100 protein-coding genes and 1 pseudogene (1 of these 101 running past the window's edge) are annotated in these 112,289 nt (G+C 69.8%); 57 read left to right on the forward strand and 44 right to left on the reverse strand.

The annotated features are described in order from the left end of the window. Window positions 1–151: 151 nt before the first annotated feature. Window positions 152–1,117: an alpha/beta hydrolase gene (locus FHR66_RS00005; protein ID WP_160970398.1), complete on the reverse strand. Its 966-nt coding sequence runs from the start codon at window positions 1,115–1,117 to the stop codon at window positions 152–154. A gap of 114 nt (window positions 1,118–1,231) precedes the next feature. On the opposite strand from FHR66_RS00005, the gene FHR66_RS00010 reads away from it, so the two are divergent. Then, window positions 1,232–2,200, forward strand: a complete 969-nt coding sequence (locus tag FHR66_RS00010) for a polysaccharide deacetylase family protein (RefSeq protein WP_160970390.1) — start codon at window positions 1,232–1,234, stop codon at window positions 2,198–2,200. Window positions 2,201–2,312: 112 nt separating this feature from the next. Here FHR66_RS00010 and FHR66_RS00015 read toward each other — a convergent pair whose 3' ends face one another. Continuing rightward, on the reverse strand, window positions 2,313–2,858 hold the full coding sequence (locus FHR66_RS00015; RefSeq protein WP_160970388.1) for an RNA 2'-phosphotransferase: 546 nt from the start codon (window positions 2,856–2,858) through the stop codon (window positions 2,313–2,315). A 141-nt stretch (window positions 2,859–2,999) separates the two neighbouring features. On the opposite strand from FHR66_RS00015, the pseudogene FHR66_RS00020 reads away from it, so the two are divergent. The 5 genes and pseudogenes from FHR66_RS00020 to FHR66_RS00040 all read left to right on the forward strand — a co-directional run. Next, window positions 3,000–3,125 (forward strand): annotated as a pseudogene (locus FHR66_RS00020) (DUF1820 family protein); the annotation flags it as partial. A 167-nt stretch (window positions 3,126–3,292) separates the two neighbouring features. Then, on the forward strand, window positions 3,293–3,496 hold the full coding sequence (locus FHR66_RS00025) for a hypothetical protein (RefSeq protein WP_160970386.1): 204 nt from the start codon (window positions 3,293–3,295) through the stop codon (window positions 3,494–3,496). A gap of 212 nt (window positions 3,497–3,708) precedes the next feature. Continuing rightward, window positions 3,709–4,344, forward strand: coding sequence for a DUF2076 family protein (locus tag FHR66_RS00030; RefSeq protein ID WP_160970384.1), 636 nt, complete (start codon window positions 3,709–3,711; stop codon window positions 4,342–4,344). Between the two features lie 294 nt (window positions 4,345–4,638). Continuing rightward, on the forward strand, window positions 4,639–6,015 hold the full coding sequence (gene yjjJ, locus FHR66_RS00035; protein WP_160970382.1) for a type II toxin-antitoxin system HipA family toxin YjjJ: 1,377 nt from the start codon (window positions 4,639–4,641) through the stop codon (window positions 6,013–6,015). A 102-nt stretch (window positions 6,016–6,117) separates the two neighbouring features. Beyond that, entirely contained in the window at window positions 6,118–6,942 is an 825-nt protein-coding gene (locus FHR66_RS00040) for an alpha/beta fold hydrolase (protein ID WP_160970380.1), read from the forward strand. 149 nt (window positions 6,943–7,091) lie between these two features. On the opposite strand, the gene FHR66_RS00045 is transcribed toward FHR66_RS00040, so the two are convergent. Next, on the reverse strand, window positions 7,092–8,309 hold the full coding sequence (locus FHR66_RS00045; protein WP_202394971.1) for a glycoside hydrolase family 30 protein: 1,218 nt from the start codon (window positions 8,307–8,309) through the stop codon (window positions 7,092–7,094). 334 nt (window positions 8,310–8,643) lie between these two features. On the opposite strand from FHR66_RS00045, the gene FHR66_RS00050 reads away from it, so the two are divergent. The 3 genes from FHR66_RS00050 to FHR66_RS00060 all read left to right on the forward strand — a co-directional run bounded on the left by FHR66_RS00050 (window position 8,644) and on the right by FHR66_RS00060 (window position 11,710). Beyond that, entirely contained in the window at window positions 8,644–10,731 is a 2,088-nt protein-coding gene (locus FHR66_RS00050; RefSeq protein ID WP_160970378.1) for a beta-galactosidase, read from the forward strand. A gap of 193 nt (window positions 10,732–10,924) precedes the next feature. Beyond that, window positions 10,925–11,266, forward strand: a complete 342-nt coding sequence (locus tag FHR66_RS00055) for a DUF3817 domain-containing protein (protein WP_343160699.1) — start codon at window positions 10,925–10,927, stop codon at window positions 11,264–11,266. A 144-nt stretch (window positions 11,267–11,410) separates the two neighbouring features. Beyond that, window positions 11,411–11,710, forward strand: coding sequence for a hypothetical protein (locus FHR66_RS00060; protein WP_160970376.1), 300 nt, complete (start codon window positions 11,411–11,413; stop codon window positions 11,708–11,710). Between the two features lie 27 nt (window positions 11,711–11,737). On the opposite strand, the gene FHR66_RS00065 is transcribed toward FHR66_RS00060, so the two are convergent. Both FHR66_RS00065 and FHR66_RS00070 read right to left on the reverse strand, forming a co-directional pair. Beyond that, window positions 11,738–12,829 (reverse strand): DUF1615 domain-containing protein, encoded by a 1,092-nt coding sequence (locus FHR66_RS00065; RefSeq protein ID WP_160970374.1) that lies wholly within the window; start codon window positions 12,827–12,829, stop codon window positions 11,738–11,740. A gap of 82 nt (window positions 12,830–12,911) precedes the next feature. Beyond that, entirely contained in the window at window positions 12,912–13,727 is an 816-nt protein-coding gene (locus FHR66_RS00070; RefSeq protein WP_160970372.1) for an NAD(P)H-dependent oxidoreductase, read from the reverse strand. A gap of 83 nt (window positions 13,728–13,810) precedes the next feature. On the opposite strand from FHR66_RS00070, the gene FHR66_RS00075 reads away from it, so the two are divergent. Continuing rightward, a complete protein-coding gene (locus FHR66_RS00075) occupies window positions 13,811–14,704 on the forward strand; it encodes a LysR family transcriptional regulator (RefSeq protein WP_160970370.1) in 894 nt (297 codons plus the stop codon). A gap of 21 nt (window positions 14,705–14,725) precedes the next feature. On the opposite strand, the gene FHR66_RS00080 is transcribed toward FHR66_RS00075, so the two are convergent. Next, window positions 14,726–15,562, reverse strand: coding sequence for an SAM-dependent methyltransferase (locus FHR66_RS00080; RefSeq protein ID WP_160970368.1), 837 nt, complete (start codon window positions 15,560–15,562; stop codon window positions 14,726–14,728). A 235-nt stretch (window positions 15,563–15,797) separates the two neighbouring features. Here FHR66_RS00080 and FHR66_RS00085 point away from each other — a divergent pair, with 235 nt between their 5' ends. The 5 genes from FHR66_RS00085 to FHR66_RS00105 all read left to right on the forward strand — a co-directional run bounded on the left by FHR66_RS00085 (window position 15,798) and on the right by FHR66_RS00105 (window position 23,511). Next, window positions 15,798–19,241 carry a DEAD/DEAH box helicase gene (locus FHR66_RS00085; RefSeq protein WP_160970366.1) on the forward strand — a complete coding sequence of 1,148 codons (3,444 nt, stop codon included), beginning with the start codon at window positions 15,798–15,800 and terminating at the stop codon, window positions 19,239–19,241. Between the two features lie 167 nt (window positions 19,242–19,408). Further along, the gene (locus tag FHR66_RS00090) at window positions 19,409–20,284 is read left to right on the forward strand and encodes a DMT family transporter (RefSeq protein ID WP_160970364.1); all 876 of its coding nucleotides are present in this window, start codon (window positions 19,409–19,411) and stop codon (window positions 20,282–20,284) included. Window positions 20,285–20,467: 183 nt separating this feature from the next. Next, window positions 20,468–20,839 carry a hypothetical protein gene (locus FHR66_RS00095; protein ID WP_160970362.1) on the forward strand — a complete coding sequence of 124 codons (372 nt, stop codon included), beginning with the start codon at window positions 20,468–20,470 and terminating at the stop codon, window positions 20,837–20,839. Window positions 20,840–20,977: 138 nt separating this feature from the next. Then, on the forward strand, window positions 20,978–22,348 hold the full coding sequence (gene cycA, locus FHR66_RS00100; RefSeq protein WP_160970360.1) for a D-serine/D-alanine/glycine transporter: 1,371 nt from the start codon (window positions 20,978–20,980) through the stop codon (window positions 22,346–22,348). 242 nt (window positions 22,349–22,590) lie between these two features. After that, window positions 22,591–23,511 carry a CorA family divalent cation transporter gene (locus FHR66_RS00105; RefSeq protein WP_160970358.1) on the forward strand — a complete coding sequence of 307 codons (921 nt, stop codon included), beginning with the start codon at window positions 22,591–22,593 and terminating at the stop codon, window positions 23,509–23,511. Window positions 23,512–23,524: 13 nt separating this feature from the next. Here FHR66_RS00105 and FHR66_RS00110 read toward each other — a convergent pair whose 3' ends face one another. Continuing rightward, window positions 23,525–24,703, reverse strand: a complete 1,179-nt coding sequence (locus tag FHR66_RS00110; protein ID WP_160970356.1) for a nucleotidyltransferase domain-containing protein — start codon at window positions 24,701–24,703, stop codon at window positions 23,525–23,527. Between the two features lie 339 nt (window positions 24,704–25,042). Between FHR66_RS00110 and FHR66_RS00115 the strand changes: the two genes are divergently transcribed. Genes FHR66_RS00115 through FHR66_RS00130 form a run of 4 tightly spaced genes read left to right on the forward strand, consistent with a single transcriptional unit; the run spans window position 25,043 to window position 27,287 of the window. Then, window positions 25,043–25,573, forward strand: coding sequence for a phage tail protein (locus FHR66_RS00115; protein ID WP_160970354.1), 531 nt, complete (start codon window positions 25,043–25,045; stop codon window positions 25,571–25,573). Window positions 25,574–25,599: 26 nt separating this feature from the next. Next, window positions 25,600–26,151, forward strand: coding sequence for a phage tail protein (locus FHR66_RS00120; protein WP_160970352.1), 552 nt, complete (start codon window positions 25,600–25,602; stop codon window positions 26,149–26,151). A gap of 24 nt (window positions 26,152–26,175) precedes the next feature. Beyond that, window positions 26,176–26,760: a phage tail protein gene (locus tag FHR66_RS00125; protein ID WP_160970350.1), complete on the forward strand. Its 585-nt coding sequence runs from the start codon at window positions 26,176–26,178 to the stop codon at window positions 26,758–26,760. Beyond that, entirely contained in the window at window positions 26,757–27,287 is a 531-nt protein-coding gene (locus tag FHR66_RS00130; protein WP_237475454.1) for a GNAT family N-acetyltransferase, read from the forward strand. The genes FHR66_RS00125 and FHR66_RS00130 overlap by 4 nt, the downstream gene beginning before the upstream one ends. Here FHR66_RS00130 and FHR66_RS00135 read toward each other — a convergent pair. The 4 genes from FHR66_RS00135 to FHR66_RS00150 all read right to left on the reverse strand — a co-directional run bounded on the left by FHR66_RS00135 (window position 27,270) and on the right by FHR66_RS00150 (window position 30,170). Further along, window positions 27,270–28,127 carry a sulfotransferase domain-containing protein gene (locus FHR66_RS00135; protein ID WP_160970348.1) on the reverse strand — a complete coding sequence of 286 codons (858 nt, stop codon included), beginning with the start codon at window positions 28,125–28,127 and terminating at the stop codon, window positions 27,270–27,272. The genes FHR66_RS00130 and FHR66_RS00135 overlap by 18 nt on opposite strands. Then, entirely contained in the window at window positions 28,124–28,999 is an 876-nt protein-coding gene (locus FHR66_RS00140) for a hypothetical protein (protein ID WP_343160698.1), read from the reverse strand. The genes FHR66_RS00135 and FHR66_RS00140 overlap by 4 nt, the downstream gene beginning before the upstream one ends. A 71-nt stretch (window positions 29,000–29,070) precedes the next feature. Beyond that, complete coding sequence (locus FHR66_RS00145) at window positions 29,071–29,352, reverse strand: PqqD family protein (RefSeq protein WP_160970344.1); 282 nt, start codon at window positions 29,350–29,352, stop codon at window positions 29,071–29,073. A gap of 74 nt (window positions 29,353–29,426) precedes the next feature. Next, a complete protein-coding gene (locus FHR66_RS00150; RefSeq protein WP_160970342.1) occupies window positions 29,427–30,170 on the reverse strand; it encodes a class I SAM-dependent methyltransferase in 744 nt (247 codons plus the stop codon). Window positions 30,171–30,461: 291 nt separating this feature from the next. On the opposite strand from FHR66_RS00150, the gene FHR66_RS00155 reads away from it, so the two are divergent. Then, on the forward strand, window positions 30,462–30,617 hold the full coding sequence (locus tag FHR66_RS00155) for a hypothetical protein (RefSeq protein WP_167087260.1): 156 nt from the start codon (window positions 30,462–30,464) through the stop codon (window positions 30,615–30,617). A 24-nt stretch (window positions 30,618–30,641) separates the two neighbouring features. Then, entirely contained in the window at window positions 30,642–32,567 is a 1,926-nt protein-coding gene (locus FHR66_RS00160) for an asparagine synthase-related protein (RefSeq protein ID WP_160970340.1), read from the forward strand. A gap of 207 nt (window positions 32,568–32,774) precedes the next feature. Here FHR66_RS00160 and FHR66_RS00165 read toward each other — a convergent pair whose 3' ends face one another. Then, on the reverse strand, window positions 32,775–33,134 hold the full coding sequence (locus FHR66_RS00165; protein WP_160970338.1) for a hypothetical protein: 360 nt from the start codon (window positions 33,132–33,134) through the stop codon (window positions 32,775–32,777). Between the two features lie 302 nt (window positions 33,135–33,436). Here FHR66_RS00165 and FHR66_RS00170 point away from each other — a divergent pair, with 302 nt between their 5' ends. Beyond that, entirely contained in the window at window positions 33,437–34,336 is a 900-nt protein-coding gene (locus FHR66_RS00170) for an AraC family transcriptional regulator (RefSeq protein ID WP_160971043.1), read from the forward strand. Between the two features lie 233 nt (window positions 34,337–34,569). On the opposite strand, the gene FHR66_RS00175 is transcribed toward FHR66_RS00170, so the two are convergent. Next, window positions 34,570–35,043 (reverse strand): DUF4410 domain-containing protein, encoded by a 474-nt coding sequence (locus FHR66_RS00175; RefSeq protein ID WP_160971045.1) that lies wholly within the window; start codon window positions 35,041–35,043, stop codon window positions 34,570–34,572. A gap of 86 nt (window positions 35,044–35,129) precedes the next feature. Continuing rightward, window positions 35,130–35,915, reverse strand: coding sequence for a transporter substrate-binding domain-containing protein (locus FHR66_RS00180; RefSeq protein WP_160971047.1), 786 nt, complete (start codon window positions 35,913–35,915; stop codon window positions 35,130–35,132). Between the two features lie 329 nt (window positions 35,916–36,244). On the opposite strand from FHR66_RS00180, the gene FHR66_RS00185 reads away from it, so the two are divergent. Both FHR66_RS00185 and FHR66_RS00190 read left to right on the forward strand, forming a co-directional pair. Next, window positions 36,245–37,174 (forward strand): hypothetical protein, encoded by a 930-nt coding sequence (locus FHR66_RS00185; protein WP_456361736.1) that lies wholly within the window; start codon window positions 36,245–36,247, stop codon window positions 37,172–37,174. Between the two features lie 304 nt (window positions 37,175–37,478). Beyond that, complete coding sequence (locus FHR66_RS00190; protein ID WP_160971049.1) at window positions 37,479–38,252, forward strand: lytic transglycosylase domain-containing protein; 774 nt, start codon at window positions 37,479–37,481, stop codon at window positions 38,250–38,252. A gap of 79 nt (window positions 38,253–38,331) precedes the next feature. Here FHR66_RS00190 and treA read toward each other — a convergent pair whose 3' ends face one another. The 6 genes from treA to FHR66_RS00220 form a co-directional block, all read right to left on the reverse strand. Continuing rightward, on the reverse strand, window positions 38,332–40,026 hold the full coding sequence (gene treA / locus FHR66_RS00195) for an alpha,alpha-trehalase TreA (protein ID WP_160971051.1): 1,695 nt from the start codon (window positions 40,024–40,026) through the stop codon (window positions 38,332–38,334). A 305-nt stretch (window positions 40,027–40,331) separates the two neighbouring features. Continuing rightward, window positions 40,332–41,249: a GAF domain-containing protein gene (locus tag FHR66_RS00200; RefSeq protein WP_160968232.1), complete on the reverse strand. Its 918-nt coding sequence runs from the start codon at window positions 41,247–41,249 to the stop codon at window positions 40,332–40,334. A gap of 315 nt (window positions 41,250–41,564) precedes the next feature. Next, on the reverse strand, window positions 41,565–42,347 hold the full coding sequence (locus FHR66_RS00205; protein WP_160968230.1) for a DUF72 domain-containing protein: 783 nt from the start codon (window positions 42,345–42,347) through the stop codon (window positions 41,565–41,567). A 441-nt stretch (window positions 42,348–42,788) separates the two neighbouring features. Beyond that, window positions 42,789–45,686, reverse strand: coding sequence for a M16 family metallopeptidase (locus FHR66_RS00210; protein ID WP_160968228.1), 2,898 nt, complete (start codon window positions 45,684–45,686; stop codon window positions 42,789–42,791). Between the two features lie 157 nt (window positions 45,687–45,843). After that, window positions 45,844–47,301 (reverse strand): cellulase family glycosylhydrolase, encoded by a 1,458-nt coding sequence (locus tag FHR66_RS00215; protein WP_160968226.1) that lies wholly within the window; start codon window positions 47,299–47,301, stop codon window positions 45,844–45,846. 256 nt (window positions 47,302–47,557) lie between these two features. Further along, entirely contained in the window at window positions 47,558–49,009 is a 1,452-nt protein-coding gene (locus tag FHR66_RS00220; RefSeq protein ID WP_160968248.1) for a cellulase family glycosylhydrolase, read from the reverse strand. 311 nt (window positions 49,010–49,320) lie between these two features. Here FHR66_RS00220 and FHR66_RS00225 point away from each other — a divergent pair, with 311 nt between their 5' ends. Further along, window positions 49,321–50,994, forward strand: coding sequence for a M28 family peptidase (locus FHR66_RS00225; RefSeq protein WP_160968224.1), 1,674 nt, complete (start codon window positions 49,321–49,323; stop codon window positions 50,992–50,994). Then, window positions 50,991–51,533 (forward strand): hypothetical protein, encoded by a 543-nt coding sequence (locus FHR66_RS00230; RefSeq protein WP_456361715.1) that lies wholly within the window; start codon window positions 50,991–50,993, stop codon window positions 51,531–51,533. The genes FHR66_RS00225 and FHR66_RS00230 overlap by 4 nt, the downstream gene beginning before the upstream one ends. 12 nt (window positions 51,534–51,545) lie before the next feature. Here FHR66_RS00230 and FHR66_RS00235 read toward each other — a convergent pair whose 3' ends face one another. Next, window positions 51,546–53,138: an APC family permease gene (locus tag FHR66_RS00235; protein WP_160968222.1), complete on the reverse strand. Its 1,593-nt coding sequence runs from the start codon at window positions 53,136–53,138 to the stop codon at window positions 51,546–51,548. A gap of 269 nt (window positions 53,139–53,407) precedes the next feature. On the opposite strand from FHR66_RS00235, the gene FHR66_RS00240 reads away from it, so the two are divergent. The 17 genes from FHR66_RS00240 (at window position 53,408) to FHR66_RS00320 (ending at window position 71,564) form a co-directional block, all read left to right on the forward strand. After that, entirely contained in the window at window positions 53,408–53,830 is a 423-nt protein-coding gene (locus FHR66_RS00240) for a hypothetical protein (RefSeq protein ID WP_160968220.1), read from the forward strand. A 10-nt stretch (window positions 53,831–53,840) separates the two neighbouring features. Continuing rightward, window positions 53,841–54,290: a type II 3-dehydroquinate dehydratase gene (locus FHR66_RS00245; protein WP_160959607.1), complete on the forward strand. Its 450-nt coding sequence runs from the start codon at window positions 53,841–53,843 to the stop codon at window positions 54,288–54,290. Then, complete coding sequence (locus FHR66_RS00250) at window positions 54,271–54,489, forward strand: hypothetical protein (RefSeq protein WP_160968218.1); 219 nt, start codon at window positions 54,271–54,273, stop codon at window positions 54,487–54,489. Before FHR66_RS00245 ends, FHR66_RS00250 begins: the two co-directional genes overlap by 20 nt. A 276-nt stretch (window positions 54,490–54,765) precedes the next feature. Beyond that, the gene (locus tag FHR66_RS00255) at window positions 54,766–55,233 is read left to right on the forward strand and encodes a lasso peptide biosynthesis B2 protein (RefSeq protein WP_160968216.1); all 468 of its coding nucleotides are present in this window, start codon (window positions 54,766–54,768) and stop codon (window positions 55,231–55,233) included. Continuing rightward, window positions 55,230–56,981 carry an ABC transporter ATP-binding protein gene (locus FHR66_RS00260; protein WP_160968214.1) on the forward strand — a complete coding sequence of 584 codons (1,752 nt, stop codon included), beginning with the start codon at window positions 55,230–55,232 and terminating at the stop codon, window positions 56,979–56,981. Before FHR66_RS00255 ends, FHR66_RS00260 begins: the two co-directional genes overlap by 4 nt. A gap of 13 nt (window positions 56,982–56,994) precedes the next feature. After that, window positions 56,995–58,233: a lipopolysaccharide biosynthesis protein gene (locus FHR66_RS00265; protein WP_160968212.1), complete on the forward strand. Its 1,239-nt coding sequence runs from the start codon at window positions 56,995–56,997 to the stop codon at window positions 58,231–58,233. A gap of 138 nt (window positions 58,234–58,371) precedes the next feature. Continuing rightward, the gene (locus FHR66_RS00270; RefSeq protein ID WP_456361716.1) at window positions 58,372–59,649 is read left to right on the forward strand and encodes a hypothetical protein; all 1,278 of its coding nucleotides are present in this window, start codon (window positions 58,372–58,374) and stop codon (window positions 59,647–59,649) included. Next, window positions 59,646–60,602, forward strand: a complete 957-nt coding sequence (locus tag FHR66_RS00275; protein WP_160968208.1) for an NAD-dependent epimerase/dehydratase family protein — start codon at window positions 59,646–59,648, stop codon at window positions 60,600–60,602. The genes FHR66_RS00270 and FHR66_RS00275 overlap by 4 nt, the downstream gene beginning before the upstream one ends. A gap of 235 nt (window positions 60,603–60,837) precedes the next feature. After that, window positions 60,838–61,581, forward strand: coding sequence for a TylF/MycF/NovP-related O-methyltransferase (locus tag FHR66_RS00280; RefSeq protein WP_160968206.1), 744 nt, complete (start codon window positions 60,838–60,840; stop codon window positions 61,579–61,581). Continuing rightward, the gene (locus FHR66_RS00285) at window positions 61,578–62,930 is read left to right on the forward strand and encodes a hypothetical protein (RefSeq protein ID WP_160968204.1); all 1,353 of its coding nucleotides are present in this window, start codon (window positions 61,578–61,580) and stop codon (window positions 62,928–62,930) included. The genes FHR66_RS00280 and FHR66_RS00285 overlap by 4 nt, the downstream gene beginning before the upstream one ends. Before the next feature lie 58 nt (window positions 62,931–62,988). Beyond that, entirely contained in the window at window positions 62,989–64,830 is a 1,842-nt protein-coding gene (gene asnB, locus FHR66_RS00290) for an asparagine synthase (glutamine-hydrolyzing) (RefSeq protein WP_160968202.1), read from the forward strand. After that, the gene (locus FHR66_RS00295) at window positions 64,823–65,836 is read left to right on the forward strand and encodes a class I SAM-dependent methyltransferase (RefSeq protein WP_202394827.1); all 1,014 of its coding nucleotides are present in this window, start codon (window positions 64,823–64,825) and stop codon (window positions 65,834–65,836) included. The genes asnB and FHR66_RS00295 overlap by 8 nt, the downstream gene beginning before the upstream one ends. Continuing rightward, on the forward strand, window positions 65,823–67,088 hold the full coding sequence (locus FHR66_RS00300) for a hypothetical protein (protein ID WP_160968201.1): 1,266 nt from the start codon (window positions 65,823–65,825) through the stop codon (window positions 67,086–67,088). Before FHR66_RS00295 ends, FHR66_RS00300 begins: the two co-directional genes overlap by 14 nt. Next, window positions 67,085–68,410 (forward strand): O-antigen ligase family protein, encoded by a 1,326-nt coding sequence (locus FHR66_RS00305; RefSeq protein ID WP_317843914.1) that lies wholly within the window; start codon window positions 67,085–67,087, stop codon window positions 68,408–68,410. Before FHR66_RS00300 ends, FHR66_RS00305 begins: the two co-directional genes overlap by 4 nt. Before the next feature lie 3 nt (window positions 68,411–68,413). Further along, the gene (locus FHR66_RS00310; RefSeq protein ID WP_160968200.1) at window positions 68,414–69,490 is read left to right on the forward strand and encodes a glycosyltransferase; all 1,077 of its coding nucleotides are present in this window, start codon (window positions 68,414–68,416) and stop codon (window positions 69,488–69,490) included. Continuing rightward, window positions 69,487–70,269 (forward strand): WecB/TagA/CpsF family glycosyltransferase, encoded by a 783-nt coding sequence (locus FHR66_RS00315; protein ID WP_237475369.1) that lies wholly within the window; start codon window positions 69,487–69,489, stop codon window positions 70,267–70,269. Before FHR66_RS00310 ends, FHR66_RS00315 begins: the two co-directional genes overlap by 4 nt. Continuing rightward, on the forward strand, window positions 70,266–71,564 hold the full coding sequence (locus FHR66_RS00320; protein WP_160968199.1) for an O-antigen ligase family protein: 1,299 nt from the start codon (window positions 70,266–70,268) through the stop codon (window positions 71,562–71,564). Before FHR66_RS00315 ends, FHR66_RS00320 begins: the two co-directional genes overlap by 4 nt. Here FHR66_RS00320 and wecB read toward each other — a convergent pair. The 4 genes from wecB to FHR66_RS00340 all read right to left on the reverse strand — a co-directional run bounded on the left by wecB (window position 71,549) and on the right by FHR66_RS00340 (window position 76,482). After that, window positions 71,549–72,679 (reverse strand): non-hydrolyzing UDP-N-acetylglucosamine 2-epimerase, encoded by a 1,131-nt coding sequence (gene wecB / locus FHR66_RS00325; RefSeq protein ID WP_160968198.1) that lies wholly within the window; start codon window positions 72,677–72,679, stop codon window positions 71,549–71,551. The genes FHR66_RS00320 and wecB overlap by 16 nt on opposite strands. A gap of 27 nt (window positions 72,680–72,706) precedes the next feature. After that, a complete protein-coding gene (locus FHR66_RS00330) occupies window positions 72,707–74,113 on the reverse strand; it encodes an undecaprenyl-phosphate glucose phosphotransferase (protein ID WP_160968197.1) in 1,407 nt (468 codons plus the stop codon). Between the two features lie 64 nt (window positions 74,114–74,177). Beyond that, window positions 74,178–75,320 carry a glycosyltransferase gene (locus tag FHR66_RS00335; protein ID WP_167087264.1) on the reverse strand — a complete coding sequence of 381 codons (1,143 nt, stop codon included), beginning with the start codon at window positions 75,318–75,320 and terminating at the stop codon, window positions 74,178–74,180. A gap of 19 nt (window positions 75,321–75,339) precedes the next feature. Continuing rightward, entirely contained in the window at window positions 75,340–76,482 is a 1,143-nt protein-coding gene (locus FHR66_RS00340) for a glycosyltransferase family 4 protein (RefSeq protein ID WP_160968195.1), read from the reverse strand. Window positions 76,483–76,977: 495 nt separating this feature from the next. Here FHR66_RS00340 and FHR66_RS00345 point away from each other — a divergent pair, with 495 nt between their 5' ends. Genes FHR66_RS00345 through FHR66_RS00355 form a run of 3 tightly spaced genes read left to right on the forward strand, consistent with a single transcriptional unit; the run spans window position 76,978 to window position 79,471 of the window. Beyond that, the gene (locus FHR66_RS00345) at window positions 76,978–78,270 is read left to right on the forward strand and encodes a sensor histidine kinase (protein WP_160968194.1); all 1,293 of its coding nucleotides are present in this window, start codon (window positions 76,978–76,980) and stop codon (window positions 78,268–78,270) included. Beyond that, window positions 78,263–79,030, forward strand: coding sequence for a LytR/AlgR family response regulator transcription factor (locus FHR66_RS00350; RefSeq protein ID WP_160968192.1), 768 nt, complete (start codon window positions 78,263–78,265; stop codon window positions 79,028–79,030). Before FHR66_RS00345 ends, FHR66_RS00350 begins: the two co-directional genes overlap by 8 nt. A 45-nt stretch (window positions 79,031–79,075) precedes the next feature. Continuing rightward, window positions 79,076–79,471 carry a hypothetical protein gene (locus tag FHR66_RS00355; RefSeq protein WP_160968190.1) on the forward strand — a complete coding sequence of 132 codons (396 nt, stop codon included), beginning with the start codon at window positions 79,076–79,078 and terminating at the stop codon, window positions 79,469–79,471. A 439-nt stretch (window positions 79,472–79,910) separates the two neighbouring features. Here FHR66_RS00355 and FHR66_RS00360 read toward each other — a convergent pair whose 3' ends face one another. Continuing rightward, window positions 79,911–82,028, reverse strand: a complete 2,118-nt coding sequence (locus FHR66_RS00360; protein ID WP_160968188.1) for a TonB-dependent receptor — start codon at window positions 82,026–82,028, stop codon at window positions 79,911–79,913. Between the two features lie 349 nt (window positions 82,029–82,377). Beyond that, window positions 82,378–82,995, reverse strand: a complete 618-nt coding sequence (locus FHR66_RS00365; RefSeq protein ID WP_160968186.1) for a hypothetical protein — start codon at window positions 82,993–82,995, stop codon at window positions 82,378–82,380. Between the two features lie 174 nt (window positions 82,996–83,169). On the opposite strand from FHR66_RS00365, the gene FHR66_RS00370 reads away from it, so the two are divergent. Both FHR66_RS00370 and FHR66_RS00375 read left to right on the forward strand, forming a co-directional pair. Next, the gene (locus tag FHR66_RS00370) at window positions 83,170–84,096 is read left to right on the forward strand and encodes an oxygenase MpaB family protein (protein ID WP_160968184.1); all 927 of its coding nucleotides are present in this window, start codon (window positions 83,170–83,172) and stop codon (window positions 84,094–84,096) included. Between the two features lie 102 nt (window positions 84,097–84,198). Then, complete coding sequence (locus FHR66_RS00375) at window positions 84,199–87,174, forward strand: bifunctional diguanylate cyclase/phosphodiesterase (RefSeq protein ID WP_167087266.1); 2,976 nt, start codon at window positions 84,199–84,201, stop codon at window positions 87,172–87,174. Here the strand turns inward: FHR66_RS00375 and FHR66_RS00380 are convergent. From FHR66_RS00380 to FHR66_RS00435, 12 genes are all read right to left on the reverse strand, one after another. Further along, entirely contained in the window at window positions 87,164–88,177 is a 1,014-nt protein-coding gene (locus FHR66_RS00380) for a Rieske 2Fe-2S domain-containing protein (RefSeq protein WP_160968182.1), read from the reverse strand. The two genes, FHR66_RS00375 and FHR66_RS00380, sit on opposite strands and share 11 nt — an antisense overlap. 43 nt (window positions 88,178–88,220) lie before the next feature. Next, window positions 88,221–89,408 carry a diguanylate cyclase gene (locus FHR66_RS00385; protein ID WP_160968180.1) on the reverse strand — a complete coding sequence of 396 codons (1,188 nt, stop codon included), beginning with the start codon at window positions 89,406–89,408 and terminating at the stop codon, window positions 88,221–88,223. Between the two features lie 141 nt (window positions 89,409–89,549). Then, on the reverse strand, window positions 89,550–90,665 hold the full coding sequence (locus FHR66_RS00390; RefSeq protein ID WP_160968178.1) for a hypothetical protein: 1,116 nt from the start codon (window positions 90,663–90,665) through the stop codon (window positions 89,550–89,552). Then, complete coding sequence (locus FHR66_RS00395) at window positions 90,662–91,843, reverse strand: ATP-grasp domain-containing protein (RefSeq protein ID WP_160968176.1); 1,182 nt, start codon at window positions 91,841–91,843, stop codon at window positions 90,662–90,664. The genes FHR66_RS00390 and FHR66_RS00395 overlap by 4 nt, the downstream gene beginning before the upstream one ends. After that, window positions 91,836–92,690, reverse strand: coding sequence for an MBL fold metallo-hydrolase (locus FHR66_RS00400; RefSeq protein WP_160968174.1), 855 nt, complete (start codon window positions 92,688–92,690; stop codon window positions 91,836–91,838). The genes FHR66_RS00395 and FHR66_RS00400 overlap by 8 nt, the downstream gene beginning before the upstream one ends. After that, window positions 92,687–93,664 (reverse strand): NAD-dependent epimerase/dehydratase family protein, encoded by a 978-nt coding sequence (locus FHR66_RS00405; RefSeq protein ID WP_160968172.1) that lies wholly within the window; start codon window positions 93,662–93,664, stop codon window positions 92,687–92,689. The genes FHR66_RS00400 and FHR66_RS00405 overlap by 4 nt, the downstream gene beginning before the upstream one ends. Before the next feature lies 1 nt (window position 93,665). Beyond that, window positions 93,666–94,682 carry a 3-oxoacyl-[acyl-carrier-protein] synthase III C-terminal domain-containing protein gene (locus tag FHR66_RS00410; protein ID WP_160968170.1) on the reverse strand — a complete coding sequence of 339 codons (1,017 nt, stop codon included), beginning with the start codon at window positions 94,680–94,682 and terminating at the stop codon, window positions 93,666–93,668. A 109-nt stretch (window positions 94,683–94,791) separates the two neighbouring features. After that, the gene (locus tag FHR66_RS00415) at window positions 94,792–95,226 is read right to left on the reverse strand and encodes a GNAT family N-acetyltransferase (RefSeq protein WP_202394825.1); all 435 of its coding nucleotides are present in this window, start codon (window positions 95,224–95,226) and stop codon (window positions 94,792–94,794) included. Window positions 95,227–95,276: 50 nt separating this feature from the next. Further along, window positions 95,277–95,978 (reverse strand): glycosyltransferase, encoded by a 702-nt coding sequence (locus FHR66_RS00420; protein WP_160968168.1) that lies wholly within the window; start codon window positions 95,976–95,978, stop codon window positions 95,277–95,279. 64 nt (window positions 95,979–96,042) lie between these two features. Further along, window positions 96,043–97,038 carry an aldo/keto reductase gene (locus FHR66_RS00425; RefSeq protein ID WP_160968166.1) on the reverse strand — a complete coding sequence of 332 codons (996 nt, stop codon included), beginning with the start codon at window positions 97,036–97,038 and terminating at the stop codon, window positions 96,043–96,045. 53 nt (window positions 97,039–97,091) lie between these two features. Then, window positions 97,092–97,511 carry a carboxymuconolactone decarboxylase family protein gene (locus FHR66_RS00430; RefSeq protein ID WP_237475368.1) on the reverse strand — a complete coding sequence of 140 codons (420 nt, stop codon included), beginning with the start codon at window positions 97,509–97,511 and terminating at the stop codon, window positions 97,092–97,094. 32 nt (window positions 97,512–97,543) lie between these two features. After that, window positions 97,544–98,611, reverse strand: coding sequence for an aldo/keto reductase (locus tag FHR66_RS00435; protein WP_160968164.1), 1,068 nt, complete (start codon window positions 98,609–98,611; stop codon window positions 97,544–97,546). Window positions 98,612–98,754: 143 nt separating this feature from the next. Here FHR66_RS00435 and FHR66_RS00440 point away from each other — a divergent pair, with 143 nt between their 5' ends. Beyond that, window positions 98,755–99,666 carry a LysR family transcriptional regulator gene (locus FHR66_RS00440; RefSeq protein WP_160968162.1) on the forward strand — a complete coding sequence of 304 codons (912 nt, stop codon included), beginning with the start codon at window positions 98,755–98,757 and terminating at the stop codon, window positions 99,664–99,666. Between the two features lie 205 nt (window positions 99,667–99,871). On the opposite strand, the gene FHR66_RS00445 is transcribed toward FHR66_RS00440, so the two are convergent. Next, on the reverse strand, window positions 99,872–100,441 hold the full coding sequence (locus tag FHR66_RS00445) for a flavodoxin family protein (RefSeq protein WP_160968160.1): 570 nt from the start codon (window positions 100,439–100,441) through the stop codon (window positions 99,872–99,874). A 107-nt stretch (window positions 100,442–100,548) separates the two neighbouring features. Next, window positions 100,549–101,454, reverse strand: coding sequence for a LysR family transcriptional regulator (locus tag FHR66_RS00450; protein WP_160968158.1), 906 nt, complete (start codon window positions 101,452–101,454; stop codon window positions 100,549–100,551). Between the two features lie 107 nt (window positions 101,455–101,561). On the opposite strand from FHR66_RS00450, the gene FHR66_RS00455 reads away from it, so the two are divergent. The 4 genes from FHR66_RS00455 (at window position 101,562) to FHR66_RS00470 (ending at window position 105,638) form a co-directional block, all read left to right on the forward strand. After that, complete coding sequence (locus tag FHR66_RS00455; protein WP_160968156.1) at window positions 101,562–101,963, forward strand: DoxX family protein; 402 nt, start codon at window positions 101,562–101,564, stop codon at window positions 101,961–101,963. Between the two features lie 30 nt (window positions 101,964–101,993). Then, window positions 101,994–102,800: a DODA-type extradiol aromatic ring-opening family dioxygenase gene (locus tag FHR66_RS00460; protein WP_160968154.1), complete on the forward strand. Its 807-nt coding sequence runs from the start codon at window positions 101,994–101,996 to the stop codon at window positions 102,798–102,800. Window positions 102,801–102,894: 94 nt separating this feature from the next. Next, complete coding sequence (locus FHR66_RS00465) at window positions 102,895–104,139, forward strand: putative DNA modification/repair radical SAM protein (RefSeq protein WP_160968152.1); 1,245 nt, start codon at window positions 102,895–102,897, stop codon at window positions 104,137–104,139. A 56-nt stretch (window positions 104,140–104,195) separates the two neighbouring features. Next, window positions 104,196–105,638 carry a UdgX family uracil-DNA binding protein gene (locus FHR66_RS00470; RefSeq protein WP_160968150.1) on the forward strand — a complete coding sequence of 481 codons (1,443 nt, stop codon included), beginning with the start codon at window positions 104,196–104,198 and terminating at the stop codon, window positions 105,636–105,638. 121 nt (window positions 105,639–105,759) lie between these two features. Here FHR66_RS00470 and FHR66_RS00475 read toward each other — a convergent pair whose 3' ends face one another. Next, window positions 105,760–106,296 carry a fasciclin domain-containing protein gene (locus tag FHR66_RS00475; RefSeq protein ID WP_425612967.1) on the reverse strand — a complete coding sequence of 179 codons (537 nt, stop codon included), beginning with the start codon at window positions 106,294–106,296 and terminating at the stop codon, window positions 105,760–105,762. Between the two features lie 318 nt (window positions 106,297–106,614). Beyond that, the gene (locus FHR66_RS00480) at window positions 106,615–107,283 is read right to left on the reverse strand and encodes a class I SAM-dependent methyltransferase (protein WP_160968146.1); all 669 of its coding nucleotides are present in this window, start codon (window positions 107,281–107,283) and stop codon (window positions 106,615–106,617) included. Between the two features lie 164 nt (window positions 107,284–107,447). On the opposite strand from FHR66_RS00480, the gene FHR66_RS00485 reads away from it, so the two are divergent. Next, window positions 107,448–109,085, forward strand: coding sequence for a Na+/H+ antiporter (locus tag FHR66_RS00485; protein ID WP_160968144.1), 1,638 nt, complete (start codon window positions 107,448–107,450; stop codon window positions 109,083–109,085). A gap of 168 nt (window positions 109,086–109,253) precedes the next feature. Here the strand turns inward: FHR66_RS00485 and FHR66_RS00490 are convergent, their stop codons facing one another. After that, on the reverse strand, window positions 109,254–109,733 hold the full coding sequence (locus FHR66_RS00490) for an Lrp/AsnC family transcriptional regulator (protein ID WP_160968142.1): 480 nt from the start codon (window positions 109,731–109,733) through the stop codon (window positions 109,254–109,256). Between the two features lie 159 nt (window positions 109,734–109,892). Here FHR66_RS00490 and FHR66_RS00495 point away from each other — a divergent pair, with 159 nt between their 5' ends. From FHR66_RS00495 to FHR66_RS00505, 3 genes are all read left to right on the forward strand, one after another. Beyond that, window positions 109,893–110,774, forward strand: a complete 882-nt coding sequence (locus FHR66_RS00495; RefSeq protein WP_237475367.1) for a DMT family transporter — start codon at window positions 109,893–109,895, stop codon at window positions 110,772–110,774. 170 nt (window positions 110,775–110,944) lie between these two features. Then, on the forward strand, window positions 110,945–111,892 hold the full coding sequence (locus FHR66_RS00500) for an ATP-binding cassette domain-containing protein (protein WP_160968138.1): 948 nt from the start codon (window positions 110,945–110,947) through the stop codon (window positions 111,890–111,892). Next, window positions 111,889–112,289, forward strand: partial view of an ABC transporter permease gene (locus FHR66_RS00505; protein ID WP_160968136.1) — the 5' portion only. 361 nt of this gene lie beyond the right edge of the window; only the first 401 of its 762 coding nucleotides appear in the window; its start codon is at window positions 111,889–111,891; the stop codon falls past the right edge of the window. Before FHR66_RS00500 ends, FHR66_RS00505 begins: the two co-directional genes overlap by 4 nt.

Consider the following 112,289-nt stretch of genomic DNA (forward strand, 5'->3'; position numbering starts at 1 on the left):
CTGGACTTCCCACACCTCCTCCGATGATCAGTCGGAAGACATGACGCCTGTTTAGGGGCGCCAGGTCCAGATACAAGGAGCGGCTTCAGCCGCGAAAAAGCCATCCGTAGAGACGCGGCATCCGCCCGGCCAGCAGCGTGAGTGCCACACCTCACTGCGGTGGCACACCTAGCAGGAACTTCATTCCACGGGTGAGGCCGCGCGGCGCCACGCTCAAGTGATCCTCGTCGGCAAGCACGTCCAGTTGCAGGCGCAGCGACGGATAATGCCGCCCGCGCAAGGTCTGCACCATCTGCTGCGCGTCGGTCACCATGTCGTAGGTCTTGCCGTAGCGGCGCTGTTCGTACTCGCCGACATAGACGTAGACCTTCGCGGGCAGGTCGCGGTGGCTGGAGGCAAAGCGCGCTTCCTCGGTGCGCATGGCATGTTCGCCGAACCAGTACGACGGACTGCCCAGGATGTAGCCGGAGAACAGCTCCGGCGTGCTCAGCAGGATCTGCGTACCGAGCAGCCCGCCGTACGAATGGCCAAGGAACAGGCGTCGCGCTTCGTCGGTGCGATAGCGCTGCGCGACGAACGGCAGTACCTGATCACGCAGATAGGCGATGTAGCTGCTGGCACCCCCATGCGTCGCGCCAGCGGACGCAGCGCCGCCGTCCTCGGTGGTGGGCGTGTAGTCGCGGCGCCGGCTCGGCATCGGCGCGTCGCCGAGCGCATACGACAAGCCCACCAGGATGAAGTCCTCGATGGCCGGCCCTTCGCCGTTCAAGCGTCGCGCGATCTGGCGCGCCACCGGAAACGCATAGTCGGCATCGGTGACGTACAGCACCAGGTAGCGCCGCTCGGGATGGTCGGCATAGCCGGCAGGCAGCGCCACGAACACCTGATAGTTGCGGCCGGACACGGGATCGGGAACATCCCACACCTCCGTCCCGACCAGTTCGTAGGGTGCACCGCTGCCGCGCTGACCGCCGAGCTGCGTCGCCACTGTGCGTGCGGGAGGGGCCGCAGGTTGCGTGGTGGCATCCTTCGTTGCCGTTGCCGCCGCGGGTGCTTGCACCGCGTTCGTGCACCCGGCCAGCAGCAGGGATGTCCAGACCAGCCACAGTGCTTTCATCATTCCGTTGTTTCCAGTTGTTGTGTCGCCGCGTGGTGCGGATCTGGCACATGGTGCCATGTCGGCGGTGGCAACCATCCGGGTAGACTGGCGCTTCCATTCCGGGAGCACCCGATGAAACTGCTTCGCCGCCTGCTGCTGCCGGCCTTGCTGTGCGTCGCCGCACTCGCCCAGGCCCAAGACGACACCCGCCGCATCGCGGTGACCATCGACGACCTGCCGTGGCAGCGCATCGAGCAGACGCCGCCAGCGGAGTTGCCGGCACTGCATGCGCAGTTGATGGCGGCGCTGCGGCAGGCGCAGGTGCCCATCGTCGGCTTCGTCAACGAGGACAAGCTGGAACAGGACGGACAGGTGCAGCCGCAACGCGTGGCGATGTTGCGCGACTGGCTGGATGCCGGCTATGCGCTGGGCAACCACACCTCTGGCCACGTGAATCTGCATCAGGTCGGCGTGCCGGCGTATGAGGACGCGATCGTGCGCGGCGAGCGCACTTTGCGGCCATTGCTCGCGGAACATGGCCAGTCACTGCAGTGGTTCCGTCATCCGTACTTAGCGACCGGCCGCAGCGTCGCCGATCGCGAGGCGGTCAACGCTTTCCTGGCGGCGCATGGCTACCGCATCGCGCCGGTCACCGTGGACAGTGGCGAGTGGGTGTGGGCGTTCGCCTACGCGCATGTATTGGACGAGCCGCCAGGTCCGGCACGCGACGCCCTGCTGTTGCGCCTGCGCAAGGGCTACGTGCCGTACATGCTCAACAAGCTGGATTACTTCGAGCGCGAATCGCAAGCCCTGTTCGGCCGCCGTATCCCGCAGGTCTGGTTGATGCACGCCAATGCGCTCAACGCGGCCGCGTTCCCGGACCTGGTCGCGGCCACGCGCCGCCGCGGCTACAGCTTCATCTCCTTGGACGAGGTGCTGCGGGATCCCGCTTATGAACACGCCGAGGGCTACACCGGCCCCGGCGGGATCAGCTGGCTGCATCGCTGGGCGATGGCCGAGGACAAGCCGAAGGACTTCTATGCCGGCGAACCGGTGGTGCCACGCTGGGTGTTCGCGCTGTCTGGGGTGGATGCGGAGTAGGCAGGGATCGGCTCGCAATGTCTGCCAACCAGAGCAAAGGATTATGAGTCCTTGGGTATTCCTGCCCAGTCTTACGTGCGGTAGGTGCGTGCGAGTGGTGTGGTACTAAGGACTAAATCTTCGAGAAAAAGCTGCTGGGAACTGCTTGCGTGAGCCAAACACCATTGTCCGCCTGAAAGAAAGCGAAGCCCTGCTGGTGCATCCGCAAGGCTTCGACTTTCAAGACAACAGGAGTGCCATGGCGTTTCCCCACCGTGGTCGCGGTCGCGATGTCTTGCGACAGATGCACATGATGTCGTTGGCCCGCGCGCAAGCCCTCGGCCAGGATCGCGTCCAGAAATCGTGTGGCGGTGCCATGGTAGAGGAACTCCGGCGGCACTTTGGCGTCGTACTGGATGGCGACGCTATCGTTCGAATGGCCCTGTACGGCACGAATGCGCCTGCCATCCTCCGAGAGCGCAAAACGTTTTTTGTCGCTGCTGTCCACCACGGCGCGAATGAGGTCTGCGTCGAGCGTCCTGCCGCTTTGGGAAGCACCCGCGATCAACGCATCGACCTCCGCCCAGCCTTCACTGTCGAGGGTAATGCTAGCGGCCTGTGGCTCGTGGCGCAGCACAAAGCTGAGGAACTTGCTGATGTCTGTGTGTTGCTTGCTCATATGAAATTCTGTTTGCTAAACAATTCGATCATCGCTCGGCATTGCCGATGATGACTTCATCGGTCAGTTGACTGGCAATGCTGGAGTTGTGGCAGTGTAGGCCCGAATTGGCGTGATGCAATCGCCAGTGTCTTGGGTGCGGGGATTGCCGAGATCGGCACGCTGGTGTTCGACGTGCACGACGGGCTGGTGATCGATCCCACCGAGGAGCGCCTGCGCGAGGAGTTCGGCGACACCAAAACGCTGCACCTGCCGATGCAGAGCATCAATCAAGCTGGTATCTGGCGAGTTCAATGTAATGACGCAGGAGATACCTCACCTCCGCTGGCAAGATGTTGAACGGCTATGTGTCGGCAAGCCGACCGCTGGCGCCTTCACCTTCCACGCACGTATGCCGCAATCACGATGACGTGTCTCCGCTCGCGCTGACGCCCATGCCCTCGTCCAAGACGCCTCCGTGGAAGAAGCCGAATCCGCGCGGTCAGCGCAGCCAGCCGTTGTCGCCATCGCAGAAGGCGGCCGCGCGGCAGCGCGCCGAGGAGAACGGCCGCCCGTATCCGAACCTGATCGACAACATGTGGGCCGCGCGGCAGCCGCACGCGTCGTCCTCGTCCGTCTCGGACATCGGCGAGGAATGAGCCAGGCGCGTGCGCCTGGATGAGGGCGTGCCTGGCGCGCGTGTCGGAGAAATGTCGAAGTTCGCCATGGCGTTCGCGGGTCTGGCTCGCGGGCCATGCGCGATTGATGAATGCTGCTGCACCGAACAGAGGCCGCACCCTTGGCCTGCGCCGAGCGATGCCCATACCGTGCCGTGCCGGCACTGGGCCGGTCATCGCATCCAGGTACGGGTATGACTCCGCAAGAACAGCAGCTTCTCGAAGACTTCCTGGCGCGCCTGCGCAGCGCCGGCGGGGTGGCCAAAGATCCACAGGCCGACGCGCTGATCCACGCGCGGCTGGCCGATCAACCCGATGCCGTGTATCTGCTGGTGCAGCGCACCTTGCTGCTGGAGCACGCGCTGGAGGCCGCCAAGGCGCAGATCGCGCAGTTGCAGCAGGCAGCGCCACCGCCGCCGCCTGCCAGCTTCCTAGGCCAGGGTTTCAACGCGGCGCCGCCGCCGTTGCCGCCGGCGCCCGCTACCGCAGGCGTCGCGGGCGCTGGCGCACCCGGTTGGCGCGAGCGCTGGTTCGGTGGCGGTGCCGCGGCTGCCGAGCCGACGCCCCCTCCGGCCGCGGCGCGCGGACCGAGCTTCCTCAGCACCGCGGCCACCACGGCGGCCGGCGTGGCCGGCGGCATGTTCCTGTTCGAAGGCGTGGAAAGCCTGCTGGGCGGCCACCACGGTGGCGGCCTGTTCGGCGGCGGCGCGCCGCAGGAGACGGTGGTGGAGAACATCACCAACAACAACTACTACGACGACACGCCGCAGCAGAACATGGGCCAGGACTTCCAGGACGACGGCGACTTCGGCAACGACAACTGGGTCTAACACGCAGCCAGCCTGCAGGGCGCGTCGTCATCTGGCTGCACACGAACATCTGGCTGACAGACACTTTTACTTTTTGTTTCAGAGAGTTGACAGCACCGGCAGCTGGCGCCAGACTGCGATCTGCGAAGCAGATCGCAGTCTGGCGCCAGCTGCCGGTAGCGTGAAAATCAATTCTTTATCTATTCAAGAATCGCGCTTTCATTCAAGCCTGCAAGGCTAGTTTCGCCGGAAAAGCAGCGGCCTTCAGTAGTTTGCCGGCTTGACTATTTATTCTATAATCTATTCAATGCCGGTATGAATGATGACCGGCTACGCGATCTTATCGCCCTTTTGCGCAGCGAAAAGGCCGTGACGGCGGCCCGCATCGGCGAGGTGCTGGAGATCAGTCAACCGACGGTATCGCGCCTGTTGGCCAGCGCTGGCGAGCAGGTGCTACGGATCGGCAAAGCCCGAGCGACACGCTATGCGCTCACCCGATCACTTGGCCGTGCAGGCCATCGCTGGCCATTGTTCCGCATCGATCCGCGCGGTCGTGCAGAAACGCTCGGCCACCTGCATGCCATGCAGGGCGAAGGCTACCTGTTCGTTCCGCAGGTTACGTGCCCCGCCATGCTCCATGGCGACTTTGCCACTGGACTGTTTCCAGGGCTTCCTTGGTTTCTGGACGATCAGCGTCCGCAGGGCTTCCTTGGCCGGGCTTTCGCGAGGCGTGTGGCCGAGGATATTGGTGCACCGCAGGATTTGCAGCGTTGGCAGCCTGACGATGTAGTGGTGGCTCTGTTGCGGCATGGCGACGATCAACCCGGCGACCTGGTGCTGGGCGAATTCGCATTGCAGCGCGCACAGCAGACGGCGCTGCAGCCGGTTGATGTGATACCGCATGCGGAGCGGCGCCGTCTGTACCCGCAGCATGCCGAGCAGGCTTTGCTGGGCGAGGCGGTGGGCTCGTCGGCCGGTGGCGAGCAACCCAAGTTCACTGCAACGCTGCAAACGGAAGGCGGCTACACGCCGGCCATCGTCAAGTTCAGCGAGCGTGCCGGCACGCCGGCCGCGCAGCGTTGGAGCGAGCTGTTGCGTTGTGAGCACTTGGCCAGCGACATCCTGCGTGCGCATGGCATCGCCGCCGCAGAGAGCGAACTGCTTGAGAGCGATGGTCGTGTGTTCCTGCAGTCGACGCGGTTCGACCGCACGCCTGTGCTGGGACGGCGTGGCTTCGTCTCGCTGGCCGCGGTGGACGCGGCCTACTTCGGCCATGGGCGTATCGACTGGTGGCTGTTTGCCCCCCAACTGGAACGCGAGGGCTGGCTGAGCCACGCGGATGCGCAGCGCCTGCGCGTGTGTGGTTGGTTCGGTGCATTGATCGGCAACAACGACATGCATCTGGGCAACGCTGGCCTGATCCTGGGCGATGCCTTGCCGCTGGCCTTAGCGCCCATCTATGACATGCTACCGATGGCGTTTCGTCCCGCGGCCAGCGGCGAGGTGGTGGAGCGCGCCTACATGTTGCCGTTGCCGACGCCGGATCAGCGCGAGGATTGGCGGGTGGCGGCCGGGATGGCGGTGCAGTTCTGGGAGCGTGTCATCGAGGACGCGCACATGTCAGCACCATTCCACAGCATTGCGCGCGATGCACTGGCGCAGTTGACGCGCGCCTTGCCGCGGATCTGTTGAGCAGCCTCCTGTCGCGTTAAATCGCCCGACACACGCCCCTCACGCGGGCCGGACATGCCGCAGAGGAAGCTGCCGCGATTCCCCACCACCGAGGTCTTGCCCATGGCTGCAACCAACGCGCGTGTCCGTCTGCATGTAGAAGATACCGGCGGTGCCGGCCGTCCGGTGATCCTGATCCACGGCTGGCCGCTGTCGGCAGAGGCATGGAAGGACCAGGTCGGGCCGCTGCAGCAGGCCGGCTACCGGGTCATTGCCTACGATCGCCGCGGCTTCGGCCGTTCCGAGAAGCCAGCCGATGGCTACGACTACGACACCCTGGCCGACGACCTGGCTGGCATCATCGAGGACAAGCAGTTGCGCGAGGCGGTGCTGGTCGGGTTCTCGATGGGCGGTGGCGAGGTGGCGCGCTATGTGGCGCGGCATGGCACCGCACAGCTGGCCGGGGTGGTGTTCGCCTCCGCGGTGCCGCCGTACATGCTCAAGACCGACGACAACCCGGAAGGGCCGTTGAGCAAGGAGCAGGCGCAGGAGATGGAGCAGGGGCTGAAGGCCTCGCGCGAGACGTTCTTCGACGACTTCACCCGCGGTTTCTTCAGCGCCCACGGCACGTTGAAGGTCAGCGAGGCGCAGCGCCAGGAGGCGATCGCGCTGTGCCTGCAGAGCGACCAGACCGCGGCGCTGGGCTGCATGCAGGCGTTCGGCACCACCGATTTCCGCGAGGATCTCAAGAAGGTCGACGTGCCGACCCTGGTGCTGCATGGCGATGCCGACGCCACGGTGCCGTACGAGGGCTCCGGCCAGCGCACCCACCGCGCCATCGCCGGCAGCGACGTGGTGTTGCTGAAGGATGCACCGCATGGCTGCAACACCAGCCACGCCGAGGAGTTCAATCAGGCCTTGCTGACGTTCCTGGCCAAGCTGGGCTGAGCGCGAGCCCCCGCCTCGGCGGCGTGTCGCGGTGCCACCGCGCTAGGCGTGGCACCGTGTCGATGCAAGAAGCGAGAACGTAGAAAACCGACCCGCGGCAGCACTCGGCTGCCGCGGGTCGATCTGACTGGCTCACGCCATCGCGCAGTTCACTCGCCGACCAGCGTGGCCACGCTCTGCGGGTCGACATAGACCACGGTCTGGCCCGATGCCACGCTGTACTTCCCACCGTAGCCGACGTTGAGGCTGGACGAGGTGCTGTACTTGCTGAACGCGGTGACGCTGCCGGCGGGAACGCGCACGGTGATCTGCCGATGCTGGGTGCCGGTATTGACCACGACCAGGGCCAGCTTGCCGTTCGGCGTCTTGTAGGCGCTGACTGCGACATCGCTATACGGCGCGGCGGTGGCGCCGATGCGCACCGAGCCCGGGCGCACGAAGCGCGCGAACTGCGACATCACGTAACCGCGCTTGCTCACCGTGCCGTTCTCGGCGATCAGCCCGTAGCTGCGGCGGATATACCACCAGATGTAGCCGCTGTAGTTGGCGAGCATGCTGTTGTGCAGCTCGCTGGCCACGCCGAGTGCCGAGGGCCAGGCGTTGCCGTCGGTGTTGTCGGTGTAGTGCTCGGTCATCCACAGCTGCTTGCCTTTGCTGCGCGCCAGCGGGTAGTCCTTGGGCTGCACGCCATACAGGTGCCCGCCGATGATCGACAGGTATTGCGCGGCGCTGCTGTTGAGCACCGGGTCGGTCAGTGCGGTGTTGAAGCCCAGCGACTCGGCGGCGAGCAGCTTGAACTTGCCGAACTTCGCGCCCTGGGCGCTGATGAAGTTGAGGAAGTCGGTGCCGTTCCAGTCGCCCGACTCGTAGTCCGGATGCCAGTCCGGCTCGTTCTGCAGCGACAGGGCGTAGATCGGCGCGCCCTTGCTGTCCATGTAGGCGGTGAAGTCCAGCAGATGCTTGGCATAGGCGTCGTAGTACTGCGGCAGCAGCTTGCCGCCATTGTTGAGGCTGTTGTTCGACTTCATGTAGGCCGGCGCCGACCACGGCGTGGCCAGCAGCACCGCGCCGTGCGCGCGTGCCCGCACCGCCGACGGCACCTGCTGGCTCCAGCCGGAACTGGACGGATCGATGCGCATGCGCATGATCGACAGGCCGATCTGCCCCGTCTCGCTGCCGAACGCCAGATCGACCTGGGCCGGGGTGAGGTCGGCGACCCAGCCGGCGCCGTTCATGCCGCCGAAGCCTTGGATGGTCTGGTGGACTTCGGACGGATTGACGGTGACGGTCTGGGCCAGGGCGGCGCCGGCCGAGAACAGCGTGGCGGCCGCAGCGAGCAAGGTGCCGAGCAGGCGAGGGGTCTTCATGGTGCTTCCAGGGGTTGGGGGAGGCGTGACGCTAGCCAGCACAGATGACCATTTCAATGTCGCCATCGTCCAAACCTGGCAAGTGAGACCGACGGCGCAAGGCGAGCGCAACCCTGTCCTCAGTCCGCACCGCGCGCAGGCCACGTGGGATGACGCGATGCAGCGTGGGTGCTTGCGCCGCTACGCAGTGAGGAGCCACCTGTGGATTGTGCGCAGTTGCGCGCGCAAACGCCGCAAGATGCACAAGTGCACATACGGCAAAGCTGCGCACAATGCAGGTGCCGGCAGGACGAAGGGGGCGTGCCGGCGTTTCCTCTTGCGAAGGGTGTTGCGCATGCCACTGTTCCGTATTCCGCAACGCTGCGGCGTTGCGCTGTTCGCCGCGATGCTGCTGATCGCGCTCTGCCTGCCGCCGTCGGCGCAGGCGCAGGCCACCCGCTATCGCGATGCTGCGCCGCTGTTGCTGGGCGTGGCCTGGTATCCGGAGCAATGGCCGGAAGCGCAGTGGGAGCACGATCTGGCGCTGATGCAGGCGGCGCACGTGCGCGTGGTGCGCATCGGCGAGTTCGCCTGGAGCCGGATGGAGCCGCGCGAGGGGCAGTACGACTTCGCCTGGATGGACCGCGCCATCGCCGCCGCCGCGCGCCATGGCATGGTGGTGGTGCTGGGCACGCCGACCGCCGCACCGCCGGCGTGGCTGACCCAGGCCTATCCGGATACCTTGCGGGTCAGCCAGGACGGCGTGCGCGACGAGCACGGCAACCGCCAGCAGTTCTCCTTCGCCAGCACCCGCTACCGCCGCTTCGCGCATGCCATCGCCGAGCAGATGGCGCAGCGCTACGGGCACAACCCGCACGTGGTCGGCTGGCAACTGGACAACGAGTACGCGCAGTCCTCGTTCGACCCCGAGGCCAAGGCGCAGTTCCATGCCTGGCTGCAGCGCAAGTACGGCAGCATCGAGGCGCTCAACCAGCGCTGGGCCACGGCGTACTGGAGCCAGACGTATAACGATTTCGCGCAGATCCCGGTGCGCGAGGACGAAGAGAACCCGGCGTTGCTGCTGGAGTGGAAACGCTTCGTCAGTGACACCTGGACCGACTACTCGCGCAACCAGATCGATGCGATCCGCCCGCATGCCGATCCGCGTCAGTTCATCACCACCAACACCATGGGCTGGTTCGCCGGCTTCGACGCCTACACGGTGCACGGCGTGCTCGACATCGCCGCCTGGGACGACTACGTTGCCGGCGAGCGCTACGACTGGGTGGACAACGCCGCACGCCACGATCTCACCCGCGGCTACAAGCAGCGCAACTACTGGGTGATGGAGACCCAGCCCGGCTTCGTCAACTGGCGCGCGACCAACGTGGCGTTGCGCAAGGGCCAGGTGCGGGCGATGGCGTGGCAGGCGGTGGCGCATGGCGCCGATGCGGTGTCGTACTGGCAGTGGCGGGCCGCGCCCAACGGGCAGGAGGAATACCACGGCACCCTGGTCGGCGCCGATGGCGCGCCGGTGCCGGTGTATGCGGAGATCCAGCAGGTCGGCGCCGAGTTCGCCAAGGCCGGGCCGGCGCTGGCCGGCACCACGCCGCAGGCACAGGTGGCGCTGATCAATGACTTCGACAGCCGCTGGGCGATCGGCTTCCAGAAGCACGCGGCCGACTTCGATCCGGTCGTGCAGATGAAGAGCTTCTACCGTCCGCTGCGGCAGCAGGCGCAGGTGGTGGACGTGGTCTCGGCGATGGCGCCGCTGGAGCGCTACAAGCTGGTGGTGGCGCCGGCGCTGAACGTGCTGACCGAGGCGCAGGCGCAGCGGCTGAAGGCCTATGTCGAGCACGGCGGGCATCTGGTGCTGGGGCCGCGCAGCGGCATGAAGAACATCGACAACGGCCTGCATCCGCAGCGCCAGCCTGGCCCGCTGGCGGCCTTGCTTGGCGGTCGCGTGGAACAGTTCTATGCGCTGGACAAGCCGATCCCGCTGGTCGGTGCGGGCACCGATGGCAGCGCCAAAATCTGGGCCGAACAGTTGCAGGCCACCGCCGCCGATACCACCGCGCCACTGCAGTACGGCGCGGCCAATGGTTGGCTGGACGGTGCGCCGGCGCTACTGACCCGGCGCGTCGGCAAGGGCCGCATCAGCTACGTCGGTGGCTGGTTCGACGATGCCACCCTCGACCGCCTCACCGGCGCCTGGCTGCGCGATGCCGATGTGCACGCGCCGTTGGCCGACGTGCCGGACGACGTGGAAGTGGGCGTGCGCAGCGACGGCGCGCGCCGCATCGTGGTGCTGATAAACCACGGCACCGTCGCGCACGAAGTACGGCTGCCGGCAGCGATGCGCTCACTGCTGGGGCCGGCGCCGAGCAGCGACACGGTGCGGCTGGCGCCCGACGACGTGGCGGTGCTGGAACAGCGCCGCTGAGCGCAGTCGCAGTGCGCTGCGGCGCACTGCGGCCAGGAACGAAGGAGCAGTACGGCCGGCGCGGCTGGTCCGCGCCTGCCGTGGCCGCGTCTCGCCTGTGCGCCATGCGCGACGGCACGCTCTACAATGCCACTGCCAGCGGGCGTCGCCGCCGCCATCGCGTCGCGGCCTTGTTCCCTCACTGGAGTCGCGCGTGTCCTTGTCTTCTTCTCCGTTGTCGCCGGTGGGCCGGCTGTTCGCCGTTGCCGCCGTGTTCGAAGGCCTGACCTGGGCCGGCCTGTTGCTCGGCATGCTGCTCAAGTACGGCACCCAGACCACCGAACTGGGCGTATGGCTGTTCGGCCGCCTGCATGGCGTGGCGTTCCTGCTGTACGTGGCCGCCAGCCTGATCGCGGCGCTGCGCCTGCGGTGGCCCTGGTGGGCGTGGGCGTTGAGCCTGCTGGCGGCGCTGCCGCCGTTGGTCACGGTGCCGCTGGAACTGTGGTTCCGCCGGATCGGCCTGCTCGGCGCGCCACGCGAGCGCGCAGTGGGGTAGTGCACGCGCCGCGGCGCAGGCGGGGCGCGTCGGGGCCTGCGATGCGGAGCGTTGTGCCAGCGTTCTCCGGCATCGCCCTAGAATGCATCGCCTAGCGCAGGCGAGGACACCATGGGCAAACGCCAACGACGACCGCCCCCGCCAATGCCCGCACCCACGCGCCTGCAACGGCTGGTCGCGCGTGTGCAACGGCCGGTATTGGTGCTGGTGGCCATGGCCATCGGCGCGAGTGCCATGTTGAAGCTGTACCTGCTGGCGAAAGCGCTGCAGAGCGGCGTGTACATCGGCGTATCGAGAGTCGGTCCGACACGGATCTATCCGCTGCAGACCGACCCAGGCCACTATTGGTTCTCGATCGCGTGGGACAGCGTGCTCAGCCTGGTGTTGTTGGCGCTTGCCGTTGCCCTTGGCTGGTCGGTGATGGCGCTGCGCAAGCCGAAGTAGTGCGCGTCGGCCGGAGCGTCGCGGTCGTCACTTGTCCAGGCAGCGCTGCCAACGCTCGGCCACGCGCTGCGCGAACCAGGCGGTCGTCAGCTTGCGGGTGATCTTCGGACTTTCCAGGGCGATGCCAGGCAGCACCGCGCGTGGCAGCGGCTTGCCGGCATCGCGGTCGGCCAGCGCGAACACCTGCCGATACAGCGCGCTGTCGCCGAAATCCGCATCGCTGCCGCGCTGCAGTTCGCGGCGGATCCTGCGCGCGTCCATGCCCAACTGCGTGCCCAGGCTGCGCGCGGCGCGCTCGGTGGCGCCGGGAGCGTCGAGATCGGCACCCGGCGTCAGCAGGTCGCCGTCCAGCGCCAGGGCGATACCGCTGGCCCGCGCCAATGCGGCCTGGAATGCGGCATTGCGGCTGGCGTACCAACCGGCGTTGAAGTCGGCGAAGCGGTACAGCATCGCCGCCGCGTTCGGGTAGCCGAGCAGGTGACGGGTGCCGAACCAGATGCCGCCGCGGCGGCTGAATACCGCGTGGCGCACGCCGTCGGTCAGCGGGTATGGGTAGCCGTCGGTATGCGCTTCGGCAAAGGCGATGCTCACCTGCATCGGCCCGGCGGTGTGCACCGGGTTGAGATCGCCGAACAGGCGCTCGCCCAGCGGCACGCTGCCGGCGATGTCCTCGAAGAGCGCACTGAGGTCCTGCTCGGTGCGCGCGGCGGCGAGGCGCTCGGCATAGCTGCGTCCATCGGGTCCGCGCAGCTGCAGCGCCGCATCCAGCGCGAACGCCGGCACATGCAGCGTGGCCGCGCGCCGCTGCAGTTCCGCCCGCGCGATCTTGCCCAGTCCCGGCACCGGCGGGTTGGTCTGGTAGGTCGATTCCTGCTCGATCACCGCCAGCACGGCGCAGATGGTGTCGGCGCTGGTCGGCAGGTTCTGCGAGGACAGCGCCACGTAGACGTCGTCGGCCCAGCCGCGGCGATCGGGCACCGTCGCCGGGATGCGCCGGGCGATGTCCGCCTTGACCTCGCTGGGCGTGCGCTCGGGCACGCGCGGCGCCTGCGTGGCGCAGGCGCCGAGCAGGGCGAGAGTGCACACGGCGAGCAGGCGGGCGAAGACGGCGGCGGGCATCGGCGAGGCGGTTCCTGCGAGATGGCGATCGTCCGCATCCTACAGGCGAGGTGTTGGCGCCGCGCGACGTCGCCGGTGACCACTAGGTGTGATCGGAGGTCGCTGCCGCCTGTGCGTCCGCCTCGGCCACGTGGATGCCGAAGCCGCTACGGCCGGGGGCAAGATCCTCCCGCAGCGTCAGTGCGGGGATCGCGTAGTCGCCCGCATTCTGCTTGCGGAAGGCGATCGGCGCGGCACTGAACAACGTGTCCAGGCGCTCGCCCAGCGCGGCGCTGGTCTGCGCGAAACGTGCCGCGTCCATGCGTCCGCTGCGGTAGACCACGAACGGCGGCAGTACGTCGAAGCCCGGGTAGTGCAGGATGCCGTGCTGGATCGGGAACAGCAGATCGTCGATGGGGCCATTGATGCCGCGCGGCGCGTAGTGCGAATCCCAGCCGCCAGCGGTGACGATCAGCATCGCGCGCTTGCCGGCCAGCGTGCCTTCGCCGTAGCGATCGCCCCAATGCGTGTCGGAGTGTTCGCCGACGCCGTAGGCGAAGCCGCAGGCATAGACTCGATCCACCCAGCCCTTGAGAATGGCCGGCATCGAGAACCACCACAGCGGGAATTGCAGCAGCACCGCATCGGCCCAGCGCAGCTTGTCCTGCTCGGCGGCGATGTCCGCGCGCTGGCGGCCGCTGGCGAAGGCGCGCTGCGAGTCGCGCGAGGGATCGAAGCGCGCGTCCGCCGCGCCGTCCAGGCTGTCCTGTGCGTCGACCGTGCACTTCCAGTCCATCGCATACAGGTCCGACACCTGCACGCGATGGCCCGCCTCCTGCAGGCGCTGCACCGCCACCTGCCTGAGGGCGCCATTGAGCGAGGTGGATTCGGGGTGGGCGTAGACCAGCAACACGTTCATTCGGCTTCTCCACGAGGAATGCCGCCACGCTAGGCCGCCATTGGTTATAGTGGAAATGAATTGCCTTAATGGCCGCTATTGTCATGGTTGATTTGCGCCGGCTGGATCTCAATCTGCTGCTGACCCTGGACACGTTGCTCGATACGCACAACGTGACCCGCGCGGCGGCGCGCCTGCATCTGTCGCAGCCATCGGTCAGCGTGCATCTGGCCAAGCTGCGCGAGGCACTGGGCGATCCGCTGCTGCTGCCGGGGCCGCGCGGCATGCGTCCCACTGCCCGCGCCGAAGGGCTGCGCGCGCCCTTGCGCGAGGCCTTGCAGGCACTGCAGCAGGCGGTGGCGCCGGAAGCGCCGTTCGATCCGGCGCGGGCGCAGACGCTGTGGCGGGTAGCGGCCAGCGACTACGGCGCCTCGACCGTGCTGTCGCCGGCGATCGCCGCCTTGCGCCGGGTGGCGCCGGGGACCCAATTGGCGGTGTTGCCGTTGGCGCCGTCGTCGATCGCGCAACAGGTCGAACAGGGCCAGATCGATCTTGCCCTGCACACCGTCGCCGATGCGCCGCCCGGCCTGCGCCGTCGCACGCTGTTCGCCGAGCGCTATGTGCTGGTCGGCCGCGCCGGCCACCCGCGATTGCGTCGACGGCCGAGCCTGGCGCAGTTCTGCACGCTCGAACACGTCATCGTCTCGCCCGATGGCGGCGGTTTCAGCGGCGTCACCGATGCGGCATTGCGCGCGCACGGCCTGCAGCGCCGCGTGGTGCTGTCGGTGCCGAACTTCCTGTTCGTCGTCACCGCGCTGCAGCGCAGCGACCTTGTCGCGATGCTGCCTGAGCGCTTGGTGCGCAACCAATCCGGCTTGCAGGCGTGCGCGCCGCCCCTCGAACTGCCCGGCTACGAAATGGCCATGCTCTGGCACGAGCGCGTGCATCGCGATCCGGCGCATCGCTGGTTGCGCGAGCACCTCCTCGCGTCGATCTGACACGGTGGACGCGCTGCCGCCTCAGCGGCGCGTGGCCAGTACCCCGTCCAGCGCCAGTTGCGTGGCGAAGCCGGCCTTCTCCAGGCGCTTGGCGACTTCGCGCGGCACATCGCGGCCGCTGGTGAGTTTGTTCGGCGTGCCGGTGTAGTGGAACAGCCGGCCGCCGCGGCGCAGCACCCGCGCGAACTGGTCGTAAAAGGTTTGCGCGTAGAGTTCGCCGGCGATGCCGAAGCGCGGCGGGTCGTGCAGGATCGCGTCCATCGACGCGTCGGCGATGCCGCCGATGGCGGCGCCGACATCGCCATGGGTCAGCTGCAGGCGGCCCTCGCTGGCGGCCGGATCTGGCGACCATGGATTGAGCGTGCGCAGCCACAGCACATCGGCGTTCTTCTCGAACGACTGCAGCCACGCCACCCCGGCCTCCAGCGCGCAGGCGGCGAAATAGCCGAGACCGCCGCAGGTGTCGAGCACCTGCTTGCCGCGCGGTTCCACCAGCGCCACCTTGCGCCGCGCGTCCTCGAACGGCGACAGCTGCGCGCTGGGCAACATCTTGATGCCGTCGATCTCGAAGGTCGGCGCGCCCCACTCGGTCGGCACCAGCTTGATCAGCGCGCCGCCGAAGCGCGAGACCGCTGCGAACTCGTCGCCGTCCCAGTAGTAGAGGGTGCGATCCTTGAGCTTGCCCGGATAGGGATAGTCGCGTTCCTGCCACTGCCAGCGTTCGGCGCCAAGCAGTGCTTGACCCTGGCTGCGCTCCAGGTCGAGCGAGCCGGACCAGGTGGCGGCGCCGGCATCGCGCGCGGCGAGCAGCGCGGCGGCGAGCGGACGGGTGAGCAGGGGGCCGGAGTAGCGGGTCACGGAATCACAGGTTCGCCACCGACGCGAGGAGCGGCGCGGGCGGCACAGACGGAAGGGCTGCATCGTACCCGACGCGCGCTCAAGAAGGGATGCGCCCGTTCACCGTGCCCAGTCGCGGGGGGCGCTCTGCGGCTGTTCGCGCGGCATGCCGATGTAGACATCCGCGAGCGGAGCCGTGTGCGCCGATGCGGCGTCGCTAGAATTCGACCTGCACCGGTATGGAAGGAGCAGGGCGTTGAATCAGGAAGAACAGCGACGGATTCTCCAGGTGTTGCAGCATTGGCACACCCTCGAGTTCTTCATCCCGTTTGCGTTGGACCAGCGGCTGAGCGACCTCGAGGACTGGCAATGGCGCTACCTGAGGCGCGATGGCCTGGCGGCCGCGAACGGACCGGACTGGCTGCACATCGATCCGCCGGCGGACAAGGAGGTGCGGGGGTTCGACCTCTATCTGGGCGTGTTCGATGCGTCCGCGATCCTGGACATGATGCGCGACTGCCTGCCGCCGGCAGCCGGCGATGGCATGACCGACGAGGAAGAGCAGCAGCGCGCGCAACTGGAAGGCGCCACCTGTTTTGCCAAGCTGAGGTTGTCGCCGCAAGGCGAGTTGCAACTGGATCGGATCTCGATCTCCACCGTGCCATGGGCGATCGGCCAGGTCCGCGCGGGCGGTCTGGGATCACTCGGCCACGCGGCGTTCGAGGCAGCCAAGCAACGCTTGCTCGGTCTGTTCGGCGACTTCATGGCGCATCGCGGCGATCGTGCGGGAGCGCCGCTCGGTGTCGAGGATGTGCTGCGCCTGCACCGCATGCTGTGTGAGTGGGCCGGGTTCACGCCGGATCCAGAGGCGCCGATGGCGGTGCTGGAAGCCCGGGTGCGCGACAGGGCACCGGCATCGGAGGCGGCGGCCGAGGCGGCCGCCGCGGCGACGACGCCAGGCGCCACCGTGCCTGCGACCGCGACCGCGACCGAGGCGGCCACCGGCGAGACGGATTCGGAGGCCGATGCCGACGATGCGGACGACGACCCGAGTGCGGAGATCGAGGTCGACATCCTCAACAGTTTCTTTCTCGTCGACCTCGAACGTGCGATCGCCTCGGTTCAGGCCGGGACGATTCCCGAACCACTGCGGCGCTACCTCATTGCGTTGCCGAAACAAGACCAGACCGATCTGTATACCGAGGCCGGTCGCGAGGAGCTGCTGCGGGCGCTGCATCCGCGACATCTCAATGCGGGCCACTGGCTGTCCGATCCCGCGCACGCGATGAGCCTGATGCAGCAGTTCGCCATCAACACCGCACTATTGGAGCTGGAGACTGGCGGCCTGTTCTCGGTCAATGGACCGCCTGGTACCGGCAAGACGACGCTGCTGCGCGACTTGTTCGCCGAGATTCTGGTGCGTCGCGCGCGCGTGCTGGCGGGGCTGCCTGGCGCCGGGGCTGCCTTCGCCAGTACCAAGCGCAAGGTGACATTCGATGGCGACGCAAAGCCCAGCTACTTGCAGGAGTTGATCGAACCACTTCTTGGGCACGAGATGGTCGTGGCGTCCTACAACAACGCCGCCATCGAGAACATTTCCGTCGCCTTGCCCAAGCGCGACGAGGTGGCGTCACCGTGGCGCGGTAGCGTCCGTTATCTGCAACCGGTCGCGCACAATCTGGCGATCAAGGCCGGCAAGGGCAAGCGCGGCAATGTTTCCCCGGAAGGCGACGAGATGCCTTGGGGGCTCATCAGTTGCGCGCTGGGCAACTCGCGCAACCGCAAGGCGTTCTGCGAGCGCTTCGCCTTCGCGTCGCTGAAGACCTCGAGCGAAGAAACGCCCATGACGTTCTGGGAGTGGCGCAAACAGGCACCCGCGTTGAGCTTCTCGGAGGCGGCCGCGCGTTTCCGGGAAGCCGACCAGGCGGTTGGGCATGCGCTGTCGTCGCGCAGCGCTTACGCCGATTGCCAGGCACGCGTGCAGCAATGGAGGCTGCAACTGGCGTCTCTGCACCACGCCAGCGAACAGGCACGCCTGGATGGCGAGCAAGCCGAACGGGTGCATGCGCAGGCACAGGCCGAGCTGGCCCGCCTGGAACTGGAGTCGGTGCATCTGCGGGAACGAGAGCAACTGATCCGCAAGACCCGGCCCTCCTGGTCGCAATGGCTGTTCGAGTTCCACACCGCGCTTCGACGCTGGCGCGCGACCGACGCGGAACGCAGGGCCAATGCCGATCTGCAGCTGCAGCACTTTGAGGCCTGCGCAGCGCAGCGCCTTCAGGTGGCCGGCGCGCTGCAGGCGATGACGTCTGCACGCGCGCACTGGGAGGCGTGCCGTGCGGCAGAAGCCGAGGCGCAGCATGCGCAGGAGGCCGATCTGCAGCACCTGCGCGAACTGGCGCAGGCCGTGCCGCCGCCGTCGCTGCCGGAAACCCCGCAGCAGCTCGAAACCGATCGCTTCCAGATCGATGGCGTCTGGCACGACCCGGAACTGGCGCAGTTGCGTTCGCAGGTGTTCGCCGCCGCGATGGCGCTGCACGAAGCGTGGCTGCACGAGGCCACACAGCACCATGGATTCGGCAGTAACGTCGTCGCGGTGACCAAGTGGTTGAACAACAAGCGGCCGCAGTGCGCGGACGACTATCTGCCGATCATGCGCAGCCTGTTCATGATCGTTCCGATCGTGTCCACCACCTTCGCGTCGTTCGCCAGCCAGTTCCGCGGCCTGGGTCCGGATGCGATCGGCTGGCTGTTCATCGACGAAGCCGGGCAGGCGGTGCCGCAGGCGGCGGTGGGGGCACTGTGGCGCGCGCGCCGTGCCGTCGTGGTCGGCGACCCGTTGCAGATCGAACCTGTATTCACCTTGCCGGTCCGCTTGATCGCCGCGCTCGGCGCGCGCTCCGATGCGACCCGCGACGGGACCTATGCACCGCACCTCACGTCCGCGCAGCGCCTCGCCGATCAGGCCAATCGATACGGAACCCTGACGACGACAGGCGATGAGCGGCTGTGGATCGGCAGCCCGTTGCGGGTGCACCGGCGCTGCATCGAACCGATGTTCGGTATCGCCAATCGCATCGCCTACGGCGGCAAGATGGTCTATGGCATGTGCGAACGACATGCGCCGGATGCGCCGCCGTTGCCGGTCGCCAGTTGCTGGTTGGATATCCCAGGCGGCACAGCGCGCAAGCAGGTGGTGCCCGAACAGATCGCGTTCGTGGCCGAGTTGATCGTCTGGCTGTATCGGCGCGACGGAACCCTGCCGCGGCTGTACGTGATCTCGCCGTTCAAGGCGATCCGGCAGGCCTTGCACGACGCGCTGAGCGGTGATGCCTGGGAGGACATGGGCGCTGGGCACGCGCCGCCGTCGCCACGTGCGCTGCGCGACTGGTTGCGCGGCAGCGTGGGAACCGTGCATACCTTCCAGGGCAAGGAGCAGGATACGGTCTTGATGGTACTGGGCGCCGACCGTCAGCATCCGGGCTCGGCCCTGTGGGCCTCGTCCAAGCCCAACTTGCTCAATGTCGCGCTGACCCGGGCCAAGCGCCGCTGCTATCTGATCGGCGATTTCGAGTTGTGGAGCCCGCTGCAGCATTTCGATGCGACCGTGTCGGGCGAGTTCCCCCTACTGCGCCGGTCGCCTTCGGAGTTCCTGAAGGAGCTCGGCCTGCCGGATGTGTCCCCCACCGCTTCGGGCTAGCGGCGGCCACGGCGACCGGCGGCATGGTCCGAAGGTGACGCGGTGAGCGTCAGGGTGCGGATGCGCCACGCCGGCGCAAGCCGCGGCGGCATCCCCGCGGCAAAAGAGGGATACTGGCCGTCCCCCCCATGTACGCCGTCGCGGTGCCGCGCCGGCCAGGATCGCCGATGCTCAAGGGTGTGCTGCTCGGTTTCGCCTGTTATGCCGCCTATTCGATCAGCGATGCCTTCGTGAAGGGGTTGGAGGGCTCGCTGCCGGCCTACGAGGTGGTGTTCTTCGGTGCGCTGCTGATGCTGTCCGCGCTGCCGTTCCTGAAGAAGCCGGGCGATCGCTGGCGCGAGGTGGTGGTGGCGCAGCGGCCCAGCATCTGGCTGCTGCGCGCGTTCACCGGCGCGGCCGGCAATCTGTCCGCGGTCACCGCCTTCACCCTGCTGCCGATGGCCGAGGCCTTCGCGCTGATCTTCCTGATGCCGATCTTCGTCACCGTGCTGTCGGTGCTGCTGCTCAAGGAGGAGGTGCGCTGGCGGCGCTGGCTGGCGGTGATCGTCGGCTTCATCGGCGTGTTGGTGGTGCTGCGGCCGGGGTTCCGGCACCTGGGGCAGGGCCATGTCGCCGCGATCATTTGCGGCCTGGTGGGGGCGGTGTCGGTGATCAGCCTGCGCATGGCCGGGCCCGGCGAGAAGCGCCTGACCCTGTACGGCGCCGGCGTGCTCGGCCCGCTGCTGATGGGCGGGCTGCTGATGTTGCCGACTTTCGTCTGGCCGACCTGGCAGCAGTGGATCCTGCTGGCCGGCTACGGCCTGCTCGCGGGGCTGGCCGCGATCTTCATGATGTACGCCTCGCGCGCGGCACCGATCAGCGCGGTGGCGCCGACCCAGTACAGCCAGATGCTGTGGGCCATCGGCTTCGGCTACTGGCTGTTCCACGACCACCTGGACTGGCCGATGGCGGTGGGTATCGCGCTGATCCTGGGCGCCGGCCTGTTCACCCTGGTGCGCGAGGAAAAGGTCACGCAGTGGTGGCGGCGCACCAAGTTGGTGTGAGCGTCGCCACCTGAGCCGATCTCGGTCGCCGCCCCGGCGCCGATCAGGAAATCGCCGATACGGCCGCGCGCGCAGCGCGGCGATCCTGCCCGTTCACGGACGAGGCAATGCAGGCACGCGGCCGCGAGGGACCGCTGCGGTCGCCGCGCCATCGGACTTTCCTTATCAAGATCGGAGAACGGCATGACGAACAATGCGATGGGGCAGTTGCTCGACGCCGCGGCCCATGCGGGTGCGGCGAGTGCGGGCGCGACGGGCGTGCGGGTGGTGGCGGGCGTGGTCGGCGCGGATGGCGGGGTCCGCAACGGCGCGGGGTACACGGTGGCGCATGTCAGCACCGGGCATTACCTGGTGAGCTTCCAGCCGCCGTTCCAGGCGCTGGACGGGGTCTCCGTCACCCAGATCTACCCGGGCGACGGCAACACCTGCGACAACGCGGTGATCATCCGCCTGGACGCGGGCCAGGTGCTGCTGAAGACCGGCGACGGCGGCGGCAACCAGTCCGACCGCGATTTCAGCTTCGTCGCGATCGGGCAGGGCGGCGCGCTGGCCTGAGTCCGGCGGCGTTCGGCGTCCCGGCGGCATGCGGCGTGGTCCGCGCCGCCGCGGGCGCCATCCGGCGCACGCGCGGCTGGCGCGCGCTGCCGCCATCTTCTATGTTTGCAGGCTAATCCCTCGCGATGGCCTGCGCCCATGACCGATCCGTCCGCCCAGCCCGACCACCTGCAGCGCAGCCTCTCCAACCGCCACCTGCAGCTGATCGCGATCGGCGGGGCGATCGGCACCGGCCTGTTCATGGGCTCGGGCAAGACCATCAGCCTGGCCGGGCCGTCGATCCTGTTCGTGTACCTGATCATCGGCGTGATGCTGTTCTTCGTGATGCGCGCGATGGGCGAGCTGCTGCTGTCGAACCTGGAGTACAAGTCGTTCATCGACTTCTCCACTGACCTGCTGGGGCCGTGGGCCGGCTTCTTCTGCGGCTGGACCTACTGGTTCTGCTGGATCATCACCGCCATCGCCGACGTGATCGCGATCGCTGCCTACGCGCAATTCTGGTTCCCGACGCTGGCGCCATGGATCCCGGCGATGCTGTGCGTGCTGTTGCTGCTGGGGCTGAACCTGGTGACGGTGAAGCTGTTCGGCGAAATGGAGTTCTGGTTCGCGCTGATCAAGATCGTGGCGATCTGCGCGCTGATCCTTACCGGCGCCGGGCTGGTCGCCTGGGGCTTCCAATCGCCGTCCGGGCATGTGGCCTCGCTGGCCAACCTGTGGAACGACGGCGGCATGTTCCCGATGGGGCTGGGCGGCTTCTTCGCCGGCTTCCAGATCGCGGTGTTCGCCTTCGTCGGCATCGAGCTGGTCGGCACCACCGCCGCCGAGACCGCCGACCCGCGCCGCAACCTGCCCAAGGCGATCAACTCGATCCCGGTGCGCATCCTGGTGTTCTACGTGCTGGCGCTGGTGGCGATCATGGCGGTGACGCCGTGGCGCGAGGTGGTGCCGGGCAAGAGCCCGTTCGTGGAGCTGTTCGTGCTGGCCGGCGTGCCGGCCGCGGCCAGCCTGATCAACTTCGTGGTGCTGACCTCGGCGACCTCCTCGGCCAACAGCGGCATCTTCTCCACCAGCCGCATGCTCTACGGCCTGGCCGAGGAGCGCCACGCGCCGCGCGGCTTCGCCCGGCTCTCGCGCGCGGCGGTGCCGGCGCGCGGGCTGCTGTTCTCCTGCGCCTGCCTGCTCGGCGGCACCGTGCTGATGTACCTGATCCCGAACCTGGTCACCGCCTTCACCCTGGTCACCACGCTGGCCGCGGTGCTGTTCATGTTCGTCTGGTCGCTGATCCTGTGCGCCTACATCGCCTACCGGCGCAAGCGCCCGCAGCTGCACGCGGCCTCGGCGTTCAAGATGCCCGGCGGCGTGCTCATGTGCTACGTGTGCCTGGCGTTCTTCGCCTTCGTGCTGGTGCTGCTGACCCTGCAGGCCGATACCCGCCAGGCGCTGTTCGCCAGCCCGGTGTGGTTCCTGCTGCTGGGCGTGGGCTACGCGTTGAAGCGCCGCAGCGCCTAGGGCGTGTCACCCATTCCCGAGTATGCCGCGCCGCGGCTGCGCGTGCCCGTGGCCGCGTCATCGCTCGGGCGTGGACGCACGTCCACTTCCTCGCTCTTCCTTGCCACAGGCGCGCGCAATCGCGGCGCGGCATGCTCGGGGATTGATGACACGCCCTAGCCTGAACCGGTGCGCGTGGCGGGCGTTGACGCTCCGCGCGCGCTGACGGATGCTCGCGGCCTTTCCTGCGCGAGCCCATCCCGATGATCACCATCCATCGCCTCGGCGGCACCTCGGACACGCCGGTATGCTGGGTGGACCTGTGCCGGCCGAGCGAGGCGGACCTGGCCGAGGTCGACCAGAAGGTGGGCTTCGCCGTGCCGACGCGTGCGGCCATCGGCGAGATCGAGTTCAGCAGCCGGGTGCGGGTGGAGGGCGAGGTGCTGTTCCTCAACGTGCCGCGCTTCCAGGACGACGATGGCCCGACCGCGCCGCTGGGCTTTGCGGTGTCGCCGCGGGTGCTGGTGACCCAACGCGAGCAGCCGATGGCCTCGCTGGATGCGGTGGCCGCGCAGTTGCAGCACAACCCCTGCCGCAGCAGCGACGACCTGCTGCTGCGCCTGCTCGACGAACTGGTCGGGCGCCTGGCCGACCGCCTGGAAGCGTTGGAAGCGCAGATCACCGAGACCACGCGCGCAGCGTTCGCCAAGCCGCACGCGCGGCACAAGTCGCGGCATCTGGAGCGGATGCTGCACGACGTCGGCGACATGGGCCGGCGCCTGGGCGGCATGCACAACGCCGGTCACGGCCTGCTGCGCCTGGCCACCTACCTGGACGACGCCGCGCCGGACTGGTTCGGCGAGGACGCGGCCAAGCGCATCGGCCTGTTGCACAAGGATCTGGCCACCCTCATCGAATTCGAGCAGCACCTGGACGACCGCATCGAGTTCCTGCTCGACAGCGTGCTGGGCATGATCAACGTCGACCAGAACAACGTGATGAAGGTGATGGCGGTGGCCTCGGTGGTGGGCATCCCGCCGACGGTGCTGGTCGGCATCTGGGGCATGAATTTCGCGCACATGCCCGAGCTGAAATGGCACGACGCCTACTACTGGGCGCTGGGCGTGATCGCGCTGAGCATGCTGGTGCCGCTGGCGTGGTTCCGCCGGCGCGGCTGGGTCTGAGCGGCAGCGGCGGTCAGTCCGGGCTGCGCCGGATGCCACGGCGTTTGCGCAGGTGCTGCCTGGCCAGGCGGAGCGCGCGCAGCCCCGGATAGGCCCATTGCAGCGGCCGCGGCAGGCGCGTGGCCGCGCGGTCGTCCTCGGTGGGCGCCAGCAGGAACGGGATCAGCTGCAGGCGGCCGCGCCAGTTCGATTGCAGCGAGAGCAGGCGCAGGGTATAGCGCGCCATGCCGAGTCGGGCTGCCAAGTCGGCGCCGCGATCGGAGCCGAGCGCATCCAGGTGCGGCAGCAGCGTGTCGGCGGCGAAGCGCGCGCTGCGCAGCAACGACGTCTGTTCGCGCAAGACCGCAGGCACGCTGACGCCGAGCGTGGCCTCGGCCAACAAGACGCCCAGGGCCAGTTGCCGTTCCATGCCGAGGCTGCGTGCCAATGCCAGCGTGGCATGCCAGTCCAGCGCCGGGCTGCGTAGCGCCTGCGCGAGATCCACCAGCCAGAACGCGCGGTGCCAGTTGTGCTTGCTGCCGTGGAAGGCGGCATAGACCACCGCCAGCGGCGGTGCCAGTGTGGTCACCTGCATCCCGGCCACGCGGACGAGGGTGGTGTGGTGGTCCCACAGCGCTGCGGGTTGCAGCGGAAACTCGCGGGCCTGGTTGGCCAGACGCAGATGCAATTCCAGCACGAGTCCGCTGCCGGCATGCCGCAACGATAAGGCGTGATTGTCGCGCACGTAGCGGTCCAGCGCGCGCGCCGCATCGGCGTCCAGCACATAGCCCAGGCGCTGCAACAGCGGCAGCGCGCGATCGCGGTCGGCGGCATCGATCAACAGGTCGATGTCGCAGGCTTCGCGATGCTGTGGCATGCCGAACAGGGCGGCATAGCCCTGTCCCTTGAGCAGGCAGTGACGCAGGCCGGCGTCGTCCAGGCAACGGACGATCTGCTGCAGCGCCGCCGTCTGTCGCAATGTGTGCACGAGCATGCGGCGTTGCCGTTGGCGCAGCGCATCGCACAGCGGTGCCGGCATGGTTGCCGCCAGCGTGTCGGCAGGCGGTAGTGCCAACGCCAGACGATGTTGCGCGAGCACGCGCGCGAAGGCATGCGGATCGACGTCGCCTGCAAGCGATGGATCGGCTCGCGCCCGCCACAGTCCCAGCGCATAGGCGAAGGCGGGCGACCATCCGGGTGTTGTCGCTATCAAGGATGGAACCCGGATTCATTGCGCGCTTCAGTGGCAGGTGTCTCCCAAACTGAGGCCGATTTTGTCGATTCGGATGACTTGTATTCGAGTGTAGACAAAATTTCTTGACCAGCGCGCACTGCATTCCCTCGAAAAAGTGCTAAGTGATTCAGTGCGCACATGATTCTTGTCCGTCTCTGTCATTCCCGTGCGATGCGGATCGGCATCGGACTGATGTATCGCCCACTCGTACGCTGTGTAGCATAGCCCTCGACGCATGACGCGGCGCCCAGGGCGGTGCAATTTCGTGCGCGATCGCAGCCATGGCCTCTCGCTGATCCGCTCTCAAGGAGACGACGTATGACCGATGCGTTCATAGGCGAAATTCGCCTGTTTACGATGGACTGGGTTCCCAGGGGATGGCTGCCATGCGATGGGCGCTCGCTGCCTATTCAAGGCAATCAGGCACTCGCGGCGCTGCTCGGCAATCAGTTCGGCGGCGACGGCAAGACCACGTTCAATCTGCCCGATCTGCGCGGTCGGGTGCCGGTGGGGCAGGGCGCCAACCCCCTCACCTCGCCGCCAGTGATGTACTCCGTGGGCAACTATGGCGGTCTCGAAGGCGTGGCGCTCTCCGCCGCGCAGATTCCGCCACATATTCATACCGTCAATGCGGTTGCCGCGGTGGGAACGACTGCAGGGGCAAGTAACGCCTATATCGCCGAACCCGCCGATCCGCAGTACCTGTATGCGCCAACGGGGACGCTGGTCGCGTTGGCTCCCGATGCGGTCAGCGAGGAGGGCGCGGGCGCTGCGCACAACAACGTGCAACCGTCGCTGGTACTGAACTTCTGCATCTGCACGGTCGGTCTGTTTCCGTCCCGCCCCTGACGCCCGCCACGAAGGAAACGACATCTATGGACGCCTACATTGGTCAAATCATCTTGTTCGCCAGCTATTTCGAGCCGAAAAACTGGGCGTTCTGCGATGGCCGCCAGTTGTTGATCAAGGATTACGTTGCGTTGTACTCGCTTATCGGCACCGTCTACGGTGGCGACGGCAGGACCACGTTCAATCTGCCGGACCTGCGCAGCCGGGTGCCGATCGGGCAAGGGCAGGGCGTGCCCCGTGCGCCGGCACCGCAACTGACCGCACGCGTGCTCGGGCAGCAACTGGGCGTGGAAACCATGACCTTGCAATTGACGGAAATGCCGGTGCATCGGCATACGCTGCAGGCGACTACCGCGGCTGCCACGACCGTGGTGCCGACCGGCAATCTGTTCGCGGTGCCGCCGACCCCGAACGTGGAATATTTCACGCCACCCAGCGGCTCTACACCGGTGGTGCCCACCTTGGCTGCCAGCACGGTCGGATCTGCCGGCGCGAACCAGGCGCACGACAACCGTATGGCCACGCAGGCGTTGAACTACCTTATCTGCCTGAATGGTTTGTTTCCGGATCGGCCTTGATCGGCCATCGCATAGGAGCCTGACATGTCCAACAGCTTCATCGGCGAGGTGCGTGCGTTTCCCTATACCTTCGCACCGGAGGGTTGGCTCGATTGCATGGGCCAGTTGGTGAGCGTGCAGCAGTATCAGATGCTGTATTCGTTGCTCTCCAATTTCTATGGGGGCGATGGCCGTACGACGTTCGGCTTGCCGGACCTGCGTGGCCGTGCCGTGGTCGGTCGCGGTCAGGGGACGGGCCTGAGCAACTATGCGCTGGCGCAACTGGATGGCGCCGACTCCGTCGCGCTGGTGTCGGCGGCGCAGTTGCCGGCCCATACCCACACCATCACCAGCAAGTTCACGCCATTCGCATCGGCACAGACCGCATTCAGTGCGACGCCTGGCGCCACCGCCTACATATCGCGTCTGATCAATCCGACCGGCAGCACTACTACGTACAGGCAGTACACGGCGGCGGCCAGTGTCACTCCCGCAGCCATGTCTCCGAACAGTCTGACGCCGTTTCCCGCGAACCCCGTGCCAGCTCAGGCGCACGAGAATCGGCAGCCCTTCACCGCCATGCGCTACTGCATCTGCGCCACCGACGGCATCTATCCGGAACGGGATTGAGCACGCTGCGCTTCGACTGTCCCGCGCCGTTGCTGGTGCGGGGCATGCAGACACGACCGGAATGCGTGGCGGACCTGCCGGCGCTGCGCGCGTTGTATCGGGAGCAACGCTGGGCCGAGTTCGCGATGTTGGAGTGGGACGATGTGGCGCGCGCCGCGTTCATCGACCAGCAGTTCGCGGCGCAGCAGCGTCACTACACCGTCAGCCAGGAGCAGGTGCTGTTCCTGGTGCTGCTCGAAGATGAGCGCGTCATCGGGCGGATGTATCTGGGGGGCGATGCGGCAGGCGCTGTGCGCTTGATGGATATCCTGCTGCGGCCGGATCGCCGTGGGCAGGGCTTGGGAACGGCGTTGATCGCTGCGCTGCTGGAGCAAGCGGCGGCCGATGGCCGCGACGTGTTGCTGCAGGTGGAAAAAGACAATCCTGCGGCTGGCCTGTATCGCCGGCTTGGCTTTCACGCATATGCCGACACCGACATCGCCTGGCAGATGGTCTGGTCCCGCAGCGGGTCATGCTTTCCCGGATGAGCGTTCCGGAAGCGGTGCATCGTCCCGGTAGCCCAGCCAGGCCATGACCGGGCCATGGTCGGTGAGCACGCGCGCCGCCTGTGCCGGGCTGAGCACCGTGCGCCACGCCCCCGTGCGGCCCTGGCGGAAGAAGTGCGTCTGTCCGTCCTGGCGTTCTGCGAATCCACGGCGTTGCTCTGTCTCGCGCAGCGCCTCGAAACGGCACGACGCCACCGCACGCTCCACCAGTGCGGGATCCGTGGGCAGGCCGAGAAAGTCGGCCAAGCGCGTGGTTTCCCGCAGTGGATCGGTTAACAGGTCTTCATAGCGCAGCAGCAGACGTGGGCCGGGCACCTGCTGCCAGGACGCCACGTGCTCGGACCATGAGCCGAAACGTTGCCGAGCCTGTGAACGGTATGCGGACAGCGTGCCGCAGACGGTGGCTCCGCTTTCGCCAAGTTGGCCGATGGCGGTGTCCAGATCCAGGCGGGCGTGGTCCGCCCAGGACGGGGCGACGTCGCGCGGATCACGCACGATGTAAACAGTCCCGACTGTCGCCGTGGCGGGAAACAGCGTGGCGTCGTAGCGGTCGTGAACCTTGAGCACGCTCAGGGTCTGCGCTGCGCATCGCCGGTAGGCGGCGGCGCGTAGCAGATGCAGCTCGGCCGGCGTCAGGTCGCCGATATCCACGTCGAGGTAGCGTGCCAGCCATGCGCGCCATGCGGCGTTCGGCAGCGCCGTGGTGAGTTCGTCCAGGTCTACTGCGGCAGCGCCTCTCTGCAGACTGGCGATCAGGTAGCGAACCCAGGTATTGCCGGACTTGGGATACGAGGCGAGCCAGAAGATGCCGCGCCGGCTCATGTGCCGAAGTGCGCCTCGAGCAGGTCGGCTGTGGCGGCGAGTGCGTCGAAGCGGCGCGGGCGCTGCAGTCGCCAGACCGGTACCTGGCGGGCAATGGCGGCGGCCTGCGCAAACATGGAGGCGCGCAGGCCCAGGCGTTCGGCCGCCTGCGGGCGTGCCAGGTAGCCGTGCAGCGTCGCCAATCCGGCATGCGGCGACAGACGCTGCAGATGCGGCTCCGAAGGTGCATCGTGCAGGACTACGACCGCATCCAACGTCGCCGGTGCGGCATCGAAGCCGATGCTTGGACGCAGATCGAATTTGTCCATGCCTGGCCGCACCCGTGGCGTGCCGGTCATCGGCAACTGCAGCGATTCCAGCGTGTCGCGCCACAGTTTCAGCCGCGGAAATGCCGGCAGCATCGTGATGCCGTGGGCACCATCGCTGCGGATGACGGTGAGGTCGTCGCTGAGCAGGCCATGGCCGCGTTGCAGCAGGGCCGCCGCCAGCGTGGATTTCCCTGCGCCGCTATGGCCGGCGAAGGCCACGGTCCGTGAGCCGATGCGCAGACAGGCGGCATGCAGTGGGAACAGGCCGCGCTGCAGGCACAGATAGCCCAGCGCCGAGCCGAGCAGAAACAGCCGCCAACTCTCGTCCTGCGAGTCCAGCCTTTGCACGCGCATCGAGCGGCCGCTCTGGACGAGGATGCGGACCACCTGCGGCACCTGCAGCAGCATCGCGCCATCGCGGCCGACACTCAACCAGGAGTCGGCAGGTTCGGCCGTGTCCAACCGGTCCGGAACCGGGGCTTCTTCGATCGTCACGTCCGCAGCGATGCACTCGGCGTTGCCCGTCCAGGGGGCAAGTTCCGGCAATGCCAGCGTACTGCTCACCTGCAAATCGCATAACACGTACCGATAGTGCAGGGACATAGCGGGCGATGACCGATTGGCAGAGACGTGTGTCAGACGCGGATCTCCACCGCCCCGGCGTCGCGCAGCGTTTCCAGCAGCGTCGTCACGTCGGTCTCGATGGTGGTCCGGGGCGCTGCGTATTCGGCACTCAGGCGATCGCACAGCGTGGCGAAGGCGCAGGGCGGATCCAGATGCGACCACACGTCCTTGCCGACGCGGTCCAGCGACAGGTAGAGCCCGCGTTCGGTGCTCATGAGAACCAGTTCATCGCCCATCTCGGCGGCAAGGCAACCGGGCGTCCGCGCGATGATCGTGCTTGGTGCGATGTGCATCCTGGTGCCAGGTCGGTGTGGAATGCAGGAGCTTACCGAGGACGCCGTGCGCTGCAAAGCGCCGGTTCTGCCTGCTAATCGCAGGGGGCGATGCGGCGCCGGAACACGGCCTGTTCGTCGGCCTGCTCGGCCAGGCGCCGATTGTCCGGACCGAACAGCGGCGTATCCGCACGTGCTGGCGTCGGCACGCACAGCGCTGTGTCGAACCAGCGTGCCGCCTGCGTGTCGCGCAGGCGGAAATTGGCGTGGCGCAGCACCAGCAGTCCGCCAGGGCGCAGGCAACGTGCGAAGTCGAGCAACTGCGCCTCCACGTCCTCGAACCTGATGAGATGATCGCAGCGCTCGCCGCGATACGTCCCCAGATCGCCGCGACGCAGCACCGCCAGGCAGAAGATGGCGTCGTAAGCGCCGTCGGCCTCGCCGGTCGTATCGCCGGCCAGGCGGAACTGCAACCCGGGATCGGGCCGATCGCGCAGTTGGCGCAGGCAGGCGCGAACCGAATCGGGATGGATATCCACGCCTGTGATCGTGGCATTGGGGAAGTACGCGCGCAGGCTGAATACCTCCGCGCCGCTGGCGCAGCCGAAGGACAGCAGCCGCACGTGGCGATCGGCACCGAGCGTCTGTCGGACGAAACTGAACAGGGTGGGGTAACGATCCATCGAGGTGGTCGCGTAATCCTGGAACAGCGGCACCGGCGAGGTGAGTTGCAGCCAGGCATAGGTGCGGCCCTCGCGGCTGCGCATGGCGCGATACAACAGGCGCACGCCGCGACGGATCGGCAAGAGCCTGCGCCAGTGGAATCGGTGCAGGCTCATGCCGGCTGCCGCGACCGGCAGGAAAAGCGCACGCGGTTGAAGCGCGAGCCGGAAACCGGCAGCGCAGATGACGATGCGCGTCGCCTCTGGCGTAGACATGTGAGCGCCGCGGGCGGCATGTGGTGGTAACCTGAAAACACCCTGCACAAGCTTAATCGGCGGGCGCGTCCGGGGGAATCGGAGCGGACGATGGATGGCAGGGGCGCGCGTCGTGCCCGCTGCGCCTGTACTGATGCGCTGGGGAAGCAGGCGTCAGGTCCCATAGCAAAAAGCAGATAAGGAGATTCCGCGATGTATGAGCACCAACCAACTGTTTCGTCTGTTGCTTCCGTCGAGGGCGGACGCAAAGCGTGGTCGGCACCCGTGGTGTCCTTCCTGTCGATCGACGAAACGGCGAACGGCACTGTAGCGGGCGATGATGGCGGCGGGACGAGTACCGGTTCTTGAGCCTGAACGCCTGCACGGGGCGGCATGAGTGATTTTGCCGGCGTCTGGCGGCTGGATGGCACGCCGGTTGCGCCTGGCGATATCCAGCGCATCGGCCAGGCGCTGGATGCACGCGGGATCGGCCCGGTCCGGGTCTGGCAGGACGGTGCCTTCGCGCTAGTGCATCGCCAGCATGTCTTCACCCCGCAGGATGCCGATGAGGCGATGCCATGCGTGGGGGCATCGGGCGCCGTGCTCGCGGCCGACGTGACATTGGCTGCGCGGCAGGAACTGGCAGCGGCGCTGGGGGATTTCGCCGATGCCGCCATGCCCGATGGCGCGCTGCTGCTGCAGGCCTTGCAGCGCTGGGATGTCGCGGCGCTGCCGCGCCTCCACGGGTCTTTTGCCTTGGCCTTGTATCGGCCGGACCTGCAGCGCCTGTTGCTAGCCCGCGACCCGGTGGGGATGCGCTCGTTGTTCGTGCATCGCGGGCCACGCCTGATCGCCTTCGCCACGCGCCTGCGAGCGCTGCTGGTGCTGCCGGAGGTACCGAAGGATCTGGACGATCGCGCCCTGGCCGACAGGCTCATCATGGCCCGTGCGCGTCCCGAGCGCACCATCTATCGCGCTGTCGACCGGGTACCGATGGCGCATGCGGCGGTGCTGACCGCCGAGGCGATGTACTGCCAGCGCTGGTGGTCGCCACCCGAGGCAGGTTCGCTGCGTTTGCGCGACGACGCCGAAGTTGAGGCTGCCGCGGCCGAGGTGCTGGATCGTGCGGTGAGCGACGCGCTGCGCGCGCACGGTCCGGTGGCGACCTGCCTGACCGGCGGACTGGACAGCGGCTCGGTGATGCTGTCGGCAGCGCGGCAACGGGCGCCGGCGCCGCTGCTTGCGCTCACGCGTGCCCCGCTGGCGGCGACCGCAGCCGCCAATGCCACCCACTATTACGACGAGGTACCGCGTGCGCGTTGCCTTGCCGCCAGCCACCCAGGGATCGACTGGCATCTGGTCGGCGATGATGGCGACGACTGGGGTGAACACGATCCCGCGTGTTGGTGGCGGGAAGGCGCGCAGCCGGTCCGCACGCCCTCCAACATGGCCTGGTTCTTTCCGCTGTACCGGTTTCTGCATGCGCGTGGCGGACGGGTGATGCTGGGCGGCGAACTTGGCAACGCGTTCTTCAGCTACGACGGCCGGTTGCGCCTGCCGCAACTGTTGCGTCAGAGGCAGTGGCGGGTGCTGGCGGCACAGCTGCGCGCACTTGCTGTCAGCGAAGGCCTGAGTCGGCGCAAGACCGTGCAGCGCTACCTGTTGCGTCCCTTTGCGCCGGTTGCGCTACTGCGTCTCTGGCATGGCCTGCCGGCTGCGTTCTGGGAAGCGGAGGCGGCGCTGCAGCCAGCGCTGGCGCATACGGTAGGAATGCGCCAGTCGCTGGATCGGGACCGATACCGGTTGCGTCTGGGAGGCGGGCATCATTCCCTGCGGACCCTGCGCGAGTGGATGCTGGGCGATGCAGGCCCAATGGACGTCATGAACACGCTGCGTGCGGTCTCCGGGGTCGACATGCGCTTTCCACTCGGCGACCGGCGCGTGATCGAATTCTTCGGGAGCCTGCCGCTGGACCAGTTCTTGCGCGACGGGGTCACTCGCGCGTTGCCGCGCCGCCTGCTGGCCGCACGCGGCGCACCGCCGGAGATCCATGCCAACCGCATGGTCGGTGTACAACAGGGCGACTGGTTCGCGCGCTTGAGTGCGCAGCGCGGCGCGCTGCAGGCACAACTGGCCGATGCTCGTCGCTCCCCGCTGGCCAATCGCGTCGTGGATCTGCCGCGGCTACAGGCATTGCTTGAGCGCTGGCCGCAGGATGCCGCGGCCGCCGAGTCGCGGCGTGGCGAGTATCTGCAGGTGTTGGCGTCGGGTCTGCAGATGGCCGGCTTTCTGGCCTGGCACGAGCGCGGCGGCGCCTGACGCGCAGACACTGCAGGCCCCTTCAACAGCGCTCCAGCCGTGAGCGCGACATGGCATGACGCGGGGCATGCCATGCGCGTTGCATCCGCCACTGAGCGAACGCATGCGCCATACCGAATTTCGGTGCACATGCGAGCGCAGGCGATCACCGGTCTGGTTCCGCCGCCGCGGCTGGATCTGAGGATCGGCTAGGCGCCGCGACACCGATCACGCCGCAAGGCTGTCGGCCTCCGCTGCGGCATCCGTCGCCTCGTGCTCCTCGCCGCTGACGTGCTGCACCGCGGCGATGTCCCATGACACCGTGTCCGGATCGATCAGGGCGTGGATCGCGGCGCCCTGCAGTTCGCGCATCAGCCGCCGCGCCGACGCGGTGCCGTGCGCCACGCTGTCCCACAGCACCATGTCGACCACGCTGCCGTCGCGGCGGCGGGCGATGCGCCGCGAGCGGAAGCCGGGCTGGCGCTGCAGCCAGGCATCGACTTCGGCATTGGCGCGCAGGAAGGTGCGCCAGGTGCAGTCGTGCAGGCGGAAGGTGGCGATTTCCAGGGCTTCGGTATGGGGATGCATCGGTCTCTCCTGCGGTCTGCGTCGCCCGCATGGCGCGCTGGCGGCGACGCGGCAGCGCGACGAGGGGCATGGGGGAAGGGACAGGGCCGAACGGCCGGAACAGGCGGGCGGGGGCGGGCGTTCCGGGACGGCGCCGGGACGGGAACCGGCCGACACAGGATGCTGGCCCGCGCCGAGGACGCGTTAGCGCGATCCAACGGAATTCTTGTACGATCCTGCAAGCCGCGTCGCGCCGTGGTCCGTGCCGGCGCAGCATCGTGCAAGCTTCCCTTCCTTCTCCGCACGCTACGGCGCCCTTGCCGATGACCGCGCTCGCCCACCGCTACCAGGAAATGGCCGCCCTGGTTGCCCGATTGGCCACGCCCGATGGCGACCACGATACCGCCATCGAGGGCTTCTTTTGTTCCTACCGCTCCGCGCCATCGCCGAAGACGCATACCGCGCAATGGCCCGTCTTCGCGCTGGTGCTGCAGGGCGAGAAGTGCCTGACCCTGGGCAGCGAGGAGTACCGCTACGGGGTCGGCACCTTTCTGCTGGTGACGCTGGATCTGCCGGTGGTCTCGCGCATCACCCAGGCCAGCCCGGAACACCCGTTGCTGGGCGTGGGCATGTCGATCCGGCCGGACCGGCTGCGCGAACTGCTCGAGCGCATTCCCTTACCGCCGCAGGTCGGTGCCGAGCGCCCGCGCGGGGTGTCGGTCAACACCGCCTGCCCGGACCTGCTGGACGCGACGCTGCGCATGCTGCGGCTGCTCGAGCGGCCGGCCGACATCGCCGCGATGGCGCCGCTGATCGAACAGGAGATCCTGTACCGACTGCTGGTCGGTCCGTGCGGGCCGAACCTGCTGCGCATCGCCCAGGAGGACAGCCCCAGCAACCGCATCGCCAAGGCCATCGCCTGGCTGCGCCAGCACTACGCCGAACCGCTGCGGATCGAAGACCTGGCGCGCCAGGTCAACATGAGCGTGTCCTCGCTGCATCACCATTTCAGTGCGGTCGCGGCAATGACGCCGCTGCAGTACCAGAAGCAATTGCGCCTGCGCGAGGCGCGGCGGCTGATGGTGGTCGAGCGCATGGACGTGGGCGCGGCCGGCTACCGGGTCGGCTACCAGAGCCCGTCGCAATTCAGCCGCGAATACAGCCGGCTGTACGGGCGTTCGCCGCGCAGCGACCTGGCCGAACAACTGGGTTTGGCCGGCTGAGCGGGGCTGGCATGCGCTGGCCGCCTTGCATATCTGAAGTGATGCTTGATCGACGACAGGGCATCTCTCTCACTCCGAGGCGCGTCCCGTAGGAGCGGCTTCAGCCGCGACGGGCTTCACCGGGAACGCTCCGTCGCGGCTGAAGCCGCTCCTACGGGGCTAGTTGCATCCGGCTGATCGTCGTGGAAGCAGATGATCGGAGTGCCTTGCGAGCAGCGCGGTGGCGGCACGTGCTACTGCAGTTGCTTGAGCCGCTCGACGATCTCTTGGGCGTGGCGCTCGATCAGGCCTTCGGAGGTGCCCCAGGCGGTGCTGTTGGTCGATTCCACGTCGAACTGCGCGGCGGTCTTGCCGTTGGTATCGGCGATGTCCACCCGGCTCTTGATCTTGTCGCGCCCGGCCATGATGCCGGCCCAGAAGCGCGCGCCGTTGCTGCGCATGTAGTAGTGGTCAATGACGATGGTCATCTTGCGCGCATTGGCCTGGCCCTGCGCGCCGTGCAGGTGTGCCGCGTCCAGTTGCGCGTCGAGCTGGCGACGGAACATGGCCAGGCTCTCGGCGTCGGTATCGTCGTTGCCGGTGAGCTGGTACCAGTAGGTTTCGGCGGTGGTCGCCTTGTAGCTCTGGTGCACCACGCTGTTGGTCGCGCAGCCGGCTGCCAGCAACATCACGCCCACCAGCGCGAGCGTTCTCCATTGCAGTTTCATGCTCTCTCCTTGTTGAGGTCCCCGATGCCGGGGCGAACGCCACCGGCTGCGGCAGCATAGCGGCTGCGCGCGTGCAGGCGGGAAGCCTACGGCGTCGCCTCAGGCTCGCCCAGCCACGCCGCCACGATCCGCGCATAGGCGCCGCTGGCCTTGCTCAGGTGCAGCCACTGGTCGACGTAGGCCTTCCAGGCCATGTCGTCGCGCGGCAGCAGGAATGCCTTCTCGCTGTACTGCAGCGGCTGCTGCGGCGCCACCGCGCATAGGCCCGGTACCTGGCGCTGCTGGAAGCGCGCCTCGGAGGCGTCGGTGATCATGACGTCGGCGCGGCCCTCGTGCAGGTCGCGGAAGATGGCCGGGTTGTCGTCGGAGAGGAGCAATTGCGCATGCGGCAACTCGCGGCGGGCGAAGGCCTCATTGGTGCCGCCGCGCGGTTCGATCACCCGCACCTCGGGGCGGTCGATCTGGGCGATGGCGCGGTAGCGCGCGCGATCGGCGCAGCGCACCAGCGGGATCTTGCCGTCGACCTCCAGCACCGCGCTGAACCAGGCTTGGCGCTGCCGCAGCAGCGACACCGAGATGCCGCCGACGGCGATGTCGCAGCGGTCGGCGAGCAGGTCCGGCAGCAGGGTCGGCCAGCGCGTCGGCACCCACTGGATCTTGACCTCCAGGCTCTCGGCCAGCGCTTGCGCCAGGGCGATGTCGATGCCTTCGTAGCTGCCGTCGGCACGCAGGCGGCTATAGGGCGCGTAGTCGCCGGTGGTGCACACGCGCAGCGCGCCGCGCTGCAGGACGCTGTCCAGGTGCGAGGGCGCGGCGTGCGCCGGCAGCGCCAATGCGGCGCCGAGCAGGGTGGCGGCCAGGCGTCGGATCATGCGGGTCTCCTGCGGCAGGGCGGGCGCCGGTGCCCGCTGGCTGTACGCCGGCTGTCGCAGCGCCGGCGCGCGCCACCTTAGCCGGTTTCCGCGCGTGCCGGCACAATCCCTGGCAGGACAAGGCCTTGCGTGCGCAGAGCGGCTGCAGGTGGCGCCGTATCGCCGCCCGCCGCGCTCGGCGGCACGCGCCGGCAACGGAACTCGCGGCACGCTGTACCGGTCCGTCCTCCACATTCGCTATCGCGCCTGCCCATGGATCCCCGATCGTCGTGACCGCCCTCCCTGCGCAAGACCGTTGGCAGCAGCTGTGGGCGGCACTGGCGACCGCAATGATCCTGGTGTTGCTGGGGCGCCTGCTGTGGGGCGCACCATCGGCGCCGCCACGCGTGGCGGCCGACGATGCGCTGCGGCTGGTGTTCCTGCCGCCGCAATCCGTGCAGCGCGCCGCGGTCCCGCCATCGGCCCCCGCGCCCGCGCCGTCGACGGCCGCACGCACGCACGCCCCCGCACGGCAGCCGCCCGCCGCCGCGCCGCCGTCTCAGCCCACGCCCACGCAGGCTGCGCCCGCCGCGGCCGACACGCGGATGGCGGCGACGCTCTATACCGGCGATGGCCATCCGCGCCTGCCGGGCGGGGTGGCGGTGGATCCGTTCGCGCAGGCGCAAGGCACGCCGCCGGGGACGCTCAATCCGCGCGACGTCGCCAAGTCCAAGCGCCTGCTCGAACGGCCCAACCCGATCGACTACCGGTCGACCCGCTTCGACAAGGACTGGGCCAGCGACGGCACCCTCGGCGACGTCGCCGTGCAGGGCATCGACCGGGCGATCAGGCAACTGCTGCCCAAGAACACCCATCAGACGGCGGTGGCGCGGCCGCCGCCGGACGTGCGCTTCAATCCGGCGCTACACGAACGCCCCAGCGACCTTGGCAGCGAGGCCACCGGCGATGCCTACAAGGCCGCGCCGATCGCCTTCGAAAAGGCGCCGGGACTGGATGGCGAAGCCAGCCGGCGGATTCGCCAGGCCCTGGCCGATCTGCAGCAACGCCGCGGCGCTTGCCCGGCGGCAGAGCGCGCGCGCCTGCTGGCGCCTGTGCAGCAGCACCTGGATGCGCTGCTGCAGGTGGAGACCGCGATGACCAAGGGCGCCGACCCGATCCGCGCGCAGCAACTGCTGCCGCGCGAGGCCGACAGCGCCTACGACCTGGCGCGGCGCGCGCTGTGGTATGCCGACCAGAAACTGGCGGCGTGCGCGCCGTAGGTAGCGTGCGATGGGCGCGGCTTCAGCTGCGAAGAGCGGAGGCGGCGGGGCGCTTCGACCATGGCAGCAGTCGGGACTGAAGTCCCTCCCACAGTGCACCCAGACAACGCGTCGCAAGTTCCTGTAGGAGCGGCTTCAGCCGCGACGCGTGGTGTCTGGCACCGTCGTGGTGTGTCGGCGCCTGGTCGCGGCTGAAGCCGCTCCTACAAGGGGCTGTCGGAAAGCGGACCGAGGGACCGGCCGTCACTCGCGTCGACATGCGCTGGGCGATGATGCGCGCCCGTCCTGTTCGATCATGTCGCCGATGCCGCTTGCCCGTGCCGCGCTGTGCCTGCTGCTGTGCTGTGGCGTGGTCGCCGGCGCGTCTGCGCGCACCGTGTACCGCTGCGTGCGCGACGGCACGGTCAGCCTGGCCACGGCGCCGGAGCCGGGCTCGCGCTGCACGCCGAAGGAGCTGGATGACGCGGCGATCGCCACGCCCAATCTGTGGGGCAACCTGGGCGTGTTCAGCGGCACGTTGTACGAGCGCGAGCAGGACGGCCAGTTGGTCTACTCCACGCGCAACCTGCCGGGCTCGCGGCCCTATCTGCGCTTCACCGCGGTGACCCCGCCGGGCGAAAGCGCGCATCCCGGCCTCGGCAAGGTCGGCGCGCCCCAGTTGCAACCGCATGCCAAGCAGTTCCGCGCCGCGGCGCGCGCCACCGGCGTGGACGAGCCGTGGCTGCGCGCGATCGCGCATGCCGAGAGCGGCTTCGATGCCGCCGCGGTCTCACCCAAGGGCGCACAGGGGGTGATGCAGTTGTTGCCGGAAGTCGCCAAGGAATACGGCGTGCACGACCCGTTTGCGGCCGACCAGTCGATCGCCGGCGGCGCGCGCTACATGCGCGCGCTGCTGCGTCGCTACGCCGGCGACCGGGTGCTCGCCGCCGCGGCCTACAACGCCGGCATCGGCACGGTGGCGCGCTACGGCGGCGTGCCGCCGTACGCGGAGACCCGCGAGTACATCGACAAGGTGATGGCGCTGTACCAGCGCTATCGCGTCGCGATGGGCATCCCCGTGGAGACGCCGGCGCAGTAGCTGCGGCGCCGACCGCTGGCGATGACGCATGCGCATGCGCAGGCGGACGCGGCGTGGCCGCGCTGCCGCCCGTGGCGCTTCAGAGCGCGACTGCTTCCGCCTCGGCGTCGGCCTGCGCTTGCGCGTGCGCCGCTGTCGGCGCGGCGGCCGGTGCCGCGTACAGATCCATCAGCAACAGGGTCACGCCATTGGTCCAGCCGAAGCCGTCCTGCAGGGCGTACTCGCCGCCGCCGCCGCCCTTGGCCTGCGCGTCCACCGCATACTTCTCCACCAGCTTGTGCTGTTGCGCGAACAGCGCCTGCACCCGCGCCAGGAAGCGGCTGCCGATGCGCTGCGCCAGGGCGTCCTGGCCGTAGCGGCGCAGGCCGTCCACGGCGATCCACTGCAGCGGCGCCCAGCCGTTGGGTTCGTCCCACTGCTGGCCGGTGTGCAGGCGCGTGGTCGCCAGGCCGCCGGGACGCAGCAACTGCGCCTGCACGGTGTCGGCGCTGCGCTTGGCCCGGGCCGGTGAGGCGACGCCGACGAACAGCGGGTACAGCGCCGCGGCGGTGACCTGCTCGCGCAGCCGGCGCTGCTGCCAGTCGTAGTCGGCGTAGTAGCCGGCATCGCTCCACAGGTGCTTGTCGATCGCGGTCTTGCGTGCGCTGGCCAGGGCCGCGTAGTCGGTGTCGCAGCCGGCCGCGCCCGGGTTCTTGGCGCAGGCCACGGCCAGAGTGCTCTCCAGGTGGTAGAGCAGGCTGTTCAGGTCGACCGGGACGATGGCGGTGGTGCGGATGCTGGCCAGGGTCTTGCGGTCGCCGAGCCAGCGGCTGGAGTAGTCCCAGCCGCTCTCGGCGCCGGCGCGCAGGTCGCGGTAGACCTCGGCGGCCGGGCGGTCCTTGGCCTCGGCGGCTGTGCGCACGTCGTGCAGCCAGGCTTCCGGGCGCGGCGTGTCGCGGGCGTCCCAGTAGCGGTTGAGCAGGCTGCCGTCGGCCAGCCGCACCACGTGCGCATGCGCGTGGCCCGGAGCCAGGTTCTGCGCGCCCTCCATCCAGTACGCGTATTCCTTCTGCAACTGTGGCAGGTAACGCGCGTAGGCCGCATCGCCTTCCACCTTGGCCTGCAACTGCACCATGTGCGAGAAGAACGGCGGCTGCGAGCGGCTCAGGTAGTAGGTGCGGTTGCCGTTGGGGATGTGCCCGTAGGTGTCGATCAGGTAGGCGAAGTTGTCCAGCATCTGCCGGCTGCGTTCGTGTTCGCCGCTCTCCACCAGGCCGAGCATGGTGAAGTAGGAGTCCCAGTAGTAGACCTCGCGGAAGCGCCCGCCCGGCACCACGTAGGGGTGCGGCAGCGACAGCAGGCTGCTGTAGGCCGGCACCTCGACCTGGCGGCGCACCAGCAGCGGCCACAGCGCGTCGATGTGTTCGCGCAGGCCGGTGTCCTGGCGGATCGCCTCGGTCTGCACCGGGCCGGATTCCTCGAAGTTGGCGGCGACGAAGCGGCGCAGGTCGAAGCCGGGTTGCTGGCGCTGCGCCAGATAGTCGGCGTTGATCAGCGCCGGGTCGCGCAACGGCAGCGCATCGACGAAGTGCTTCTGGTCGTCGAACAGCTCCTGCCGCTGCACCGCCTGGAACAGTTCCGGGTAGGCCAGGTCGGGCGTCTGCGGCGGCGGTGCCGGCGCGGTCAGCGTCGTCGCCGGCGCGGCCTCGGCCATGGCGGTGTCGGCGGTACCGAGCAACAGGCCGAGCGACAGGCTCAGCAGCGGGGTGCAGCAGGGAGGAGCGGCATGGCTCATGTCAGGTCCAGAGCAGGATGCGTGCGGCATGGTAAACGACCGAGGCGGAGACGGGGCGGCCGCGGCCGGATCCGATGCGGGGCCTGCCGATCGTGCCCTGGCGGCCGCGCGCCGGCCGGCTCGCACCGGTGAGGACCGCAACGCCTGGGGGGCATGCAAGAACGGGGCCGCTGCAGGGCTCGGCGCTCGATCGCCGTGCCAGCTTGGGGGCTGCCCGCCTGCGGGGGGGGGGGGCTCAGCGCCACCCGTGTCAGGGCGGGGGCCGTCTAGCGCGCTACGACGCGCGGCGGCACGCGCCGCGCAGGTCAGGGCGTCTGCGGCCGCTGGCGGTCCTTCTCGGCGCTGAGCGCGGCTTCGGCGCGCAGGAACACCAGCCCGATCGGCTCGTCCGCGCGCGTGGCCTGGGCGTCGCCGACCAGGACGGTCAGCCCCAGCGCCTGCTGCCGCGCGGCGATCTCGCGCAGGCCGCGCAGCTTCTGTTCGGCATCGGCGCCATGCAGCATGACGATGAACTCGGCGTGCTCGGTGGCGCGGTCCACCGTGTCGGCGCCGCCGTCGTGCACGTAGCTGGCCAGGGTGCGGTCGAGCTGCTGCAGGCTGCTACCCAGCAGGCGTTCGCTCTGCCGCTCGGCCAGCGCGGCCAGTTCCTGCACTTCCAGGATCACCACCCGGTAGCGGCCATCGGTGGCGGCGCCGTGGGTATCGGTCGAATGCGGTTGCAGGATCGCCTCGCGTTCGCGTTGCAGGGTGCGGCGGCGTTCGTCGAGCAGGCGCATGGTGGTGCGCGCCAGTGCGCGCAGGCCGTCGCGCTGGGCATCGGTGAGCTGGCGTGGCGCGGTGTCGAGCACGCAGACCGTGCCCAGGGCGATGCCCTCATCGGTCACCAGCGGCATGCCGGCGTAGAAGCGCGCGCCGGTGTCGCCGCGGACCACCGAGATGTCGGTAAACCGCGGGTCCTCGGCGAGGTCGGGCACTTCCAGCAATTGCTTGGGCTCACGGATCGCGTGGTCGCATACCGCCTGGCTGCGCTCGGTCTGCGGCACCTCCAGGCCCATCCGTGCCTTGAACCATTGCCGGTCGCGGTCCAGCAGCGACAGCAGCGCGATCGGCGTATCGCACAGCGCGGCGGCGATCTGCACGATGTCCTGGTAGGCGTCCTCGGGCAGGCTGCCGACGATGCGGTAGCTGTCGAGGACACGCTGGCGCTGGGCTTCATCGGTCATTTGGCGGCATCGGGTCTGGCGCGGATCGCGAGGCGCAGCACCATACCGCAGGGCGCGCGGATGCCGTGTGGAAAAGCGTGCAAGCGTGACGCGGTGCACGCCAAGGCCCTTGTCGCGCGCGCCGTGCCGCTCGGCACTCGAGCAACTGGCCTTCGCTGTCCAGCACCTGCACCTTGCCCAGCTTCAGCGCACGCACCGGCGCTTCCCTCTGCTTGGGTCGCGGCTGACGCCGCTCCTGCGGGGCGGCGAACGCGGGGCTGGCTCCAGTCGTCGGAGCGGGGCGTGCCCCGCAACGAGAGTCGGCGGGCATGGCGGTCAGCCCGCTGTGCCGGCGCCGAGCGCGCGCAGTTGCGCCTGCAGCGTGGCGGCATTGTCGAGGGCGTGGCCGAGCGCGGTGTTGTCGAAGATCACCCAGGCGTCGTCCGAGTGCGGCGTGGCGGCGACGACGCGTTCGGCCAGGCTGCGCAGTGTGTCGTCGGCGTAGTCGCTGTAGTAGATGCGCGGCGCGCCGTGCCAGCGCCAGTAAGCCGGCGCCGCCGTGCCTGCCGGCTGCGCGGCGGTGGCGTCCAGGGCCGGGTCGGCGGCCACGCGGGCGATGCGGTGGCGCTGCCACAGTGCCTGGGCGCGCGCGCCGAACCAGCTGGCGTGGCGCGGTTCGCAGGCGATGCCGCCATGCCAGCGGCGCCGCAGCATCGCGAAGAAGGTGGCGGCGGTGCGCGCATCGAAGACCAGACTCGGTGGCAGTTGCACCAGCAGGCAGCCGAGCTTGTCGCCGAGATGGCCGACTTCGCCGAGGAAGGTCTGCAGCAGCGGCGCGACGCGGTACAGGCGCGCGTCGTGGGTGATCGTGCGCGGCAGCTTGGCCGAAAAACGGAAATCCGCCGGCACGCTATCGGCCCAGCGCTGGTAAGTGACGGGGCGGTGCGGGCGGTAGAACGAGGAATTGATCTCGACCGCATCGAAGCGCGTGGCATAGCGCGCCAACTGGCTGGCGCCGTCGCCGACCAGCGCGCGCTGCGAGCTGGCGATCGACCAGCCGGCGCAGCCGACGCGGATGCGGGGCGCGGCGTCGCCGCGGTGGGGAGAAGCGGTCGGCATCGGCGGTGCCAGGCGAGGACAGGCCTTGGGGATAGCAAGCGCTGCGGCCAAGGGCCGTGAAGGACATGGCCGGCTCCAAATCCGCCCTGTCGGGCGATGCTTGCGCATCGCGATCGCCGATCGGCAACAGCGTCCAGAAGGCGAGTCTATGTCTTGGAGGATGCCTGGTCGGACAGGTCTACGGACATCGCAGGGCGCGGCGCGCCGCCTTGGTCACCCGTGCGTGCAGGACTTGCATGCCGTGCGGCCGATGCGTGCAGCGCGCCGCGATGGCTGCGCGCTGTGCGCTTGCGTGCATGCACGTTGCGCCGGAGCGAAGCGTGCAAGTGACTGCTCGCATGACGCATCGCGCGATGGCGATGCGTTGCGATAGCGCCGGCCACCCATGCGGGGGCCGGCGCGTCGCGCCTGGCGGGACCGTCCCGCCAGGCGTGTGCGGCGTTACTGCTTGGCGGCCGCCTTGGCCTTCGCCTTGACCGGCTGGCCGTCGCTGTCCAGCACCTGCACCTCGCCCAGCTTCAGCGCGCGCACCGGCGCTTCGATCTGCTTGAGGTCGCCGACGATGACCCAGGTCATCGCCTGCGGCGCCACGATCTCCTTGATCGCCGCTTCCGCCGCCGGCTGGTCGACCGCTTCCAGGCGCGTCTTCAGCGTCTGCACGTAGTCGTCCGGGCGGCCGTACTGGACGATGCCTTCCATCGCGCTGAGCACCGCACCGGTGGTCTCGAAGCTGCCCGGCAGGGCGCGCACGCGCTGTTCCTTGATCTTGGCGATCTCGGCGGCGGTCAGCGGCTTGTCGCCGACCACGGCCTTGGCTTCCTTGAGGATCTCGGCGGCCGATTCGGCGGTCTTGTCGGTCTGCACCGGGGCGAAGAACAGGAACGGGCGCTGGCCGATCGCGTCGATCATGAAGCTGTTGGCGCCGTAGGCCCAGCGCTTGTCCTCGCGCAGGTTCATGTTCAGCCGCGAGGTGAAGGTGCCGCCGAAGGCGCCGTTGGCCACGCCGATCGCCAGGTTGTTCGGCGCCTTGGTCGAGGGCGCCAGCAGGCCGGCCAGGATCAGCGACTGCGGGGCGTCGTCGCGGTTGATCAGGAACACGCGCGGCTTGGGCTGCGCGGCCACCTGCGGCAGGCTCTTGGTCGGGCGCTTGCCGGACGGAGCCTGCCAGTCGCCGAACGCGGCATCCAGCTGCGGGATGATCTTGGTCAGGGTGGTGTCGCCGGCGACCAGGATGCGCACGTTGTCCGGACGCAGCCAGTTGTTCTGGAACGCGCTCAGGTCGCCCGCGGTGAGGCTCTTGATCGCCGCCTCGGTGCCGGTGCCGGTGAGCGGCACGCCGTACGGATGGCTGGGGCCGTACAGCAGCGGCGGCAGGGTGCGCAGCGCCAGGCCCTGCGGCTGGGTCTTCTCCTGCGCGATCGAGGCCAGCCACTGGCCGCGGATGCGCTCGATGTCGTCAGCCTTGAACGCCGGGTTGCGCACGATGTCGGCGAACAGGTCCAGCGACGGCGCCAGCTGGTCGTTGAGTGCGTTGAGCGAGGCGTCGCAGCTGTCCAGTTCGCAGGACACGCTGGTCATCGCGCCCAGGCGCTGGCGGCGCTGCGCCACGTCCACCGAATCCAGGTTGCGGGTGCTCTCGTTCATCAGCGCCGCGGTGAAGTTGGCGGTGCCGAGCTTGCTGCCGCGGTCGGTCGCGTAACCGGCATCGAACAGCAGCTGGATCTGCGTGACCGGGATGGTGTGACGCTCGGCCAGCACCACCTCGATGCCGTTCTTGAGCTTGCCGCGCTGCAGCTGCGGGAAGCTCAGACTCGGGAACTGGCTGGTCTCCGGCACGCCGGCGGCGCGGTCCACCTGCGACTTGCCGACGCTGTAGTTGCCCTTGGCCGGCACCTTCGGCGCGGGCTTGCCCGGTGCCGCGGCCAGCGGCTTGACCGCCTTGTCCTCGGCGGCCGGATCGAAGCCTTCCGGCGCCGGCAGCACGGTCAGCAGGTAGTCGCCCTTGCCGAACCAGGTGTCGGCGGCCTTGCGCACGCTGGCGACGGTGGCCGCCTGCGCGCGTTCCAGGTCCTTCTTGTAGGCGCCCGGATCGTTGCGGTAGACCTGGCCCTCGGCCAGCACCGTGGCCTTGCCGCCGAAGCCGCCGACCTTCTCCAGGCCGCGTACGAAGCCGGCGCGGTAGCCGACCTGGGCGCGCTGCAGTTCGTCGGCGGTGGGGCCTTCGGCCAGGAACTTCTGCAGTTCGTCGGCGATGGCGGCCTCGACCTTGGCCGGGTCCACGCCTTCCTTCACGTCGGCGGTGATCTGCAGCTGACTGGCCAGCGCGAACGACTGCAGGCCGGCGGAGACGTCGTCGGCCAACTTGTCGCGGTAGACCAGGCGCTGATACAGGCGGCTGGTCTTGCCGCCGCCGAGCACGGTGGTGGCCAGGTCCAGCAGCACCGCATCGTCGGTGCCCAACTGCGGCGCGACCCAGGTGCGGTAGATGCGCGGCTGCGCGACGTGGTCGTGCTGCACGCCGCGGGTCTGCTTGGCCAGCGGGGTGATCCACGGCTGCTGGCGCGGCACCGGGCGGCCGGCGGGGATGTCGCCGAAGTACTGCTCGGCCTTGGCCTTGGCCTGCGCCACGGTGATGTCGCCGGCCAGCACCAGGGTGGTGTTGGCGGCGCCGTAGTTGTCGTGGAACCACTGCTTGACGTCGTCCAGCGAGGCCGCGTCGAGGTCGGCCATCGAGCCGATGGTGTCGTGCTGGTAGGGGTGGTTGGCCGGGAAGATGTTGGCCAGGATGTTCTCGTCGACGCGGCCGTAGGGACGGTTCTGGCCCTGGCGCTTCTCGTTCTGGACCACGCCGCGCTGGGTGTCCAGTTCCTTCTGGCCGATCGCGCCGAGCAGGTGGCCCATGCGGTCCGACTCCATCCACAACGCGGTGTCCAGCGCGGTGGTCGGCACGGTCTCGAAGTAGTTGGTGCGGTCGAACCAGGTGGTGCCGTTCATGTCGGTGGCGCCGACCTTCTCGAACGGCTGGAAGTAGGTGCCCTTGTGGTTCTCCGAGCCGGAGAACATCAGGTGCTCGAACAGGTGCGCGAAGCCGGTCTTGCCCGCCGGCTCGTCGCCCGAGCCGATGTGATACCAGATGCTCACCGCCACCACCGGCGCCTTGTGGTCCTCGTGCACCACCACGGTCAGGCCGTTGGGCAGGGTGAAGCGGGTGTAGGCGATCTCCGGCGCGGTCGCCTGGGCCGGCGTGGCCGCGGCCAGGGCCGACGGCGCGGCGACCAGGGCGGCGCCGGTGCCGAGGGTGAGGATGCTGGAGATCAACAGCGACAAGGGTCGGAGCATGGGCCGGGCCTGAGTGTGGACAGTGCGCCAGCATAGAGGCGCAGCGGCGGCCGCGGGAACGTGACTGATGGCACACCGAGGGGGCGGCGACCGGCTCCGCGCACGGCCACGCCCGGGGAGCGTGGCCGTGCGGGATCTCAGGAACGCAGCGCAGCGTTCAGCGCGCGGCGCAGAAGCCGAACTCGGCGGTCGCGCCCGGAGCCAGGGTCTTGTTCCAGCCCACGCCGCTGGCGCTGAGAGTGGTGCCGGACTGGGTCCAGCTGGCGTTCCACAGGTTGCTGACGGTGCCGCTGATGGACAGGGTGGCGGTCCAGTCGCCACTGCTGCCGCCGGTGTTGCTGACCTGCACGCGGTTGCAGTAGCCGGCGTTCCAGTCGCTGTCGACCAGCACCTTGGTGCTGAAGCTGCTGCCGGACGGTGGCGGCGCGGGCGTTCCGCCGCCGCCGTTGCCACCGCCGTTACCGCCCTCACCACCACCACTGCCGCTGCCGGCGCCGGCGCCGTCCCACAGCTTCTTCAGCAGGGTCACCTTGTCGTTGCGCACCGTGCTCCAGTCGTCGTTGAGGATGCCGCCGGTGTCGCCGCTGTTCGGGTTCCACGACCAGTAGAAGCCGCTGTGGATGCCCTTGCCGATCAGGTAGTCGACCAGCGCGTTCTGCCACTGCACGTCCAGCGGGTTGCCCTGGCCGTACTTGCCGCCGAACTCGCCCAGCAGCAGCGCGTGGCCGGCCTGGACGAACCGGCCGAAGTGCTGCTCCCAGATCGCCGGCATGTTGGCCGGGAAGTTGGAGGCGCTGAAGTAGGACTGCATGGACACGTCCGGCCCGTACACGTGCGGGGCGAGCAGCAGGCGGTTGGCCGGAATCGCCAGCGGGGTGCAGGCCAGCGGTTCCAGGTTCTCGCCCCAGAAGTGCGCGGTGCCGCTCGAACAGGTCGGCGTGTCGGCGATGCCTTCGACCACGATCAGCCAGTTCGGCGCCGCTTTCAGCACCGCCGCCGACGCGCGTTCGGCCGCCTTGTTCCAGTCGGTGGCGGCATTGCCGCTGCCCCAGGTGGCGGCGCCATGCGGCTCGTTCTTCAGGTCCAGGCCGAGCACCCCCGGCACCGACGCGTAGCGCTTGGCGACGAAGCTCAGGTCGTCCAGCCATTGCTGCTCGCTGTAGCTGCCGGTGTACCAGAGCTCGGAGATGGCGTTGCAATCCGGCGTGTGGTGGTCGAGCAGCACGTACATGCCGCGGCTGCTGAGTTCGTTGATCACCTTGTCCAGGATCTGCAGCGAGTTCAGGCCCTGCAGGTCCGGATTGCGGCTGTAGTCGATGCTGCCGGGCGACACCGCCTGCAGCGTCTGCGGGCAGAACGGCAGGCGCACGGCGTTGAAGCCCAGCCCCTGCATCTGCGTGATCATGTCCTTCCAGTTGCGCGCCCACAGGCCGTGCACGGTGTGCTGCGAGGTCTCGAAACCGAACCAGTTGACGCCGCGCAGTTGCACGGTGTTGCCGGCGTCGTCCACCACCTTGCCTTGCTGGATGGCGTAGCTCCAGGCCGAGCCGCTGGCGACCACGAGCGCCGCGGCCAGCAGGCAGCGGGTGAGGCGGGAATGCAGGGACCGTTTCATCGCGGTGCTCCGATGGCGGCCGGTGCGGGGCGCGCCGGCCAAGGGGGGGCGGATGCTTGGCGGCGATGATCGGCAGTGTCCCGCCGCGGCGGCCGTGATTGCCGTTGCAGAAGACGTGCTTGTCCACCGATTGCGCGCAGGCGCTGTGGTGGCGTCCACGGGCGCGCAGTCGCCCGGCGCAAATGCCAACGGCAGCGTCGTGGGACGCTGCCGTTGGCATGGGCCCCGCGCGCTGCGCGAGGCGATGGCGCCGCCTTCAGCGGGCGGCGCAGAACCCGAACTCGGCGGTGGCGCCGACGGCCAGGGTCTTGTTCCAGTCCACGCCGCTGGCGCTGAGCGTGGTGCCCGACTGCGTCCATGTGGCGTTCCACAGATTGTTGACGGTGCCGCTGATGGACAGGGTGACCGCCCAGTTGCCAGTGGCGCTGCCGCTGTTGGTCACCTGCACGCGTTCGCAGTAGCCGGCGTTCCAGTCGCTGTCGACGATGACCTTGGTGCTGAAGCTGGCGCTGCCCGGGGCCGGGGCCGGGGTCGGCTCCGGGTTAGGCGTAGGCGTCGGAGTGGGCGTAGGTGTAGGCGTCGGCGTGGTGCCGCCGGTGTCGCCCCACAGCCGCTTCAGCCCGGCCATCTTCTCGGTGCGCACGGTGGTCCAGTCGTCGTCGAGTACGCCGCCGGTGTCGCGGCTGTTGGGGTTCCACGCCCAGTAGAAGCCGCTGCGGATGTTCTTCTTGATCAGGTAGTCGATCAGCGCCTTCTGCAGGATCGGATCCTGCGCCTGGTTGCGGCCTTCGTTGCCGCCGAACTCGCCGATCATCATGGCGTAGCCGCGCTGGGTCAGCTGGCCGAACTGGCGCTCCCAGATCGCCGGCATGTTGGCCGGGAAGCTGCCGTCGCCGAAGTAGGGCTGCCAGTTCACGTCCGGGCCGTACACATGCGGCGACAACAGCAGGCGGTTGGCCGGCACGTTGAGCTTGGTGCAGGTCAGCGGTTCCAGATTGCCGCCCCACCAGTAGCCATTGCTGCTGGAGCAGGTCGGGTTGTCGGTGATGCCCTCGACCACGATCAGCCACTTCGGCGCCACCTTCAGCACCGCCGCCGAGGCGCGCTCGACCGCCTTGTTCCAGTCGGTCTTGAGGTTGCCGGTGCCCCAGGTATTGCGGCCATTCGGCTCGTTCTTCAGGTCGATGCCGATCACGCCCGGCACCGACGCGTAGCGCTTGGCCACGAAGCTCAGGTCGCTGAGCCACTGCTGCTCGCTGTAGGAGTCGGTGTACCAGAGTTCGGAGATACCCTGGCAATCGGGCGAGTGGTGGTCCAGCAGCACGTACATGCCGCGGCTGCTGAGTTCGTTGATCACCTTGTCCAGCACCTGCAGCGAGTTCAGACCCTGCAGGTCCGGATTGCGGCCGTAGTCGATGCTGGTCGGCGCGACGCCGCGCAGGGTCTGCGGGCAGAACGGCAGGCGCACGGCATTGAAGCCCAGGCCCTGCATCTGCGTGATCATGTCCTTCCAGTTGCGCGCCCACAGGCCGTGCACGGTGTGCGCGCTGCCTTCGAAGCCGAACCAGTTGACGCCGCGCAGCTGCACCGCGTTGCCGCGGTCGTCCACCACCGTGCCTTTGCTGATCGCGTAACTCCAGGCCGAACCGCTGGCGGCCAGCAGCGCGGCGGCCAGCACGCAACGGGTGATGCGGGTGAGGGGGGACATCGACATCTCTGCAGGTCTCCGGAAGCGAGCGGGCCCGCAGTCGGAGCGGCCCGGGTGAGGTGGGGAGTGACGGTTCTCACGCCGGGCTCGGGTGGAAGCCAGGGCGGGCGCGCGGATCGGCATGGGCCACCGGATCGGCGCGGACCCCGCGGTGCGCGAGCGCGGCATTAGAGCATGTTCAGCTTCGTATTTGAGTGGTTTATCACAATAAATTTTTGCGACAGCGCACGTATGACGGTCGTTCGACCCACCACGACCCGGTCGGGGCGCCGCTACACTCGTCCTTCTTTGTGTCTGCCGAGGGGAACCAAGTGAAACGACCGATCCTGAGCCTGCTGGCCCTGGCGCTGTCCGGCGCCTGCCTGGCGGCACCGCCGCCCGCACCGACCTTCGACACCAAGCGCCTGTCCACCGACGTCAAGACCCTGGCCTCCGACGCCTACGAGGGCCGCGCCCCGGGCTCGGCGGGCGAGGAGAAGACCGTGGCCTATCTGAGTGCGCAGTTCCAGGCGGCCGGCCTGCAGCCCGGCGGCGACCTGCGCGACGGCAAGCGCCTGTGGACCCAGGCGGTGCCGCTGCGCCGCGCCGACATCGTCGGCACCCCGACGCTGGCGATCGCCAGCGGCGACCAGCGCCAGGCCCTGACCCAGGGCCAGCAGATCGCCGTGCGCGCCGCGCTCGACGGCAGCAGCCAGGTGACCCTGGACGGGGCGCCGCTGGTGTTCGTCGGCTACGGCGTCAAGGCGCCCGAGCGCGGCTGGGACGACTTCAAGGGGGTGGACCTGAAGGGCAAGATCGCGGTGGTGCTGATCAACGACCCCGACTTCGAGACCGGCAAGGGCGCGTTCGACGGCAAGGGCATGACCTACTACGGCCGCTGGACCTACAAGTTCGAGGAAGGCGCGCGGCAGGGCGCGGCCGGCGTGCTGATCGTGCACGAGACCGCACCGGCCTCCTACGGCTGGGCCACCGTCGCCAACTCCAACACCAACAGCATGTTCGACGTGGTCCGCGACGATCCCAAGACGGTGCATCCGGAGCTGGAGGGCTGGATCCAGCGCGATCTGGCGGTGGACCTGTTCAAGCGCGCCGGGCTGGATTTCGATGCGCTGAAGAAGCAGGCGCAATCGCGCGACTTCAAGCCGGTGGAACTGAAGGGCGAGCGCCTGTACGCCGACTACGCGGTGAAGTCGGAGGTGATCACCTCGCGCAACGTGGTCGCGCGGCTGCCCGGCAAGACCCAGCCGGACGACACCCTCATCTACACCGCGCACTGGGATCACCTGGGCGTGGGCGCGCCCGACGCCAAGGGCGACCGCATCTTCAACGGCGCGCTGGACAACGCCAGCGGCGTCGCCGCGCTGCTGGAACTGGCCCGCGCCTTCGCCAAGGGCCCGGCGCCGCAGCGCTCGGTGGTGTTCATGGCGGTCACCGCCGAGGAGAAGGGCCTGCTCGGCTCGGAGTACTACGCGGCCAAGCCGCTGTATCCGCTGGCGCGCACGGTGGCGGTGATCAACATGGACGGCATGAGCCCGTTCGGGCCGTCGCGCGATTTCGGCATCTACGGCACCGCCAAGCTGGAACTGCTCGACGACCTCAAGCGCGTGGCGAAGGGCTGGGATCTGCGCTACACGCCCGATCCGAAGCCGGAAGCCGGCTACTTCTTCCGCTCCGACCACTTCTCCTTCGCCAAGCGCGGCGTGCCGGCGCTGTCCTTCGCCGCCGGCCAGGACTGGGTGGACGGCGGCGTGGCGGCCGGCAAGGCCGCCGCGGACGACTACACCGCCAAGCGCTACCACCAGCCCGGCGACGAATGGCAGCCGAACTGGACCTTCGCCGGCGCCGCGCGCGACATGCAGGTGCTGTACACGCTGGGCGAGGAACTGGCCAACTCGACGCAGTGGCCGAACTGGAGCCGCGACTCCGAGTTCCGCGCCACGCGCGACGCCAGCGCCGCGCAGCGCCAAGCCGCGCCCGCCAAGTGAGCCACGCCCCGTTGCCGCCTGCCCCGCAGGCGGCCCCGGACCTGCTGCCGGGCGTGCGTGCGGACGTTGCCGATCAGGTCGACATGGACGCGGGCAACGACCCGCTGCCGCGCTGGCTGGTCGGCGTTGGCGTCGTCATGACCTTCCTGTTCGTCGGCCCGCCGCTCGGGACCGTGGTGGTCGGGCTGCCGGTGGCGATCGCGATGACCTGGGGGGAGAGCAACGGCGTCAGCGCCCCGCTGCTGCTGCTTCTGCTGATGGCGATGTTTTCCTATGTCTTCGGCGCCTTGCCGGCGCTGCTGACCGGTCTGTTCGCCGCCCGTGCCTGGCCACGCCTGCGCGGCTGGCGCGCGCATCTGCGGATCGGCCTGATCGGGGCCGGCACCTCGGCGGTGTGCGTCGCCGCGGCGCTGGCCCTGTTCGATAGACGCGACGACCCGTCCCACCAGGGCCTCGTCGCGGTGGGCCTGTGCGCCCTGGCCGGTTTCGTCGGCGCCGTGCTGCTGTCGCGCGCGTTGCAATTCCTGCGCGGCGGCTGACGCCGCCGCGGCTCAGCCGGCGCTGGCCTGCTGCAGCGACGGGGTGCGCCAGCCGGCGCGCACGCCCCAGAAGTAGAAGCCCAGCGCGACCACGCCGACCACCACCAGGTCCGGCCCGTAGGACAGATAGCCGTGACCGCCGAAGGTGGTGCTGCCGGCCCACGACAGCAGGGCGATGGTCGGCAGGTAGGCGATCAGCCAGCTGGCGCCGCGCAGGTGCCGGCGGAAATCCTTCCAGCCGTCGCGCTGCTGGTAGTAGGCATACACCGGCAGGGCCACCAGCATCAGCAGGATGATCTCGCCGGTCAGCGGCCAGCGCGCCCAGTACAGCAGTTCGGTGGCCAGCACGAAGGCCGCCGCGGCCAGCACCGGCAGGCCGGCGATGCGCAGCGGGCGGTGCATCTCCGGCGCGTGCTTGCGCAGCGCCATGGCGCTGATCGGGCCGGTGAGGTAGGAAATGATGGTGGCCACCGAGATCACCGCCGCCAGCGTGCCCCAGCCGCGGAAGAAGAACAGGAACAGGTAGGACACCAGCAGGTTGAAGAACATCGCCGGCCGCGGCACGCCCCAGGTCGGATGGATCCGGCCCAGCACCTTGGGCATGGTGCCGTTGCGCTCCATGCCGTAGATCATCCGTGCGGTGGTGGCGGTGTAGGTGATGCCGGTACCGCTGGGGCTGATGAAGGCGTCCACGTACAGCAGCATCGCCAGCCAGTGCAGGTTGACGATGATCGCCAGCTGCGCGAACGGCGAGCGGAAGTCGATGCCGTGCCAGCCGGCCTTGGCCAGCAGGTCCGGCGGCACCGCGCCCAGGTACGCGACCTGCAGCAGCACGTAGACCACCGTGGCCAGCGCGATCGAGCCGAGCACCGCGAACGGGATGCTGCGCCCGGGATTGCGTGCCTCGCCGGCCAGATTCACCGGGCTCTGGAAGCCGTTGAAGCTGAATACGATGCCGGCGGTGGCCACCGCGGTCAGCACCGCAGCGAAGTCGATGGTGTGGCTGCCGCCGTGCAGGCCGACGCTGAAGTTCTCGCTGTGGAAGCCGCTGGCGATCAGCGCAATGCCGGTCAGCGCCGGCACCACCAGCTTGAACACGGTGATCAGACTGTTGGAGCGCGCGAACAGCTTCACGCTCCAGAAGTTCAGCAGGAAGTACACCAGCACCAGCACCGCGGCGATGCACAGACCGGGCACCGACAGCTCGCCGGCGCCGCCGGGCTGCTGCACGTACAGGTCCTGCGCCCACTGCCACGGCCACGAGGCCATGTACTGCACCGAGGCCTCGGCCTCCACCGGGATCACCGACACGATCGCGATCCAGTTGGCCCAGCCGGCGATGAAGCCGACCAGCGAGCCGTGCGAGTAGTGGCTGTAGCGGACCATGCCGCCGGACTCGGGGAACATCGCGCCCAGCTCGGCATAGGCCAGGGCAATGGTGGTGACGATCGCCGCGCCCAGCACCCAGGCCCAGATCGCACCGGGGCCGGCCAGCCCGGCGGCGCGCCAGGCGCCGAACAGCCAACCGGAACCGATGATCGAGCCGAGGCCGGTCAGCATCAGGGCGAACGGGCCGACATCGCGGCGCAGAGCGGAGTGGGTCATGGCAAGTCCGGGCGGCGGCGGGAAGCGGGGGATGATCGCATGGAAAGCCGGGAGTCGGGATTGGGGATTGGGGATTGGCTTAGAAGCAGGGATTGGGGATTCGGGATTGGTGGAAGCGCAGTGCCGCCATCCGCTTTTGCGACTCCCCAATCCCGAATCCCCAATCCCCGCCCTTACGCAAGCTTTACGCCCACAGCGCCCCAACGCCATGGAACGCTTACGCGGCGCGCGCGCAGACTGCGCCCCGTCCTTCCCGTTGGATGTGTTCCATGTCGATTCTGCTGATCCAGGGCCCGCATCGCGATGCGTCGGCCATTGCCGCGGCGCAGTGTCTGGCCGCTTCCCATGCCGCGCACGTGGTGCCGGTGGCCTGCGCCGATGCCGCGCAGATCGTGGCGCGGCTGCAGCAAGGTGCGTGCGACGACACCGAACTGGTGCTGCTGGATTCCGGCGAGTTGCCGGCGTCGCAGTTGGCCGACCACGGCGCGCAGCTGTGCGCGGCATTGGACGCGCTGGGCCACCCATACATCGAGATGCACGACGCCAGCGCGCAGGCGCTGGAACCGCTGCTGCACCCGCGGCACGCGCCGTTGCTGACGGTGATCGCCAATGGTGCGCTCGCCGACAGCTACGCCATCGCCCTGGGCGTGGCGCAGCGCCGGCTCGGCGCGCGCGCGGCGCTGGCCAACTGAGGGCGCCGCCATGTCGATCCTGTTGCTCCGTGGCCCGGACTGCGTGGCCGGCCATCGCGGCCGCCCGGCGCGCATCGCCCCGCCGGTGATGCGGCAATTGCTGGCCAATGCCGGGCGCGCCGGCAAGACCCTGGCCGTGCGCGGCTGCGCCAGCGAGCGCGAACTGCTGCAGGCACTGGCCCAGGCCGACCAGGCCGGCGTGGAGATGCTGTTGCTGGATCCGGGCGCGTGCTCGGACAGCGCCGTCACCGCCGATGCGGTGGCGCACCTGCGCCGGCCCTACGTGGAAGTGCACGACGACGCCAGCGATCGCCGCGAAGCCTGCCTGTGCGCGGCCTCGGGGCAGCGCCTGGGCCAGGTCGGCGGCTACTGCGCGCAGGGCTACGCGCTGGCGCTGTCGATCGCGCTCGAACACCTGGGCTGCAACGGCTACGAAGGCGATGTCCACGTCGGCACCTGAGCGCGCGCGCCATTACCTGGCCGACTACGAGGCCTACAGCTTCGGCCAGCGCGTGGCCTGGGGCACCCTGGCGCACACCTGGGCCGAGCCGGCGCCGCTGGACCCGGAGCGGCTGCTGAGCCGCCTGCGCACGCAGGCGGCGCAACGCCACGGCGTGGACAGCAGCGAGATCCGCATCCGCAGCGTGAGCCGGCTGTAGGGCACGCCCTCGCGCACCGCGGACGCGGCGCGCGGCGTGCCCGGCACGGCACGGGGCACATTTGCTAGGCTGGCGCATCCGCGCTTGCGCCATGGCCGCTCGGCAACCCGCCGCGGCGTCGAGTGCGCCGGCTTTCGCGGTCGTCCTCCCTGCGCAGGTGTCGCCGATGTCCCTTGTGTCGCCGCTTCCGCGTTCGCGCCTGCCGACAGCACGAGGCGTCCGTGCGACGGCGCTCTGCGTTCAGCGCGCTGCGCCTCTGCGGCGGCGGGAGCGTTCATGCCCGGCGGCCTGAGCGGCTTCCTGCGCCTGCCTCGATTCGAACGCTGCCTGCTGTTGCCGGCCTGGGTGCTGCTGGGTGCGGCGCGTGCCGCGGTGCTGGCGCTGGGCTTCCGTCGCCTTGCGCCATGGCTGGGACGCGGGGTGGCGGAGCCGCCGCCCGCGCCGGTGCTGGATGCACGGGCGCAGCGCCGCGCCATCCAGATCGGGCGCACCTTGCGCCTGGCGGCGCGGCATACGCCCTGGGAATCCAACTGTCTGGCCCAGGCGCTGAGTGCGCGCTGCCTGCTCGGCCTGTTCCGGGTGCCGCACATGCTGTGCTTCGGCGCGGCGCGGGCGCCGGAGACGTCGGCGCTGCAGGCCCACGCCTGGGTGGTCGCCGGTCCGGTCCGGGTCACCGGTGGCGGTGGCGTGGAGCGTTTCGCCCGGATCGGTTGTTTCGTGGTGCCAGCGGAACCGCGGCGATGAGCGCTTGGCGCGCCTTGCGCCGGTTGCTGGGCTGGGCGCCGCGTGGTCGCCTGCTTGGCGTATTCGTTCTGATGTCGCTGGCCGGCGGCAGCGAGGGCATCGGCGTGCTGCTGCTGGTGCCCTTGCTCGGCGCACTGCAAGGCGGTGGCGCGACCAGCGGCGGTGCGATGGCGGATGCCGTCGGCGAGATCGTCGGCATGCTCGGCTTGCCGTCCGACGCCCCGCTGCCATTGCTGGCGCTGTTCTGCGCGCTGGTGCTGTTGCGCAATGGCATCCATTACGCACGCGAGCACGCTGCCGCGCGCTTGCAGCAGGACGTGGCCGAGCGCCTGCGCGAGGCCAGCTTCGCCGCACTGCTGGAGGCGCAATGGCGATGGTTGGTGGCCCAGCGCAGTAGCGACCATGCCAGCCTGATGCTGACCGAAGTGGAGCGGGTCGGGGTCGGGCTCGGCCATGCATTGCTCATGCTCGCGTCCCTGGCCACCGCCATCATCTACCTGTTCGCGGCCATTGCACTTGCCGGGACGCTGGCGTTGGCCACGGTCGTGGCGGGTGCGCTGCTGCTGTTGCTGCTGCTCGGCCGCCGCCGTCGCGTGCTGTGGCTGGGCAGCGCGCTGACCCAGACCAGGCAGCGCCTGCATGCCGGCATGCACGACAGCCTGGCCGGGTTGCGCCTGGCCAAGATCCTGGGGGCCGAGGCGCGCTATCGTGCTGTCGTGAACCGCGATGCGACGGCCGTGCGCGACCTGCAGGCGCGCTTCGCGTCGGGCCTGGCGCTGTCCAAGGCGCTGCTGCACAGCGCGGCAGCGCTCCTGCTGGCCGCTTATGTGCTGCTGGGTCTGCAGGTCTGGCACCTGCCGCTGGCCGAGCTGCTGATCCTGGTGGTGATGTTCGCGCGCTTGCTGCCATTGCTCACAATGGCGCAGCAGCAGCACCAGTACTGGGTGCATACCGTGCCCGCGTTCCTGGAAGTGGAGCGGCAACTGGAGCAAGCGCGCGAGTGGTCCGAGCCGGCGCTGCCGCCGCGTGCCATCGACTGGCAGGTCCAGACGCAGATCGCCCTGTGCGATGTGCAGGTGCGTTATGCCGGTCGCGAGGCGTCGGCCCTGCAGGAGATCTCGCTGGTCTTGCCGGCGCGCACCACCACCGCCATCGTCGGCGCCTCCGGCGCGGGCAAGAGCACGCTGGCCGATGTGCTGTGCGGTCTGTTGGGCCCGGACCGGGGCGCGCTGGAGATCGACGGTGTGACCCTGGATGCGCACGCGCGCCGCAGCTGGCGGCACGCGGTGGCGTACGTGTCGCAGGACACCTTCCTGTTCAACGACAGCATCCGCAACAACCTGCTGCTGGCCGCACCGCACGCCGATGCGGCAACGCTGCAGCTGGCCCTGGAGCAGGCCTCGGCGCAGTTCGTGCATGGGCTGCCGCAGGGCTGGGAGACCGTGATCGGCGATCGCGGCATGCGCCTGTCCGGGGGCGAGCGGCAACGCCTGGCGCTGGCGCGTGCGCTGTTGCAACGGCCGGCGTTGCTGATCCTGGACGAAGCCACCAGCGCGCTGGATCACGACAACGAGGCGCGCATCCGCGCCGCGATCGAGCGCCTGCACGGCGATCTGACCGTGGTGGTGATCGGCCATCGGCTGGCCATGCTGGAACGCGCGGACCAGGTAGTGGTGCTGGAGGAGGGCCGGGTGCGCGCGCAGGGCCGCTGGCACGAAGTGGCCGCGGCATGGACCGGCGCGGCATGACAGGCCTGTGCGGATGAGCGCGCCACGCACGTCTGCCTGGCGCGCCGGCGCCGGTGCCTTGTCCGCGCAATGGGGGGCGATCCTGTGCGTGGCGGCGGTCTCGCTGGGGTTGTCGGTGTGGTTGGCGCGCAGCATGCAGCCGGAGGGATTCGGCCGTTACGCCTACCTGCTCAACCTGGCGACGCTGCTGGCGCTGACCCAGGATGCCGGGATGCGCACGCTGGTGCTGCGCGAGCGCGTGGCGCCCAGCCCGGGGCTGGCCGAATACGCGACGGCGTTGCCGGGCCTGGCGCGCGGGCATCTGCTGCTGGCGACGCTGTTGCTTATGATCGCGGCGCTGTTATTGCCGCGCAGTGCCGGCGACCCGGCGCTCGGGTGGGCCGTGCTGTGCTTCGCCGCGGTGACCCTGTCGCAACTGGTCTCCGCGCAGCTGAAAGGCGCCGGGCACTGGCGCCGCGAGGCGCGTTGGCAGGTCGGCGCGCGTGCGCTGAGCGGACTGTCGATCGTGCTCGCGGTGCTGCTCCTGGGCGCCCGTCCCGAGGTGGTGTTCGCGGCCTGGGCCGTGGGGCTGCTGCTGGCGTACGCGCTGCTGGGTCGGGATCTGCACGATCGGCCGCGCTGGCGGCCGCAGGCCGCGGTGTATCGCGCCGCGGCCGGCTTCCTGTGGATCGACCTGGCGACCTGCCTGTACCGGCGCAGCGACATCGTCATCCTGCATCGCGCGGTGTCGCCGGCCGAGGTCGGCCAGTACGCCGCGGCCTATCGTCTGTTCGATGGCGTGCTGTTGCTGGCGGCGCCGGTGGCCCTGCTGTTCTTCCGGCGCCTGCGCCTGCGCCTGAGCCGCGTCGATCCCATTGCCGCGCAACGTCTGCAGCACCGTACCCTGGCCGCCGCGGCACTGGCCGGCATCGTGCTGGCGCTCGCCGGTGCCGCGCTCGGCAGCTGGGTGGTCGCGCTGCTGTATGGGCAGGCATACCGATCCACGGCGGGACCGCTGGTGGGCTGGCTGTTCGCCGCGTTCGTGTTCGTGCTGCCGAACTACGTGCTGACGCAAACGGCGATCGCGCTCGAGCGCCAGCGCTGCTACATGCTTGGCGCCGGCCTGGCGGCCGCGACCAACCTGGCGCTCAACCTGGTGCTGACGCCGCACTACGGCGCGCGTGGCGCAGCGCTGGCCACGATCGCCACCGAGGCGGTGCTGGCGGCGACGTTGTGGCTGGGGTTGCGCCGCGCCGCCGCACCGGCGGGGTGAGCCGCTTCGCATTGCCGCCATCGCGACCGGTATGGCACAGTGCCGGCTCCTCCAGCCGCCGATCGACATGAGGGGACATGCGATGCCGCGTAAGGCGCTGCGCCGGGCTGGTGACTTCCTTGTGACGCGAACACGGCGATGGATCCGATGCCTGGCAGAGACGATGTGCGTGACCGTGGCGACGATGCGTCGTTGGGCGACCTGCTGTTGGAGTTGCTGCGTTTCTATCGGCAGTTCGGCCGCCTGCTGATTCCCGTGGCCGCACTGCTGGCGCTGGCCGCCGGCGTGCTGGTCGCGCTGCGCCCGGTCTACAGCGTCAGCGCGCTGCTGGATGTGCCGCAACTGACCCTGGAGCAGTGGCGGCGACTGCAGCCGATGCTGTCGGATCGGCAACTGGTGGCCGATTCGGTGGCCGCCATCGCATTGCCGGCGGACCTGCGCGAACGCGTGCAGCGGCAGTTCCAGCAGCCGCGCTACTGGGAGACGCGCGTGCAGTACCGCAGTGCGGTCGAGCGCGACGACATCCGCCAGCAGGTCAATATCGATCCGAAGACGGTCGGCGCGCTGGGCCTGGAGGTGGCGATCAACGCACGCGACGATGCGGCCGCCACGCAGCAGTTGCAGGCGATCGCCCAGCACGTGCGGCAGGTGATGCTGTGGGGCGGCCTGCGCGATGCGCTGGATGGCATGCGCCAGCAGACCGTGGAGAAGCGGCCGGAACTGCAGATCGCGCAGATCCAGCAGCAATTCGCCATCCAGCAGAGCACCCAGCAGGCGGCGGACATGCAGGCGTTGCTGGAGCGCTATCCGGAACTGCGGCGCAGCGAGGTCAACACGGTGGTCTCGGTCGGCGACGGCGGCGGCAAGTACTTGTCGCCGCTGGCGCAGATCGTGGCGTTGCAGGCCACCATCACCGAGACCCGGGCCAATCTGCGCCAGGGCCAGCGCGAACTCGAACAGCTCGACTGGAAGCAGCGTTTCCTCGCCTGTGCCGACAAGCGCGCCTCGACACTGCATTCGGGCAAGGCCCTGCAGGACTGGCTGCAGGCGTGCCACGCGGCGGTCTTCGCCGCCGGTGCGCAGGCCGATTCGGTGCGGGAGCAGATCGCACGCGAGATCGAACTGACGCTGGCCCAGCAACGCGGGCGCGCCCAGCAGGTGCGTTACCGGGCGCTGCCGGCGCTCTCGGCGACGCCGGTGCCGGCGCGGCGACCCCTGCTGGTGGCAGTCGCGGTGTTCGTGGCGGCGCTGCTGATGATGTCGCTCGGGCTGGGCCTCTATGTCGCGGCCCGGCGTCTGCGCGATCCGTCCGCGTGGTCGCCGCAGCGCGATCCACTGTTCGCCTGGCTGCCTGCCGGACTGCAGCGCCGGTTGTTGCCCGACGACGCGTCGCCGCCTGTACCGAGGCGATCGTGAAACGGGTGCTGGTGACCGGCGCCGCCGGCATGATCGGACGCCGGCTGGTCATGGCGCTGTTGCAGCGCGGCGACGCGGTCGCTGGCCTGGACGACCTGTCCAGCGGCATGGCCCTGCCGGAGGGCCTGCACGTCGCGGCCGTCGCCGACATCCGCGACACGGCCGCGGTGGCTGCCTGTTTGCGTACGTTCCGCGCCGACGCGGTGGTGCACCTGGCCGCGATCCACCATATCCCGACCTGCGAACGGCAGCGCATGCATTGCCTGCAGGTGAACGTGGTCGGGACCGAGAGCGTGCTGCAGGCCGCCGACGACACCGACGTGCGACAGGTGCTGATCGCCTCCAGCGGGGCGGTGTACGCCTGGGGCGAGCAGGCGCTGGACGAAGCCGGCAGCCCCACCGAGGCGCGCGACAACTACGCGCTGTCCAAGCTCTGCAACGAAGGCCAGTTGCGCCTGTGGTGCGCGCGCGGCGGCGGCCGCCGCGGCCGGGTGGCGCGCCTGTTCAACAGCATCGCCCACGACGATCCGAACGCGCATCTGATTCCCGAGGTGCTGGCGCAACTGGCGGCCGATCCGGCGCCGGCGCCGCTGGTGCGGCTGGGCAACCTGCAGCCGCGCCGCGATTACCTGCATGCCGACGATGCGGCCGCCGGGCTGCTGGCCCTGCTCGACGATGCGCGGGCGGAGCCGGCCTACGATGTGTTCAATCTGTGCTCGGGCGTGGAACACTCGGTCGGCGAACTGGTGGAGGAAATCGGTGCCTTGCTCGGCCGGGCACCGCGGGTGCAGGTGGATCCGCAGCGGCAGCGTGCGCATGATCGGGCGCATCAGCTCGGCAACCCGGCCAAGGCCGCCGCGGTGCTGGGCTGGCGCACGCGCTGGACCCTGCGCGAGGCGTTGCGGCGCACACTCGCGCCGGAGCAGGCTGCGGACACACGCGTTCCCGGATGAGCGCACTCGACCGGATCGCTCAGCGCGCGGCCGATCCGCGCGTGCAGCCGGTGGCGAAGGTCGTCGAGGACGGTGTTCTCGACACCGTGCCGTGTGCGTCGCGCGCATCTGCCGCTGACCAGGCGTGCGCCGCCGTCTCCACGGTCACGCGCACCCGCGTGCGCCATTGCGCTGGTCGGGATCGAGCCTGGATACTCGGACGTTTCCGCCCCTGGCCCGACGCACGGTGTCCGACGTGTCCATAACGCTCATCGAACGCCTCAAGCTCGCCTATCGCGGCCTCCGGGTCGGCGCGAACCTGCATCGCAACGATGCACTGGGCGCGCTGTATCGCGCCTGGGCCTACGTGCATGCCACCCAGCTTGCCGGCGATTACTACGAGTTCGGCGTGTACCGCGGCAACAGCCTGGCCCATGCGTGGCTGTGCTATCGGCACCAGCGGCGGCGCATCGAGCGCAGCGCCGGTTTGCCCTTCCAGCACCGGGGCACGGTGCTGGGCTTCCTGGCGCAGCGGCCGCGGTTCTACGGCTTCGACACCTTTGCCGGCATGCCGCGCAATGCCGAAGGCGAGGACAGCCTGGCCACCGGCAGTTTCCTCGCCGCCCAATCCGAGGCGCAGGCGCGCTGCGCCGCGGTGGGGCTGCGCGCGCCGGACCTGCACTTGGTGCCCGGCCTGTTCGCCGACAATGCGCATGCCATCGGCCACGCCCAGGCAGCGATCGTGAACCTGGATTGCGATCTGTATGCCTCGGCATGCGATGCGCTGACGTTGATCGCGCCACGCCTGGTCCAGGGCAGCGTGCTGCTGTGCGACGACTACGATCTGTTCCAGGCCGATCCCCGGCGCGGCGAACGGCGCGCCCTTCGGGAATGCGCCGAGCGGTTCGGCATCGAATTCGAGCCGTGGTTCGCCTACGGTGCGGCCTCGCGCGCCTTTCTGTGCCATGTGCCGGCGGCCGGATCTCTCGCCCGGCCATGAGCACGGCCGGGCGCCTGCGCGCGGGATTCGTGTCCGGCGCGCTGCTGTATGCGCTCGGGCAGGGCTGCGCATTGCTGTTCCAATGGCTGCTGTTGCGTCAGTTCGGCCTGCAAGGCTATGGCGAGGTGGGGCTGGCGCATCTGGGACTGACCACGGTGCTGTTTCTGGCCGACCTGGGCTACGCCTCGCTGTTCCTGCGCGAAGATCCGGCCGCGCCGGGATGGGAGATGCGCTGGCGGCAGGCGCTGCGCCATCGGCTGCTGGCCACCCTGGTGCTGGATCTGGCATGGGTCGTCGCAGCAGGATGGTCATGGCAGTGGCGGGGCGCGGGCTTCGGCTACGTGCTGGCGGTACTGCCGGCCACCTTGTTCGGCCTGGTCAATTATTCGGCGCCGTTGCTGGCGCAGGCACGGCGGTTGTCGGGATTCGCCGTGCAGCAGGTCGCGATGCCGGTGGCGATCTTGGCCTGGTTGCTGCTGCGGCCGTTGCCCGGGTGTGGCGGCGCGGTCGGCGCCGGCATCGCCGTGAGCATCGGCTATCTGCTGCAGGCGCTGGTCAACATGGCGGTGTTCGCCGCGCCGCCGCGCCTGCTGTGGCCGCAGCGCGGCCACGGCCGCCATCTGCTGGCAACGGCCGTGCAGCTGTCGCTGCTTGGCATCGCCGGCATCCTGCACGACCGCCTGACGCCGCTGCTGCTGGCGGCGGTGGCGCCGGGCTTCCTGCCGGTGTATCTGTTCCTGGGCTATCTGCTCAACGGCGCCAGCGGCGTGTTCAACCAGTTCAACCGGCTGCTGCTGGCCGAGGCCGCCAGCGAGGCCGGCCAACGCTGGGCGCAGTGGCTGATCTCGCTGGTGCTGGGCGGCGCGGCGCTGGCCGCGCTGCTGCTGCCGCTTGCGGTGGCGGCCTGGGGCAGTGCCGAACAGCGGGCCTGGTGGCCATGGACGACGCCGGTGTTGGCCGGTGGTGCGACGGTGCTGCTCAGCGGGGTGCTGGCGGCGCTGCTGATCGGGCGCCATCGCGAACGCGCGCTGTTGCGCCTGCTGCTGATCGGCTTGCTGTGCAGCGCGGGGCTGCAACTGGCCGCTGCGGCATGGGCAGCGCCGCAGTGGCTGCTGTGGGGGCGGCTGCTGTGCCTGTTGGGGATCGCCGCGGTGAGTCTGCGGCTGTGCGGCCTGCGCCTCAACGGCGGCGGCGCCGCGGCCCTGCTCGCGGCGCTGCTGGCGGCCTCGCTCTGGGGCGGGCGGATCGGCTGGACGCTGGCGGCGGTGCTGCTGCTGCCGGCGCTGTGGACGGCCTGGCGCCAGCGCAGCCTGTTCGCGCCCGCGCCCGCGCCGGAGCGCGCGGCGTGACGCGGTCGTCGAGGTTCGCTGTCGTGTCGCGTCGCAGCGTAGAGGCAAGGAGGCGCGCATGTGCGGCATAGTCGCGTTGCGCAATTTCGGCGACGGCGCAGCGCTGCAGGCGCAGGCCGAACGTGCGTTGGCCGCCTTGGCCCGGCGCGGTCCGGATGCGCAGGGGCTGCTGTGTGAGCAGCAGCCGGTGCCGACCGCGCTGGGCCACCGCCGCCTGGCCATCCTCGACCTGAGCGAGGCGGCGACGCAGCCGATGCGCTGCGCCGAGACCGGCAACGCGGTGGTGTTCAACGGCGAGATCTACAACTTCCTGGAACTGCGCCGCGAGCTGGAAGCGCTCGGCCATCGCTTCCGTACCGACAGCGATACCGAGGTCCTGCTGCATGGCTGGCGCGCCTGGGGCGAAGACCTGTTCGCGCGCTGCAACGGCATGTGGGCGATCGTGTTGCTGGAGCAGGCCAGCGGCGATCTGATCTATTGTCGCGACCGGCTCGGGGTGAAGCCGCTGTACCTGCATCACGACGGCCGGCAACTGCTGCTGGCCAGCGAGATCCGCGCCATCGCCGCGGCGCTGGGCGGCTATCCGCCGCCCAATCCCGGTGCGATCTTCGATTTCCTCGTCGCCGGCCTGTCCGACCATCGCGGCGAGACGTTCTATGCCGGCATCCGTGCGGTGCCGCCCGGCTGGGTGTACCGCGTCTCGGCGGACGGCCACAGCCGCCGCCACCGCTACCATCGCTGGCCGCTCCCGGGCGAGGTGGCGCCGCTCGACGACGAGGCGACGCGCGCGCTGCTGGAAGACGCCACGCGGCTGCGCCTGCGCTCGGACGTGCCGACGGTGACGCTGCTGTCGGGTGGGCTGGACAGCGCGATTCTGACCCGGCTCAGCCTGAGCGCGACGCATGCGCCGCGCACCTGCTTCGCCGGCGCCTACACCTACGGCTACCGCGACGCCGAGCAGGCGCGCTTCGACGAGGTCGCGGCCGCGTCGGGGTTGATGGCCGAATGGGGCGAGGCGGCGCGCCACCGCGTGCACCGCGCGCATGCGATTCCGGCCGAAGACGAGTTGCTGGAGCTGGTGCGCGCGCAGGAAGAGCCGTTCTGCACGCCGTCGATCCTGGCCAGTTTCCGTATGTACCGGGCGGTCCGCGACGCCGGCTACACGGTCGTGCTCAACGGCGAGGGCGCCGACGAGCTGTTCGGCGGCTACGTCCGCCTGTACCTGGCGTTGAGCGCGCGCAGCGCGCTGCACGCTCTGCGCCTGCCGACGTTGGTGCGCCTGCTCGGCAGCGGCGCGGTGGATCCGAGGTTGTTGCTCAACCGCCTGGCCTGGGATCTGCCGGCCGGTCCGCTCGGGGCGTTGCTGCGGCGGCAGCGGCCGAGCGTGGCCAGCATGTCGGCGGCGCTGTGGCACGACCAGGCGTCACGTCTGGCCGTGTTGCAGGCCGATCGCCGCGGCGACGTGCAGGCGCGCCTGCGCGCCGACGTGCTGACGACCAACCTGCCGATGATCCTGCGCATGACCGATCGCAACAGCATGCACTCCGGGGTGGAGGTGCGCGCGCCATTCCTGGATTACCGGGTGGTGGAACGCGCGCTGGCCACGCCGGCGCAGCGGCGGATGGGCGACTACCATGGCAAGGCGCTGCTGCGGCAGGCGTTCGCCGGCATCTTGCCGCAGCGCCTGGTCGGCCAGCGCAAGAGCACCGGCTTCGGCCATGCCGAGCAGTTCCTGGTCGATCGCATGCCGCTGCAGCCGATCCTGGCGACATTGCCGCCGGAGCTGGGCGAATTTCTCGACCTGGCGGCGTTGCGCAGCCAGTGGCAGCATGGCGAGGCGCACAGCACGCTGTGGTTCGCCGTCTCCGTGGCGCTGTGGTACCGGAGCATCTATGGCTAGGCGAGGGCGTGCGCCGATGGAACTGGCGGCCGACGCGGGCGTGTGCCGCTGTTGCGGCGCCACCACGCTGCAACGCGCGGTGTGGCCCGAGGTCTATGCCGACACCGGCCAGGAATTGCGCCGGTGCGGGCAGTGCGCGCTGGCCTATCTGGCGCCGGACTTCACCGAGGACACCCTGGCGCGTTTCTATGCGCACGACTACCGGCGGCTGTTCCCGGCCGAATCGCCCTGGCGCAGCGAAGCGCGCTTCTTCGCCTGGCGTGGCGACCGGCCGATCGCGCAGCGACGGCTGCAGTGGATCGCGCCGCAACTGGCGAACGGTGCCCGGCTGCTGGAAATGGGCTCGGGTTTCGGTGCCTTCCTCGGCGTCGCTGCGGCAGCGCGTCCGGACCTGGCGCTGTGGGCGATCGAACCCGATCTGGAACATCGTGCGCGGCTGCTCGGCGACGCGCGCGTGGCGTTCGTGCCGGATCTGCAGGCGGTGGCGGACGCCAGCGTCGACGCAGTGGTGGCGTTCCACGTGCTGGAGCATCTGCCCGATCCGCGCGGTTTCCTGCACACGCTGACGCGGATCCTGGCGCCAGGCGGACATGCCTGGATCGAAGTGCCGGACGTGATGGGCGATTGGCGCTCGCGCAATTACGTGCATCCGGCGCATCTGAGCTATTTCTCTGGCCCCGTGCTGCAGCGCTTGGCGCTGAGCGCCGGGCTGGAGGTGGTGCAGTGCGGGGCGCATCCGGCCGGCGGCGTGCTGGCCGACAATCTGTGGGTGCAACTACGGCGGCCGCCGCATCCCTGCGCCACGCCACTGGCCGGCGCCAGCGCCGAGGAAGTGCGCCTGCTCGATGCACGGCTGGACAGCGTGGGCTGGGGCCTGCGCGATCGTCTGCGGCGCGCACTCAAGCGCGTGATCGTGCGTGCGTTCGGCCCCGGCCTGCCCGGCGAAGTGCAACGCTGGCGCGGATGCCGGCACGTGCGGGAGGCGACGCGCGATGCGCTTCGCTGACTTCCAGCAGGCGCTGCATGCGCACTATGGCGAGGAGGCCGCGGCGGCGCGCCACGAACTCTATTTTCTCGCCAGGCGTGGGCGCGGCGCGGTGGTGCGGGCATTGCTGGCGACGGTGCGCGATGCCTGGCTGTGCTGGCGCCTGCCACGCGCGCCGGCACCGTTGGCCGCCTGGGTGGCGCTGGTCACGCTGCCCGGCGCCAACGGCTGGGCTGCGCTGGCGCCGTGCGTGGCCGACCTGGCGCAGCGCGGCATCGCCTGCAGCGTGCTGATCCATCCGCGCCTGCGCAGGCGCGTCGCCGGCGACCCGCCCGCTCGCCCGGCAGCGGCCGCCTGGCGCCACGCCGCCGGTGCCTGGCGATTGCGGCAGACCGCCGCAGGCGCGCCACCGTTGTCGCCCTGGCTGGTGCGCTGCTGCGTGTTCCGGCAGCGCCTGTGGCGTGGCGCCTGGGCGCGGACTCTAGTCGCGCGTGGCGAGGCGACACTGCTGCTGCACAACGACTTCGACCTGTATGCGGTCGCCGCGCAACAGGCCGCAGGCACCGGCTGGCGCAGCGTGTGCGTGCAGCATGGTCTGCCCACCGACGAGTTCTTCCCCGTGCGCGCGCAGCGGCACCTGCTGTGGGGGCCGAGCAGCGCACAGGTGTTCGCGCAGCATGGGGTGGCGCCGCAGGCACTCGGCTATGGCCCAGCGCTGCTGCCGACCGCTGCAGCGGCCGAGCGTGCCGACGACGCGCCGTTGCCCGCGGCGCTGTGCCTGGTATCGCAGACGCACACGCCGATCTATGGCCGCCCGCTCGCGGCGGACTTCCTGGCCCTGGCGCAGGCCCTGGCACAGTACGACGGCCCCGCGTTGCAGATCCTGCTGCATCCGGAGGAGGTGCGCGGCGGCCATCCATATGCCGCCGCCGCGCTGGCGACCCGTTGCCGGCGCCCACCGCATGCGCTGCTGGACGCTGCCGCGGCGCCGGCGATCGTGGTCGGTTTCTGCTCCACTGCCTTGCTGCAGGCCGCCTGCCGTGGCCATTACGTGATCGGCCTGGCCTGGCCGGCGACGCAGTCGCTGGATGCGCTGGCGGTCGGGCGTCCGCCGACGCAGGTGGATGATGCTTCCGCGCTTTGCGCGTTGATCGGCCAACTGTGTGCGGACCCGTCGGCACGCCGGTGCCTGCTCGCGCGGCAGGCGCAGTGGCTGCGCCAGACCTTCGCCAGCGACCCGCACTGGCCGCAGCGCCTGGGAGCGATGGCGTGAGCCGGCTGAGGCGGCTGGGGCTGGTGCTGCTGATCCTGTGGATCCATCTCGGCGATCTGCTGGTGGCCTGGCTGTACGCCGGCGGCGCGTTGCCGCAGGCGACCTGGCTGCGGCCACTGCGCGATGCCACGGTCCTGGGGCTGGCCGCGCTGTGCCTGCTGACCGCGCGCATGCCGCGGCCGATGCTGCTGTCGGTGCTGGTGTTCGGCGCGTTGGCGGCCGCGTACGCGCCGCTCGGCTATGCGCATGGGCTGCCGGCCGGCATCGTCGTGGGATCGTTCGGCGTGGTGATGGTCCCGCTGCTGTTCGTGCTGGCCGGTTACGGCGGCATGCCGCAGCCGCGCGATCTGCGCGCCGCCACGCGCACCCTGGTCTGGCTGGGCCTGGCCAGCGCGCTGTTCGGCGTGTGGGATCTGACCCATACCGACTTCTGGGTGAGGCAGGTGCGCTTGCCGGACTACCTGCAACAGGTCAAGGGTGTGATGCCGCAGGACACCGACCCGGAGACCGGGTTGCCGTGGAATTTCGTCGGCGGCGAAGACTACGCGCGCCGCGCCGGGGGACTGCTCGCCGCACCGTTGGCGCAGGGCCAGTTCCTGGTGACCGCGGCGCTGGCGGCGTTGGCGCTGTGGCAGCGGCGCTGGCCGTGGCGGGCACTGCTGGCCTGTGCCGGGCTGTTCGCGGGGATCTGGATGTCCGGTACCCGTGGCGCGATGCTGGCCGGCATCGTCGCCGTGCTCGGCTATCTGCTGACCGGGCGCGGCCTGGTGCGCTCGGCGTCGGCGCGGATCGTGCTGGCCGGCGCGGTTGGGTTGGCGATCGTGGTGGCCTCCTACGGCATCGTGGTGATGTCGGTGAACTTTCGCGACGGGTCCACCATCGGCCACTGGTGGGCGCTGCAGCGCAATCTGGCCGACCTGCATCAGGTCGCGTTGTTCGGCGGCGGAATCGGACGCCAGGGCGCCCTCGCCGCGCGGCAGGGGCTGACCGATCTCGGCGGCGGTGAAGGCGCGATCTTCAGCATCGCCTATCAGATGGGCGTGCCGGCGGCACTGCTGTTCCTCGGCTTCCTCGGCTGGTGCCTGCGGACCCTGTGGCGCACCTACCGCCAGGACGACGATCGCCTGGCCCTGGCCAGCTTCTGGCTGCTGTGCGGCATGATGACCACGCTGGTGTCCTCGGACAACGCCTTGACCGTGTCCGGTGCGGGCGGCTTCTGGCTATTGCTCGGCGGCGTGTTGCGGCAGTGCCGGAGGCGGGCACGTCCAGTCCAGACGCACACCCCCGCGCTGCCGCCGTCGGACGCTGCGGCGGAGGCCTGAGTCGTGCGCATCCTGCACGTGTACAAGGATTTTGCGCCGCTGCGCGGCGGCGGCGGCGTGGCCCGGCACATCCATGGCCTGGCGGTGCTGGCGGCGCAGGCCGGACACAAGGTGCGGGTGGCGGCGCCGGCGGCGGAAGATCCTGGCCGGCCCGACTACGCCACGGTCCGCGTCGCCGCGGCCGGGTTGTGGCCGCAGATCGGCTGGGCCGATGTCGTGCACGTGCACGGCGCACGCACGCCGATCGCGGCGCTGGCAGCGCTGCTGGCGCGCTGCCGCGGCAAGCGCGTGGTGTACACGCCGCACTGCTACTACGACGATGCGCCCAGCCTGGGCAAGCGCCTGCGCAAGCGCGTCTGGGATGCGCTGGTGGAACGTCCGCTGCTGCGCCGCGCCGATCGCGTGGTGCTGCTGTCGGCCTACTGGCGCGACTACCTGCAGGCACGGCGGATGCCGGTCACGCACGCGCTGCTGCTGCCCAATGCGGTCCTGGCCGCCGAACTGCCGGCGGCTCCGTTCGAGGCCGCCACGCTGGCAGGCGCGCCGGCCTTGCTCTCGGTCGGCCGCCTGGATGCGGTGAAACGCCTGCACGATGCGATCGCGCTGCTGGCGCAGCCGGGAATGGACGCGGCGGTGCTGCATCTGGTCGGGCGTGGACCCGATCGCGCCCGGTTGGAGGCCTGCGCGCATGCACACGGCGTGGCCGCGCGCGTGCGCTTCCATGGGTTCGTCGCCGACACCGAGGTCGCGGCGATGGCGGCGCGCGCCGATGCATTCGTGCTGCCGTCGGCGGTGGAAGGCATGCCGACGGTGTTGATCGAAATGCTGTTGCTCGGTTGTCCGGTGCTGGCCAGCGACATCCCCGGCAATCGCGCGATCCTGCAGCCGCTGGGTTTGCAGGACGCGCTGTATCCGCTGGGCGATGTTCCGGCGCTGGCGTCGCGGGTGGCGGCACTGCGCCGGCAACGCGTCGCGCCGGAGGTGGTGGCCTCGGTGCGTGCCGGCTTCACTTGGGAAGGCATTCGGTCGCAGGTACTGCCGCTGTACGATGCATTGATCCCCGAGGAGTCTGTCCCTTGAACCCCAGTCCGCCGCGTCTGCGTTTCTTCGATTGCCCGCTGGATCTGCTTGCGCCTGCCGAGCTGCTGCAACGGGCGCAGACCGCCGCCTCCGGCGGCGCGCCGCTGCGGATCGAGGGCCTGAACGTGGCCAAGCTGATCGATGCGCGCGCGCAGGCGCCGCTGCGCGAGGCGCTGGAGGAGGCCGAACTGGTGCATATCGACGGCAGCGGCATCAGCATCGGCCTGCGCTGGATGGGCGTGGAGCCGCCGCCGCGGCGCGCCGGTATCGATCTGATGCAGGACCTGTGCGCGCAGGCCGCGCAGTCCGGCGACGGCGTGTATCTGCTCGGCGCGCGGCCGGCGGTGGTGGCGGCCGCGGCCGAGCGACTGCGTGCGGCCGCGCCAGGGCTGCAAATCGTCGGCGCCCGCGACGGCTACTTCGGCGAGGCCGAGGTGGCGCAGGTGGTCGCCGCGATTCGCGCCTCCGGCGCACGCTACCTGTTCATCGGCATCAGCTCGCCGAAGAAGGAACTGTTCCTGCAGCGGCACTGGTCCGACCTGGGCGTGGCGGTGGCGATGGGCGTGGGCGGATCCTTCGATGTGCTGTCCGGCATGCTGCCGCGCGCGCCGCTGTTGATGCAGCGGTTCGGCATGGAGTGGCTGTTCCGGCTGGCGTTGGAGCCGCGTCGCCTGGGCTGGCGTTACGTCCGCACCAACTTCCTGTATCTGCTCCTGCTGCTGCGTGCGCGCCTGAGCCGGAGTTATCGCGCACGCGCGGCGATCCGCGAACCGGCATGAGCGCATCGGCGACGGGCGCGTCCGCTATTGGCGCGCGCGCGCGCGCGCCGCAGCCGCTGGCGGTCGCGGCATGCCTGGGCGTGTATCTGCTGTTCTGCCTGCAGCAGGTGGTGCTGACCGGACGTTACTTCGGCGTGGGGCTGTCGCTGGGCTCGATGGCGATTCGCGCCTTCGTGCTGGGCGTGGCGGTCTGGGCGCTGTGGCGGCATGGCGTGCCGTCGATCCTGCGCGCGCCGTTGCTGGCGATCCTGGCGTGCCTGGCGGCACTGGCTGCGTCGGTGCTGGCATCGGGACATCCGGAGTTGGCGTTCAAGTTCGCCGTGCGCTACGCCACCGCCTTGCTGGCGCTGTGGGCCATGCTCAATCTCGCGCTCGCCTGCCCGCGCTGGCCGCGTGCGGCGACGCTGGCGGCATTGATTGCGCTGTGGTGGAACCTGGCCCTGGGGCTGGCGGTGCGCCTGCACTGGCCGCCTGCACTGCGCCTGTCGTTGGCCTTCCACGCCGAGGACAGTTTCAAGTACCTGCCGCGGATCTCCGGCATGTACGAACATCCGGCGCTGCTGGCGGCGAGCGCGGTGGTGGTGGCCACGCTGGTCCTGCAGTTGTGGCGTAGCGGCGCGTTGGGACGCGTCGCGCTGGTCATGGCGCTGCTGGGTGCCGTGCTGGCGCTGGCGCTGACCCAGGTGCGCAATCCGCTGTTGCCGGTCGGTGCGCTGCTGCTGTGGTGGGCGTGGCCGCGGCGCGGCGCGTCGCGCGTGCGTCGCAACGCGGCCGTCGCGGCGCTGCTGGGGTTGTCGGGGCTGGCCGGCTTCGTGCTGTGGCAGCGCTATGCGGACATGACCAGTGCGGTGCACGAAAGCACGCTCACCGCGGTGTCGCTGGGGCGGACCTATCTGTGGGCCGGCGCGTTCGAGGCCTGGCGCAGCCACCCGTGGTTCGGGCTGGGTGCCGGGGTCTTCCAGTTCCTGGTGCCGGACTACACCGGTGGACGCTTCGATCGCGGCGAACTGCATGCGCACAACCTGCTGCTGGCGGTGCTGTCGGAAACCGGGCTGTGCGGGCTGCTGGCGTGCCTGGGCTTGCTGGCGGCCTTGTGGTCGCCCCTGCTGCGGCAGATGCGAATGCGCGCCTGGGCGCTGCTGTGGGGCGTGTTGCTGCTCGGCCTGGGTGTGTTCGACTTCTACCTGCAGTTCTATGCGTTCTCGCTGCATGCGGCGCTGGCGGTGGCGACGCAGTACGCCCTCATGTGCGCTTCCACGCGATCGCCCGAATCGGGCCGTCAGCGCGCGGCCTGACGCAGCGGCGCGCGTGCCGAGAAGCGTTGCCCGGCCTGGGTGCTGGTCAACAGGGTGTCGAGCACGTCGCGATAGGCATGGCCGTCGCCGAACGGGTTGCGCCATGCCACCTCGCGCGCCAGCAGCGCGTCGGCGGCCACGCGCAGACCGGGCGCGTCCAGGCTCAACGGCAGTTCCGCCCCGCCGACCTGCAGGGTTTCCGGCCGTTCGGTGTTGGTGCGCAGCACCAGGCACTTGCGCTGCAGGATGCAGGCCTCCTCCTGGATGCCGCCGCTGTCGGTCATGATCAGCGATGCGCCCTGTTGCAGCGCCAGCATGTCCAGATAGCCGACCGGCCCGATCGCGCGCAGGCAGCGATGCCGCGCCGAGGCGGCATCGCCCATGCTCGACAGGCGCGGATGCATCGGGAACACCAGCGGCACGCCGGCGTCCTCGGAGATCGCCGCCACCGCCTGCATCAGCGCGGCGAAATGCTGCGGATCGTCGGTGTTGGAGCGCCGGTGGCAGGTCAGCAGGTGGTAGGCGCCCTCACGCAGTCCCAACCGCTGCAGGATGTCCGACCGCCGTAGCGCGGTGCGCGCGTGCGCCAGCGTCGCATCCGCCACCGTGTTGCCGGTGACCCGGATGCTCGCCGGCGCCAGGCCTTCCTCGCGCAGGATCTGCGCCTGCAGCGGGGTCGGGCAGAACAGGTGATCGGACATATGGTCGATCAGGACCCGGTTCACTTCCTCCGGCATGCTGCGGTCGCGGCTGCGCAGGCCCGCCTCCACGTGCGCCACCGCGATGCCGAGCTTGTTGGCGGCCATGGCGCCGGCCAGCGCGCTGTTGGTATCGCCCTGCACCACCACCACGTCCGGGCGGATACGTTCCAGTACCGGTTCGATGCCGCACAGCATGCGGCCGATCTGGGTGGCGTGCGACGCCGAGCCGATCCCGAGGTTGTAGTGGGCGCGCGGCAGTTCCAGTTCGTCGAAGAAGATGCGGTCCATCTTTTCGGCGTAGTGCTGGTTGGTATGCACGATCGAGAAGCGCAGGCCGTCGCGCTCGCTGGCCGCGATCAGCGAGGCCAGCTTGATGATCTCCGGGCGGGTGCCGAGAACGTAGCTGATATGCATCGGATTCGGACTCCCCCGGTCCTGCGGTCAATAAGCGTCGCGGTCGAACAGCACGATCACGCCGGTCTGCGCGATGATGCTCAGGTCCAGCCACAGCGACCAGTGCTGGATGTAGTACAGGTCGTAGTCGATGCGCTTGCGCATCTTCTCCACCGTGTCGGTCTCGCCGCGCAGCCCGTTCACCTGCGCCCAGCCGGTGATGCCGGGCTTGACCCGGTGGCGTTGCAGGTAGTTCGGCACCAGGTCCTGGTACTGCGCGTTGTGCGCCAGTGCATGCGGACGCGGTCCGACGATGGACATGCGCCCCTGCAGCACATTGAAGAACTGCGGCAGCTCGTCCAGGCTGGTGCGGCGCATGAAGGCGCCGAACCGGGTCACCCGCGGATCGCCGCGCTGGGTCTGCGGCGCGGCAGCGTCGGCGTCGTGCAGACGCATGCTGCGGAACTTCCACAATTCGAATGGTTGACCGTCCCAGCCGTGCCGCGTCTGCCGGAACAGCACCGGCCCCGGCCCGGACAACTTGACGCCCAGCGCCAGCGCCAGCAGCAGCGGGCTGCTCAGCAGCAGGATCAGCGCGGCCAGCAGTTTGTCGGTGGCGTCCTTGAGCCATTGCGCGGTGCGCGACAGCGGCCGCACCGACAGCTCCAGCAGCGGCATTCCCGCCACCTCGGCGATGCCGTGGTGGATCATGCCGAAGGCGAAAATGTCCGGGATCCAGCGCACGTCCACGCTGCTGGCGTCGAGGCGGCGCATGCTCTCGCGGATCAGCGCTTCCTCGCGCATGGGCCAGGTCAGCCACACTTCGGCAATGCCCTGCAGATCCAGCCATTGCGGCAGTGCCGCAAGGTCGCCGTTGCGGATCATCGCCGGTGAAGGCACCCATTGCAGTCCGGACCATGGCCCCTGGCTGATCCGCGCGCCGACCTGTTCGACCCGCTCCGGCGGACCCAGCACCGCGATTCGACGTGTGCCGATGCCATGTCGGTGCAGCCAGCGCAGCAGACGATCCGCGGCCAGGCGCACCCCGATCAGGCTGCACGCGCCGATCACCGCCCAGTACAGAAACCACAAGCGCGAGAAACTGGGGCCGGTCTTGCTCAGGAAACTCAGCGACGCGAGCACGCCCAGCACCACGCCCCAGCCGAGCAGCAACCGGCCCAGCATCATCGTCGGCAGCGCCAGGCGCCAGCTGCGGTACAGCGCCAATTGCGAGAACACCAGCAGCGTCAGCGTGGCGCCAGCCAGCAGCGCATACGGATAACGTGGCGCCTCGGGCAGGTTCGCCTGGCCCACGCGCACGGCATACGCCAGCAGGCCGCTACCGATCACCACCGCCGCATCGGCCACCTTCAGCAGCGTCGCCGCCAGCGCCATCGCATCGCCGACCATGCCCGCTGCCGCCGTCCGCGGCAGTGGCCTGCCCAGCAGTCTCATGCGCGTTCGCTCCGCGCGCTGCGCGATTGCCTTGCCTTGTTTCCGTGCGTCCCCAAGCTGCTCCTCATCCCCATTCCCTGTCTTCTGCCCCGCGCGCCCCGCAGACACTGCGGTAAAGTGCCAGATAGGCGTCGGTCATGCCGTCGGCGGTGAACAACCGCCGGTATCGCGCTTCCGCGTGCCCCCCGAAGGCCGCGGCGATGTGTGGATGGTCCCATAGATAGCGCATCGCGTCGCGCAAGGCCACCGGATCGGCCGGCGGCACCACCAGACCGGTTTCGCCATCGATGTTGACGAAGCTGGTGCCGGTGCCGATCTCGCAGGAAATCATCGGCTTGGCGTGCATCGCCGCTTCCAGCAGGGAAAGGCCGAAGGCTTCGGAACGCAGATGCGACGGGAACACCAGCGCGTCGCAGGCGGCGAGCAGGGCGTGCTTGTCGGCCTCGTCCACCGTGCCGAGGAACTGCACGTGGGGCAGGCCCAGCGCCTGCGCCTGCGCGCGCAAGGCGGACACTTCCGGGCCATCGCCGACGATCGCGATCGGGATCTGCAGCCCGTGTGCGGCCTCCAGCAGAAAGCGCACGCCTTTGTAGTAGCGCAGCACCCCGACGAACAGCAGGAAGCGCGGACCCAGGCGAGTGCGCCAGGCCTGCATCCGCTGCGTCGATGCTGCGTGTTGCGGCGCGGCATCCAGACCGATGGGAATGACGCTGACCTTGGCGCGGTGTTCCGCCAGGACCGCGCTGCTGGCCAGGTAGTTCGGCGAAGTGGCGACGATGCGGTCGACGCTGCGCAGGAAGCGCCGCTGCAGCGGTCGGTACAGGCGCAACAGCTGCCGTTGCCGCACGATGTCCGAATGGTAGGTGAGCACCGAGGGGGTGCCCGCCGAGGCGGCGAAGTGCAGCGCGTCCATGAACGGCCACGGGAAGTGGTAATGGATCAGGTCGGCGCGGCGCGCCAGTTGCGCGTAGCGCCGCACCAGGCCGACCGAGACCGGCATCGAAGCGAACTCGGCGATGCGGCGCAGCCGATGCAGCGTGTAGCCGGCATGGAGGCGGGTGCCGGCCTGCGCGGCATCGCTGCACAACGCCAGCACCTCGCTGTCCACGCCGCGCGCTTGCGCCTGCTGCGCCAGCGTATGCACCACCCGCTCGATCCCGCCGATGGAGTCGGGCAGGGCGGTCTTGTAGACATGGAGGACGCGCATCAGCCCGGGGCTCCGTGATTCATGCGCGCATCGCGTCGCGGTAGGCGTCGACAGTGCGCTCGGCGCACGTACGCCAGTCGAACTCGGCAGCACGACGGCGCCCGGCCGCGCTCAGCGTCGCGCGCCAGGCCGCATCGTCCAGGCCGCGCGCGAGCAAGCCGACCAGACCGTCCGCATCGCCGGGATCGAACAGTGCGGCCGCGTCGCCGGCGACCTCGGGCAGCGCCGCCGCATTGGAACACAGCACCGGTGTGCCGCTGCCCATCGCCTCCAGCACCGGCAGGCCGAATCCCTCGTAGAGCGACGGGAACACGAACAGTCGCGCACCGGCGACCAGCGCCGGCAGGCTGGCCTCCTCCACGTAACCCAGGTAGCGCAGCCAGCCGTCGCGTTGCGCCTGCGCCATGCGCTGGTGCAGCGCCTCGCTGTGCCAGCCCGGATGGCCGGCCACCACCAGCGGCCAGCGCGTGCGCAGCGCCGCCGGCAGCGCGGCATAGGCCTGCAGCAGCGTCTGCAGATTCTTGCGCGGCTCGATCGTCCCCAGGAACAGCGAATAGCCATCGGCCTGCAGGCCCAGCGCCTGCAGCGGCGCCTGCAACTCCTCCGTGCGGTGCGGGCGGAAGGCCGCATTGCCGGCCAGCGGAATGGCGCGGATGCGCGCCAGCGGCCAGTCGAACTGCGCGGCGATCTCGCGCCGCGAGAATTCCGAGACAGTCAGGATCAATTGCGCGCGGCGCAGCGACAGCGCGAGTTCCTTGCGCATGTAGCGTACCCGGTCGGCACGATGGCACTCTGCCCAGCGATAGATCGAGACGTCGTGGAAGGTGGCCACGCAGGGGCCGTCGAACGCCGGCAGGTAGTAGTTGCAGCCATGGAACAGGGCCGGCGCCTGTCCGCGCAGCGCGCGCGCTTTGGCTGTATTGTTTATCCGCCGGTAGATGTCGACGGCCGGCTGGATGCCCGACAGTCGGTCGCGCAGCCACGGCACGAGCGTCGGTGCCGGGCCCGGCGCTGGCAGGTCGTTACGTAGGCGCCGGCCGTGCAGGAAGCGCAGCGATTCGATCTGCGGCAAGGCCGCCAACTGCGTGGCCAGTTCCTGCGTGTAGCGGCCCACGCCGGTCAGCGGATACCGGATCGACTCGGTCGCCAGAATTACGTGCATCGGAACCACGAGCGCGCGCCATACACAGCGGGGCTGGCGCCGCAGTGCCGATCCTGCGTGCGCGCGGCGGCCGGGCCGGGCGCGACTGCCGCCTGCGCTCCGCGTTGGGCGAGCGTCGTCATGGCGCGGCGTGGGACGTGCTGCTGGCGCATCCTGGTTTCCCCTGGTCGGACATAGAGTCTAGAACGAAGCTGCGCCGCCAGGCGGTGAGCGATCCTGGCAGGCGGCGCGCGCCGGTCTGGCCGACCATACGAGCCGCTGCCGCTCAGGAGGCCTGTGCGTCGCGCGGGCGATGGTCGCTTCGAGTCCCGACGCCGTCCATCGCGGATCGCCATCCCGGCAGTGCGCGGGCAGCGGCTGCAGCGCCGGGCGGGCAGCGGTTGGCACGCCGAATTCCTGTCTCCGCTCCACGTTCGTGCGGTTTCGTCGCAGCGCGCTGGCGCCGCCGGCTGCGGCGGCTATGCTCGCTGGCACCTCTTCCGGTCCCCGGCCGCCATGCTCGCCAGCCTGTTCTTCATCGTCCGTCTGTTGTGCGCCTGGGCCGTGGCGGTGGTCGTCGCCGGCTTCGTCTGGAGCGGACTGTTCTACGCCATGTCCAGACCGCCGGGCTGGTTCTTCGGCCTGTTGGCGATGCTGCTGATGCTGTCGGCGCTGATTGCCGGCATTACCCACCTGCGCCGGGTCTGGCTGATCGCCGGGCGCCTGGACTGGGAGACCCTGGCCAGCCGCCAGCGACGCCAGATCGAGATTCCGCTGGACACCCGCGAAGCGTTCGCGCTGCTGGATGCGGCGGTGCGCGAGCTGCCGCGGGTGGAGGAGGTCGAAAGCACGCTGGACAGCCTGCAGGTGCGCGCCAAGGTGCGCCGCATCGATCCGTACAACGGCCGACGGCCGTCGCGCTGGAACCTGGTCGCGCGTTTCGCGGTCAAGCGCAACCAGGTGCTGGCGACGGTGACCCCGGGCACCGGCACCAGCAGCCTGACCTTGCTGCTGGAGCCCGATGCCAGCGCCTGGATCGACCTGTTCGCGGTCGACGAAGGCAGCAACTACGAGAACGCCGAGGCCTTGGGCCGCGCGCTGACGCGGCGCGTGGCCGAGCTGCGCCGCGACGAGCAGGCTGCCGCCGCGCAGGCCGCCACCGCGCAGGAGCTGACCGTGGCGCGGCTGAATCTGCTGCACGCGCAGGTCGAGCCGCATTTCCTCTACAACACCCTGGCCAGTGCGCAGGTGCTGGCGCGCACCGACCCGCCGCGCGCCGACCTGATGCTGGGCTATCTCATCCAATATCTGCGACGCTCGCTGCCCAGCGCCGAGGACGCGATGAGTTCGCTCGGCGACGAGCTGGAGCGGACCCAGGCCTATCTGGAGATCCTGCGCATCCGCATGGGTGCACGCCTGCAACTGCAGGTACAGGTGCCGGAGACGATGAAGACGCTGCCGCTGCCGTCGATGATGTTGCAGACGCTGGTGGAGAACGCGATCAAGCATGGCCTGGAACCCAAGCCCGGCGGCGGCACCATCTGGATCATGGCGCGCGTGGTCGACGACCACGTCACCCTGACCGTGGCCGACGACGGCCTGGGCTTCAACACCCAGTCCAGCGGCACCGGCATCGGCCTGAAGAATCTGCGTGAGCGGTTGCGCCTGACCTACGCCGGCACGGCGAGCTTCGCCATCGTCTCCAACTTCCCCAGCGGCGTGGCCGCCACCATCACCCTGCCGTGGCCGGTTGGGGCGCCGCCACCGCCATTGCCGGTGCCGATGGCCATGGGAGCGCAGCATGACTGACGCGATCGTCGCCGAGGACGAAACCCTGCTGCGCGACGCACTGGTCGCGCTGCTGGGCGAGGTGTGGCCGCAGCTGCGCATCGTCGCCGAGTGCGAGGACGGCGCCAGCGCGCTGGAGCGGCTGGCGGAGCTGCGCCCGCAGGTGGCGTTCCTGGACATCCGCATGCCCGGGCTGAGCGGCATCGAGGTGGCGCGCGCGCTGGGGGAACTGAGTCCACACACGCAGGTGGTGTTCGTCACCGCCTACGACCAGTACGCCATCGATGCGTTCGAACACGGCGCGGTGGACTACCTGCTCAAGCCGATCGTGCGCGAACGCCTGCAGGCCACGGTGCAGCGGCTGCAGGCGCGGGCGGCGCAGGGACCGGATCCGGCGGTGCTCGATGCGCTGTTGCAGCGCCTGCAGCAGCGCCCAGTCGCCCCATCGGCGCCGCCGCCGCTGGCCTGGGTCACCGCCAGCAGCGGCCGCGAAACGCGGCTGATCCTGCTCGACGACGTGTTGTATTTCCAGGCCGACAGCAAGTACACCACGGTGCTCACCCGCGATGGCGAGGCGGTGCTGCGCACCTCCCTGCGCGAGTTGCTGGACGTGCTCGATCCGGCCGCGTTCCGACAGATCCACCGCTCCACCATCGTCAACCTCAAGGCGGTGGCCTCGGTGGTGCGCGACGACACCGGCAAGGGCCGGCTGAAGCTGCGTCACCGCGACGAGGTCCTGACCGTCAGCCAGCCGTACATGAGCCTGTTCCGCGGCATGTAGCCGCGGCATCACCTTCCGCTTCGCACTGGAACAAGGAATCTCCGCATGCGCCTGCTCTCCTTGCTGTGGTCGTGCCTGCTCGGCCTGTTCGGCTGCCACGGACATGCCGATCTCGACCTGTCCGTCGGCGCCAGCCGCGAGACGGTGGTGCAGGCCAGCGAACGCGGCGTGCCGCTGCTGTTCAGTCGGACCACCTACCGCGGCGGCCTGGCCACGTTCCGCTGCATCGACAGCCACAGCGGACGCTGCCACTACCAGGTCTACGCCGCCTGCACGGCATCGCAGGCGGCGCATGGTAGCGACGGCGCTGCCTGCAGTCCGCGCGTGCTGCAGGCCTTCGATCTGACGGTCGGCCAGCGCCGCGAGATCGCCGGGCTGCAGCGCGATTTCCGGCAGTGCGTGGTGTCGGATGCCTCCGCATCTGCGTGCGGGCGCGATTGAGGGGCGATGGCGTGTGGCTGGCCGACATGATCTGCCGCGGCATCTGGCGATGTCCGGATGATCGCGGCTGTTGTGGGAGGGGCTTCAGTCCCGACAGCGTGTGCAAAGCGGCTGCCGGATGACGTCATGTGTCGCGCCTGAAGGGCGCCTCTGACAACGACGCGAGCCCTCCTGTAGGAGCGGCTTTAGCCGCGACGGGCTTTCCCGGGAAAGCCCGTCGCGGCTAAAGCCGCTCCTACGAAGGTGACACGACATGTTCGCTTGAGTCGCGACAAAGTGCGTTATTGGAGGTGCCCTGCAGTCGCTCCCACAGGAGGCTGCTCCGTCCCTTTCGGCAGGACGGCATGGCGGCGCGGGGATGATGCGTCGACGGCGCGGTCATGCGCCGCAGGTCGCGCTTGCGACCACGCATGCGCGGCGGGGAAGCGACGCCGCCCGCTCAGTAATCCACGCCCACCGAGAACAGCAGCGTGCGCGGGTCGCCCAGGGCCACGGCGCGCTGCAGGCCGCCGGTGTAGTAGTCGCGGTCGAAGGCGTTCTTCAGGTTCAATGCGTAACGCCAATGGCCCTGGCGGTAGCCCAGGCCGGCGTCGAATACCAGGTAGCCGGGGATGCGGTGGCCGTAGGCGGTCTTCTCGCCTTCGGCACGCGCGCCGCCGCTGACGCTCCAGCCGTCGGCCGCGCCGTGGGCGCTGTACTGCAGCCACAGCGAACCGCTGTGCCGCGGCACGTTGTTCAGACGATCGCCCACGCTGCTGACGCGTTGGCCGCCATCGTCGGTGACCACCGCATCGGTGTAGGCGTAACCGCCGAACAGGCTCAGCCCGTTGCCCAGGTCGGCGGCGGCGTTGAGTTCCAGGCCGCGGCTGCGCTGTTCTCCCACGGCGATGCTGTAGCCGTCGTTGAACGGATCGGCCTGCAGCACGTTGCGCCGGCGCAGGTCGTACAGCGCCATGCTCAGGCTGGTGCCGCTGCCCACCTCCATCTTGACGCCCAGTTCCACCTGGCGGCCGCGCTCGGGGTCGAACTGCGCGCCCTGCGCGTCGGTACCGACGTTGGGATAGAACGAGGTGGCGACGCTGGCATACGGGCGCAGGCCGCCGCCGGCGTCGAACATCAGTGCTGCCGAGCCGGTGGTCGCGCTGGCGTCGTTGCGCACGTCGCTGCCGGCCAGGTGGTCCTCGCTGCGGTTGCGGCTGCGGTCGTGGCGCAGGCCCAGCAGCAACTGCCAGTCGGGCGCGAACTGGATGCGGTCGCGCAGGTACAGGCCGCCGGAGGCGACCACGCTGAGATTGTCGCGGTTGGGCCGGGCCGGGCAGATCACGGCGCTGCCGTAGACCGGCGCATACACGTCGAGAGTGCCGACGCGGCAGGTCGACTGCACATTCCATTCCCAGGTCTTGAACGCGTCCAGGCCGGCGGTGACGGTGTGCTGCCAGATGCCGGTGGCGAAGCCGCCCTGCAGGTAGGTGTCCTGGACCCAGGTGCGCCCGTCGAACTGTTGCTGGGTGGCGGTGCGACGCAGGGTACGCAGGTCGGCGGCCAGGCCGTTGTTGGCGATCAGGAAGCCGTCCAGGCCGAAACTCTGCCAGCGTGCGGCGTGGTGCAGGGTCCAGCCGTTGTCGAAGCGGTGATCGAGCACGTAGCCGATCCGGCTCTGGTGGCTGTGGTACGGCCGCTGCCCGGGTTCGCCGGTGAACAGCGCGCGGTCGATCCTGCCATTGCGGTTGGGTTCGGCGCTGCCTTCCCAGGGCAGGCCCTGCTGGCGGATGTAGTCGCGTTCCTGGTAGCTGGTCAGCAGCACGAAGTCGGTGCGCGGGCCCAGGTCCAGCGACAACGACGGCGCGATCCAGCGGCTGCGGAAGTACACGTGGTCGGTCGGGTCGTCGCTGTTCATCGCCAGCGCATTGAGGCGCAAGGCCGCCTTGCCGTCGGCCGACAGCGGCTGGTTGAAATCGACGCTGCCCTGGCGCAGGCCATCGCTGCCCACGCTCAGGTCGACCCGCCGCATCGGGTCGGCGCCGGGGCGCTTGCTGATCAGGTTGACCAGGCCGCCCGGCAGCACCTGCCCATACAGCAGCGAGGCCGGGCCCTTCAGTACCTCCACCTGCTGCACGCCGAACAGTTGCTCGGCCACGCGGTTGTTGGCGGCGGTGCGCAGGCCGTCGACGAACAACGCGTCGGAGGCGGTCTGGCCGCGGATGATCAGGTCGTCCCAGCCGCGCCGGCCGTAGGTGTTGGCGACCACGCCGGAGACGTTGTGCAGCGCGTCGGACAGGCTCAGCGCCTGCTGGCTGTCCAGCAGCGCACGCGGCACCACGGTGATCGAGAACGGCGTCTGCGCCAGTGGCGCGTCGGACTTGTCGGCCTGCACCGGTCCGGTGGCGTGGAAGCCGCTCTGGGCGTCGGCGCGCACCTGCACCGTGGGCAGGGCGGTCGCCTGTGCGGCATCGGCACTGCTGTCGGCGGCCGTGGCGGTATCGGCGGTGGCGGCGTGCGCAGGCAGGGACAGCGCCATGCCCAGCAGGCAGGCGCAGGAGAGGGGGTGCAGTGGCATCGAGACCGTGGGGGCGAAAGTTCTAATCGAGAATGATTATATTTCGCGAAATGGGCGTTGGGAATGCCCATGGCCGGCGCGTGCGTTGCAGCGGCCGCGACGCGTGCACGGCGGGGAGTCGGGTGAGAGGTCGGCTGGACCGGCAGGATCCGGCCAAATGGCCAGGCATCGTGGTTGCGCTGCCAGCGTGTCCACGCTGCAGCGCCGAACTCGACGAGCACGCTGCAGGCGCGTGCGTGGATGCCGACCGATCATGCGTGCATGGCGGCCGCGCTGCGGTCGCGTGTGGCGCCAGGCCGACGACGCGCCGTCGTGCGGACGGCGCGCGTGGGTTGCGTGTGCGGCAGCTTCAGCCGGCGACGCGGAACACGCCGGGGTGGCCGCCGGGCGGCGTGCCTTCGAACTGGATCAGCGAGGCGACCAGTTCGGCATGCAGGCGGATGCGGCCCATCTCGCGCATGATCCGGATGTCCTCGTGGCGCAGCTCGCGGTTGGCCACCACCTCGCGCTTGTAGGCGAGGATCTCCGGGTACTTGCGCGCCATGTTCAGCGCGTCGGCCACGCATTCCACGGTGTCGGCATCGGCGGACAGCGGCTCGCGGCTGTTGAACGCGGTGAGCCAGCGCTCGAAGCCGGCGGTGCGGTCGAACATGTTGGCGATGAACCAGATCACGAACAGGATCGCCACCCAGGAGGTGACCACGATGACGATGCGCGAGAAGGTCAGGTGGTAGTCGTGCTGCCACAACTGCGCGGTGATCACCCCGAGCAGGATCAGCGAGATCGCCTGCCAGCCGATGATCGAGGCGACCAGCCATTGCTGCTTGGCCTTGGCCAGCAAGGCCACCTCTTCGCGGATCTGCGATTCGCTCTTGTGCTGCCAGTGCGCGACCTGTTCGGGAAACGAGCGCTGGTGCAGCGCGTTGTCCTCGAGCAGCAATCCCAAGCCTTTGAACAAAGCGAGCATGACGGGCTCCTTGCAGATGCGGTGACGGATGCGGAACGTCGACGGGCGATCTTGAGGCAGCTTCTTTCTAGCACAGCGGACGCAAAGTGCATGCTGCGGTCGCACATGCGGCGTGGCCGGTGCGCGCCATACGCCATCGCACGGCGCTCGCGCCGTCTCCGCTAGCATCGGCGTATGCCTTCGTTGTTACGCACCCTCTCCGCCCCGGCCACCACCCAGATCCGCCGCTGGGTGTTGGGCGCGTTCCCGCGCGAGCGCGATGCCATCGATTACGACCAGCCGCTCGGCGACATCGGCCTGTTCGGTCCGGACAGCGTCACCTGGCGCATCCATGCCGAATTTCCCGGCATGCTGGCCGGCGGGCTGTGCGCGCTGTTGCTGCAGACCCTGCATCCGCTGGCGTTGGCCGGGGTCTACGACCATTCCAACTTTCGCGAGGACCTGGTCGGGCGCCTGCGTCGCACCACGCAATTCGTCGCCGCCACCAGTTATGCGCCCACAGACGCGGCGCAGCGCCAGATCGCCCGGGTTCGCGCGATCCACACGCGGGTGCGTGGCCACACGCCCGACGGGCGCGCCTATGCCGCCGACGATCCGACGTTGCTGACCTGGGTGCACGTGACCGAAGCCTACGGTTTTCTGCAGGGCTACCGCCGCTACTGCCGTGCGGTACCGGCGGCGATCGCCGACCGCTACTACGACGAGGGACGGCGCGTCGCCGAGGCGCTGGGCGCGCGCGCGGTGCCGGCCAGCGAGGCCGCGGTGTTGGACTATTTCGAACGGCAGCGGCCGCAATTGCGGGTGGACGCGCGCTCGCGCGAGGTACTGGCGGTGCTGGCCGGCCTGCGCCTGCCGGTGCCGGCGCCGGGGTTGTCGCGCGAATTGTTCCTGGGCGCCGGCGCGGCGCTACTGCCGCCGTGGGCCAGCGCCATGCTGCGGCAGGCGCGGCTGCAGCGTACCGGCCCTGCGGTGCCGGCCTGGCTGCTGCAGCAAGTGGCGCCGCTGTTCCGGGTCGCGCTGCACGACGGCATTGCCGCGCGTGCCTGCCGGCGCGTCGGTTTGACCACGCAGCAACTGGCGCAGTGGCCCGTGATGGACTGAACCGTTTAGCTGCGTCGCTGAACGCAGCATCGCATCACGTACGGTCAAGATCGCCGGTGCCAGGCCGCTGTAACCAGCACCTACGCACCGTTGCAATTCTCGATGCCGCAGCACCCGCTCGCCGACAGGAAGCGCGACCGTCGCTTCCGGCACCGCCTGCGGCGCGTCACGCGCGCGCCGTCGCGGGCGATCGCGACCTGGGGCCTGGTGCTGGCGGTGGTGCTGGCGGCCGGCCTGGTGCTGGTCCTGGCGCAGGACCGCCACAATCGCCTGGCCGCGGCGCAGCGGCAGAGCCTGGCGCTGGCCACCGGCGCCGACCGCTTGCTGCAGTTGCAACTGGACAATCTCGGCCAGGCCCTGCACGGCGAAGGCCTGAGTGCGCAGGCGCTGCTGGCGGAGACGCCGCGACGCGCGCCAGAACTGATCGCCGCCTCGCTGCAGGGCCTGCTGACGCGGCACCCGGAACTGCACGACGTGTCCTTGCTGGATGCGCAGGGGCGACGCCGCTTCGGCGGTGCCGGCGATGCGCACCTGCGTGCGTGGATGCAGCGTGCGCGCTGTGGCGGCCGGGTCTGCGTGAGTCCGCCGCTGCGGCTGGCCGACGGCGAGGCGGTGGTGCGGGTGGCTGTGCCCTGGGGCACGGACGGCTGGGTCGAGGCGCAATGGCGGGTGGCCGCGCTGCAGCGCATCGTGCAGGGCACCGACAGCGGGCGCGACGGCATCGTCGCCCTGACCGACGCGCAGGGTGCGCTGCTGGGCGCCAGCCGCCCGCTCGCGGCCGGCCAGTCCCGCCTGCCGATCGCGCTGGCGCAGCCGATGCCGCACGGCGGCGCGCTGGGCGTGCGCCGCGATGTCTTCGACGGCACGCCACGGGTCCTGGCGCTGAGCGGTGGCGGCGCGTATCCGTTGCTGGCGGTGGCCGGCGTGGGGCTGCGCGAGACGCTGTCCGGCTGGTGGGGGTTCGCCGCGGTGGCGGCGCTGGTGTATGTGCTGTACCTGCTTGGCCTGGCCTATCTGCTCGGCAGCCTGCGCCGCGCCGAGCGTCGCCAGCGCCATCTGCTGCAGCGCCTGCGCCGCGGCGACGAGGACCTGCGCCTGGCCCACGGCATGGGCGGCATCGGCACCTGGCGCATCGACATCGCCGAGCGCGTGCTGCGCCTGTCCGAGCCGACCGGCGCGATGTTCGGCCTGCAGCGCATGCAGTTGCCGATCGAGGCGTTTTTGGAGCGGATCCACGACGAGGATCGCGCGCGAGTGACGCAGCTCTACGAGGACGCCGCGCAGGGACGGGCGGACTACAACACCGTCTACCGCATGCATCTGCCCGATGGGCGCCTGCGCTGGCTGGCCGCGCGCGGCGCGCTGGTGCGCACCCGCAAGGGCCTGTGCATGACCGGTGCGGTACAGGACGTCAGCGACCGGGTGGCGGCGCAGGCGCGCCTGCTCGACGCCGAGCGCCAGTTCCGGCTGGTGTTCGACCGCAATCCGCTGCCGTACTGGGTGTTCGCCGTGGACAGCCTGCGCTTCCTGGAAGTGAACCAGGCCGCGGTGCGCCAGTACGGCTACAGCCGCGCCGAATTCCTGGCGATGGATCTGCGCGATCTGCGTCCGGCCGAGGACGTCGAACGCTTGCTGCAGGACGTGCGCAAACCGCGCGAAGGCTTCGCCGCGCCGAGCGTGTGGACCCACCGGCGCAAGGACGGCAGCCTGCTGTCGGTGTGCGTCCACAGTGCCGACCTGGAGTTCGGTGGCGTGCCGGCGCGCTTGATCCTGGCCGAGGACGTCACCGAGCGCGTGGCCCACGAACGCGAGCTGGCCTACCTGGCGCGCCACGACTTCAGCACCGGCCTGCTCAAGCCGCACGCCCTGGCCGATGCCCTGCGTGCGCAACGCGGCGGCTATGCCATCGCCTACGTGCAGGTGCGCGGCCTGGCCCTGATCGGCGATACCCTGGGCCGCGCCGCCGGCGATGCCGTGCGCAGCACGGTGGCCGGGCGCATCCACGCGCTCGGCGAGCGCTTCGGCCTGAGCGCGCATCAGCCGGCGCAGGACTTCGTACTGGCGATCCTGGACCCGTCTGCGCTGCCACAGGCCTTGCAGGCGCTGCAGGAGGCGCTGTACGCGCCGGTGCAGGGCGGTGAGTTCGCCCAGCAGTTGCAGGCGCACATCGGCGTGGCGCTGTGTCCGGACGATGCCGCCGACGCTCACGAGGCGATCGGCAGCGCCGCGCAGGCCGCGCACGCGGCACAGGCCGAGGGCCGCAGCCTGGTGCGCTTCGACCCGGCCATCGCGGCGCGGACCGCCGAACGCCTGCGCCTGGCCGGACGTCTCCAGCAGGCGATCGAGCGCCAGGAATTCGAGCTGTATTTCCAGCCGATCATGCACGCCGGCAGCAGCGCCCCGCGCGAACTCGAGGCCCTGGTCCGCTGGCCGCAGGCCGACGGCAGCTTCATCGCCCCGGATGCGTTCATCCAGTTGTGCGAGGACACCGGGTTGATCCTGCCGCTGGGGCGCTGGGTGATGCGCGCGGCGGCGCGCGCGCGTCGCGACCTGGTCGACCACGGATGGCCGGACCTGCCGGTGGCGGTGAACGTGTCGGCGCTGCAGTTCTTCGATGGCGATTTGGTCGCCGACCTGGTGCAGGCCTGTGCCGAGGCCGGGCTGGCCGCCAACGGCCTGCAGTTGGAGCTGACCGAGAGCAGCCTGATGCGGCAGCCGCAGCAGGCCGGCGACGTGCTGCGGCAGCTGCGCGCGCTGGGCGTGCGCGTGGCGCTCGACGACGTCGGCACCGGTTTCTCCAGCATGGCGCATCTGCGCGACCTGCCGCTGGACACGCTGAAGATCGACCGCAGCTTCGTCGCCGAGGTGGACCGCGACCCGCGCAACGCCTCGATCTGCCAGGCGCTGCTGACCCTGGGCCATTGCCTGGGGCTGGACGTGGTCGCCGAGGGCGTGGAAACCGATGCGCAGTTGCGCTGGCTGCGCGCGCACGGCTGCGGCGGCGTGCAGGGCTATCTGCTCGGGCGTCCGGCCCCGCTGGCGGACGTGCTGCAGCGGCTCGGCGCGGTCACAGCATGATCTCCACGTCGTGACCGCGGCCCGGCGTCGGTAGAGCGTCGCCTTGCCAGTAACGGCGTAGCGGTTCGCGCACCAGGTCCAGCGCGGTGGAGGCGCCGCGCGCGCCCGGGTAGCGCTGCAGGTTGCGCGACTGCAGCGCGAGCATGCGCCGGTCCTGTTCGCCGACCCGGCGCAGCAGCGGCCACACCAGCAGGCGCACCGCCCACGCCGGCGCCCAGCGGCCTTCCACGTGCAGGCTGGCGAAGACGTCGGTGCTGCGTTCGCCGAGCGGGGTGAAGTGCAGGCTGATCCGCACGCGGCCGCCGCGCGCGTAGCGATACTCGATCTGCGCGCTGCCGGGGGCGGCGAAATGCGCGCGTTCCAGGATCCGCGGCGATTCGAACAGCCGGTACAGCCAGCCGCTCTGCGCCGCGGCGCCGCGGTAGTCCACGTGGAAGCCTTCGTCGGTATGGCGCAGTTCCGCGCGCATCGCGGTACGCGCGCCGCCACGCCGCACCAGTCCCGGATGCAGCAGGTGGGTGTGCAGCGGGTCCAGGAAGTTCTCCAGCGCATCGACCACGTGCGCGTCCCAGCGCGTGCGCCACAGGAAGCGCCGCGCCGACGGCTGCAGCGCCTGCACCAGTTGCGACGGCGCGTCCGCGCCCTCGGGATCGGGACGCAGCCAGATCAGCCCGTCGTGCTCGCGCGCGGCGAAGGCGCGTACCCGCACCGCCGGCGGCGTCTGCCCGGGCGGCAACCCAGGGATCTCGCGCAGGGCGCCGGCGCGGTCGAAGCGCCAGCCGTGATACGGGCAGGACAGGCCATCGCCGGTGGCGCAGCCGGCCGACAGCGGCGCGTGCCGGTGCGGACAACGGTCTTCCAGCGCCAGCAGGCTGCCATCGGCGCAGCGCGCGATCGCCGCGTGCCGGTCCATCACCGACACGGCCAGCGGCCGCCGTCGCAACGCCGCGGCGGGCGCGACGGCGAACCATTGCCGGTACAGGGACGGATGCCAGCCGCTCATGCCGCGCGCAGCGCCCGCAGTGTGTGTGGTTCGCCGCTGGCGATCATGCGACGGTGGTGCCGGCGATCCGGTTGCGGCCGGCACGCTTGGCGGCGTACAGCGCCTGGTCGGCCGCCAGCACCAGGGTCTGCCAGGGCGCCTGCGCGCCTGCCGACCGGCAATAGCCGATGCTCACCGTGCATGCCAGTGGCGCATCGGGCGCCGGACCGATCTGCTGCTGTTCCACCCGGCGACGCAGGCGCTCGGCGAGATCGCGTACCGCGGCTTCGTCGCCATGCGGGACCAGCACCATGAATTCTTCGCCGCCGATGCGCGCCAGCAGATCGGGCGCGCGGATGTGCTGCGACAGGGTCTGCGCGATGGCGATCAGGACCTGGTCGCCGACGGCATGGCCGAAGCGGTCGTTGATCGCCTTGAAGTGGTCCACGTCGATCATCAGCACGGCGATCGCGCCCTGCTTGCGCGCCGCATCGCAGGTCGCCGCTTCGCCGCGCTCCCACATCACCCGGCGGTTGGTCACCCCGGTGAGCGGATCCTGCGAGGCATGCCGGACCAGTTCCGCGTTCATTTCGCGGGTCAGCATCCACAGGAACCCGGGGGTGATGCTGGCCGTCAGCACGATGCGCGCCAGCAAGCCGAAATTCGTGGTCGGGTCTTGGCCGAGACCGACGTCGGGATGGACGGCCCACCATGCGATCCGCAGCCCGATCATCCCGGCCCACAGGAAGTGGAAGACGGCGGTGAAGCGCGCCGCGGTGCGCACCATGCTGTGGGCATGGCGCCACAACGCTACCGCCGTGGCCACGGTCAGGATGCCGCGCAACAGGCCGCCGAAGATCACCATGATCCGGTGATCGTAGCCGGCGTAATGCAGGCTGTAGAGTTCCAGCGCGCAGAGCATCGCGACCGGCAGCAGCAGCGTCCACTGCAGCAGCGGGCGTTGCAGGTAGGCGTTCACCGCCACCAGCGTCAATACGGTCGCCACGTCCAGGGTGACGTTGCCGGCCGGCGCGATCCAGACGGCCGTGAAATGCCAGGCCGGCGCCAGCAGGATGCCGAAGCCCATAGCGAAGACGGCGTAGCTCAGCGCCAGCAGCAACAGGCTGCGCGCGTGCCGTTCCTTGCGGCCGGTGACGAACAGCGCCAGGAACATCGCCGAGGACACTGCCGCGAGCAACGCGTTGACGATCAGCAAGGTGCCGGCATGGGCCAGGTGCGCAATCCATTCCACAGATGTCCCGGGCCGCAGCGGCGATGGGGTGTTGCAGGTGCAGCAAAGTATAAGGCAGCGGGTGTACCCGGCATTCGGCAGAACACACGCGTTTTGCGCTGAAAACGGTTACGGAATGCAAAACACGCGGCGCGGCGTCGCTCATAGCCGGTAGCGGCGCATCAGCGGGACGCCGATGCGCCGGGTCAGCGTGCCGAGCGCGGCGATCGGCTGGCGTCGCTGCAACGGCAGGTGACGCGCATCGACAGCGCTGTACTCGATGACCGGCACGCCGCCGCGCTGGCGTTTGAAGCTGGCCGCGCCGGCGCTCTGGTTGAGGCGCTGGCCGTACCGTCGCGCATGGTCGATGCCGCAGGCGGTGAGGGTGCGGTACAGCGCCAACCGCTGCGGCAGGCGCAGGTCGTAGCCGACGATCGGCGCGGTCACGGTGCCGCCGATGCCGAACAGGCCGGTGATGCAGACCAACTGCCCGGTATCGTCGCGGAAGCCGTCCAAGCGCAGCAGCCCGGCGCGGTGCCAGGCGCGCAGGAAGCTGGCGTGGTAGGCCGGATTGCAGCGCGAATATTTTTCCAGATACAGCTGCGCGTACAGCGCGGCGATACGCGGGTAATCGGCCTCGCCGATGGCATCGTTGCCGCAGCGCCGCAGATCGCGGCGGTCGACCAGCTTGAGGTCGCGGGCCAGGTCGCGATGGCGCAGCAGCTGCGGCCAGTCCTCGTACAGGTACACCTGGCGGCTGGCGATCAGGGTGAAGCCTTCGGCTTGCAACGCGTGCAGCCACTGCGGCGTGTCCACTGCATTGAGCGAGCGGAACCACAGCGCGTGGTCGGGCCAGCGTGCGCGTGCGGCGTCCAGCAGCGTACGCAGGCCGCCCGGCGGCAGCGGCGGATACAGGTTGGTGGACAGCAGCCAGTTGTTGAGGGTGACCGCGCGGTCGATCCGCGCCCAGTCCAGCCACGCGCCGATGCCGCCGCACAGGCCGCGTACCGGTGCGGCCAGCGCACCCGGCAACAGCCGCGCGGCTTCCTCGGCGGCGTAGTCGGCATAGGTGGTGCGCGGCGAACATACCCAGGCGTTGCCCGGGTGACGCTCGCCGACCGTCACCGGCATTGCCAGTGCGCCGGCCTGCAGCACCTCAATGCGCGCATGCGCGTTGTCGGCCAACTGCTGCGCGTCGCCGCCGGCATGCAGCGCGGCGAAGCGCTGCAACTGCGCGGCGTAATCGGCGGCCGCGGCGTCGGCGCTGCCGGCGTTCATGGCGGCGGCAACGCCTCGCCGTCCCATTCGGTATCGCGGGTAGCGGCCTCGCGCACACTGCAGCGCTGCGCCAGCGCCAGCCGTGCATGGCTGCCCAGGTCGCACAGCGTGCCGGCCAGCGGCCAGCGGTCGCCGCGCGGCGCCAGCACGTCCTCGGCGCGCGCGTAGTCGTGGCGCCACTGCCGTAGCCGGCCCTGGCCCAGCGCCGCCGGCAAGGCCACGCCCAGCATCAGCATGGCCAGCATCGCCGCGCGATCCTCGGCCGGGCGCAGCGGCGCCTGCGCCCGGCCCGCGTCGCCGCTCAGCAACGCCACCAGCGGATCGGTCGCGGCGAACAGGTGCAGGCCGCTGGTCGCACGCGGATTGCATTCGATCACGCTGCAGCGCCCTTGCGCGGAGACCATCCAGTCGAAGGAGATCTGCCCGCTGAAGCGCAGCGCCTTTACCAACTGCGCGGTAAAGCGCTCGATCTGCGGATCCGGCGCGGCGTCGAAGTAGTAGCTGGAACTGCGCCGCAGCCGATAGCGCGGGCGGTACACCGCATGCGCCAGCAACACGCCGTCGCGCGCCAGTGCATACGAGCAGCGCTCTTCGCCCTCACAGTAGCGCTGCGCGACCCAGTCGCCCTGGTCGGGCAGCGGCGTGGCGTCGGTGGGCACGCCGTGCGGGTACAAGCGCACATGCACGCCGAAGCGCGAGAACTCCGGCTTCAACACCAGCGGCGCGGTACCGGCCCACTCGCGTGCCTGCGCCAGGCTGCGCACGCGCACGCTGTCCGGCACCTCGACGTCGCTGTCCAGGCCGCGCGCCAGTTCCATGAAGGCGTACTTGCTGTGCAGCGCGCGCAGCGTGTCGAAGTCGTGCAGCGGCAGGTGCAGCTGCGCCGGCAGCGCGCTGCGGTAGCGGGCCAGGTAGAACACTTCCTCGCAGGTCGGCATCAGCACGTCGATGCGCTGGCGTGCGAGCACGCCATTGAGATCGCCCAGCCAGGCGCGCGGTGCGTCGCGCGCGGGCGCGACGCGGTGATGCGCGGCGACCGCACGCGACCAACCGGAGATGCGGCTGGCGACGCTGTCGGCCAGGTGCACCCGCCAGCCCTGCGCGGCGAAGCGGCGCGCCAGGTCCAGGGCGACCGGCGCACGCGCGCCGGTGATCAGCACGCCAGGCGCCTCAGCCATGCGTGTGCTCCGTCGGTGCCGGCGCTGGTCGCCATTGCCGGCAATGCGAGGGCACCAGGCGCAAGCCCGGCTCGGCCTGGCGCAGCGCATGCAGCCGCGCCAGGGTGTCGCGATACACGCGGTGCTCGCCGAGCAGGTGGGTGACCAGCGCCGGCGGCGGCGTACCGTCGGCGAGCGCGGCGCTGGACCAGGCCGCGTCGGCGATCAGGAACACCGGGCCATGCGCGTCCTCGAACCACAGGCCGTAGTGGCCGGGCGCATGCCCGGGCAGCGGCACCAGCAGCACGCTGCCGTCGCCGAACAGATCGCGCGGCGTGCCGAAGTCGCGCAGCGCAGCGGGCGGCATCGCCGCGGGCAGCGCCTCGATCCAGTGCATGCGTGGGCGCGCGCCGTGCAGCAGCGCCGGCAGGAAACCTTCGCGCAACGCGGCCAGCCGGCCGCGGCGCTGCAGGTCGTCCCAGGCCTGTTGTGCGCAGGCCAGGCGCGCCTGCGGGAAATCGGCGACGCCGCCGACATGGTCGCCGTGGAAATGCGACAGCACGATCCAGCCGATGCGGTCCGCTTCCACGCCGTCGCGTGCGAGCTGTTCGCGCAGCGATTGCCCGGGTGCCAGCTGCACGGGGGTCAGCCAGCGGTACAGGCGCTCGGGAAAGCGCGCGGTGGCGTCGAAGAAGTGGGGCGAATAGCCGGTGTCGAACAACAGGTCGCCGTGCTGCGGATGCTGCAGCAGCGCCGCCAGCGCCGGGAACGGGCATGGTGCCAGCGGCGCGCCGCGGCGGGTGGCGCGTTCCGGATGCGTGCAATGGCCGGCCTCGTACAGCCGCCAGCGCAGCCGTGGCGCGCTCATCGTTGCCCCAGCGCGGCCAGCCCGGCCTCGGTCGACAGCACCGGCGCATAGCCGAGCTCGCGGCGCGCGCGGCCGATGTCCAGCGTCTGCGAATAGCCGAGCACGCCGATGCCGTAGCGGCTGAGCCGCGGTTCCGGTTGGCCGCGCCGACGCAGCGCGATCTGCTCGCCGAGCGTGGCCAGGGCCAGCGCCGGCCCGCGCGGCACCGGCAGCAGCCGCACGCGCAGGCGCAGCACCGCGAACAGCTCGGTCACCAGGTCGCGGACCGCGATCGGTGTGCCGTTGCTGATGTTGTAGGCGCGGCCGTCGCCGATGTGCTCGGCACGCAGCGCGGCCAACGCCGCGGCCACCGCGTTCTCCACACAGCACACGTCGATCATCGCGCGGCCGCCGTCGATCAGCGGGAACCAGCCGCGCTGCGCCACCGCCAGCAGCCGCGGCACGATCGCGTTGTCGCCATGGCCGAACACCGCGCGCGGGCGCAGCACCACCGCCGGCAGCCCGGACGCCGCGGCGGCGCGCACCTTTTCCTCGGCCTCCCACTTGGTCTGCGGGTAGCCGCCGATCCAGCGTGCCGGCGGGGTGAACTCTTCGGTGATCTGGTATTGATCGGCGAAGCGGAAGTAGATGCTCGGCGAACTGAAGTGCACGAAGCGGCGCACGCGTGCGGTCAGCGCGGCGGCGAGCAGGCGTTCGGTCGCGACCACGTTGGCCAGGCGGAAGGTCTCGGCACTGGCCCACGGTGCCGACAGCGCGGCGCAGTGGATCACTGCATCGCAGCCGTGCAGCAGCGGCGCCAGGTCGTCGCGGCACAGCTCGGCGCACACCACCTCGATGCGCGGATCGTTGGCGAAGGCCGCCAGCTTGGTAGCGTCGCGGCCGCTGGCGCGCACCGGCATGCCGGCGGCGGCCAATGCGCGCACGATGTAGGCGCCGATGAAGCCGGAGGCGCCGGTGACCAGGACGCGTGCCATGTCAGTAGCGCAACACCGCGCCGCCGAACGCCAGCCCGGCGCCGGAGCCGACCAGGCCGATCAGGTCGCCACGGACGATGCGGCCGCTGTGGATCGCCTGGTGCAGCGCGCTGGGAATGGACGCGGCCATCTGGTTGCCGTGGTCGCCGATGATCTCGATCAGCGCGTCCGGCGCCAGCCCCAGCGCGACGCGCAGGTGGCGCAGCGCCTTGGCGCTGGCCTGGTGCGGCACGATCCGCTGCAACTGCGCCAGCTCGACTCCGGCCTGCGCCAGCAGCCGCTGCAGGAAGCCGGGCAGCTTCGCCGCGGCGAGGCGATAGGTGGCGCGGCCGTGCATTTCGAACTGCGAGCCGGCGCGAAGTGCCTCGACACCGTGATCCAGACGCAGGCGGGTGCCGCCGGCGCGCACGCGGCAGTGGTCGATACCTTCGGAATAGGTTTCCAGCCGCGCCGCCAGCAATTGCGAGCCGCTGTCGCCGGTGTCGGCGCCGACCACCACCGCCGCGGCGCCGTCGCCGAACAGCGGCGCGGTGTCGGCATCGTCCGGGTTGAGGCCGACGCTGGCGATCTCGCTGGAGACGATCAGCACGCGGCGATAGCGGCCGGCGGCGATCGCGCAGGCGGCCAGGTCGAGCGCGGCGATGAAGCTCAGGCAGGTGGCGTTGATGTCGAAGGCCGGGATGCCGCTGCCCTGCAGGCCCAGCCGCGCGTGCAGCAGCGCGGCGCTGCACGGGATCGCCTGTTCCATCAGGCTGCAGGCGCTGATCACGCAATCGACCTCGTGCGCCTGCAGCTGCGCGGCCTCCAACGCCGCGCGCGCGGCGCGCTCGCCCATCGCCGTGGCCGGCTCGTCGGCGCCCGCATAGTGCCGCGTGGCCACGCCGGTATGCCGCAGGGTCCAGCCGGCGGGCTTGCCCCAGCGCCGGTCGAAGGTCTCTGCCGGCACTTGCTGCGCGGGCAGATACGCGCCCGTGCCGAGAAGACGCAGCGCGATGGGCCTGCTGGTGTGGACGCTCATCCGTAAAGCTCGCACAAGGGGCGCGCAGCGTACTGCCAGCGGATCGGCGCCGGCAACTGCGCGCGGGACGATCGCGCCGTTGCCTGGCGCTGGCGATCGCAAGCAGTCCTCAGTCGCGCAACGACTTGGCGAAATATTTGGGCACTTCGACGAAGCCTTCCCGCCGATAGAAGGCGTGCGCCCGTTCGCGGCGGCGATGGCAGTGCACCTCCAGGCGGTCGCAGCCGCGCTGCCGCGCCAAGGCCTCGCCCTGCGCCAGCAGGCGCTGCCCCACGCCGGCGCCGCGCGCGCGATCGTCCACGCAGAAGTAGCTGATGCGGCCGATGTCGCCGGCCAACGCCAACTGCGGCAGAAAATGCAGCGACAACACGCCCACGACGTCGTCTCCTGCGGCGGCCACCAGCAAGGCGGCGTCCGGATGCGCCAGCAGTTGCGCCAGGCGCGTCTCGATGAACGCCTCGGTGCCCGGATAGTCCAGCGCCGCGATGGCGTGCCGGTCCGCCATCACCGCGTTCCTGATCTCCAGCGTACCGTTCTCGTCCATGTGCAGATAGTCGAAAGCGCCCGAGCCTGTAGGGAAGTGGATGACACGCCCTAAGGCCCGCGGCGCTGCCCGTACCAGAAGCCGAGCGCGTCGCGCGAGCGCAGCATGCCGCGGCCGCGGCGCAGCAGTTGCAATAGCAGTCCCAGGTGCTCGCGCTTGCTGAAGCTGCGCAGTTTGCGGTCGGAAGTGTGCACTGGCTCGCGCAGGATCACGAAGCGTCCTTGCCGCGCCAGCGCGCGGCTCAGCGCCACGTCCTCGCCGGCGTAGTAACGCTCGTCGAAGCCGCCGGCGGCGACGAAGGCGCTGCGCGTGCAGAACAGGAAGCAGCCGGGGGCGATGCCGGTGCAACGGAACAGCCAGCCGAACAGCGCCTGGGCCAGGCGTTCGTACCAGGCGACGTCGCCGAGCAGGCGCACCTGCGCGCCGCCGCCGACCGCGCCGGTGCCGAGCGCGCGCAGTGCCGCGGCCAGCAAGGGCGTATTGACGCGGGTGTCGGCATCGACGAACAGCAGATGGCGACCGTGGCTGGCGGCAGCGCCGGCATTGCGCACGGCGGCGATGTGCCGCAGTTCCACCTCCAGCACCTGCGCGCCGTGCCGGCGCGCGATCTCGGCGGTGGCGTCGCTGCAGGCATCGGCCACCACCAGCGTCTCGCAGTCCAGCCGCAGCGCCTGGGCGGCGACGTGCAGCGAGGCCAGCGTGTCGCCGATCAGGGCAGCTTCGTCGTGCGCGGGGACGATGAAGGAGATCACCCCCGCATGATGCGGGGCCGGCGCGGCGCGGGCAATCGACCCGCGCCGCGGCCGGGGGCACGGTTCAGCCCTGCAGGGCGCCGCGCGAGGCGGCCGGGTAGCGATGGCCGGCGGCGGCATCGGCGGGGAAGATCGCCTCGATCTGCGCCAGCTCCTCGGCGCTCAGCTTCACCTGCAGCGCGCCCAGGTTCTCTTCCAGGTAGGCCAGGCGCTTGGTGCCGGGGATCGGCACCAGGTCCTCGCCCTGCGCCAGCACCCAGGCCAGCGCCAGCTGGCCCGGGGTCACGCCCTTGGCCTGGGCCAGCTCGCGCACCCGCTCCACCAGCTGCAGGTTGCGGTCGAAGTTCTCGCCCTGGAAGCGCGGCGAATGGCGCCGGTAGTCGTCGGCCTCGAAATCCTCCGGCGAGCGGATCGCGCCGGTCAGGAAGCCGCGGCCCAGCGGCGAGTAAGGCACGAAGCCGATGCCCAGTTCGCGCACCGTCTCCAGCACGCCGTCGTGTTCCGGGTCGCGCGACCACAGCGAATACTCGCTCTGCAGCGCGGTGATCGGATGCACCGCATGCGCGCGGCGGATGGTGCCCGCGGCGGCTTCGGACAGGCCGAGGAAACGCACCTTGCCCTGTTCCACCAGCCGTGCCATCGCCCCGACCGTGTCCTCGATCGGCACGTTCGGATCCACCCGGTGCTGGTAGTACAGGTCGATATGGTCCACGCCGAGCCGGCGCAGGCTGGCCTCGCAGGCGGACTGCACGTACTCCGGGCGGCCGTCGATGCCGCGCGCGGTCGGGTCGTTGGGGTCGAGCTTGATGCCGAACTTGGTCGCTAGCACGACCTGGTCGCGGCGCCCGGCCAGCGCCTTGCCGACCAGCACTTCGTTGGTGTGCGGGCCGTACATGTCGGCGGTGTCGATGAGGCTGACGCCGTGCTCGATCGCGGCATGGATGACCGCGATCGAAGCCGCGTCGTCGCTGCGGCCGCCGTAGAACGCGCTCATGCCCATGCAGCCGAGGCCGAGAGCGGAGACGCGGGGGCCGTTGCGGCCGAGGGTGCGGGTTTGCATGGAGATGCTCCTGAGGGGGAGGGGAGGGAGAGCGTGGCCGCAGGGCGGTTCGCTCAGGGTGAGGATTCGCCGAGGACCTCGCGGGCGACGGCCAGGGCATTGAGCGCGGTGGGGAAGCCGACGTAGGCGTACAACTGGTCGAGTACCGCGAAGATCTCCGCGCGGCTGGCGCCGGCGGCCAGCGCCGCACGCAGGTGCACGCGCAGTTGCGGTTCGGCGTGGCCGAGGCTGGCCAGCACCGCCACCGTGACCAGCTCGCGGGTCTTCAGCTCCAACGCGGTGCCCGGACGATAGATCTCGCCGAACGCGATGGCCGCGCCGCGGCCGGTGAGCGCAGTGTCCGCATCGTCGGCGAGGGCGCGGATCGCCGCGCCCTGCTGCGCACCCATCAAGGCGGCGATCTGGGCGATGCCGGCCGCTTCGGCGTCGGCCAGGGTCATGCTGCTCGGCAGTGTGTTGGTGGTGGATGTCATGGGACGGTCCTCGTGTGCGAAGGTCGCCGCGCTCAGCGCGGCTGGATGCGGGTGCCACCGCTCAGCAAGGCCTGCGGATTCGGCGAGGCCAGGAAGTCGTGCGGGAAGCCCAGTTCGATCGCGCTGGCCGCGTCCAGCCGCTGCAGTGCCTCGGCGTCCAGGTGCAGGGTGAGTGCGCCCAGGTTGTCCTGCAGTTGCGTCACGCTGCGCGCGCCGACGATCGGCATCGCCCCGCGCGCCAGCAGCCAGGCCAGCGCCACCTGCGCCGGCGAGCGCTGCAACTCGGCGGCAAGCGCCACCACCACCTCGGCCACCGCCAGGGCGTGCTCGTTGAAGGTGCGTTGCGAATGCGCGACCTCGGCGCGGCCCACGCCATCGACCTGGGCGCCGCCGGAGGCGGCCGCGCGCACCCGCGCCAGGTCGGCGGCACCGTACTTGCCGGTGAGCACGCCCATCGCCAGCGGCGACCAGGCCAGCACCGACATGCCCAGCGCCTCGGCCATCGGCACCAGTTCGCGCTCGACCGTGCGCTGTGCCAGCGAGTACTCGATCTGCAGGGCGACGAACGGCGTCCAGCCGCGCAGGTCGGCCAGGGTCTGCATGCGCGCCACCTGCCAGGCGGGGGTGTCGGAGATGCCGGCATAGAGGATCTTGCCGGCGCGGACTAGGTCGTCGAAACCGCGCATGACTTCGTCGATGCCGGTGGTGCCGTCCCAGGCGTGCAGGTACAGCAGGTCCAGATAGTCGGTGCCCAACCGCGCCAGGCTGGCGTCGACCGAGCGCAGCAGCGCCTTGCGGTGATTGCCGCCGCCGTTGGGATCGCCGGGGAAGGGATTGAGCGCGAACTTGCTGGCGATCACCAGGCGGTCGCGGCGGCCGGCGACGAAGCGGCCGAGCAGGGTCTCGGCGCTGCCGTTGGTGTAGATGTTGGCGGTGTCGAGGAAGTTGCCGCCGGCCTCCACGTACAGGTCGAACAGCCGGCGCGCCTCGTCGGCGTCCGCGCCCCAGCCCCAGTCGGCGCCGAAGGTCATGGTGCCCAGGCACAGCGGGCTGACGCGCAGGCCGGAACGGCCGAGCAGGCGGTAGTGATCGAGGGCCATCGCGGAGGTCTCCAGGTGAGGGTGCGGGCACTGTAGGCGCCGCGTCGCCATGGATAAATCCGGGTAATCCGCATGTGCTTTGAAGGTGTGCTAAACAATGCCGGCGCACCTGACGCGTCCGTCCCCACTGTTGCCCGCTCGCCATGCACCGTCCCCCGCCGCTGTCCGCCGTCGTCGCCTTCGTCCGCGTCGCCCACCACGGCAGTTTCACCCGTGCCGCCGCCGAGCTGGGCGTCTCGCCCTCGGCGCTGTCGCAGACGCTGCGCGCGCTGGAGGCGCAACTGGGCGCGCGCCTGCTCAACCGCACCACCCGCCGGGTCGGCCTGAGCGAGCACGGCGAGCGCTTCCTGCAGCGGGTGGCGCCGGGCCTGGCGCAGATCGACGCGGCCTTCGCCGACCTGGATTTCCTGCGCGACCGCCCGGCCGGCACGCTGCGCATCAACCTGCCGCTGGTGGCTGCCGAGCAACTGGTGTGCCCGCACCTGCCGGCGTTCCTGGCGCGCTATCCGGAGGTCAGCGTGGAGCTGTACTCGGACCGGACCCTGGCCGACATCGTCGCCGGCGGCTTCGACGCGGGCATTCGCCTGGGCGAGAGCTTGGCGCGCGACATGATCGCGGTGCCGGTGGGTCCGCCGCAGCGGCAGACCGTGGTGGCCGCGCCGGCGTATTTCGCCGCACACGGGACACCGCGCACACCGGCCGAACTGGCCGAGCACGACTGCATCCGCTGGCGCCGCACCGACGGTCGCCTGCAGGCCTGGGAGTTCACCCGCGACGGCCACGATTTCCTGGTCGAAGTCAGCGGGCGGCTGGTGGTCAACGACACCCTGGTCGGCCTGGACGCCGCGTGCCGCGGGCTGGGCCTGGGGCAAGCGTTCGAATGGCAGGTCGCCGCCGACGTCGCCGCCGGCCGCCTGCAGCGGGTGCTGGACGACTGGCACGCGCCGTTCGCCGGCTGGCACATCTACTACCCGGCGCGCGAGCACTTGCCGCCGAAGCTGCGCGTGTTCATCGATCACCTGCGCGCAGCGCACGCGGCCGGCCGCGCTGCGTAGAGCGCGGCGCAGGCCGGTGGCCGGCATATTGCGACGTGGGGACAAAGCGAACAGGCGGCAGTGCCGCAACCGCCGCCGCGATCGTAGCGCGGCTAGGAGCAGCGCCCGACCGGCAAGGCCGGGCGCCGAGGGGCGTCGCGTCGCCCAGAGACCGCTTGCGATAGGGGCGCAGGGTGCCGCCCTTCGCGGGCGGCACCCGACGGACTCAGCCCTTGAGCTTGGCCGCGAACTCGGCCACGCGCTTGCCGAGCAGGCGCGCGGTCTCCAGGTCGCCGCTGCGCGGCGCCTCGTCCGGGGACGCATCGGACGGCGAGATCGCCAGCGCGCCGCCGGAGCCGGCGGTCCAGTTCACGTCGTCGGGGCCGTGCGCCTTGGTGTTGGACGGCAGCAGGCCGGTACCGACCCAGATCTGGCCATGCTGCTGGGACAGGGTCCAGAAGTAGCCGATGGTGGCGAACTTGTCGCCGTTGACCGAGGCCGAGTTGGTGAAGCCGGCGGCGACCTTGTCCTTCCAGGCCTGCGAGAACCACGGCTTGGAGCTGGCGTCGGCGAATTTCTTGAACTGCCAGGCCGGGCCGCCCATGTAGGTCGGGCTGCCGTAGATGATGGCGTCGGCCTGGCCGATGGCCTCCCAGGCGCCGTCGGGCAGGTTGCCGTCCTGGTCGATGCGGTACAGCGTGGCCTCGCCGACGCTGGCGGCGCCGGCGTGCACGGCCTCGGCCTGCTTGACGGTGTGGCCGTAGCCGCTGAAGTAGACGATCGCGATCTTGCTCATGCGCGGACTCCTGAGGGTGTGGGGGAAAAGCGCGGGCATTGTGCGCATGCGCGGCCGCCGCGATCAGCGCCATCGGCGGGATGTTGTGTCCGACCGCGCGCCGCGGTTCAGCTCTCGGCCGGGGAGCGCATCGCCCTGTCGATGCCCACTTCGACCAGGTAGTCGATGAAGCTGCGCACCTTCGGCGCCAGGTGGCTGCGGCTGGCGTACACCGCGTACACGCCGATCGGCCCGATCTCGTGGTCGGGCAGCACCCGCACCAGGCGTCCGTCCTCCAGTGCCGCCTCGGCCATGAAGTCCGGCTGCACGGTGATGCCCATGCCGGCGATGGCCGCCTCGCGCAGCACGTCGCCGCAGTTGGCGCGCAGGGTGCCGGCCACCCGCACCTGGGTCGCGCCGTCGGGGCCGTGCAGGGTCAGGTCGTCCTGCACGTAGCTGTAGCTGAGGAAGGCGTGGCCGGCCAGGTCGGCCGCCAGTTGCGGGGCGCCGGCGCGCGCCAGGTAGGCTGGGGACGCGCACAGGAATGCCTGCACTTCGCCGAGCTTGCGCGCGATCAAGGTCGGCGCCACCTGGCGGGTGATGCGGATCGCCAGGTCGTAGCCTTCCTCGACGATATCCACCAGGCGGTCGGACAGCGACAGATCGAGGGCGACCTGCGGATAGCGCGCGCTGTAGCCGGCCAGGCGCGGCCCGAGCCGGGCGACGCTGAAACTGAAGGGGGCGTTGATCCGCAGCGTGCCGGACGGCGTCAGCGCCTGCTCGCCGACCGCCGCTTCCATATCGTCGAACTCGGCCAGCAGCAGCTGGCAGCGTTGGTAGTAGGCGGCGCCGACGCTGGTCGGGCTGACCCGGCGCGTGGTGCGGTTGAGCAGGCGCGAGCCCAGGCGCTGCTCCAGCCACGCCACCTGGCGGGTGACGCTGGCGGTGGACATGCCCAGCGCGTCGGCGGCGGCGTTGAAGCCGTTGCGGTCGACCACGGCGACGAACACCCGCATGGCATCCAGCGTATCCATTGTTGCGCATCCTGAAATTAATCTTCGGAATAAAGGTAATTTATCCATGGTGGCGATGGGAATAGCCTGTGCAGCGTTCCCCATCCCACCGCTGTCGGAGATCCTTCATGTCCGCTCCCGTCTCCCGCCTGGCGCCCTACGGCGCCACCTTGCTGCGCCTGGCCCTGGGCGCGCTGTTCCTGGTGCATGCGCTGACCAAGCTGCTGGTGTTCACCCCGGCCGGCACCGCCGCCTACTTCGTGTCGCTCGGCCTGCCCGGCGGGCTGGGCTATGTGGCTATGGCGCTGGAATTCACCCTCGCCGCGGCCTTGCTGCTCGGCGTGTACGCGCGCTGGGTCGGACTGCTCGGCATCCCGCTGCTGCTCGGCACCATCGTCAGCGTGCACGGCGCCAACGGCTTCGGCTTCGCCAATCCCGGCGGCGGCTGGGAGTACCCGGCGTTCTGGGCGTTGGCGCTGGCGGTGCTGTTCCTGATCGGCGACGGCCGCTTCGCGTTGCGCTCGCGCTGAGCGCAGCGCTCCTTCCTCCGGAGACCTCCCATGTCCCGCCTGCCTTCCCTGTACATCTCGCACGGTTCGCCGATGACCGCACTGCAGCCCGGCCTGGTCGGCACGCGGCTGGCCGAACTGGCGGCGACGCTGCCGCGGCCGCGCGCCATCGTGCTGGCCTCGGCGCACTGGCTGGGCCGGCGGCCGCTGGTCGGCGCCGCGGCGCAGCCGCAGACCATCCACGACTTCGGCGGTTTCCCGCAGGCGCTGCATGCGATGCAGTACCCGGCGCCGGGCGCGCCGGCACTGGCCGAGCAGGTCGCCGAGTTGCTGGAACAGGCCGGGCTGCAGCCGGTACTGGACCCGCGCCGCGGCCTGGACCACGGCGTGTGGGTGCCGCTGTCGCTGCTGTACCCGCAGGCCGACATCCCGGTGGTGCCGCTGTCGATCCAGCCCGAGCTGGGGCCGGAGCACCACCTGGCGCTGGGCCGCGCGCTGGCGCCGCTGCGCGAGGACGGCGTGCTGGTGATCGGCTCGGGCAGCATCACCCACAACCTGCACGACTTCGGCCGCTACGCCGAGGGCAAGGAGGTGCCCTATGTGCGTCCGTTCATCGAATGGACCGAGCAGGCGTTGCGCCGCGACGACGTGCCGGCGATGCTCGACTACCGTCGGCAGGCGCCGTTCGCTGCGCGCGCGCATCCTACCGACGAGCACTGGCTGCCGATCTACGTGGCGATGGGCGCGGCCGGCGCGGAGGGGCTCGGCGCGCAGCGCATCGATGCCGGCATCGACGCGGGCTTGCTGGCGATGGACATCTACCGCTTCGACGGCGCTGTGGCGCGCGCCGCGGCCTGAATACCGGGCGCGTCGACTGAGCGGTTCATCGCGGTGAAGGCCGCAGCGCATCCGCGTCTCACCGTTTGAGACGCGGACCCGGCATCGTCGGCCGGTGAATACCCTCGAAAAACTCGCCGTGCTCGCCGACGCGGCCAAGTACGATGCGTCCTGCGCCTCCAGCGGCGCCGACAAGCGCCATTCCCTGCGCAGCGGCGGCATCGGCAGCACCGAGGGCATGGGCATCTGTCATTCGTATACGCCCGACGGGCGCTGCGTGTCGCTGCTGAAGATCCTGCTGACCAACTTCTGCGTGTTCGACTGCGCGTACTGCGTCAACCGCGTGTCCAGCAACGTGCGCCGCGCGCGCTTCACTCCGGCCGAAGTGGTCAAGCTGACCCTGGATTTCTACAAGCGCAACTACATCGAAGGCCTGTTCCTCTCCAGCGGCATCATCCGCAACAGCGACTACACCATGGAGCAACTGGTGGAAGTGGCGCGGCAACTGCGCGAGGAGCACCGCTTCGCCGGCTACATCCATCTCAAGACCATTCCCGACGCGGCGCCGGAACTGCTCGCCGCCGCCGGCCGCTACGCCGACCGGCTCAGCATCAACGTGGAGTTGCCGACCGAGCGCGGCCTGGCGCAACTGGCGCCGGAGAAGAACGTCGGCGGCATCCGTGCGGCGATGGGCGAGCTGCGCTGGCGCATCGAGGAGAGCAAGGAAGCGCGCAAGGCCGAGACGCGGGTGCGCGCCAAGCCGCCGCGCTTCGCCCCGGCCGGGCAGAGCACGCAGATGATCGTCGGTGCCGATGGCGCCGACGACCGCGCGATCCTGCACACCAGCCACAATCTCTACGGCAACTATCGGCTGCGCCGGGTCTACTACTCCGCGTTCAGTCCGATTCCCGACGCCTCCAGCAAGCTGCCGCTGCAGGCGCCGCCGTTGCAGCGCGAGCACCGTCTGTACCAGGCCGACTGGCTGCTGCGGTTCTACGACTTCTCGGTGGAGGAGATCGCCCCGCCCACCACCAGCGGCATGCTCGATCTGGACGTGGACCCCAAGCTGGCGTGGGCGCTGCGCAACCCCGAGCGATTCCCGGTGGATCTCAATACCGCCGCGCGCGAACTGTTGCTGCGCGTGCCGGGATTGGGCACGCGCAACGTCGAGCGCTTGCTGCTGGCGCGGCGGCATGCGCGGCTGCGGGTCGAGGACCTGGCGCGGTTGCGGGTGCCGCTGAAGAAACTGCTGCCGTTCGTCAGTGTGCTCGACCACCATCCGCGGCAGCGGCTGGACGATCCGCAACGGCTGCGCGCGCAATTGGCGCCGGCACCGCGGCAGGCTGGGTTGTTTGACTGACACGATGGGCGCGGTCCTTTGCGTTCGCGGCACCGGAGCGCTACGCGGGGCGGGCCGTGTTTCAGGCTGAGGTGATGCCGCCGTGGAGCCTGGAGGCATGGCGGGCGGTGGCGCGGACGGCGTGGTGCGCGCAGGTGGCGCCGGAGACGCTGGCCTGGGATGGCGATGCGCAGGGAGGGCTGCTGGTCGGGACCGACGTCGCGACGCTGCCTGCGCAGGTCCAGCCGCCGCGGGTGTCGGCGGAGTTCCTGGCGCTGGCCGGCGCGGTGCTGTGCCATCGCGATCCGCAGCGTCATGCGCTGCTGTACCGCCTGCTGTGGCGCATCGCCGGCGGCGAGCGCGCGCTGCTGCAGCGGGTCACCGATGCCGACGTGCACCGCGCGCAGCAATGGGCGCAGGCGGTGCGCCGCGACAGCCACAAGATGAAGGCATTCGTGCGCTTCCGTGAAGTGCCCGGCGAGCAGGAGGCGTACATCGCCTGGTTCGAGCCGGAGCACCATATCGTCGATCGCGTGGCGCCGTTCTTCGCGCGCCGTTTCGCCGGCATGCGCTGGGCGATCCTCACCCCGTACCGCAGCGTGCGCTGGGACGGCGAGACGCTGCAGTTCGGCGACGGCGCGCAGCGCGCCGATGCGCCGGCCGACGATGCGCAGGACGCACTGTGGCGCACCTACTACGCCAACATCTTCAACCCGGCACGGCTCAACCCGACGATGATGCGCCAGGAGATGCCGCAGAAATACTGGAAGCACCTGCCGGAGGCGCAACTGCTGCCCACGCTGATCCGCGATGCCGGGCAGCGCGTACGCGAGATGGCCGAGCGTGCGCCCGAGCCGGTGCGCCGGCGCATTCCCGCGCCGGCACCGGCGCCGGTGGTGGCCGCCGACGACAGCCTCGATGCGCTGCGCGCGGCGGCGCGCGAGTGCCGCCGCTGTCCGCTGTGGCAGCCGGCGACCCAGACCGTGTTCGGCGAAGGCCCGCAGGACGCGGCGGTGATGGTGGTGGGCGAGCAGCCCGGCGACGAGGAGGACCTGAGCGGGCGTCCCTTCGTCGGCCCGGCCGGGCGCCTGTTCGACCGCGCGTTGCAGGAGCTGGGTGTCGACCGTGCAGGCCTGTACGTGACCAACGCGGTCAAGCATTTCCGTTTCGAGCAGCGCGGCAAGGCGCGGTTGCACCGCAATCCCGAGCGCGCCCACGTCGAGGCCTGCCGGATGTGGCTGGCCGGCGAACTGGCGCGGGTGCGCCCGCGCATCGTGCTGTGCCTGGGTGCGACCGCGGCGCGTGCGGTGCTGGGCAGCGGCTTTGCGCTGATGGCCCAGCGCGGGCAGTGGCAGGCGCTGGACGATGGCACCCGCGCGTTGGCCACGGTGCATCCGTCGTGGGTGCTGCGCCAGCGTGGCGGCGAGGCGGGCGAGGCCGCCTATCAGGGCTTCGTGCGCGACTTGCGCGTGCTGGCAGCGCAGGTGCCGATGCCGCACGCAGGCGGTGCCGGCGACTGATGCCCTGTGCGCGTGGCGCGGTCGTCGTCGGCGGAGCGCCCTCGTGGTCGGCCGCATGCACGTGCAAAACGGGGACGGCCGTAGCCGCCCCCGCGATGCCAATGCACCCCCCGACGTGTGCTTACGGCATCAAAACCTTGTCCACCACATGGATCACGCCATTGCTCTGCATCACGTCGGCGGTGGTGACGTGCGCGGTGTTGCCCTTGCTGTCGGTGAGGGTGACCTTGCCGCCGCGGGTCTTGGCGATCAGCGTTTCGCCCTGCACAGTGGTCAGCTTGGCGCTGCCGCCGCCGGCCTTGATCTGCGCCAGCAGCGCGGCCGCATCGAGCTTGCCCGGGACCACGTGGTAGGTCAGCACCTGGGTCAGTTTTTCCTTGTTTTCCGGCTTGAGCAGCGTGTCCACGGTACCCGCCGGCAAGGCGGCGAAGGCGGCATTGGTCGGTGCGAACACGGTGAACGGGCCGGCGCCCTTCAGCGTGTCCACCAGGCCGGCGGCCTTGACCGCGGCGACCAGGGTGGTGTGATCCTTGGAGTTGACCGCGTTGTCGATGATGTCCTTGGTGGCGTACATCGGCGCACCGCCGACCATCGGATTCGGCTTGGCCTCGCTCATCGCCGCGTGGTCGTGCATCGCGGTTTGGCTGGGGGCGGCCATGGCAGGCAGGGAGACGAGGCCGGCGAGGGCCAGGGACAGCAAGTGGATCTTCATGGGCTTGCTCCTTGAAAGGGATGCGCGGCCAGTCGGCCGTGCACCTGTCTTTACGCGCGCTGCGCCGGCGCGGTTGCATCACGCCGTCCAGATAATGATGAACGGAGGTCGCTGCCGGTTGGGCACGCACGCGCTGAAGCAAACACGCCGTACGACGGCAATGCGTACGATGTGCCTAAACGGAGACGTTGCGTCGTCAACCGTCCATGCCGGCGCCGCCACCTTCCAGCGCTGGTGAGCGCTGGACAGATTCAGCACCTCGGCTCAGCGGCGCTGCAGCACGTAGCTGTTCTCGAAGCCGTGGGCGCAGCCGAGCACGTGGAAGTCGCCGAAGTAGCCGGCGGCGCGCAGCAGGTCCACGGCCGGGCCGACCTCCGGCGAGTATTCCCAGTCGCCGTAGTCGTCGAACACCACGAACCCGCCGGAGACGACACTCGGTCCGTACAGCAGGAAATCCAGCAGCACATTGCGCCCGGTGTGTCCGCCGTCGATGTGCAACAGCGCCACCTTCGGCTCCATGGCGTAGAAATGCTCGGCGCAGAACTCCGAATAGCCGCGGATGAAGCGCGCATTGGGCAGCAACTGTTGCCGGTAGTGGTTGAATTCCTCGAACTGGTTCGGCAACGCGAACGGATCCATGCCGATCACCCGGCGCTCGCGCCCGCAGACCTCGTTCATCAGCACCAGCGACTTGCCCTTCCAGACCCCGATCTCCACCAGGTCGCCCGGCACGCCCTCCAGCAGCAGGCACAGGTAGCCCAGCAGCCGCACATGGTCGTGGAAGGACAGCTCGCGCCGCTCCATCGCGTGCTCGGCCGGCAGGCTGGCCTGGGCCTGGACGAAGTGGTCGCCGATCAGGTCCCAGACCCGCTGGACGCTGCCTTCCGCCGCCTGCGCCTCGATGAAGCGGTTGAGTTCCTGGATGGTGAGCATGCGGTCTCCGGCGGAAGGCGCCGGTGTCCACCACCGGCCTGCAGCAGGATAGTAGCCGTACACGCCCGCCGCGCCACTGGACATCGCCGCCGCGGTGCGCTTTGCTTGCAGGCTCCCCCCATTCATGGGCGGCGCCGCCTGCGTGGCGCCGCTGTCGGACGAGCATGCATTCGATCGAAGTGGTCTTGGCGATGTTGCTGGCGGTGGTCGCCAGCGGCTATCTGGTGCGCGTCCTGCCGTTCTCGCTGCCGTTGCCGCTGGTGCAGATCGGCCTGGGCGCGATCATCGCCGGGGTGTTCAAGAAGGGCTATGCGCTGGAGCCGGAGCTGTTCTTCCTGCTGTTCCTGCCGCCGCTGCTGTTCCTGGACGGCTGGCGCATCCCCAAGCAGGGCCTGTTCCGCGACAAGGGCGTGATCCTCGAACTTGCGCTGGGCCTGGTGGTGTTTACGGTGCTCGGCGCCGGCTTCCTGATCCACTGGATGATCCCGACCATGCCGCTGGCGGTAGCGTTCGCGCTGGCCGCGGTGGTGTCGCCGACCGATCCGATCGCGGTGTCCTCGATCGCCGCGCGCGCGCCGATCCCCAAGCGGCTGATGCACATTCTCGAAGGCGAGTCGCTGCTCAACGACGCGTCCGGCCTGGTCTGCTTCCAGTTCGCGGTGGCCGCGGCGATCACCGGCACGTTCTCGCTGGCCGACGCCTCGCTGACCTTCCTGTGGGTGGCGCTGGTCGGCGTGGCCGCCGGCATCGCGGTGGTGGTGGGCACCAGCCTGGCGCAGCGCTGGGTGTGGCGCCAGGTCGGCGAGGAGCCGGGCGCGGCGATCCTGGTCAACCTGCTGCTGCCGTTCGCCGCCTACCTGCTGGCCGAGGCGATCAACGCCTCGGGCATCCTCGCCGCGGTCGCCGCCGGCATCGCCATGAGCTACGTGGAGCTGAGCGGCCGCGCCCCGGGCAGCATGCGCGTGCAGCGCTCGGCGGTGTGGGACATGGTCCAGTTCACCCTCAACGGCATCATGTTCGTGCTGCTCGGCGAGCAGCTGCCGGGCATCGTGCAGGGCGCCATGCACAACATGGACGAGGCCGGGCACCTGAATCCGTGGTGGCTGCCCGCCTACGCGCTGGCGATCTACGTCGGCCTGCTGCTGCTGCGCTTTTTGTGGGTGTGGCTGTCGCTGCGCTGGACCCTGCTCAAGGCGCGCCGCCGCGGCGAGGACCGGCAGAGCCCGCCGTGGCGGATCGTGGTGGCGACCTCGCTGGCCGGCGTGCGCGGCGCGATCACCCTGGCCGGCGTGTTGACCCTGCCGCTGGCCCTGCCCAGCGGCGCCGCGTTTCCGGCGCGCGACCTGGCGATCTTTCTGGCCAGCGCGGTGATCGTCACCTCGCTGCTGGTCGCCAGCATCGGGCTGCCGCGGCTGCTGCGCGGCCTGGCGTTGCCGGAAGAACCCAACGACCAGCGGGAAGAGGACCTGGCGCGGCGCGAGTCCTCGCGCGCGGCGCTGGCGGCGGTGGAGAAGCTGCGCCAGCGGCTGGTGCAGGACAGCGAGCACGCCGATCTCTACAACGAGGCCGCCAACCGGGTCAGCGCGCTGTACCAGCGCCATCTCGACCACGGCGAGGCGATGGAGAGCGATCCGGAGGAGGCGCGGCGCCTGGACGCGGTGCTGCGCCAGCTGCGCCACGCCGGCCTGCAGGCCGAACGCCAGGAATTGTTCAAGCTGACCCGCCAGCGCAAGATCTCCGACGAGATCGCGCGCCGGCTGATCCGCAATTTGGATCTGCTGGAGGCGCGGCGCAAGAGCTGAGGGCCGGGAGTGGGGAGTCGGGATTCGGGATTCGTGAAAGTGGGTTCCTGGTGCCGTCCCAGCTCGCGCCGGCTTGGTGTTCTTCGCCCTCTGCCCTCCATGGCGCACGCTGGCCTGCGCCTCTGGCGCTGCATGATCAGTCGTAAGCCCCGCGGCTAGCGCATCGCGCTAGGCGTCCTCGACCAGCGGCGGCAGCCGCCTGCGGACTGGGGTCGACTTCACGATGGCGGAATTGGTTTCGGCGCGATCGGTGACTTTTGCCAGGATGCTGTCCAGGTGCTCGATGTCGCGCAGGTACAGCCGGCAGATGAAGCAGTCTTCGCCGGTCACCTTGTCGCACTCGACGAATTCCGGGATGCGCTGCAACAGTTCCTCCACCAGGTGCAACTGCCCTGGCAGCGGTTTGACTCGCACGATCGCCTGCAAGGTGTAGCCGAGCGCGCGCGGGTCCAGTTCGACCGTGAATCCGGCGATCACGCCCTGGTGCTGCAACCGGCGCACGCGGTCGGCGGTGGCCGGCGCCGACAGGCCGATCTGCCTGGCCAGCTCGCTGGTCGCCATGCGCGCATCCTGCGCCAGCGCGGCGAGGATGGCGCGGTCGATCGCGTCGAGCGGAGCGACGGCGGGTGGGGAAAGGCGGTTTTGCATGGCGACCTTTTTTTCGCAGGAAGATTGCGAGATAAGCTTAAGTTTAAGCATGTTTTCGCGGAATCAGGGTTTCTACAATGGCTGCCGTTCGCAGCATTGAAAGGAACCGGGATGGCGTCCAACGAAATTCGCCGTGGTGCCGCTGAGATGGTCGTGGCCATGCTCATGTCCGGCACCATCGGCTGGCTGGTGATGTCGTCACGACAGTCGCCGGTCAACGTGGTGTTCTTCCGCTGCGTGTTCGGCGCGGCCACCCTGCTCATCCTTTGCGCGGCGCTGGGCCTGTTGCGCCGCAAGGCGTTCTCGCCGCGGATGCTGGCACTGGTGCTGCTCGGCAGCGTCACCATCGTGGCGAACTGGCTGCTGCTGTTCGCCGCCTACGGCCGCGCCTCGATTTCGATGGCGACCGCCGTCTACAACACGCAGCCGTTCATGCTGGTCGGGCTCGGCGCGATCGTGTTCCGCGAGCGCATCAGCGCCTCGACCGTGGCGTGGCTGGCGGTGGCGTTCGTCGGCCTGGTGGGCGTGGTGCGCATCGCGCCGGCGGTGCTCGCGGTGCCGGGCGAATACCTGCAGGGCGTCGCGCTGGCGCTGGGCGCCGCATTTCTGTACGCGGTGTCGTCGATCGTCACCAAGCACCTGAAAGGCACGCCACCGCACCTGCTCGCACTGCTGCAACTCGGGATCGGCATCGTGTTGCTGGCCCCGTTCGTGCACTTCGATGCCTTGCCTACCCGCCCGGGCCAATGGCTGGATCTGGTCGTGCTCGGCGTGGTCAACACCGGCGTGATGTACGTGCTGCTGTACGGCGCGATCCAGAAACTGCCCACCGCGATGATCGGGGCGCTGTCGTTCATCTATCCGGTGGTGGCGATCGTGGTCGATCGCATCGCCTTCGGGCAGTCGCTGGCGTGGACGCAGGTGCTCGGGGCGCTGCTGATCCTGCTGGCGGCGGCCGGAGTCAACTTCGGCTGGCGCGTGCTGCCCTTGCCGCGCCCTGCGCGACCGGCCACCGGCAGCCTCGATAGCGGCGAACGCTAGCCGGCGTTCGGCGCGGCGACCACGGCGGCGTCGTCAGCGTTTGCAGGCACTGGCTGGCGCACTGTCCCGCATCCGGGAGAGTGCTTCCGCCAGATCGGGATTTATCCATCACGACCGGGCTTCTACCCTGGGGGCCGTACCGCAGTCGCTGCGCCGCCCAGGGAGTTCCCGTGTCGCCGATCATTTCCGTGCAACAGCTCACCAAGACCTACGCCGGGGGCTTCCAGGCGCTCAAGGGCATCGATCTGGAGATCCGCCGCGGCGAGATCTTCGCCCTGCTCGGTCCCAACGGCGCCGGCAAGACCACGCTGATCAGCATCGTCTGCGGTCTGGTCACGCCCAGCAGCGGCCGGGTGCTGGCCGACGGCCACGACATCGTGCGCGACTACCGCGCCGCGCGCAGCAAGATCGGCCTGGTGCCGCAGGAACTGGCCACCGATGCGTTCGAGACGGTGTGGGCGACGGTGCGCTTCAGTCGCGGCCTGTTCGGCAAGCCGCGCGACGACGCCCACCTGGAGCGGGTGCTGCGCGAACTGTCGCTGTGGGACAAGCGCGGCAGCAAGATCTCCACCTTGTCCGGCGGCATGAAGCGGCGCGTGCTGATCGCCAAGGCGCTGGCGCACGAGCCGTCGATCCTGTTCCTGGACGAACCCACCGCCGGCGTGGACGTGGAGTTGCGCCACGACATGTGGCAGATGGTGCGGCGCCTGCGCGAGCAGGGCACCACCATCATCCTGACCACGCACTACATCGAGGAGGCCGAGGACATGGCCGACCGCGTCGGCGTGGTCGCCCGCGGCGAACTGCTGCTGGTGGAGGACAAGCGCACGCTGATGCGCAAGCTCGGCAAGAAGCAACTGGCACTGACCCTGCAGGCGCCGCTGCCGGCGTTGCCGCCGGCGCTGGCGGCGCAGCCGCTGGAACTGTCCGCTGACGGCGCGACGCTCACCTACACCTACGACGCGCAGGCCGCGCAGACCGGCATCGGCCCGCTGCTGCGGCAACTGGAGGCGCAGGGCGTGGAGATCAAGGATCTGCAGTCCAGCGAGAGTTCGCTGGAGGAGATCTTCGTCAACCTGGTGCGGCCGGCCGCCGCCGGTGCGGAGGTGCGCGCATGAACCTGCACGCGATCGCCGCGATCTACCGCTTCGAGATGGCGCGCACCTTCCGCACGCTGACCCAGTCCATCGCCTCGCCGGTGCTGTCGACCTCGCTGTACTTCGTGGTGTTCGGCGCGGCGATCGGCTCGCGCATGGGCGCCATCGACGGCATCAGCTACGGTGCCTACATCATCCCCGGGCTGGTGATGCTGTCGCTGCTCAGCGAAAGCATCTCCAACGCCTCGTTCGGCATCTACATGCCGCGCTGGGCCGGCACCATCTACGAGGTGCTGTCGGCGCCGGTGGCGTGGTGGGAGGTGGTGATCGGCTACGTCGGCGCGGCGGCGAGCAAATCGGTGCTGCTGGGTTTGCTGATCCTGCTCACCGCGCGCGCCTTCGTGCCGTACGAGATTGC

This window comes from Xanthomonas sp. F4 (assembly GCF_011761895.1).

What these genes read in the sequence shown, in the direction of transcription:
- FHR66_RS00005 (WP_160970398.1), bottom strand. Translation starts at nt 1,117, where the DNA reads ATGAAAGCACTGTGGCTGGTCTGGACATCCCTGCTGCTGGCCGGGTGC.
- FHR66_RS00010 (WP_160970390.1), top strand. Translation starts at nt 1,232, where the DNA reads ATGAAACTGCTTCGCCGCCTGCTGCTGCCGGCCTTGCTGTGCGTCGCC.
- FHR66_RS00015 (WP_160970388.1), bottom strand. Translation starts at nt 2,858, where the DNA reads ATGAGCAAGCAACACACAGACATCAGCAAGTTCCTCAGCTTTGTGCTG.
- FHR66_RS00025 (WP_160970386.1), top strand. Translation starts at nt 3,293, where the DNA reads ATGCCCTCGTCCAAGACGCCTCCGTGGAAGAAGCCGAATCCGCGCGGT.
- FHR66_RS00030 (WP_160970384.1), top strand. Translation starts at nt 3,709, where the DNA reads ATGACTCCGCAAGAACAGCAGCTTCTCGAAGACTTCCTGGCGCGCCTG.
- yjjJ (WP_160970382.1), top strand. Translation starts at nt 4,639, where the DNA reads ATGAATGATGACCGGCTACGCGATCTTATCGCCCTTTTGCGCAGCGAA.
- FHR66_RS00040 (WP_160970380.1), top strand. Translation starts at nt 6,118, where the DNA reads ATGGCTGCAACCAACGCGCGTGTCCGTCTGCATGTAGAAGATACCGGC.
- FHR66_RS00045 (WP_202394971.1), bottom strand. Translation starts at nt 8,309, where the DNA reads ATGAAGACCCCTCGCCTGCTCGGCACCTTGCTCGCTGCGGCCGCCACG.
- FHR66_RS00050 (WP_160970378.1), top strand. Translation starts at nt 8,644, where the DNA reads ATGCCACTGTTCCGTATTCCGCAACGCTGCGGCGTTGCGCTGTTCGCC.
- FHR66_RS00060 (WP_160970376.1), top strand. Translation starts at nt 11,411, where the DNA reads ATGCCCGCACCCACGCGCCTGCAACGGCTGGTCGCGCGTGTGCAACGG.
- FHR66_RS00065 (WP_160970374.1), bottom strand. Translation starts at nt 12,829, where the DNA reads ATGCCCGCCGCCGTCTTCGCCCGCCTGCTCGCCGTGTGCACTCTCGCC.
- FHR66_RS00070 (WP_160970372.1), bottom strand. Translation starts at nt 13,727, where the DNA reads ATGAACGTGTTGCTGGTCTACGCCCACCCCGAATCCACCTCGCTCAAT.
- FHR66_RS00075 (WP_160970370.1), top strand. Translation starts at nt 13,811, where the DNA reads ATGGTTGATTTGCGCCGGCTGGATCTCAATCTGCTGCTGACCCTGGAC.
- FHR66_RS00090 (WP_160970364.1), top strand. Translation starts at nt 19,409, where the DNA reads ATGCTCAAGGGTGTGCTGCTCGGTTTCGCCTGTTATGCCGCCTATTCG.
- FHR66_RS00095 (WP_160970362.1), top strand. Translation starts at nt 20,468, where the DNA reads ATGACGAACAATGCGATGGGGCAGTTGCTCGACGCCGCGGCCCATGCG.
- cycA (WP_160970360.1), top strand. Translation starts at nt 20,978, where the DNA reads ATGACCGATCCGTCCGCCCAGCCCGACCACCTGCAGCGCAGCCTCTCC.
- FHR66_RS00105 (WP_160970358.1), top strand. Translation starts at nt 22,591, where the DNA reads ATGATCACCATCCATCGCCTCGGCGGCACCTCGGACACGCCGGTATGC.
- FHR66_RS00115 (WP_160970354.1), top strand. Translation starts at nt 25,043, where the DNA reads ATGACCGATGCGTTCATAGGCGAAATTCGCCTGTTTACGATGGACTGG.
- FHR66_RS00120 (WP_160970352.1), top strand. Translation starts at nt 25,600, where the DNA reads ATGGACGCCTACATTGGTCAAATCATCTTGTTCGCCAGCTATTTCGAG.
- FHR66_RS00125 (WP_160970350.1), top strand. Translation starts at nt 26,176, where the DNA reads ATGTCCAACAGCTTCATCGGCGAGGTGCGTGCGTTTCCCTATACCTTC.
- FHR66_RS00135 (WP_160970348.1), bottom strand. Translation starts at nt 28,127, where the DNA reads ATGAGCCGGCGCGGCATCTTCTGGCTCGCCTCGTATCCCAAGTCCGGC.
- FHR66_RS00145 (WP_160970344.1), bottom strand. Translation starts at nt 29,352, where the DNA reads ATGCACATCGCACCAAGCACGATCATCGCGCGGACGCCCGGTTGCCTT.
- FHR66_RS00150 (WP_160970342.1), bottom strand. Translation starts at nt 30,170, where the DNA reads ATGAGCCTGCACCGATTCCACTGGCGCAGGCTCTTGCCGATCCGTCGC.
- FHR66_RS00155 (WP_167087260.1), top strand. Translation starts at nt 30,462, where the DNA reads ATGTATGAGCACCAACCAACTGTTTCGTCTGTTGCTTCCGTCGAGGGC.
- FHR66_RS00160 (WP_160970340.1), top strand. Translation starts at nt 30,642, where the DNA reads ATGAGTGATTTTGCCGGCGTCTGGCGGCTGGATGGCACGCCGGTTGCG.
- FHR66_RS00165 (WP_160970338.1), bottom strand. Translation starts at nt 33,134, where the DNA reads ATGCATCCCCATACCGAAGCCCTGGAAATCGCCACCTTCCGCCTGCAC.
- FHR66_RS00170 (WP_160971043.1), top strand. Translation starts at nt 33,437, where the DNA reads ATGACCGCGCTCGCCCACCGCTACCAGGAAATGGCCGCCCTGGTTGCC.
- FHR66_RS00175 (WP_160971045.1), bottom strand. Translation starts at nt 35,043, where the DNA reads ATGAAACTGCAATGGAGAACGCTCGCGCTGGTGGGCGTGATGTTGCTG.
- FHR66_RS00180 (WP_160971047.1), bottom strand. Translation starts at nt 35,915, where the DNA reads ATGATCCGACGCCTGGCCGCCACCCTGCTCGGCGCCGCATTGGCGCTG.
- FHR66_RS00185 (WP_456361736.1), top strand. Translation starts at nt 36,245, where the DNA reads ATGATCCTGGTGTTGCTGGGGCGCCTGCTGTGGGGCGCACCATCGGCG.
- FHR66_RS00190 (WP_160971049.1), top strand. Translation starts at nt 37,479, where the DNA reads ATGCCGCTTGCCCGTGCCGCGCTGTGCCTGCTGCTGTGCTGTGGCGTG.
- treA (WP_160971051.1), bottom strand. Translation starts at nt 40,026, where the DNA reads ATGAGCCATGCCGCTCCTCCCTGCTGCACCCCGCTGCTGAGCCTGTCG.
- FHR66_RS00200 (WP_160968232.1), bottom strand. Translation starts at nt 41,249, where the DNA reads ATGACCGATGAAGCCCAGCGCCAGCGTGTCCTCGACAGCTACCGCATC.
- FHR66_RS00205 (WP_160968230.1), bottom strand. Translation starts at nt 42,347, where the DNA reads ATGCCGACCGCTTCTCCCCACCGCGGCGACGCCGCGCCCCGCATCCGC.
- FHR66_RS00210 (WP_160968228.1), bottom strand. Translation starts at nt 45,686, where the DNA reads ATGCTCCGACCCTTGTCGCTGTTGATCTCCAGCATCCTCACCCTCGGC.
- FHR66_RS00215 (WP_160968226.1), bottom strand. Translation starts at nt 47,301, where the DNA reads ATGAAACGGTCCCTGCATTCCCGCCTCACCCGCTGCCTGCTGGCCGCG.
- FHR66_RS00220 (WP_160968248.1), bottom strand. Translation starts at nt 49,009, where the DNA reads ATGTCCCCCCTCACCCGCATCACCCGTTGCGTGCTGGCCGCCGCGCTG.
- FHR66_RS00235 (WP_160968222.1), bottom strand. Translation starts at nt 53,138, where the DNA reads ATGACCCACTCCGCTCTGCGCCGCGATGTCGGCCCGTTCGCCCTGATG.
- FHR66_RS00240 (WP_160968220.1), top strand. Translation starts at nt 53,408, where the DNA reads ATGTCGATTCTGCTGATCCAGGGCCCGCATCGCGATGCGTCGGCCATT.
- FHR66_RS00245 (WP_160959607.1), top strand. Translation starts at nt 53,841, where the DNA reads ATGTCGATCCTGTTGCTCCGTGGCCCGGACTGCGTGGCCGGCCATCGC.
- FHR66_RS00250 (WP_160968218.1), top strand. Translation starts at nt 54,271, where the DNA reads ATGTCCACGTCGGCACCTGAGCGCGCGCGCCATTACCTGGCCGACTAC.
- FHR66_RS00255 (WP_160968216.1), top strand. Translation starts at nt 54,766, where the DNA reads ATGCCCGGCGGCCTGAGCGGCTTCCTGCGCCTGCCTCGATTCGAACGC.
- FHR66_RS00260 (WP_160968214.1), top strand. Translation starts at nt 55,230, where the DNA reads ATGAGCGCTTGGCGCGCCTTGCGCCGGTTGCTGGGCTGGGCGCCGCGT.
- FHR66_RS00265 (WP_160968212.1), top strand. Translation starts at nt 56,995, where the DNA reads ATGAGCGCGCCACGCACGTCTGCCTGGCGCGCCGGCGCCGGTGCCTTG.
- FHR66_RS00270 (WP_456361716.1), top strand. Translation starts at nt 58,372, where the DNA reads ATGGATCCGATGCCTGGCAGAGACGATGTGCGTGACCGTGGCGACGAT.
- FHR66_RS00285 (WP_160968204.1), top strand. Translation starts at nt 61,578, where the DNA reads ATGAGCACGGCCGGGCGCCTGCGCGCGGGATTCGTGTCCGGCGCGCTG.
- asnB (WP_160968202.1), top strand. Translation starts at nt 62,989, where the DNA reads ATGTGCGGCATAGTCGCGTTGCGCAATTTCGGCGACGGCGCAGCGCTG.
- FHR66_RS00295 (WP_202394827.1), top strand. Translation starts at nt 64,823, where the DNA reads ATGGCTAGGCGAGGGCGTGCGCCGATGGAACTGGCGGCCGACGCGGGC.
- FHR66_RS00300 (WP_160968201.1), top strand. Translation starts at nt 65,823, where the DNA reads ATGCGCTTCGCTGACTTCCAGCAGGCGCTGCATGCGCACTATGGCGAG.
- FHR66_RS00320 (WP_160968199.1), top strand. Translation starts at nt 70,266, where the DNA reads ATGAGCGCATCGGCGACGGGCGCGTCCGCTATTGGCGCGCGCGCGCGC.
- wecB (WP_160968198.1), bottom strand. Translation starts at nt 72,679, where the DNA reads ATGCATATCAGCTACGTTCTCGGCACCCGCCCGGAGATCATCAAGCTG.
- FHR66_RS00330 (WP_160968197.1), bottom strand. Translation starts at nt 74,113, where the DNA reads ATGAGACTGCTGGGCAGGCCACTGCCGCGGACGGCGGCAGCGGGCATG.
- FHR66_RS00335 (WP_167087264.1), bottom strand. Translation starts at nt 75,320, where the DNA reads ATGCGCGTCCTCCATGTCTACAAGACCGCCCTGCCCGACTCCATCGGC.
- FHR66_RS00340 (WP_160968195.1), bottom strand. Translation starts at nt 76,482, where the DNA reads ATGCACGTAATTCTGGCGACCGAGTCGATCCGGTATCCGCTGACCGGC.
- FHR66_RS00345 (WP_160968194.1), top strand. Translation starts at nt 76,978, where the DNA reads ATGCTCGCCAGCCTGTTCTTCATCGTCCGTCTGTTGTGCGCCTGGGCC.
- FHR66_RS00350 (WP_160968192.1), top strand. Translation starts at nt 78,263, where the DNA reads ATGACTGACGCGATCGTCGCCGAGGACGAAACCCTGCTGCGCGACGCA.
- FHR66_RS00355 (WP_160968190.1), top strand. Translation starts at nt 79,076, where the DNA reads ATGCGCCTGCTCTCCTTGCTGTGGTCGTGCCTGCTCGGCCTGTTCGGC.
- FHR66_RS00360 (WP_160968188.1), bottom strand. Translation starts at nt 82,028, where the DNA reads ATGCCACTGCACCCCCTCTCCTGCGCCTGCCTGCTGGGCATGGCGCTG.
- FHR66_RS00365 (WP_160968186.1), bottom strand. Translation starts at nt 82,995, where the DNA reads ATGCTCGCTTTGTTCAAAGGCTTGGGATTGCTGCTCGAGGACAACGCG.
- FHR66_RS00370 (WP_160968184.1), top strand. Translation starts at nt 83,170, where the DNA reads ATGCCTTCGTTGTTACGCACCCTCTCCGCCCCGGCCACCACCCAGATC.
- FHR66_RS00375 (WP_167087266.1), top strand. Translation starts at nt 84,199, where the DNA reads ATGCCGCAGCACCCGCTCGCCGACAGGAAGCGCGACCGTCGCTTCCGG.
- FHR66_RS00380 (WP_160968182.1), bottom strand. Translation starts at nt 88,177, where the DNA reads ATGAGCGGCTGGCATCCGTCCCTGTACCGGCAATGGTTCGCCGTCGCG.
- FHR66_RS00390 (WP_160968178.1), bottom strand. Translation starts at nt 90,665, where the DNA reads ATGAACGCCGGCAGCGCCGACGCCGCGGCCGCCGATTACGCCGCGCAG.
- FHR66_RS00395 (WP_160968176.1), bottom strand. Translation starts at nt 91,843, where the DNA reads ATGGCTGAGGCGCCTGGCGTGCTGATCACCGGCGCGCGTGCGCCGGTC.
- FHR66_RS00400 (WP_160968174.1), bottom strand. Translation starts at nt 92,690, where the DNA reads ATGAGCGCGCCACGGCTGCGCTGGCGGCTGTACGAGGCCGGCCATTGC.
- FHR66_RS00405 (WP_160968172.1), bottom strand. Translation starts at nt 93,664, where the DNA reads ATGGCACGCGTCCTGGTCACCGGCGCCTCCGGCTTCATCGGCGCCTAC.
- FHR66_RS00410 (WP_160968170.1), bottom strand. Translation starts at nt 94,682, where the DNA reads ATGAGCGTCCACACCAGCAGGCCCATCGCGCTGCGTCTTCTCGGCACG.
- FHR66_RS00415 (WP_202394825.1), bottom strand. Translation starts at nt 95,226, where the DNA reads ATGGACGAGAACGGTACGCTGGAGATCAGGAACGCGGTGATGGCGGAC.
- FHR66_RS00425 (WP_160968166.1), bottom strand. Translation starts at nt 97,038, where the DNA reads ATGCAAACCCGCACCCTCGGCCGCAACGGCCCCCGCGTCTCCGCTCTC.
- FHR66_RS00430 (WP_237475368.1), bottom strand. Translation starts at nt 97,511, where the DNA reads ATGACATCCACCACCAACACACTGCCGAGCAGCATGACCCTGGCCGAC.
- FHR66_RS00435 (WP_160968164.1), bottom strand. Translation starts at nt 98,611, where the DNA reads ATGGCCCTCGATCACTACCGCCTGCTCGGCCGTTCCGGCCTGCGCGTC.
- FHR66_RS00440 (WP_160968162.1), top strand. Translation starts at nt 98,755, where the DNA reads ATGCACCGTCCCCCGCCGCTGTCCGCCGTCGTCGCCTTCGTCCGCGTC.
- FHR66_RS00445 (WP_160968160.1), bottom strand. Translation starts at nt 100,441, where the DNA reads ATGAGCAAGATCGCGATCGTCTACTTCAGCGGCTACGGCCACACCGTC.
- FHR66_RS00450 (WP_160968158.1), bottom strand. Translation starts at nt 101,454, where the DNA reads ATGGATACGCTGGATGCCATGCGGGTGTTCGTCGCCGTGGTCGACCGC.
- FHR66_RS00455 (WP_160968156.1), top strand. Translation starts at nt 101,562, where the DNA reads ATGTCCGCTCCCGTCTCCCGCCTGGCGCCCTACGGCGCCACCTTGCTG.
- FHR66_RS00460 (WP_160968154.1), top strand. Translation starts at nt 101,994, where the DNA reads ATGTCCCGCCTGCCTTCCCTGTACATCTCGCACGGTTCGCCGATGACC.
- FHR66_RS00475 (WP_425612967.1), bottom strand. Translation starts at nt 106,296, where the DNA reads ATGGCCGCCCCCAGCCAAACCGCGATGCACGACCACGCGGCGATGAGC.
- FHR66_RS00480 (WP_160968146.1), bottom strand. Translation starts at nt 107,283, where the DNA reads ATGCTCACCATCCAGGAACTCAACCGCTTCATCGAGGCGCAGGCGGCG.
- FHR66_RS00485 (WP_160968144.1), top strand. Translation starts at nt 107,448, where the DNA reads ATGCATTCGATCGAAGTGGTCTTGGCGATGTTGCTGGCGGTGGTCGCC.
- FHR66_RS00490 (WP_160968142.1), bottom strand. Translation starts at nt 109,733, where the DNA reads ATGCAAAACCGCCTTTCCCCACCCGCCGTCGCTCCGCTCGACGCGATC.
- FHR66_RS00495 (WP_237475367.1), top strand. Translation starts at nt 109,893, where the DNA reads ATGCTCATGTCCGGCACCATCGGCTGGCTGGTGATGTCGTCACGACAG.